Raw genomic sequence first — 82195 nt, forward strand, 5'->3', positions numbered from 1 at the left:
CGCCCAAAAGCGTCGGATAGATCCAGAGGCCGGTCATGAAGGGAACGGCAAAGAGGATGGAGAGAAGACCGGCTGCGGTCGACAGCAGCAGGCCGAAGCCGGCAATCGACAGCGGATGGAAAAACAGTGCCCGACGAACAGCGCCGACACCGCGGGCAATGCCGTAGATCGCCAGTCCCGAGGCCGCGATCAGCCCGCCGATGAAGCCGCCGCCCGGCTCGTTATGGCCGCGCAGCAGCACGAAGACCGAAAAAAGCAGCATCAGTGCGGTGAGGAACGGGGCGACGGTGCGGAAAATGAGAGTGTTCACGCGATCAGCCCTCTGCCGCGGGATCATTGGCGGCAAGCTTGCGCTCGCTGCCGGCGCGAATCCGGATCAGCGCCAGGATGGCAAGGCCGGTGACCGCGACGACGGCGATTTCGCCAAGCGTGTCGGTGCCGCGAAAATCGACGATGATGACGTTGACGACGTTGGCGCCGTGGGCGATCGATTTGGAATAGGCGTTGAAGAAGGCCGTCAGCGCGTCGTTGAACGGCGCCTCGGTCGCCCGCATCAGCAGAAGCATGAAGCCGAGGCCGCAGGCAAGCGCCAGCGCGCCGTCGAAGAGCTTGCGGCCGAGTGGCCTTTGATCGTCGGGTGAGAGACGAAGCCTGGTCATGACCAGGGCAAGGATCACCACCGAAAGCGTTTCGACCATGAACTGGGTGAACGACAGATCCGGCGCGCCGAACAGCAGGAAGATAATGGCGACGGCGAAACCCTGGATGCCGAGCGAGACGATCGCCGTCAGCCGATCGCGGGCGACGAGCACGGCAGCAAGGCCGAAAGCGGCGATCAGGAAAACCGCCCATTCATAGAGTCTCACATCGGCCGGCCAGGCGGGAAAGCGCGGCAGTTCCCCATAGACGACAGGGGGAATGATGAGGATGGCGGCGACGCAGAGGAAAGTGCAGGTGACATAGATTTCGAGCCGGCCCGGTTGCAGGACACGCATGAGGCGGCTGGAGAAGCGGACAAGGCCCGATATAGCGACATCAAAGCCATGGTCCGGCCCATGGCCGATCGAACGCAGGACGACGGCCATCAGGAAACGGGCGCGCGCGAGCTGCCAGTAGACGCCGATGCCGAGCAGCACGGTCAGGGCGGAGAGCGCCAAGGGCAGGCCGATATGCGGCGTCAGCGAAATGTCGATGTCGACGGATGTCTGGCGGATGGCGGATGCGATCGGCGACGACAGGACGGTATGGGTGAAGGTTGAAAAGATCGCCGCGAGCAAGCCGAGGACGGCGAGAACGGCCGGGCCGAGCCAGAGCAGGACTGGCGCTTCGTGCGGCGGTTTCGGCGTCTCCACCGGTCGGCCGAGGAAGGGTTTCAGCGCCACGGCAAAGGCGACGGCAAACATCAGCGCATTGCCGAAGACGGTGATCGATGTGAAGGTAAGCGCGCGGACATCGCCACTGACGAGTGCGGTATAGATCTCCTCCTTGGCGAGGAAGCCGAAGAAGGGCGGCAGGCCGGCCATGGAGAAGGCCGCCGCAAGCGCGATCATCCAGGTGAGCGGCATCGCCCGCATCAGGCCGCTGAGCCTGGTAATATCGCGCGTGCCGGTCTCATGATCGATGATGCCGGCGACCATGAAGAGCGCGCCCTTGAACAGCGAATGCGCCACCAGATAGAGCGCCGCCGCCTCGACCGCATGGTCCGAGCCAAAGCCGATCAGCATGACAAGCAGGCCGAGCGAGGAGACGGTGGTATAGGCGAGCTTGAGCTTCAGGTCGGTTTGGCGGATCGCAAGCGCGGTGCCGACCACCAGCGTCAGCCCGCCAAAGAAGGGCAGAAGGATTTCCCAGGCAGGCGTCGCCCCCATGACGGGGTTGAGCCGCATCAGCAGATAGACGCCTGCCTTCACCATCGTCGCCGAATGCAGATAGGCCGAAACCGGCGTCGGCGCTTCCATGGCGTTCGGCAGCCAGAAATGAAAGGGAAACTGCGCCGACTTGGTGAAGGCGCCGCCGAGGACCAGGATGAGGGCCGCCAGATAGAACGGGCTTTCGCGCACGATATCGCCGGCGCCGATGAGCCGCGACATCTCGGTGACGCCAGAGATGTTCCAGAGCAGCAGCAGGCCGGCCAACAGGCAGAGCCCTCCCCCGCCGGTCACAACAAGCGCCTGCAGGGCGGCGCGGCGAGCCGCCGCGCGCTCATGATCGAAACCGATCAGCAGGAAGGACGTGATCGACGTCAGTTCCCAGAAGACGAAGAGCATCAGGAAACTGTCGGAAACGACGACGCCGAGCATCGCGCCCATGAACAGGAAGATGAAGGAGAAGAAGCGGCCCTGATCCTTGTGTCCTTTGAGATAGCCGCCGGCATAAAGCACGATCAGGGTGCCGATGCCGGTGATCAGCAGCGCGAAAGCCAGCGACAATCCATCGAGGAACCAGGAGAACGAGAGATGATAGCTCGGCACCCAGGCATAGCCGCCGGCAACAACCTCGCCGCGCGCGATCCGAGGAATGAACCGCAGGAAATGCAGGAAGGCGAGGAAGGGAGCGATCGCCAGGAGCCAAGCGCCACTGGCGCCGAAGATGCGGATGACGAAAGGAGCGACAAGAGCGCCGGCGAGTGGCAGACACAGGGCCAGAAATGTCAAAGCCGTGACATCGGCCATGTCTCCTCCTCTACCAAGATATTTCCTTGGATCGGGATCGATCCAACGATGAAATCATGCAGCAATTCAAAGTGCTACAGCATCTTTTGCGCATCTGACAAGACGCGCAGCGCTGTAAAGGCAACGGACGAAAAGCCGGAGAAAACCGACCTGTCTTCTGACTTAGGCGAAACGAGGGAGTGTCTCAAGCGATTTCGACCGCTCCTGCGAAGCACGCGATGTTCGAAGCCGATCAGGCCGTCGATCTGGAAAGGCGCGTCAGCAGCCGGGCGATGCAACCGTGCAGGATGAACACCAGAAGCGTCAACGGCCAGAGCAGGCAAGCAAGGAGCCCGGCGAGACGATGAAGCGTCAAGCCGTCATGGTTGGCCCAGCCTTCCAACAGGGTGACCGCCATGGCTGCCACGGCCACAAGGCCGTAGAGCAGGACGATTGCTGCCTCAAACACCAGTGATTCTCCAATGCACGCAACATTAACCCTAACAGAAAACCCCTAACGGATGTAAAAGCAAGCCTCTTCCCCCAATTGGGTATGCAGCCAATCTCATGGCGCGCCGCGGGAGACTTGATGAAGTGAATGCGGCGCACCACATTTTCTCGCGAAACGGAACCCGCCCCTCGGCGAAAGGAGCACCTCATGTCCGAAACTGCGACGACCGCCAAGATCCACAAGACCGACGCCGAATGGAAAGAGCAGCTCACCCCCGAGCAATACCGCATCACGCGCCAGCACGGCACCGAACGCGCCTTCACCGGCCCCTACTGGGATTCGTTCGAGACGGGGCTTTACCGCTGCGTCGGCTGCAACGCGCCACTTTTCCGCTCCGACACGAAGTTCGATGCCGGCTGCGGCTGGCCGAGCTATTTCGAAGCGGTGTCGCCCGAAGCGGTGATCGAGCATCGCGACACGACCCACGGCATGGTGCGCACCGAAATCCGCTGCGGCAGCTGCGACGCCCATCTCGGCCACGTCTTTCCGGACGGCCCGCCGCCGACCGGCCTGCGCTATTGCATCAACGGCCACTCCATGGTGTTCGAGCCTGGGAAATAGGCCTGAACCTGCGATCGGCATCTGCCGATCCCGCGACCATGAGGAGGCTAAGCGCGACGGAAATTTCCGTGCCACCATGGACGACATGATAGCGGCGGCCGCCAGATGGTCGGCCGCCGCCCTCGCTTCGATCAGCTTCTGATGGCGATGCGCCTGACCTGTGACTGCGCCTTTTCGGTCTTGGGCAAGGTGACGGTCAGGACGCCGTTCTTGAAGGTGGCGTCGACCTGATCTTCCTTGACCTCGGTCCCGAGTGGGATGCGTCGCTCGAAGCGGCCATAGTAGCGCTCCGAGAACTGCTTCTCCTTGTCTTCCGTCTCCGAACGCTTTTCACCCTTCAGCGTCAGAACGCCGTCATCGAGAATGACCTCGATGTCCTTTTCCTCAAGGCCGGGGACTTCGGCCGTCACCTTGATGTCCTTATCGGTGTCGGAGATCTCGACACTCGGCCAGCCGGCACCGAAACCGCTGGCGCCCCGCAGTGACGGCAGGCCAGAGCCGAAGCTGCGGAAAGCATCGTCGAACAGCCGGTTTACCTCGCGATGGAGCGACAGGAAAGGATCATGGTCGTCCTCGCGGAGGAGACTCGGAACTTGGTGGCCGTTGCTGCGGCCCCATGGAATCAAATCACGAACACTCATGGCTTACTCCTTTCTGGTGGTTCTTGGGCATTCCTGACGGTTCAGGCTGCCTGCGTCTCGGCCTCGATCTGCTTGGTCTCGGCCTTCGGCATTGCATTCCCAGTTCCGATCTCGATCTGGCGCGGCTTCATCTCTTCAGGAATTTCACGCTTGAGATCGATGGTCAGCAGACCGTTGACGAGGCCGGCATCCACGACCTTGACGTGGTCGGCCAATTCGAACCGACGCTGGAAGCTTCGACCAGCAATGCCGCGATGCAGGTATTGAACATCTTCGCCGTTCGCCTTCTGCCCTGAGACGACGAGCATGTTCTGCTCTTGGATGATCGCCAGTTCGTCCTGCGAGAAGCCCGCCACCGCCATGGCGATGCGGTATTCGTCCTCGCCGGTTTTGACGATATCGTAAGGCGGCCAGTTGTCGATTGTCTCGGCGCGGCTTGCAGCCTCGAGTGCGTTCAACATCCGCTCGAAGCCGACGCTCGACCGGATCAGGGGAGAGAAATCGAGGTTTGTCCTCATAGCCATATCCTCCTTACAAGCAACATGGATACAGGAGACGCCAAGAGCGACAGGCGTCTCCTGGACCTGTCGATCCCTGCTCGGCGATCGACAATACTGATATAATTCAGCAGTTTACCGTTTCAAGAGGAGAGAATTTCTCAGCGAAAAATTGCTTTCTTCGAAGGCACCACCATATCTGGGCTGAGCTTGAGAGAGGAGAAATGGTTATGACAATGACTTCAAAGGACGTCATCGCCGTCCTCGGGCCCGCCGATGAAACGCTCGTGGCCGAGGTCATCGCGACAGGCGCCACCCAGGCTGAACTCGCCGAGGCATTTGCGTGGGCAAGCAACGACGAAGCCTTGATGGGTGAAGGCCGGCCTCTGCCAACAGGCAGGGTTGCTGCGCTTGTTGATCTGCTGAGTTCGGATGAAGAGGAACCGGAATAGGAAAGGCGGATGACCCGCCTCCCCCACCGATCCGTCATGCTATCGTGAGCACCTGAACATTGCCGTGGCGATCCATCACATCGACCCCGACCGGCGAATGGCGACGCCAGCCGAGCCATTACCGATCAACAGGCCGCTGCATTCCGTTCGCTATAGCCACCAGCGGCTGATCGGACCGAACGAATGGCGACTTGCGATTGCACTAAATCGAATCCGACAGTCCCAGCAGATCGTTGCGTGCCCCAGCCATTGTTGCCCATAGGGCCTCACCAACCGCTCGGCATCGCGCGAAAGCCGCAATCAATCGTGATCGGCAGGGCATGGCCAAGTGGAGGGTGCCGAAAGGCCTGCCGGCAGCTTGGTCGAGGCATCGCCGCAGGCAAGGTCGATCTGCGCCTGTTCGAGCCCGGCGGCGCCCGAGAGGTCGAGGCCTTCGATGCGGGTCAGGAACATGAAGGCGCGCTCGAAGGTCGCCGGGCCTTCGAAGGTGGCCTTGGAGAGATCGGCGCGGGAGAGATTGGCGAAAGAGAATTTCACCCCCGTCAGCACCGCCTTGTCGAAATCGGCGCGGCCGAGTTCAGCCTTTTCGAAGCTCGCGCCGGAGAGCTGGGCGCCGGCGAAATTGGCGCGCTGCAGCTCGGCGCCAGCAAAGGACGCGCCCTCGGCGGCGACATTGGCGAAGCTGGATCGGTAGGCCTCGATCTTGGCGAAATTGGCGCCTTCGGCGTGTGCGCCCTCCAGCGAGGCGCGCACCAGCGTCGCTTTCTCCAGATTGGCGGATTTGACGTTGGCGCCGGCGAGATCGGTCAGCGAAAAATCGGTGCCGACGAGATTGGCGCCTTCGAGATCACTGCCCTGCAGCATCAGGTTTTTCTTGGTGCATTCCTGCCAGTCGAGCTTCGGCTCGGCCAGACTGCTGCAATCGGCGGCCCGTGCGGCAATTGGCGGAAATGCCAGAAGGACGAGGGCAAGGAGACCGAGCGACGATCTTTGCATTGCCATTGAACTATTCACCCCCATGACGCTTACAATACGCTTCAGGCCGCCTTCCGCGAAGCAGGCTGCTTCCACATTCTTACACAGCTCAGACTACAATAAAAAGATGGCGCGCGCCGTTCACGATGGCTTTGCCTGATGCTTCTGGGGCTTTGCCATGCGTCCGGGGCTTTTGCCGGGCAGACAGATCAATCCGCCTTGCCGGGCAGGCGAAGTTCCATGCAGGTGAGGTCCAGCCAGCGGCCGAATTTGGTGCCGACCTCGGAAAATCTGCCGGCGATGCGGAAGCCGAGCTTTTCGTGCAGCCTGATCGAGGCTGCGTTCTCAGCCTCGATACCGGCAATCATCACATGGATATTGCCGGCCGCAGCACGCGCGATCAGTTCCCGCATCAGGCGCCAGCCGATGCCCGCACCGCGGCAATCCTTGTCGACATAGACGGAATGCTCGACCGTGTGGCGGTAGCCGTCGAAAGGCCGCCAGTCGCCATAGGAGGCATAGCCTGCGACCTTGCCCGATAGTTCGGCGACGATGACGGGAAAGCCGCGCGCCTTGCGCGCCCTGAACCATTCCAGCCGGTTTTCGAGATCGACCAGCGTATCGTTCCAGATCGCCGTCGTGTGCTCGACGGCGTGATTGTAGATATCGCGGATGGCGGAAAGATCGGCTTCGGTGGCGTCGCGGAGGAGGATAGCGTCTGTCATGATGCTCGGGTTCATATTATTTGCGAAGGCGGGCATACGCCCCGCCTGCAAAGATGTAAACGGCGGATGCGAAAGACCGACGACCTCCAGCACATCAGTCGTTCAGAGGCCTGGCGCAGACAGGCTGAAACAGGTGAAGACGGCCGAATAATGCACGGCCGCGGCGGTGACGACGAAGCCGTGCCAGATGGCGTTCTGGAAGCGCAGCTTCTCCCAGACGTGGAAGATGACGCCGAGCGAATAGATGACGCCGCCAATGACAATCAGCAGCATGGAGGCGGCTGGAATGCGTGAGGCGACGGGCTCGGCCACCAGCACGCCGCTCCACCCCATGGCGAGATAAAGCAGGATGGCGAGACGGTCGAAACGCCCGGGAAAGACGCATTTCAGGAGAATGCCGACGGCGGCAAACAGCCAGATCGCGACCAGCATGAACAAGAGCAGCGGATCGTCGGCGCCACGTTCGAGGAAGGGCGTATAGGTGGCGGCGATCAGGAGGAAGATCGCCGAATGATCGAAGCGGCGCAGATACCACTTCGTGCGCGAGACCGGCCAGGCGTTGTAGGAAAAGGAAATGGCAAGCGTCAGCACCAGCCCGACGCCATAGATCCAGGCGGCAGCGAGCGCGCCATAGGAGCTCCAGACCGTGGCGTAGAAGATCAGCACGGTAGCACCGATCAGGGCCAGCACGAGACCGACGCCATGAACGATACCGTCGGCGATCAGTTCGTATCTATCATAAGCCCAGCGAATGCCGTTGAACTCGCCCATGCGCGCCCAATCCGTTTCATACTCCGATTGCAATCGTCGCATCGAACGGACGGGCGCGCAACTGCGGCAAAGCGCATAGGTAGTAAATCTTCGTGACAGGCAGCAGGGCACCCCGCCCTGCCTTCGACAGCGAGCGGAAAGGCCTATCGCGGCTGGCGCGCAACTGAGAAAATGCAGTTGCGCAAGAATCAGACCTTCTGCCGGTCGACCAGCACCGAGCATTTGGCATGGCGCACGACCCGGTCGGCGGTGGCGCCGATGAAGTAGTTGGAAAAGTCGGGAACGTGCGAGGCGACGATAATCAGGTCGGCGCCGTGGCTTTCGGCGGCCGAGATGATCGCTTTGGCGGGCGGGCCGTTGCGGATCTCGACAGTTGCCGCAACACCGGCTGCGGCGAGCAGCGCTTCCAGCTGCTCGCGGCTATCCCTCATGACGTCCTCGACCATATTGGCCGGCAGTTCGATCGCGACATAACTCGGCACATCCTCGACGACATTGAGCGCGATGATCTCGCCGCCTGCGTCGAGCAGAGACGCGGCCTTGCGAAGGATTTTTTCTCCCTTGTCGATGCCGCCGAGCGCGATCGCTACGATGATCTTCCTGTACATGGCTTCCCTCCATGACTGAGATATAAGTTTTCCTCTAATGGAGATATGGGCGCATTGATCGCAATCAAGTGGGCGCAAGTCATCGTCAACATCTGCTCAACGCTTCATCCTCAAAAACGGGTCTTCTGTGAACAATTGGAATGCGCCATATAGGGATCAAGTACGGCAGCCGAGGGGAGATCAGAGGCAAATGAACCGGCGAAACTTCCTCGGGCTTGCCACGGGCGGCATGTTTGCCGCCGCCGCCGGTACGCCTTCTATCCTACGGGCCAATTCAGAGGCAGGAGAACAAGCCATGACGACCGAAACTTCCTATGCGCTGACACGGCCCGCCTATATCGACCAGTCGCATCTGGTCGTGACCGACCTCGGTCTGGTTTCCGGCTTCTACCAATCGATGCTCGGCCTGAAGGTGATCGAGAAGACGGCGAGCGGCGAAGTGCTGGGTGTCGGCGACCTGCCCTTGCTAACGCTGACGACCGCAAAGAATGCGACCATCGCGCCGCGCAATGCCGCCGGCCTTTTCCACACCGCCTTCCTGATGCCGGACCGGACGGAACTCGCACGCTGGCTGCGCCATGCGGCACAGAATAACGTCGCGCTCGACGGCGCCTCGGATCATCTCGTCAGCGAGGCGATCTATCTTTCCGATCCCGAAGGCAACGGCATCGAGATCTATGCCGACCGGCCGCACGAACAATGGAAATTCCATGAGGACGGCATGGTGGAGATGGCGACGCTGCGCCTCGACCTGCAGGCGCTCTACAACAGCGCGCCTGATGAGCGCTGGGACGGCATGGCTGCGGGGACGGCGATCGGTCACCTGCATCTGCAGGTCGGCGACATCCCGCAGGCCGACGCCTTCTACCGCGACGTCCTCGGCCTCAAGCTGATGGCGCGCTATCCGGGCGCCAGTTTCTTTGCGAGCGGCGGCTACCACCACCATCTCGGCGCCAATATCTGGAACAGCCGCGGCGCGACGGCACGCGCCGGCAACATGACCGGGCTGTCCGACTACAAGATTCGTTTCAACGACAAGGCCACGCTGGATGCGGCGGTCTCCAAGCTCGACGGTCTCGAAATCAAAAGCGAAAAGCGCGATGGCGGCGTGTTCCTGAGGGATCCATGGGGTATCGGTCTGACGCTTTCGGCGTAACTCCTGCAACAACGGATCAGCCCTCCGGTTGAAGGAATAACCGCGGAAATCGGCCTGCTTCGGTTGCACGCCGGACTGCAAAGGGCGCCTGTGCGCCTTCACGCGCACCGCGCCACATTGTCACACCCTTGAGGAACCGGAACCGCATCGGCGCGTTTCCGTGAGGAAGCAATGGGGCTTCGGGGACCTCACCGCATGGGCATCGCCAATGGCATCCGCAAACAAGCAAAGAAGATCGCCATCGGCGAACGCCACACCAGCGCCTGGGCACAGTCGCTAAAGGAAGCTGCGGAAGAACTGCCGCCGCCGCCGTTGCACCGGTTGGAAAAAGACGGGCTCGATGTCAGCATGGCTTGGGCGATCATCGGCATCTTCGGCATTCTCTTCCTTGCCGCCGTCTATTTCATGTCGCTGATCCTCATCCCGATCACACTTGCCGTCGTCGTCGGCATGATCCTCGGCATGGCGGCAGAAAAGCTCAGCCGGATGGGCGTGCCTCGACTGGCCAACGCCTTCATGCTGTCAAGCGGCGTCGCGTTGGTGATCTTCCTGCTGATCAACTCGCTCGCCGACCCGTTGATGATGCTTGCCAATGAGGGGCCGGCTTTCGCCGAGCGAACCATCAACCGCATCATGCCTTATCTCGAGCGCATCGAATGGCTGCATATCACGCCGGCGACATTCGAAAGCGGGCCGATGTCGATCGGCGCGCTGCTCGAAAACACCGGCAACGTGCTGCATGTGGTGACGACCAGCTTGACGCCGGCGCTGGTGCAGGGATTGATCTTCTTTGCGGCACTGCTGCTCTTTCTCGCCAGCCGGGTCAACCTGCGCAAGACGATCATCATGACCTTCCGCACCCGCACGCAACGCCTGGCGGCGATCCGCGTCATCAATGCCGTCGAGCAGGTGCTCGGCTTCTATTTCGCCACCGCCTCGTTGATCTATGTCGGGCTCGGCGTCGTCATGACCGTCATCGCCTATGCGGGCGGGCTGGCGGTACCTGTGCTCTGGGGCTTCTTCGCCTTCCTGTCGAGCTTCATCCCTTATCTCGGCATCACGCTGATGACGTTTGCCGTCGCCGTCGCCGGCATCCTCACCCATGATGACTTCATCATCGGCCTGATGCCGGCCGCGGCCTTCTTCACCGTGCATCTCCTCATGGAGAACCTGATCTTCCCCGCAGTGATGGGACGGCGACTGGAAATCAATCCCTTCGTCGTCTTCCTCGCCATCCTGTTCTGGACCTGGATGTGGGGTGCCGTCGGCGCCATGCTGGCGCTGCCGCTTTCACTGATCGTCATGACCGTTATCGACGAACTGCTGATCGAGGAAAAGCCGCAGCCGCAGTTGCCGAAATGATCAACCGGGGAGACGTTCGTGGCATCTGATCTCGATCTTGCCGAATCCGATCACGACCAGATGGTGAGCGGCCGTTCTCTCTGGGGGAAGAGCGGCATACGGCCGGAATGGCGGCCGACCGAGCAGAGCTTTTCCACCGACGTCGCGGTAGTCGGCGGCGGCATCACCGGTGCCTTGGTTGCCGAACATTTGACGGCCCGCGGTTTTTCCGTGGCGCTCATCGACCGGGAGGTGCCCGGTTTCGGCAGCACCGCGGCGAGCACGGCGATGCTGCAATGGGAAATCGACAGCACGCTCACCGAACTCGAGGATTATTACGGCTTCGAGCGCGCGGCCGGGATCTACCGCCGCAGTGGTGCTGCGGTCGCCGGCCTTTCCAAGCTGATCGCCGCCAACGGCATCGCCTGCGGCTTCCGGCCACGCAACACACTCTATCTCGCCGCCAACTGCGAAGGCGCGCGCAACCTCATGGAGGAGCGCCAGCTTCGCCGCCGGGCCGGCCTTCCCGGCGTCTATCTCGAACATCCCGATCTCTTCACACATTTCGAGCTCGACCGGGATGGCGCGATCTATTCACCGAGTTCGGCGGAGTGCGATCCGCTGCTTCTGACCTGGGCCCTGATCGAGATGGCGGCGCGGCGCGGCGCACGGCTGGTCAACGCTTCCGTGACTGCGCTTCACAGCGAAGGCGATCACGTGGCAGCGGAGACGGACGGAGGTCACCTCATCGAGGCGCGGCACATCGTGCTTGCGACCGGCTATTCGATGCCGGGCCTCGACATGCCGAAGCTGCACCGGGTCAGTTCGAGCTGGGCGCTCGCCACCGTGCCGCAGGACCCGGCAAATTTCTGGCGCGACAGGGCGCTGATCTGGGAGAATAGCCACCCCTATCTCTACATGCGCACGACGGCGGACAATCGCATCGTCGCCGGCGGCGAGGATGACGATACCACGGATGCCGAGGCACGAGATCGGAAGCTGCCGGCAAAGACCCTAGCGATCCAGGAGAAGATGAAGCGGCTGTGGCCGAAGGCGGATACGCGCGTTGCCCATGCCTGGTGCGGAACCTTCGGCGAGACGGTCGACGGTCTGCCGCTGATCGGCCCGGTGCCGGAGACGCCGCATGTGTTCTCAGCCTATGGCTACGGCGGCAATGGCATCACCTTTTCCTATCTCGCCGCGCAGATGATCGGCGCCATGCTCGCCGGCATGCATCGCGACTGGTTCGAGGATTTCGCACTCGACCGGGATGGGCCGGGTTTGCGCCGTTTTGGAGAGGATGTGGCGCGGGCCGGGAAGGAGCTGAGGTAAGGTCACGCATTGACTGTCTTGGCGTGGGGCACCCCCCTCTGCCCTGCCGGGCATCTCCCCCACAAGGAGGGGAGATTGGCTGGGCGCGATGGCTTCCTTAAACAAGGGGCCGTCACATGAATCGTAGATTTAGGGCGAGGCATGGCTTCTTACCGATCTCCCCCCTTGTGGGGGAGATGGCCGGCAGGCCAGAGGGGGGTGCCCCCACGGCCTGCCTTCAATCACTCGGTCGTCTTGTCGTCACCGGTGTCCTCAACATCCTCGAGGCGAACGAACTCCGTACCCTTCGCCTTGAGATCGACCAGCGCCTTGGCCACCCCCTCGCCGGCCGCATGGGTCGGCTGGTTGACAGCCATGCGGCCGGATGTCACCGCAGCCGCTTGGACGGACAGGCCGTATCAATCATAGAGGTAATACTTGTTCCACTTCTCGCGCGGCACCTTCTCGCCGATCTCGTAGTTGAGCTCGCGCACGTTGATATGCTGCGGACCGGTGATGCAATTGTAGGAGAGATGGTACCAGTCGCCCTTGCTCCGAAAGACGGCACCTGGCGCCTCCAGCGAATTGTCGCCGGGAATCGGGTCCTTGAAGGTATAGGCGATGACCTTGTCGGGCTTGAAGCCGGTGCTGTCCTTGTTGATGCGGCTCATCGCCTCGGTGTCACAGCTCTGTTCCAGGCGGGTCGAGGGATCGAGTTTTTCCAGTTGCTTCTTGATGGCGGGATCGACGGCAAAGGCGGGGGCTGCAAGGCTTGCGAGGGATAGAAACAGGACCAGACGTTTCGGCATTGCGGAGAAATCCCTTACTGTTCTGCAATTTTCACCCTACCGCCGACAGCCTGCCGGGAGCTTGGCACGTGCAAATTCACTGAGATAGCGGACTTTCTTAAATATTGTGGTGACATCAAGGCAAGGTGGCTTGGGTGTCCTCCTTGTCTGTGGAAGGGCACCTGTACCCTTGGCGCGCCCTTACCTCACCCTTACCGCTTGATCCGGCGGCGGCGCGCCTCTATCTCTTGCCAACCCGACATTCCGACCCGGAGCCATTCCTTGTCCGTTTTCAAGAGCCTGCCGACACCGCCTGCCGCACCGAAGAAGCCGATCTCCGATACGCGCCACGGCATCACCCGCACGGACGACTATGCCTGGCTGCGCGCCGACAACTGGCAGGCGATGTTCAAGGATCCGTCGATTCTCGACCCTGAGATCCGCCGCCATCTCGAAGCCGAAAATACCTATATGAACGCGGCGATGGAGGACACCAAGCCGCTGCAGAAGGTGCTGTTTGCCGAAATGCGCGGCCGCATCAAGGAAGACGACAGCTCGGTGCCGATGAAGGACGGCGCCTATGCCTACGGCACTTTCTATGTCACCGGCGGTGAACAGCCGCGCTTTTTCCGCATCGCCCGCGATGGCAATGTCGCCGACGAAACGATCCGCACCGTGCTGCTCGACGGCGACAAGGAGGCATCAGGCAAAGCCTATTTCCGCCTCGCCGGTCTCGACCATACCAGCGACCACAGCCGCGGCATCTGGGGTTACGACGACAAGGGCTCGGAATTCTTCACGCTGCAGGTGCGCGACCTTCAGACCGGGCAAGACCTTGCCGACCGGATCGAGAATACCGGCGGCGGCGGTGTCTGGGCGCCCGACGGCAAGAGCTTCTTCTATTCGGCGCTCGACGAAAACCACCGGCCGTCGAAGGTGTTCCACCATATTCTTGGCCAGCCGCAGTCGGAAGACCGGCTGGTCTATGAGGAAGCGGATGCCGGCTTCTTCATGGGCGTCGGCGGCTCACTGCTCGACGATTTCATCTATATCGACATTCACGACCACGAGACCAGCGAATACCGGCTGCTGTCGACCAAGGACCTCACCGCCGAACCGAAGCTGGTGGCGGCGCGCGAGGAAGGCATCGAATATTCGCTGACCGAGGGCGGCGACGTCTTCTACATCCTGACCAATGACGGCGACGCCAAGGATTTCAAGATCATGGAAGCGCCGGTTGATAAGCCCGGCAAGGAAAACTGGCGCGAGGTCGTGCCGCATAAGCCCGGCACGCTCATCATCAGCCACATGGCCTATACCCGCCACCTCCTGTGGCTGGAGCGCAAGGACGGCCTGCCGCAGATCATGATCCGCGATCGGGCGACCGGCGAGGAACATGCGATCGCCTTCGCCGAGGAAGCCTATTCGCTGGGGCTGCAGGGTGCTGCGGAATACGACACGGATATCATCCGCTTCTCCTATTCCTCGATGACGACACCGTCGCAGCTCTACGACTACAACATGGTGACGCGCGAGCGTACGCTGTTGAAGACGCAGGAAGTGCCGTCCGGCCACAATCCCGACGACTACGTCACCCGCCGCGTCTTTGCCCCGGCATGGGATGGCGAGAAGGTGCCGGTCACCTTGCTCTATCGCAAGGATACCCCACTCGACGGCAGCGCCCCCTGCCTGCTCTACGGCTACGGCGCCTACGGCATCACCATTCCGGCCGGCTTCAACACCAACTGCCTGTCGCTCGCCGACCGCGGCTTCGTCTATGCCATCGCCCATATCCGCGGCGGCAAGGACAAGGGATTTTCCTGGTACGAAGACGGCAAGATGGACAAGAAGACCAACACCTTCAAGGACTTCGTCGCCGCGGCCGATTATCTGAATCAACAGAGGTTCACCTCTTACGCGAAGATCATCGCCGAGGGCGGATCGGCCGGCGGCATGCTGATGGGTGCGGTTGCCAACATGGCGCCGGAGAAGTTCGCCGGCCTCATCGCCGCCGTTCCCTTCGTCGACGTGCTCAACACCATGCTCGACGACACTTTGCCGCTCACCCCGCCGGAATGGCCGGAATGGGGCAACCCAATCGACAGCAAGGAAGAATACGAGCAGATCGCGTCCTACTCGCCCTATGATAATGTCGGCGCAAAAGCCTACCCGCCGATCCTGGCGCTCGGCGGCCTGACGGATCCGCGCGTCACCTATTGGGAGCCGGCCAAATGGGTGGCGAAGCTGCGCGACAAGACGACGAGCAACGCGCCGATCCTGCTCAAGACCAACATGGACGCCGGCCACGGCGGCGCCTCGGGCCGCTTCCAGCGGCTGGAAGAGATTGCGTTCGAGTATGCGTTTGCGATCAAGGTTGCTGGGAAGATGTGAAGGGCTGGATGGGGTGTGCTGTGTGGTACCCCCTCTGCCCTGCCGGGCATCTCCCCTACAGGTGGGGAGATCACAAGTGGGTTGACCGTCCTGCTCATCTACCGTTTCGCCGTGCTGCAGCGTTGATTGTTTGGGGAAACCAGAGCGCCCAGCCAATCTCCCCACCTGTGGGGGAGATGCCCGGCAGGGCAGAGGGGGGCCGGCACGGCACGAGGTCAAGGGAGAGAGAAATGCCCGTCTATATCGCCCTACTCCGCGCAGTGAATGTCGGCGGCACTGGCTCGCTGCCGATGGCTGAGCTGAAGGCGATCTGCGAAGGCCTCGGCTTTTCCGACGTGAAGACCTACATCCAGAGTGGCAACGTGCTTTTCCGTTCGGATGAAGCGGAAAAGACGGTGGGGGAGCGTCTCGACGAGGCGCTCGGCAAGACGATGGGCAAGCGGCCGGGCGTCATGGTGCGCAGCCGGAAAGAACTCGAAGGCATTGTCGCCGATGCGCCCTTCCCGGATGCCAAGCCGAACTTCCTGCTGGTCTATTTCCTGCCCGAAAAGCCGCCCGGCGATGCGCTGGAAAAGATGGTGGCGCCCGATGGCGAGGAGGCCAAGCTCGCCGGCCGGGAAATCTATGTACATTACCCCAATGGTTCCGGCCGCTCGAAGCTGAAGCTGCCGGCGCTGAAACCGGGGACGTCGCGCAATCTCAACACCGTGCGCAAGCTCGCGGCGATGGCGGCGGCGTTGGAGGACGGGGACTGAGGATGTCAGCGCAATTCCCGACGCAAAGGCGATTCGCACTTTTGCTGGAATTGCTTCAGGCCCTCGGCATCTCCGCCACCGGCAGGAAGAGCATCTTCACGAAGGTGCGGAGCATCAGCACCTGCTCGGCCAGCGTGTTCGGTTCCTTCAGCGTCTTCGACAAAACGATACCGCCTTCCAGGACGGAGGACACCATGTCGGCAAGCTGGTCGACGTCGACGGGTTCGCGCAGCGGATAGACGGCCACGATGTCGCGGATCATGCGGCCGAAGCGGCGCCGCCAGGCAAGCACCGCATTCCGGTTGATCTCCTGTATCTCCCGGTCGAACAGCCGCTCGTAATAGCAGATGCCTGCCACAAGGCAGCCCGGATGGCCGTTCGGCAGGTCGGAGAGCAATTCGGAAAGCAGCTTCAGGCCGAGCAGGAAGGATTGCAGCGGATCGCCGGCCAGCTCGCGCGCACGGCTGAAGATCTCGTCGTAGATGCGCTCGTCATTTTCGATGTAGCGGTTGAGCAGCGCCTTGGCGAGCTCGTTCTTGTCCCTGAAGTGATAGAAGAAGCCGCTCTTGGTGATGCCCGTCTCGGCGATCAACTCCTCGATGGAGGTGCCGCCGAAACCCTTCTGCAAGACTGCCGCTTCCGCCACATCAAGGATGCGGGTCCGCGTTTCCTCGCCCTTTCGCATGTCCCCTCCTGTACCGGCGGTACAGTTTTCAGTGTTGCGCGATCAGATCTGCCTCCGCCCCCGGCAAGATCGGTCGAAGCAAGCGATTGAAATCAATCTGTAAAAACCAAAACCGCTTGGAGTATACCGCAAGTCGCCTAGTTTGGCAGCGAATTAAGCGCCAGAACATCATTCATCGACGACAGCCAATCGGGTGTCGCGAGGGAGAGGCTTCAACAATGGCAAAGTACAGAAACGGTTTGCCGCAACTCAAAGGCGGCACCTTCATTACCGATGGCGGCATGGAAACGACGATGATCTTCCAGGAAAGGATCGATCTTCCGCATTTCGCCGCCTTCATATTGCTGGCTTCCGAAGAGGGCCGGCAGCGCCTGCGGAATTACTATCGCCGTTATCTCGATGTCGCCCGGCGGCACGGCACGGGCTTCGTGCTCGACACCGCCACATGGCGGGCCAATCCGGACTGGGGGCAGAAGCTCGGCTATACGAACGAAGCCCTGAAGGCGGTCAACGAGGAAGCCGTCGACCTGCTCGTCGGCTTGCGCAACGCCTATCAGCGGCCGGAGCAGCCGATCGTCATCAGCGGCGCCATCGGCCCGCGCGGCGACGGCTACAAGGCGGGCGTCATGGATGCCGCCGAGGCGGAAGACTACCACGCCTTTCAGATCGGGGCTTTCGCCGGCACCGAGGCGGATATGGTGACCGCCTTCACGCTGACCAATATCGACGAGGCGATCGGCGTGGCGCGGGCGGCGCAGGCGCTCGGCATGCCCTCGGCCATCTCCTTCACGCTGGAGACGGATGGCAGGTTGGTGACGGGCCGCAGCATTCAGGACGCCATCGAGACGACCGATGCGATGACCGGCGGGGCGCCGGCCTATTACATGATCAACTGCGCCCACCCGACGCATTTCGAAACGGCACTCGATCCTGGAAGCGCCTGGGTGAAGCGCATTTCCGGCATCCGCGCCAATGCCTCGACCATGAGCCATGAGCAGCTCGACAATAGCGAGACGCTGGATGCGGGCGATCCCGAAGATCTCGGCCGCCGTTACCGCAAGCTCATCGACCGCATGCCAGCGCTCAGCGTGCTCGGCGGCTGCTGCGGCACCGACCACCGCCATGTCGCGGCGATCTGCGAGGCATGCCTGCCGCAGGCGGCATGACAGACCTGAGAGGGAGGAGACGTTGTATCCGGAGCTAGGGTATGCCGTGTGTGCCCCCTCTGCCCTGCCGGGCATCTCCCCCACAGGTGGGGAGATTGGCTGGGTGTACTGGCTTCCCCAAACAATGAGCATCCAGCACGGCGAGACGGTAGATGGGCAGGAAGTTCAAGCCACTTGTGATCTCCCCACCTGTGGGGGAGATGCCCGGCAGGGCAGAGGGGGGCTGGCACGGCACAAAGCTCAGAGAGAGAAATGACGGTGGGTGCCACCAGCTCTTTGCCGATCGACGGCACAAAGCCGACGTCAGCCTTTGGCGACGCCTTTCGTCTGTTTGGCCCTGTAGCCACTGATCTCCTCGCCGGCGGTCGGCGAGAAGCGCAGGTTCCAGAAGGTGGCGGTGATCGAGATGATGGTGACGACGACGAAGGCCGCCGAGAAATCGCCAAGGGCCGGCGTCTCAGTGCCTGACAAGGCCATGGAGCCATGCAGCGCCAGGGCGCCGATGCAGATGCCGAGCGATAGCATCAGTTGCTGGAAGGTGGTGTAGAAGCTGGTGGCCGAGCTCATCCGCTCCTTGCTGATCTCGTCATAGGCAATGGTGTTATAGGCGGTGAACTGGAACGACAGGAAGAAGGCGCTGAGCACCAGGACGACGAAGATCAGCGGCATCGGCCAGTCCGGCCGGAAGGCGGCACAGAGGCCATAGCCAATCGTCCCGAGGATGCCGTTGAGGATGAGGCTTCTGCGGAAGCCCAGCCGGCGGAAGACAAACTTCGCCATCGGCTTCATGGCGAGAGCGCCAAGCGCGGTCGCGATGACGATCTGGCCGGCTGCAGCCGCAGACAGGCCGAAGCCGATCTGGAAGAGCAGTGGCAGGAGGAAGGGCTGCGCCCCTTGCGTGATGCGGGTCAGCGAACCGGCAACAACAGACGTGCCGAAGCTCGGCACCTTCATCAGCGAGAAATCCATGATCGGCGACGGATGCTTGCGGGCATGCCTGAGATAGCCGATGCCGAAAAGCAGCCCGATGGCGATCAGGAAGATCGAAAACGCGCCCTCGCCTTCATGGCTCGACATTTCGAAGCCGAAGAGCAGCGAACCAAGCGAGATGCCCGAGAGGATGAAGCCGATCGTATCGAAGGGACCGTTTGCCTTGCCCTTGACCTCGTCGATGTAGATCGAGACGAGGATCATGCCGATGATGCCGATCGGCACGTTGATATAAAAGATCCAGCGCCAGTCGAGATAGGTGACGATGAAGCCGCCGAGCGGCGGGCCGACGATCGGCCCGATCAGCGCCGGCACGAGCAGCCAGGACATGGCGCTGACCATATCCTTGCGGTCGACGCTGCGCATCAGCACCAGGCGCCCGACTGGCATCATCATCGCGCCGCCGATACCCTGAAGCAGCCGCGCCAGCACCAGGAAGGACAGCGTCGGCGCGAGCGCGCATAGGATGGAGCCGACGACGAAGACCGCGATGGCCGAGCGGAAAACGGTGCGGGAGCCGAAACTGTCGGCCATCCGGCCGCTTGCGGGAATGAAGATCGCAAGGCTGAGGAGATAGGAGGTCAGTGCGATCGACATGGCCGGAGCGCCAACGCCGAAATCGCGCGCCATGGTGGGCAGCGCTGTCGCAAGCACGGTCGCATCGATGTTTTCCATCAGCATCGCACTCGCGACAATCATCGCGATCACCCGGAAATTGGGCGTGGCGCGCCGAACCATCGGCGCCTGGTAAATCTGATCCGACATCGTCCGGGATCACTCGCGGTGGCGCGGCGGAGCATACAAGGCAGCAGGGCCGCGGGGATGACATGGCGCAAAGCCAAGGGGAGACGATTTGCTATACGCCCGCGATCATGGCGGCGCTATGTCCTTTATGGCAAAGCTGCTTTGACGAGAGGTAAAGCTAGGTCACAATTCCTTGCATCGGCTCGATCTTCGTGAAGGTCCGGCTTGCGCCGCAGACACCCCGGCCCTACCTATGAACCATGACCTCCGCCCTGCAGAAAAACCGGCCCGGTGCGGCCTTTCCGTTCGACAACAGTTATGTCGGCTTGCCCCCACGCTTCTTTGCGACGCAAGCGCCGACCGCGGTGGCGGAGCCCTGGCTTATCAAGCTCAACGAGCCGCTCGCTGCCGAACTCGGGCTCGACGTCGAGGCGTTGCGCCGCGATGGCGCGGCGATCTTTTCCGGCAATCTCGTTCCCGAAGGGGCCGAACCGCTGGCGATGGCCTATGCCGGGCATCAGTTCGGCGGCTTCTCGCCGCAGCTCGGCGACGGGCGGGCTATCCTGCTCGGCGAAGTCGTCGACCGCAGCGGCAAGCGCTACGATATCCAGCTGAAGGGCGCAGGGCCGACACCGTTTTCGCGCCGCGGCGACGGGCGGGCGGCAGTCGGGCCGGTCTTGCGCGAATATATCATCAGCGAGGCGATGTTTGCGCTCGGCATTCCGGCCACGCGGGCGCTGGCGGCGGTGACGACAGGCGAGCCGGTCTATCGCGAAGAGGTGCTGCCTGGCGCGGTCTTCACCCGCGTCGCGGCCAGCCATATCCGCGTCGGCACGTTCCAGTACTTCGCGGCCAGAGGCGACACCGACGGCGTGCGGGCTCTGGCCGATTATGTGATCGACCGGCACTATCCGGCATTGAAAGAGGCCGAAAACCCCTATCTCTCGCTGTTCGAAGCGGTCTCAGACCGCCAGGCGGCGCTGATTGCCCGCTGGCTGCATGTCGGCTTCATCCATGGCGTGATGAACACCGATAATATGACCGTCTCCGGCGAGACGATCGATTTCGGCCCCTGCGCCTTCATGGATGCCTATGATCCGGCGACCGTCTTTTCGTCGATCGACCAACATGGCCGTTACGCCTATGCCAACCAGCCCGCCATCGGCCAGTGGAACCTCGCAAGGCTCGGCGAAACGCTGCTGCAGCTGATAGACGCCGAGCCAGACGGCGCGGTCGACAAGGCGAATGTTGTGATCAAGAGTTACGGCGAACGGTTCCAGGCGCATTGGCTGGCCGGCATGCGCGAAAAGATCGGGCTCTCCGGCGAAGAGGACGGCGATCTCGACCTGGTGCAGGCGCTGCTGTCGCTGATGCAGGCGCAGGGTGCCGATTTCACCCTGACCTTCCGGCGACTGTCGGATCTTGCCGGCGATGACGCCGCAGAGCCTGAATTCGCGGCGAGCTTCCGCGAGCCGGAAGCCTGCGGTGCATGGCTCACGCAGTGGCGCGAGCGGCTGTCACGCGATCCACAGACGGCCAGTGAGCGCGCCGTTACCATGCGCCGCGTCAATCCGGCCTTCATTCCGCGCAATCACCGCGTCGAACAGGCGATCGAGGCTGCCGTCGAGGACGGCGATTTTTCGCTGTTCGAGGCGCTGCTGAGCGTGCTTTCGAAACCCTATGACGACCAGCCGGGCTTTGCCGCCTATAGGGAGCCGCCGAAGCCCAGCGAACGGGTGCTTGCGACCTTCTGCGGAACGTGACGGGCGCTTCGATCGTTTTCGGTGCGGCAGTTGCGCCACAGCGATCCCCTTCCATCCGGCCCAACGCCCCGTTCGACGCATCCGCACCCTGCGGCAATTGTGGCCGTTGAAAGGCGTCTCCTTCGCGCTATCTGGCTGATCGGCGGGACTTTTCCGCCGATCCTTCAGCCCGGCTAACCTCAGCGGGAGACAGCCTTATGGCGATCGTCGTCACCTCCATCTTCTTCATCATCATCGGGCTCACGCTCGGCGGCGGCGGGCTCTGGCTCGTCACGCTCGGCGGCAGCGTCTTTTATCTGTTCGCCGGGTTGATGTTCCTGATTACCGCCGGGCTGCTGTTGATGCGCAAGGCAGTGGCGCTCTGGGTCTATGCGGTGCTCGTCGTCGCAGCACTCGCCTGGGCGATCTGGGAGGTCGGCTTCGACTGGTGGCAGCTCGGCCCGCGCGGCGGCATGATCATCCTGCTCGGGCTCTGGTTGCTGACGCCGTGGATCCGCCGGCCGCTCGGCCTGCGCAGCCCGACGGGCATCACCTACGCCGCAAACCCCTGGCCGCTTGCCGTGCCTGTCATTCTCGCCATCCTCGTCGCCCTTTATTCGATGACGACTGACCCGCATAATCTCGCCGGCGAACTGCCGAAGGATACGGTCGCCGCCAATCCCGCCTTCGGCGGCAGCGTGCCGGACGGCGAATGGCATCAATACGGCCGCACGGCCTTCGGCCAGCGCTATTCGCCGCTCGACCAGATCACTGCCGAGAACGTCTCCACCCTCAAGGAAGCGTGGCGATACCAGACCGGCGACGTCAAGCGGCCGGACGATGTCGGCGAGACGACCTATCAGGTGACGCCGCTCAAGGTGAAGGACACGCTCTATCTCTGCACGCCGCATAACTGGGCGATCGCGCTCGACGCCAAGACCGGCAAGGAGAAATGGAAATACGACTCGAACTCCGGCATGAATCCCAACCGGCAGCATCAGACCTGCCGCGGCGTCACCTATTATGCCGATCCTGCCGTCGCCGCCGGCCAGCCCTGCGCCGAGCGTGTCTACCTGCCGACCTCCGACGCCCGGCTGATCGCGCTCGATGCGGCGGACGGGAAGGTCTGCACCAGCTTTGCCAACCAGGGCGTGCTGCATCTGGAAACCGGCATGCGCTACAACCCGGCCGGCTATTATTATTCCACCTCGCCGCCGGTCGCGGTGGCGGGCAAGATCATCGTCGGCGGGGCGGTGAACGACAATTATTCGACCGAGGAACAATCCGGCGTCATCCGCGCCTTCGACATCAATAGCGGCGCGCTGGTCTGGAACTGGGATTCCGGCAATCCCGATGTGACGACGCCGATCGCCGAGGGCCAGACCTATACGACCAACTCGCCGAACAGTTGGTCGGTCTTCAGCGTCGACGAGGGGCTTGGCATGGTCTACATCCCGCTCGGCAACCAGGTGCCCGACCAGATCGGCATCAATCGCAGCGAGAATGTCGAGAAATTCTCCTCCTCGATTGTCGCGCTCGATATCGCCACCGGCCAGCTGCGCTGGGTGCGCCAGACAGTGCATCACGATCTCTGGGACATGGACGTCCCCGCCCAGCCGGCGCTGATCGACCTGACGAAGCAGGACGGCACCGCGGTTCCAGCCCTGGTCGGCCCCACCAAACAGGGTGATATCTATGTGCTCGACCGGCGCAGCGGCGAGCCGATCATCCCAGTCAAGGAAATCCCGGCGCCTGGTGGCGCAGTCACCGGCGATCATACCTCGCCGACGCAGCCAATCTCGGACCTCACCTTCTCGCCCGAGCCGCTCCAGGAAAAGGACATGTGGGGCGTGTCGCTGTTCGATCAGATGGCCTGCCGCATCGACTTCCACCGTTACCAGTACGAGGGCCGCTACACGCCGCCTTCGCTCAAAGGCACGATCGTCTATCCCGGCAATTTCGGCACCTTCAACTGGGGCTCGGTGGCGGTGGATCCGGAGCGGCAGATCATGTTCGGCATGCCGACCTATCTCGCCTTCACCTCGCGGCTGGTACCGGCCGCCGATATTCCGCCGAGAGGCCAGGACGAGAAGGGCAGCGAACAGGGGCTGAACCGCAATGACGGCGCGCCCTACGGCGTCTTCATGGGTCCCTTCCTCGGGCTGCTGCAGATCCCCTGCCAGGCGCCGCCATGGGGCTATGTCGCCGGCGTCGACCTGCGCACCGGCAAGATCGCCTATATGCACAAGAACGGCACCGTGCGCGACATGACGCCATTGCCCCTGCCCTTCAAGGTCGGGGTGCCGGGGATCGGCGGGCCGATGCTGACCAAGGGCGGCGTCGCTTTTCTCGGTGCCGCGGTCGACAACTACCTGCGCGCCTATGACGTGACGAGTGGGCGAGAGCTCTGGCAGGCGCGGCTTCCGGCCGGCGGCCAGGCGACGCCGATGACCTATACGACTGATGACAACAAGCAATATGTCGTCATGGTCGCCGGCGGCCACGGCTCGGTCGGCACCAAGCCCGGCGATTATGTGATCGCCTATACGTTGCCTTGATGGGGAAGCTTCACGCAAGCTTTGCGCAGGTTTAGCGCGCCATTCTCTCCCCGTTTTTCGGGGAGTTTTTATGGAAATTTCTAGCAATATTCGCAACTATTACGGCATCGGCGGCCTTTTCGATCAGCCGGCCAAATCCAAGAATCAGCAGACGGCGGACTTCACCAAAACGGCGCCCAATGCCGCGCCCGGTCTCGAACCGAGCAGCACGCCGCCGTCGATCGCCAACACCATGTGGGCACTTCAAAGCACCGAAGGCCCTTATATCAACCCGCCTTCCGACGAAGAAATGGCGGCAAGGGCTGCGCATGACGCGCTCGTCGACGAATTCTCCAAATGGGGCAACATGACGCCGGCGGAATATATCCGGGCCCGCTACCTTGAGCAGCACGATCTGTCCGAAGCCGATCTGGCCGCCATGCCGGCCGACCAGCGCGCCGCAATCGAGAAGGAAATCGCCGACCAAATCAAGCGCGAGATGGCCGGCATCGAGGATGACGGCACCGAGACGACGGACGACGTACCAACTGCTTGAGCTGGAGCATTTCGAATTGCCCGTGTTTGAGAAAGACCCCTCCCCAACCCCTCCCCACAAGGGGAGGGGCTGCCGTGTGGCGCCCGTCGCATTTCGTTCCTGACGGTGCAGCGTGTGGCAGCGTATTTTGGTGGCAGGATCTCGCCTCAGGTTAATCCCTCCCCCTTGTGGGGAGGGGTTGGGGAGGGGTTTTCCGACGCGAACCGGACAGCTGTCGATGATGCCCTTCGCATTTTCCTGGTTCACACCATCTCGACGATCATGCGGCCGACTTCGGCAAAGAGCGGGTTGAGCTCCTTTACCGGCACGGTCGTCTCGCTGATATAGACGGCGGCGACGATCGGGCCGCGATCCGGCGGCCAGATCACCGCGATATCGCCGAGTGATCCATTCGGGCCGGTGCCGGTCTTGTCGCCGACCTTCCAATCCGCCGGCAGGCCGGCCCTGAGCCGCTCCTTACCTGTCGTGCTCGCCACCAGCCAGGCGATCAGCCTGTCTGAGGAGGCCTCGGTGAGGACCGAGCCGAGCGTCAGGTTGCCGAGTGTGTCGAGCATCGCATCCGGTGTCGTCGTATCGCGCGGATCACCCTTGCGGCCCTCGTTCAATGTCGGCTCGGTGCGGTCGAGACGCGTCGTGCCGTCACCGATCGAGCGCAGCCAATCGGTCAGCCCGGCCGGACCGCCGAAACTTTCGAGCAGCAGGTTGCCGGCCGTATTATCGCTGACGGTCACCGCCGCCTCGCAGAGTTCGGCAAGGGTCATGCCATCGGTTCCGGCGTGTTTTTCGCTGATCGGCGAATAATCGACGAGCTTGTCCTTGCCGTAGCTCACCCGCCGGTCGATGTTTTCCTCGCCCTTGTCGGCACGGGCAAGCACGAAAGCGGCGGCCAGCGCCTTGAAAGTACTGCACATCGGAAAAGTCTCGCTGCCGCGATAACCGAAGGAGATGCTCGTCTCGGTGTCGAGCACGGAGACGCCGAGGCGGCCGCCGGTGCGTTTTTCCAAAGCGGCAAGGCGATGTTCAATATTGTCCTCGCCCTCGCCTGCACTCGCTTTGGCGCTCTCCTTGGCCCCCTCCTCAGCTCCCTCCTCAGCATTGGCTCGAAGGGTCAGCACCGGTAGGCACAATGCCGAGCCTATCAGCATGCGGCGGGTCAGACTGAGATCCATGAAATCCTCCGGCGAATCAGGAGGACAGAGCTAAGCAGCGATTGCGGCGGCATCTCGTCCCCGCGGCGATGTAAATCGTCCGCCGAGCGATGTTAATCGTCCGTCGAGCGATCTTGTCGTCCGTCGAGCGTCTCGGCCCGCCCCGCTCATGCGGCGCGCGTGACCTCGACCGTCACATGCGACAGTTCTCCCAGCGCCGAGAGCCTGCCCTTGTAGAAAGCCGGGTCGCGCGGCTGCGAGGTGAGGACGGCGACGATCGCGGCATGATGGCCGGGGCCGACCTGCCAGACATGCAGATCGGTGATCCGGTCGTCCTCCGTCTCGATGGCCCCGCGGATTTCCGCCGGCAGCGTCTCGCCTTCGGGGACGACATCGAGAAGAACGCCGCCCGAGGATCTCATCAGGCTCCAGGACCAGTTGGCGATCACCAGCCCGCCGACGATGCCCATCAGGGGATCAAGCCAGAGCCAGCCGTAAAGACTGCCGAGCGTCAGCGCCCCAATGGCGAGCACGGAGGTCAGGGCATCGGCGATGACATGCAGATAGGCGGCGCGGATATTGTTGTCGCCGGTCTTTGCGTGGTGGGCATGGTCGCCATGGCCATGATGATGATGGCCATGGGCATGATTGCCATGCCCGTGATTGCCATGCCCGTGATTGCCATGCCCGTGATGACCATGTCCGTGATGCGCATGATTGCCATGCGCGACATGACCGCCGCCGGCAAGCAGCCAGGCGCTCACCAGATTGACGGCAAGGCCGATCACCGCCACGGCGATTGCCTGGGCAAAGCCGATCGGCACGGGATTGGAAAGGCGCAACAGGCTCTCCCAGGCCATCAGCAGGGCGATCAGCGCAAGGACGATGGCGCTGGCGAAGCCGGCGAGATCGCCGAGCTTGCCGGTGCCGAAGGTGAAACGCGGGTTGCGCGCCTGCCGGCGGGCGAAGAGATAGGCGAGTGCGGAAATCAGCAATGCGCTGGCATGGGTCGACATGTGCCAGCCATCGGCGACGAGCGCCATCGAGCCGTAGACGGTGCCGGCGGCGATTTCCGCCACCATCATCACCGCCGTCAGCGCAATCACCAGCCAGATGCGCCGCTCGTTGCGCGCATGATCAGTGCCGAGGAAGACGTGATCATGTTCCAGGGCATCAATTCCAGCCTTGTCGATTCCGGCACTCATGACAGGCTCCTTCGTCGCCGCGCTTAGCGCATATAGGTTCTCAAGACTTCCGATATTTCCTCCACCGCCTCTGCCCTTGCCGCATCGTCAGCGGCATTCAGCACATGCTCACGCAGGTGATCGTCGAGCACCTCGCCGGTCAGCCCGGTCAGGGCGCCGCGGATCGAGGCGAGCAGTTGCAGGATCTCGCCGCAGGGGCGCTCGGCCTCGAGCGCGCGCTCGACCGCCTCCATCTGCCCCTTCAGGCGGCTGATGCGGGCAACGAGCTTCTTTTTCTGCAGGGTGGTGTGGGACATGATAGGTTCTCATATAGTATAGGGGGGTATGCTATCAAGACTGAAGCCGGAGCTCAATGCCATGTTGGGGCTCCGATCCCCATTGACAAAGGCTGCGTTTCCGACGATCTATGACCCATGATCAAGAACGCGCACCAGAGCCGCTCGTATTTTTGGCTGTACCTGTAAAGGGCGGCTGGACAAGATCATATTGTCAACAAGCCGCCGTCAGGCGGCTTTGTTGTATCGGCAGCGTCCTGACGGCAGACTATCAAAGGACGCGAAGACCATGACCGAAATCGAAGACAGCGAAATTTCACTGATGCGCCCATCGGTGGTGACGATCCGTGCCGCCAAGCCGCGCGACCTGCCCGAACTCGGCGAGATGATCGCCCTGCTTGCCGCCCATCACGGCGATGCGGCTGCCACAACGCCGGAGCAGCTGGAGCGTGATCTCTTCGGGCCCCTGCCCTGGATCAATGCGCTCGTCGCCGAGGCCAGCGAAGGGCTGATCGGCTACGCCATTCTCGTGCCGCTCTACAGGGCGCAGGAAGGCAAGCGCGGCATGGACCTGCACCATCTGTTCGTGCGCGACGGCCATCGCGGCCACGGCACCGGCCAGCTGCTCGTTGACCGGGCGCGCGAGACAGCCCGCAATGCCGGCTGCGGCTACCTTTCCGTCAGCGCTGCGACCGGAAACGTGCTGGCGCACCGCTTCTACGAACAGCTGGATTTCACCCCGCGTCCGGTGACCGGCATGCGCTACATGCAGTCGATCGCCTAAAGCGCTTCGCGATCTTTCAGATTCGCTTGATCGGCGCTTTAAGTCTTTATTTTTGTTAGGAGCTTTCATGCCTGATTTCAAACTTCATTGCTTCGCTCTCTCGGGGAATTGTTACAAGGTCGCACTCTTCTTTGCGCTTGCCGGCATCAAGTGGGAAAGCATTTTCGTTGATTATCTGGGCGGCGAAACGCGAACCGAAGAATGGCGAAAAACCATCAACGAACAGGGCGAGGCGCCTGTGCTCGAACATGGGCAAACCAAGATCAGCCAATCGGGGATTATCCTGGACTACTTGTCAGAGGTGACAGGTCAGTTTGGGGCGCAGACGGCCGAAGAACGACGCGACGTCATGCGCTGGATCCTTTTCGACAACCATAAATTCACGAGCTATTACGCGACGCTGAGGTTCATGTATGGCCTGCAGAAGAGCGGCGAGACGCCCGTTGTCGAGTTTTTGAGACTGAGGGCCAAGGCTGCCTATGCCATTGTTGACGAACATCTGGCGCACCGGGCCTTCATGGTCGGCGACCGGCTGACGATCGCTGACCTCTCTCTGGCGGGCTACGTCTTCATGCCGGAGGAAACCGGGATCGATCACAGCGCCTTTCCGGCAATCGCAGCCTGGAAAGATCGGATCAGCAACATGCCCGGCTGGCGCCACCCCTATGATCTCATGCCTGGTCCCACCTCCCTGTAGACACGGCGTGGGACCTTTGAGAAGGCGCCAAGCAACCAAGTGATCGCGCGCGAGCCTCGCGCGATTGGCACCGTTACTTCCACTGCGACGTGCCGGCGGGGCAGCCACTCCCATCGCTACCGGCCCGGCACCGCCTTCAGATAGGCGGCGATCGCCTCGCGGTCGGAGGCAGGCAGGCGGGCGATGTTCTGCTGGACATCGACCATCTGGCCGCCGACGGAATCGAAATCGGGGGTGAAGCCGGTTTCGAGGTAACTGGCGACATCGGCCTCGCTCCAGCCGCCGATGCTCTCGGAGGCCGGGGTGATATCGGGTATGCGGCCCTTGCCTTCCGGGTTGGGCGCGCCGGCAAGCCACTGATCCACCTTGAAGCCGCCGAGCGCATCACGCGGCGTATGGCATTCGCCGCAATGGCCGGGGCCTTCGACGAGATATTGCCCGCGCTTGATCTTGTCGTCGCTCTTGGCGAGGGCGACGCGCGGCTGGTCATTGAGATAAAGGAATTTCCAGCCGCCGAGCGCCAGCCGGATATTGAAGGGGAACGGCAGTTCGTGCGGCGGCGTGACGTTTGCGCTCTTCGGCAGGGTTTTCAGGAAGGCGAAGAGATCGTTGACATCCTTGTCGCTCATGCGGGAATAGGAGCCATAGGGAAAAGACGGGTAGAGATGCTGCCCGCCCGGGCCGACGCCGCGCTTCATCGCATTGCCGAACTCAGCAAGCGTCCAGCCGCCGATGCCGGCCGTTTCATCGGGTGAGATGTTCGGCACGTGGAAGGTCCCGAAGGGGCTCTTCAGCGCCAGGCCGCCTGCAAGTGTCAATTTGGCATCGCCTTCGGAACCGGGCGCGGCATGACAGCTGACGCAGCCGCCCGCCCAGAAGACCATCTCACCATTTGCCGGGTCCGGCGCGCCGAGACCCGCCCAATGGCTCTCCGGCAGCGGATCGGGTGCGGTGACGAGATAGAAGGCGCCCCCGCCGAGGACGGCGACGCCGATCAGACAGAGCACTAACCGGATGAACCTGCGGACCATGCGCCGCCTCCCCTATTGCCATGATATCCCCGCCGGTCGATCCTGCGACCGGTCCGCGCAGGCGGAGAATAAGGCGATCCGCGCCGGCGGCAAGGCTGGCGCGGATCGCGTATCCGGAGCATTTCCGTTGTCTCCTGCGTCACGCGGAAGCAAGCCGCCCACCGTCGCTGGATTTGCTGTCGTTTGTTGCGCAATTCCGGGCGCAAAACAGCTGCACACTTTTGCTGGAATTGCTCAGTCGGCCTATCAATCCTTGAGACGATAGGCCTTGTGACAGCCGCCGCAATTGGCGCCGAGGGTGTTCACCGTGGCGCCGACGGCGGCGGCGTCGGCCGGAAGCTGCGCCAGCGCCGTTTCGGCGTCAGTCGAGAGCTTTGCGGAGCGCGCCTTGAAGTCATCCATGTTTTCCCAGACCTTCGGGCTGACCTCGGGATCATTCATATCGCTGCCCGGCTTGAACTGGTCTGGGAAAACCTTGGCCGTTGCCGCGATCGTCGTCAGCGCCGCCTTTACCGTCTCGGCATCATAGGGCTTCTCGCCCTTGGCGATGGCGGCCATGGCGCCCGCCGAACCGCCGATCTTCTTCATCAGCGCAATGCGGGAATCATGGGTGCCATCGGCGGCGGTCACCGAACTGAAGGTCATGCCGGCCATCGCTGCTGCGGCAGCTACTGCTTTCCAATTCATATTTCTCTCCCTTTTTCCTCGGCCAAGATGGCCGATGGCCAATCTGCACCGGGAGCATGACAAAATCCATGCGTCCGGGCAGTCACGTTTTGCCGGATCATCATAAAAACAATGTGATAGGCTGTTCTCTGCTTTTATGCATGTCGTTATCCCGGAACCGCTGCACACTTCCGGCCGACATGCAGTGGCGCTCAGGCGCTTTTCCACCCCTGCCAGAGGCTGAAGGCAGAGACCGCAACCAGCAGCAGTCCGGCGAAGCGGCCGACAAAGGCCGTGACATCAGGGTTGGCGACGAGCAAGTCGCGGCTGCGGCCGGCCGTCATCGCCAGCGTGCCGTAGATGGCGAACTGGGTGACGACAGTCATGGCGCCCATGATCAGCCCCTGCATCCAGATCGGACCATATTCCGGCCTGAGGAACTGCGGGTAGACGGCGAACATGAAGATATAGGCCTTCGGATTGACGAGACAGGTAACGGCGCCCTGGCGGAAGGCGCGCCAGCCGGAGCGCGCCGTTCCCGGCCCGACCGCCTCGACGGTGATCGAACTGCGGATCAGCGAGATACCGATCCAGATCATGTAGGCGACACCGGCAAAGAGCAGCACGTTGAAAAGCTGCGGCAGTATGGTGACGAGCACACCGACGCCGGCCGCGCCATAGGCCGAATGCACCGCGCCGCCGGCCATGATGCCGCCGGTCGCCGCCAGTCCGCGTTTGACGCCGCCGGTCAGCGAATTGGCGAGCACGAAGAGCATGTCCATCCCCGGCACGATGATGATGCCGAAGAGAAGGGTGAAGAAGAGCCAGAGGTTTTCATGGTAGTTCATGTCAGTTACCGCCTTGGGTTCTGCGGGCCGTTTTGAAAGACCCTGATTGATTTCAATCCGATAGGCGGCTCTATACGCAAACCCAACTGACAGTGTATTGTCAGGAGCGTGGCGGATGGAGAGGTAAAATGCGCAAGGCCTCCAGGCTTTTCGAGATCATTCAGATCCTCAGGCTGGCAAAAAAGCCGATGACGGCGGCGGCGATGGCCGAGACGCTTGAAGTGACCGTGCGTTCGATCTACCGCGACATCGCCGCACTTCAGGCGATGCGGGTGCCGATCGAGGGTGGGCGCGGCATCGGCTACATCATGCGGCCGGGTTTCGACCTGCCGCCGCTGATGTTCTCGATCGAGGAGATGGAGGCGATCGTGCTGTCGCTGGCGCTGCTCGAACGGACGGCCGACGAGGAGCTGAAACAGGCCGCGCGCCGGGTCAACCGGAAGATATCAGGCGCCGTGCCGGCGCCGCTGCGCCAGGCGATGGACAACAAGGCGCTTTATGCCTGGGGCTCGATTGCGCAGCCGGCAGGCTTCGACCTTGCGATCGTGCGCCGCGCGATCCGTGACGAACGCAAGCTGATGCTCGGCTACCGCGACGAACTCGGCCGCGCGAGCGAGAGGACGATCCGGCCGGTCGCGCTGATCTATTATTCGCAGACCGCCAATATCGTCGCCTGGTGCGAACTGCGCCAGGCGATCCGCAATTTCCGCAGCGACCGGGTGGAGCGCTGCGCAACAGCTGAGGATTTCTTCAAGGGCGACGGCGACCGGTTGCGGGAACTTTGGACCAGCGGTTGGACGGAGAAACCGATCGCCGTCTAGCTGTTCACCCAATCGCGATTATTCAGAGCGACATGCCGCCCGAAACCTCGATGCGCTGGGCATTGACCCAACGGTTGGCATCGCTCAACAGGGAGGCGATCATCGGCCCGATATCATCGGGCACACCGGCGCGGCCGAGTGCGGTCATAGAAGCGACTGCACGGTTGATCTCCGGATTGTCCCGCACCATGCCGCCACTGAAATCGGTCTCGATGGCGCCCGGGGCGACGGTGTTGACGGCAATGCCGCGGGGGCCAAGCTCCTTGGCCATGTAGCGCGTCAGCACCTCGACTGCACCCTTCATCGAGCCATAGGCCGATGCGCCAACCATGGCCATGCGGGCAAGACCGCTGGAGAGGTTGACGATGCGGCCGCCGTCCTCGATCACCGGCAGGAGCTTCTGCGTGAGGAAAAAGACGCCCTTGAAATGCAGGTTGTAAAGCTTGTCCATTTCCGCCTCGGTTGTCTCCGAAATCGGGGCGTGGTAGCTGGTGCCGGCATTGTTGACGAGAAAGTCGAAATGCTCACGCCCCCAGCCCTTGAGGATTTCGCGTACACTTTCGACAAAGGCATCGAACGCTGCCACGTTGCCGGCATCGAGTTGAAGTGCGGCGGCCTTGCGGCCCAGCGCCTCGATCTCAGCGACGACCTTGTCTGCCTCGTCGCGGTTCGAGTTGTAGGTCAAGATCACATCGACGCCGCTCCTTGCCAGATTGACGACCGTATTGCGGCCCAGGCCGCGGCTTCCGCCGGTAACGATTGCGACTTTAGAGGTTGAATTCTGGTTAGGCATTTCAGGTACTCCTGATGTTTTGATGGCCTATCTATGCGCCGCAAGCCCCGAATGCTGAATGCCGAAACCCTGCAATTTCTTGCCTATTCCTCCAAACACCTTGCCCAGACGGGCTGAGGGATTAAGATCACCCTCACCGGCGCGGCAGACCGACCCCGCGTTCATTGGAGACCAGGATGTCTGCAGATCTGAAGAAGGCGCTCAACGGGTACATAGATGCCCATGGCGGAGGCGACGGGCTTTTTGCCACCGCTATTGACGGTTTTTTCCTGATGCGTTCCAGCACTCTCTCCATGCCGAAACCGGCGATCTACCGACCGGCGCTCTGCATCATCGTCGATGGCGCGAAGCAGCTCATGTTCGGAGATCGGCTCTTCGATTACGAAGCCATGCAGGCGCTGATCATCAGCGTCGAGATGCCGGCCTTCGGACAGGTGACGAAAGCCAGTGCCGAACGGCCGATGATCGCCATCAACCTGGAACTCGACGTCACTATCCTGCGCGAGGTGCTGGAGGAGATGGGTGCACCGCCGAAGCCGGCAGGCGACGGCGGGCCGGGTGTTTTCGTACAAGAATTCGGCCCCGAGCTGCAGGACTGCATACTGAGACTGATCCGGACGCTCGCGACGCCCAAAGCGATCCCAATCCTTCATCCGGCAATCATGCGAGAGATCAGTTTCTGGTTGCTTTCCGGAAAAAATGGCAATGAGATCTGCAAGCTTGCATTACCCGACAGCCATACGCGCCGCGTGGCCGAGGCCATCTACTTGTTGCGCGGTAATTTTGCGGACGCCGTCCGGGTGGAAAAGCTTGCGGCGGCAGCCAAGATGAGCCCTTCCTCCTTCCACCAGCATTTCAAAATGCTGACCTCGATGACGCCGCTGCAGTATCAGAAGCAGTTGCGGTTGCTCGAGGCCCGGCGGCTGATGGTGACCGATGGGTTCAACGTCGCAAACGCGGCCTATCAGGTGGGTTACGAGAGCGCCTCCCAGTTCAGCCGCGAATATGCCCGCATGTTCGGGACACCACCGAAGCGCGACATCAGTGAAATGAAGGCGATGCCGGTTGAGCCGGCAATCAGCTAGATGGACAGCTTGCGGCTCACCTCGCGGCCGAAGCCGCGGATTTCGATGCTGGAGGCATGAACCTCGACGATCGCGAAGGCGTTTTCCGTCTCGGTATCGACCACGCCCTTGAAATTGACGAAGTGGCAGGCGCCGGCCATGCCGTAATTGCCGACGTGGTCGTGACCGTTGAGATAGGCGACGACATTGCGCTCAGAGGCGAGCAGCGCGACGATGCGCTCGCTGTCCCACATGCCGTGCTCACTGGGCGGATGCACCGGATAGTGATTCATGACGATCACCTTCTCACCGGCCTCGGCCGCACTTGCGATTTCATCGCCAAGCCAGGCGAACTGCTCGTCGCTCAGCGCAGCATTCCAGCGATGGGCATTCTTCGCACCCTTGGCCTGCAGCTCCGCCAGCATCTCAGCGGCCAGCGCACGATGATGATGGCCTTCGGGCGGCGCGAAGATGCTGACCTCGTTGCCGTCGAGCACGATAAAGCGCCAGCCGTGGCGCAAGAAGCTGTAATAGGGCGACGGCATGCCGAGGCGCGCGGCGACTTCGGACAAGTGTCCTGCAGAGACCGAGAAATCGTGATTGCCGAGCAGGAAGAGCGCCTCGTGCCTCAGCGTCTCATAGACCGGCAGGATATCGTCGAAGCTTGAAAAGCTGCGGTCGATGACATCGCCAAGCGTCATGACGAAGCTCAGCTCCTCACCGTTGAAGATCTCAATCGCCTCGGCGACCTTGGCAAGGCTGTTGGCATAATAGCGATCCATGGCCATATGCGGCGCGATCGCCGCATATTGCGGGTCGGCGATGATGCCGAAGCGGAACAGGGGAGAAGCAGAACAAGACATGGGGCGTGATTAGGAGCGGCCGATGACAGGGATGTGACGGCCTCGTGTGGAAACGAAACACCCGGCGTTTTCGGCGCCGGGTGCTGAATTTGAGAGGCGGACGGACATCGCCGCCAGGGCGGCGAGCCTGGTGCCGCTTACTTCGTGGCTTCTTCGTAGCGTTCCAGGACGTAGTCCCAGTTGATCAGGCTGTCGACGAAGGCCTCGAGATATTTCGGGCGGGCGTTGCGATAGTCGATGTAGTAGGAATGTTCCCAGACGTCGACGCCGAGGATCGGGGTGGCGCCGTGAACGAGCGGGTTTTCGCCGTTCGGGGTCTTGGAGATCTCGAGCTTGCCGTTCTTGACGGAAACCCAGGCCCAACCGGAGCCGAACTGGGTGGCGCCGGCATTGGCGAAATCGGCCTTGAACTTGTCGTAGCCGCCGAGATCGGACGTGAAGGCCGCTTCGAGCTTGCCCGGCAGCTTGTTGCCGCCGCCGCCCTTCTTCATCCACTTCCAGAAATGGATGTGGTTGTAGTGTTGGGCCGCGTTGTTGAAGAGGCCGGCATTGGTGCCGAAAGACTTCTTGACGACGTCTTCGAGCGACAGGTCCGAAAGACCGGCTTCGGCGGCGAGCTTATTGCCGTTGTCGACATAGGCCTTGTGGTGCTTGTCGTGGTGGAACTCCAGCGTTTCCTTCGACATGAAGGGAGCAAGCGCTTCGTAGTCATAGGGAAGTTCAGGCAATTCGAAAGCCATGTCAGATCTCCTCTTGGCATTAGATTGCGTCTCGGCAGGTGAGGCGGAACATAGGAGGGGAAAGGGGGAGAGGCAACCGGCGAATTATCAAAAAACGACCGGCCGGAGGAAAATTTGCCTCAGTTGCAAGGCTGGAATCGTGCATGCAAATCGCCTGGACAAATCCCTGGGGATGCCCGCGCCGAAAACCGCTTTGCTGGGGATAGAGATCAACGGAGACCGATATGAACAGGAATATAATCCAGCTTCTCGCCACAGCCGCGCTGCTTTCGCTGGCAGGTGCGGCGCATGCCTCCTCTGATGAGGCCTGGAAGCAGCTCGCCGCCGACGTCGAGGCCAAATGCAAGAAGGCAGCGGTCACGATCGAGAAGCCCAGCGCCACCGTCGATCCCTTCGGCAGCTCGCATTACGGGCTTGCCCTGGTGACAGGCAAGCCGAAGGGCGCCAAGGGGCTGATCGCCCAGATCTGCGTCTACGACAAGCAAAAGAAAGCTGTCGAGATCGGTAGCGAGCTGGATGCCAAGACGCTCGGTCTGACGCCGGCAAAATAGGCGGCCAGGGATTGCACCGAGGCGCGCCCAAGGTGGTCGCAGGTGAGAATCTGTGCCTTGCGCCACATTTCGTGGGGAACCGGAGCCTACCCTTAGGAGTTGAAAGGCTGGGCTTTACGGCGGTTCGCGCTATTTCATGGGAGCGCAGAACCGCTCAAAACTTTTGTTTTATGCAATTCCTGGAAAACCGCTTTCACTTTTCCTGGAATTTTCTGGGGAGGTGCCGGCATGTCAGAGCTTCGCAGCAGGGCGGAAGATCAGCAGAAAATCTATCAGCGCTGGGCACCGGTCTATGACCGGGTTTATCGCGGCATCCTGCGCGATGGCCACCGCAAGCTTGCAGCGCTCGCCGCCGGTGCCGGCACCGACATCCTGGAGATCGGCGTCGGCACCGGCCTGACGCTCGGGCATTACCCGCGCCACTGCCGGGTGACCGGCATCGACATTTCCGAACACATGATCGCGCGGGCGCGTGAAAAGGCGAGACGCGAGAAGCTGCAGCATGTGCAGGCACTGGAGGTGATGGATGCGCATGCGCTCACCTTTGCCGACCGGTCTTTCGATGCGGTCTGCCTGCCCTTCGTCATCACGCTCATCCCCGAACCCGAACGGGCGCTGGACGAATGCGCGAGAGTGCTGAGGCCGGGCGGCGAAATCATCCTTGCCAGCAAGCTTGGCGACGGCGCCGGTCTGCAGGGCGCGATCGAGACGGCGGTGGCGCCGCTGATGCGTCACATCGGCTGGTCCTCCGCCTTCCGCATCCACCGCATCGTCGCCTGGGCCGAGCGCCGCGGCGATTTTGCCGCGACCGATATCCTGCCGGTCTTTCCCAACGGCTTCTTCAAGATCATCCGGCTGAAGCAGCGTGGACTTGCCGCCTGAAACCCGAACTTTTTTCCCCGCGTCGTTTGTTCTGATGCTACCGTTCGCCTGAGGGGACTGCATGACATCGGATTTTTTCTTCTTCATCGTCGTGGGTTTCTGCGCGCAGATCGTCGACGGCGCGCTCGGCATGGCCTTCGGCGTGCTGTCGACGACGAGCCTTCTCGCCTTCGGGGTGCCGGCCGCCAATGCCAGCGCCATGACGCATGTGGCGGAAATGTTCACGACCGCCGCCTCAGGCATCTCGCATGCCTATCATCGCAACGTCGACTGGCGTCTGGTGGCGCGGCTTGCACCGGCCGGTATGATCGGCGGCGCGATCGGCGCTTATCTGCTTGCCAATATCGATGGCAAGGCGATCGAGCCTTTCGTGTCGGCCTATCTGATCGCGATCGGGCTGGTGATTCTCTACAAGGCCTTTCGGCCGCCGCCGAAGCGGGATGTTCGCGACTGGATGGTGCCGCCGGTCGGGCTTTTCGGCGGCGTGCTCGATGCGATCGGCGGCGGCGGCTGGGGGCCGATCGTCACCAGTTCGCTCGTCAGCCGCGGTCACGACCTGAAGCGGGTGATCGGCTCGACCAATTTCACCGAATTCGCGGTGACGCTGACGATTTCCCTGACCTTCATCCTGACGCTCGGCTGGTCGGAACTCGATTCGGCGATCGGCCTGATCATCGGCGGCGTCATTGCCGCCCCCTTCGGCGCGATCCTCGTCAAGCGGCTGCCGGTACGGCCACTGATGGTGGCGGTGTCGATGATCATCATCGGCACTTCGGCGATGCGGCTCCTTTAAAAGACAGGGCGATCACTGCCTCGGCCGAAGTTACAGATTCCGGCCGAAATAGACATCCACGGAGGCGATCTTGTCGCCGCGGAAGCGAAAGCTCTCGATGTTGCGGAAGCTGCCGCCGTCGCGTTTTTCGGCACGGTAGCGGACGACCGCCTCGTCGCCGTCGATCGCCAGGAATTCGATGTCAAAGCCGCGGAAGACCGGCTCCTTCGGCCAGCAGCGCTCGAAATAAGTCGCCCGGTCGATGTGGTCGTCGCGCGGACTGGAGAAGGTGAAATCCTCCGTCAACATGGCGCCGACGATATCCTTGCGGTCGTCGAGATAGGCGGCGTAGAGATGACGGACGGTCTGCTCTCGGGATGTGCGCATGTCGCTCATGGCAATGTCCTCAGATTAACCGATTGCATCATGCAATCGGTTAAGTTCTAGCACTTTCGTCCGGGACGGTCCACAGGCGATCGATGCCCGAAGCCACCTTGAAGGATGGGCCATAGCGCGGTTATATCAGCACGTGCCCGCCCTGGAAGCGGCGAGCGCATGCACCGTTACGGCCTATGCGCTCGACCGCGAAAAGCTCGATCTTCAGGACAGTTTCACCCGCGCCGATTTCCTCGCCGCGGCAACGTGCACATCATTTCATCAGGCGCGGCGGAACCCGTGCCTCCAGATCAATGCCAGGGCCGAGAGAATGACCGATACGCAGTGGGACACCAGCGCCAGGCCGGGCTCGATCTACTGGAAGCGCAATCTGACGATCTCGCTGATCGGCTCCTTTACCACGATCGTGGCGATGACGCTGCTGCTGCCCTTCCTGCCGCTCTATGTCGAGGAACTCGGCGTCAGCGACCATGCTGACATCGTGCAATGGTCGGGCATCGCCTATGGCGCCACCTTCTTCGCCGCGGCTCTGGTCGCGCCGCTCTGGGGCCGGCTCGGCGACATCTACGGCCGCAAGCTGATGCTGGTGCGCGCCAGTCTCGGCATGACGCTGGCGATCTCGCTGATGGGCATGGCCGGCAATGTCTGGCAGCTGGTGGCGCTGCGCCTCTTCGTCGGGCTTGCCGGCGGCTATGCCTCCGGCTCGATGGTGCTGGTGGCGACGCAGACGCCGAAGGATCGTTCGGCCTGGGCGCTAGGCGTGCTCTCCTCCGGTATCATGGCCGGCAATCTCGTCGGGCCGCTGATCGGCGGCGCGCTGCCGCCCATCATCGGTATCCGTGGCACGTTCCTCGCCGCCGGCGCCATGATCTTCCTCGCCTTCCTCGCCACGGCCTTCCTGATCAAGGAAGAGAAATCGCCGGCCCGCAAAAAGGCGGCCAAGGCCAGCGGCGGCTGGAAATCCATTGCCGACAAGCGGCCCGTCATCGCGATGCTGGCGACCGGCATGCTCTTGATGTTTGCCAATATGTCGATCGAGCCGATCATCACCGTCTATGTCGCGCAGCTCGTGCCCGTCGAATCCCAGGTGACGATGATATCGGGCGTCGTCATGTCGGCGGCTGCCCTCGGCAGCATTCTGTCGGCCTCATGGCTCGGCAAACTCGCCGACAGGATCGGCCACTGGCCGGTGATTGCGGGCGCGCTCGCCGTCGCCGGGCTGCTGCTGATCCCGCAGGCCTTCGTCACCAGCGCCTGGCAGCTGATCATCCTGCGTTTCCTGATGGGCGCAGCACTCGGCGGGCTACTGCCCTGCATCGCCGCCGTCATCCGACACAGCGTGCCTGATAGTGCGGCCGGCAGCATTCTCGGACTTTCGATTTCCTCGCAATATGTCGGCCAGGTGGCCGGCCCCATCCTTGGCGGTTTTGTCGGCGGCCATATCGGCATGCGGGCGGTTTTCCTCGGCACCTCCGTGCTGCTTGTCGCCGGTGCGGCCTATGCCTGGATAGTGCGGCCGAGGGATGCGGAGACTCGGGGCTCGACCTAGAGCAATTCCAGGAAAAGTGCGAAGCGGTTTTCCGTCCGGAATTGCGTAAAAACAAAAGCTTAGAGCGGTTCTGCGCTTCCGCGAAACCTGGACCGCTCTAAGGATTATTGGCGCTCCCGCAGATCAGCTCGACGCCCGACCGGGCGATCGCTTCCAGCGTCTCGCGGCTGTCGCCGGCGCGGGCGCGGACGGCGAGCGAATGCATGACGGCGGAGGCGAGCCTGGCAAGCATCTGCGGATCGGCGCTTTCCGGAAGCTCGCCTCTTTCCACGCCAAGCCGCATGCGCTTTTCGAGCTCGTCGTCGAAATCGTTGAGGCTGCGGCCGAGCACCTCGCGGACCCGCTCATGCTGGACCGCCTCGGCCGACGCCGTGCCGATCAGCAAACAACCGCGGGCGGCGGTTTCGCCATGCAGATAGATCGCCAGCGCACCCGCATAGACCCGGGCAATATTGTCGCGCAGCGGCAATGACGGGTCGAGCGCTTCGGCGAGCGTATTCATGCCGTCCTGCCGATAGCCCTCCAGCGTGTCGAGATAAAGATCCTCCTTGTCGCCGAAGGCGCCGTAAAGGCTTGGGCGGTTGAGGTTGGTCGCAGCGCTCAGATTGTCGAGCGAGGCGGCGGCAAACCCCCTGTCCCAGAAGACATCGCGCGCCTTGCCGAGCGCCGCCTTGGCGTCGAAGGCCCTCGGGCGGCCACGCTTCTTCTCTTCTTTCATATTTTGTACCGTCTCGCATTAAATTGTTGACGAGAGTCATTTTATGCGAAATAGTACAGATATTCAACGCTATCAACGGGCGGCATTGACCGCCTCCCCAAGGAGAGGAAACCGCAATGAAACTTTACATGCACGCCGCGGCCTGCTCGCTTTCGCCGCACATCATCTGCCGGGAGCTGGGGCTTGATATCGAGCTCGTTCAGGTCGACAGGCAAACCCACAGGACGAGCAATGGCGAGGATTACCTCGCGATCAACGGCAACGGCTATGTGCCGGCGCTGATGCTCGACGATGGCAAGGTGCTGACCGAGGGGCCGGCGATCGTGCAGTTCCTCGCCGACAGCGTGCCCGAAGGGGCAGCCCTGTTGCCTGAAGTCGGCAACATTCGCCGCAACGAGGTGCAATCCTATCTGAACTTCATCACCGCCGAGCTGCACAAGCCGATGGTGCTGCTCTTCAATCCGATTTATTCCAGCGTTCATGGAGAGGTCCGCGCGCTGATATCGAAGCGGCTGACATGGCTGAACGGCCGTCTTGCCGGACCCTATCTCACCGGCGATACGTTCACCGTGGCGGATGCCTATCTCTTCGTCTGCCTGAACTGGTCGCCCTGGACCGATATCGATCTCAAGCAATGGCAGGCGCTGCACGGCTTCATGGCCCGCGTGGCGGCACGGCCGAAGGTGCGCGAGGCGCTGCAGGCCGAAGATCTCGAAGCCTTCGATGCCGGCGGCGTCTATTTCGCGCCGCATGCCTATCTCGCTTCATCAGGACGGACGGGCGAGCCGGTCAGGCCGTAAACCCCGGGTCGCGCCCGCACGCATCCCGCGCCTGGACGACCCTCAGAGGGCGCTGACCGCCACCGGCAAAGCGCGCTTGTGGGCGGTCGCCCGATAGGCGGCGAGGATGCGGCGGCGGGCGATCTCGCCGACCGGCTTGCCTTCGAGGAAATCGTCGATCTCGTCATAGCTGACGCCATAGGCCTCCTCGTCGGGGCGCAATGGGCGCTGGTCCTCGAGATCGGCGGTCGGCACCTTGAACACCAGTTCGTCCGGGGCGCCGAGCCGCTTTGCCAGCAGGCGGACGCGGCGCTTGTTGAGGCCGGCGAGCGGCAGGATATCGGCGGCGCCGTCACCGAACTTGGTGAAGAAGCCCATGACCGCCTCGGCCGCATGATCGGTGCCGATGACGAGGCTGCCAAGCGCCCCGGCAAGGGCGAACTGGGCGATCATGCGCTGGCGCGCCTTGATATTGCCGAGGATGAAATCCTGACGGCCGGCATCGGCAAAGGCGAGACCGCCGTCCTGCGCGGCGGCAAGCATCGCGTCCGCCGACGCTTTGATGTTGACCACCATCGAGCGGTCGGCGCCGATCGTTTCCAGCGCCTTCACCGCATCGGCCTCGTCCGCCTGGACAGCATAGGGAAGGCGCACGGCAATGAATTCGGCCGCATGGCCGCTTTCACGCAGCTCGCGCACCGCCTTTTGGGCCAGCAGCGCCGCCGTCAGCGAATCGACACCGCCGCTGATGCCGAGGACGTAGCCGCGCATGCCCGAGGCGACGAGATAATCCTTGAGGAAAGCAGTTCGCCGTTCAATCTCCCGCTCAGGGTCGATATCGGCGGCAACACCCAGTTCGCGGATGATCTCGCCTTGTTCGTCGAACAGCACAGTCATAAGCCTCTTCCTCCCCGCTTACGGAATTTCGGCGCCACTATGGCGAAAAGATGGGGGAGGACGAAGCCGTTTTGGGCAAACCTGCCATGCATTTTATGCAAGTGGGCGGCTTGGTATCTCGGCGGGTGCAGCACCCCCCTCTGCCCTGCCGGGCATCTCCCCCACAGGTGGGGAGATCGGCAAGAAGCCATGCCTCGCCCTCAATTTACGATTCACGTGACGGCCAGTTGTTTGGGGAAGCCATCGCGCCCATCCAATCTCCCTCCTTGTGGGGGAGATGCCCGGCAGGGCAGAGGGGGGTGGCGTCGCGCACCTACCGCACGATCGTGAACAGGTCGACGGCATCGGCAAACCCCTTCAGCCTGTGCGCCCCGACAGAGACGACATCCCCTGCCCCGGCCTCGTCGCGAAATGGCGCCGACATCAGCAGGGCTTCCCCCAGTTCGCTGCAGGCGGTCTGGATGCGGCTGACCAGATTGACGTCGCCGCCGATCAGGGTGAAGTCGAGGCGGCGGCCGGAGCCGACATTGCCGTAGCTGACCTCGCCGTAATGCAGGGCAATGCCGGCTTTCACGCCGATGCCCTCGTACTGGAAATGGTCGATCTCATCGAGGATGGCGCGGGCCGATGCCAGGGCCGCGCCGCAGGAATGGGCGGCATCATAACCCGGGAAGAAGGCAAGCACGGCGTCGCCCATGAATTTCAGCACTTCGCCGCCCTCGCGAGTGATGGCCGGCACGATCATGTCGAAATAGGCATTGAGCAGACCGAGCACGGTGCTGCCGGGCAGCCGGTTCGACAGCTCGGTAAAGCCGCGCAGATCGCAGAGCAGCAGTGCCGCCTCCATCGATTCGATCTCGTCGCGACGGATGCGGCCGGCCAGGATGCGGCTTGCCGTCAGCGGGCCGATATAGGTGTCGAGCAGGCTGAGTTCGACCTGGCGCAGAATGCGCAACTCGCTGGTGTTGCGCAGCGCCGGCAGGATGCGCTCGATTACCTGACGCTCGGGGGCGGTGAAACCGCCCGGCCGCCGCGTGCCGAAGACGGCGGCGCTGACAGGGCCGTCGACATTGCAGAGCGGCGCGATGACGAGCTGCATCAGGCCGCGATCGGCGAAGACATCGATATGCTGCCAGCGGCCATGCACGCTTTCGCCGGTATCGACGACCAGCGGTTCGCGGGTCTCCATGACCTTGCGCAGCGGCGTATTGGCGATGGCGACGCGCGCGCCGTGCTCCCGGTCGTGGATCTCGATCGGCTCGCCCGGCGCCCAGGCGATGGTGCGGCCGATGAATTCGGGATGCAGCGTCATCAGATGCAGCGTCAGCCGGTCGATAGGCAGGCCGAGCGCCTGAAGCCTGCGGCCGAGGCCGGAGACGAGACCCGCTTCATCGAGCGCGTGGCATTCATCGCCGGAGAGCCACTCGATGATGGAGAGCAGCGCAGCGGCGCTGACGGCATGGCCGGCGGTCTTCGTTGGGAGCCTGACGGTATCGGGAGCGTAGGCCGCAGTTGTCATGGCTGTTCTCCTCCTTAAGGGAGGCGGGGCGCTAGTGAGCGCCGCCGCCGGAGAGTTGACCGGGTTTTTTCAGAAGCAGGGTTGCAAGCAGGGCGACGAGCAGAGCGACGCCGAGCAGGAAGAAGGTGTCGCTGAAGGCCATGATATTGGCCTGCTTGCGTATTTTGAGCGCGATGGCGACGACGGCCTTGTGGCCGGCGAGCGCCTGATCGCTGACGCCGTGGCTCATGAAATAGCCGGTGAGCCTGGCGATACGATCGCGGGTGGCTTCCTCGAAGACCGAGACCGAGTGGGTCAGGATGTTCGAGTGGAACTGTTCGCGCTTCGATAGAAAGGTCTGCAGCGAAGCGATGCCGACGGCGCCGCCGAGATTGCGCATCATGTTGAAGAGTGCCGAAGCCGAGCCGGCATTCTCCTGCTCGATGCCTGACGTGGCGATCGCCGAAAGCGGGGTGAAGACGAGTGCCTGGCCGATGGCACGGACGATGTTCGGCCAGAACAGCTGATCGCTCGCATAATCGCCGGTCATGTGCACGTTCATGAAGTTCGAGGCGGCGAAGAGGGCAAAGCCGACGATGATCAGCAGGCGGACGTCGAAACGCTTCATCAGCCGCGGCACCAGCGGGATCAGCAGCAGCTGCGGGATGCCGGTCCAGGCGAGAACCATCCCGATCTGCTCGGAATTATAGCCCTGGATGCGAGCCAGATAGATCGGCAGCACGAAGACGGAGCCGTAAAGCGCAATGCCGAGCAGGAAATTGGCGACGATGCCGAAGCCGAAGTTGCGGCGCACCAGCAGGCGAAGGTTCAACAGCGGATTGGCGGTCTTCAGCTCGATAATCAGGAACAGCGTCAGCGAGACGGCGGCGATAACAGACAGACGGACGATAAAATCGGAGCCGAACCAGTCTTCCTTGTTGCCCTCTTCCAGTACCGTCTGCAGGGCTGCCAGGCCGATCGCCATGGTGACGATGCCCGGCCAGTCGCCCTTGGCAAGCAGCTTCAGGTTCATCGGCGCGCGGTCGAGCGAGGCCCAGAGCAGGCCGACCATCAGCGCGCCGGGCACCAGGTTGACATAGAAGATATGTTCCCAGCCCCAGTTCTCGGTGAGATAACCGCCGATCGTCGGGCCGATCGCCGGTGCGAAGGTGGCAGACAGGGCAAAGAGGGCAAGACCGACCGGTTGCTTGGCCTTGGGCAGCAGCGTGATGATGATGGTGAAGGCCATCGGGATCAGTACGCCGCCGGAAAAGCCCTGTATGGCCCGCAGGATGATCATCTGCTGCAGATTGGCCGCGAAGGCGCAGGCAACGGAAAAGATCAGGAAGAGGATGGCGTTGGTGAGCAGGTAGTTGCGGAGCGAGAAGACGCGCGCCAGCCAGGCGCTCAAGGGGATGACGACGATCTCGGCGATCAGATAGGAAGTGGAAATCCAGCCGCCGTCATCGGTGCCGGCGCCGATCGCGCCCTGGATATCGGCAAGCGAGGCATTGACGATCTGGATGTTGAGGACCGCCATGAAGGCGCCGAGCGTCGAACCCACAACGGCTGCCCACATGCGCAGCGGGCTCATCGCGGCAGGTGTCGCGGGCGCTGCAGCGGCGGGAGGCGCCAGCGCATTGCTGTTGGCGGCGATCTGAAGAGTGGCCATGACCTATCTCCTTCCGGCTCTTGCGGAAAATTTTCTCATGACGGGGTTCGGGTGATCATTCGGGAATAATCGGGATCATTCGGAATGATCGGGGATCATTCGGGAATGAGAGGAAGGGATTATCCAGCGTGGCCGGATAATCCCTCTTCGGCTGTCCCAGAGGTCTGGGCGGCCTTGGTCCGACTAGCCCTGGTCTCGGCAGCTTGGGTCTGCGCAGCCTTGGTATCGATTTCAGGCTCGACCGACATGCCCGAGCGCAAGAGACCGCTCAGAGCCTCGTCGTCGATGACGATTTTGACCGGGATGCGCTGGACGATCTTGGTGAAATTGCCGGTGGCATTGTCCGGCGGCAGCAGCGAGAATTCCAGCCCGCTTGCCGGCGAAACGCTGTCGACATGACCCTTGATCGAGATATCGGGAAAGCTGTCGACCTTGATCTCCACCGACTGGCCGGGGCTGATATAGGTCAGCTGCGTTTCCTTGAAATTGGCGACGACATAGACTGAATGAAGCGGCACGACGGCCATCAGCTGCGTGCCCGAGGTGACATACTGGCCAACCCGGATCGACCGGGCGCCGACCGTGCCGTCGACGGCGGCGACGATGTCGGTATAGGAGAGGTTGAGCTCTGCCTGCTGCGCTGCGGCGGCCGCACGGTCGCGCTGGGCAACCGTCTGTTCGCGCTCAGTCTGCAGCACCGGCACCTTGTTTTGAGCCGTGACGAGGGCTGCCCGGTCGCGCTCGACAGCGGCAGCGGCCTGGTCGCGAGCCGACTGGGTCTGTTCGGCGCGAGACTGGGTGCCGGCGCCGTTGGTGATCAGGCGGGCCGAGCGGGCGGCATCGGACACGGCAAAATCGAGCGATGCCTGCGAGGCATCGATCGTCGCCCTCGCCTGCTCGATCACCGATTGCTGCAGGGAGATCTGGGCGTCGATATTGGTGATGGCGGCTTCGGCTGCCTTCACATCGGCTCTCGCCTGCGACAGTGCGGCCTGGAAGTCGCGGTCGTCGATGCGGGCGAGAACCTGGCCGGCCTTGACCATATCATTGTCGTTGACCAGCACCTGGCTGATATAGCCGGCGACCTTCGGGGCGACAGTGGTGTAATCGGCCTTCACATAGGCATCGTCGGTGGATTCGATGAAGCGGCCGACAGTCCAGTAGCGGTAGCCGAAATCGCCGGCGAAAGCGACGCCGGCAAGCAGCGCGGCGGCAAGGACGGCGCGCTTGACGATCCTGCGCCCAGTCTTTTTGGGAGCGCCCGTGACCGAAGCTTCGGTGACCGGCGCTTCGGAGACAGGCATGGAGGGCGCCTCGGCGGCCGGCGCCCTAGCGGCTTCCTCGGCTAGGATCTGCTCAGCCTCCCTCGCACTTTCGAAAACGTCTTTGCGGGGCAACTCGACCATCGTCATTCTCCTTCACCCTGCCTCCTCTGTGAGAGGCCCTGTTCGATGCGAAGGAAAATGCACCCTGACATTCATTTTGATAATCTGCTTAAATCGGGAAGGATCATCAACTCTCAGCGGATAATCCGAGGGCAATATGGATCGACTAACCAGCCTCATGGTGTTTGGCCGCGTGGTGGAATGCGGCGGGTTTTCCGCCGCCGCGCGCCGGCTCAACATGTCCGTCACCATGGTCGGCAATCACGTGCAATCGCTGGAGGACCGGCTCGGCGTGCGGCTGCTCAACCGCACGACGCGCAAGGTCAGCCTGACGGAAACCGGCAAATATTATTATGAGCGCTCGTCGCAGATCCTGGCCGAACTCGATGAGGCGGACCGGACGGCCGGCGCGCTGAGCACGACGCCGCGCGGCACGCTGAAGGTCTATACCAGCAGCGCCATCGTGCGTTTCCTGTTGCCTGTCGTCAGCGAATTTATGGAGCTCTATCCATCGATCTCACTCGATTTCAGCGTCGGCGAGCGGATGGTCGACATGATCGAGGATGGCTACGACCTGGTGATGCGCACCGTACTGCCGCCGGATTCATCGCTCGTCGCCCGCAAGCTGACGCCCTGGCGCCATATGCTCGTCTGCTCGCCGGCCTATTTCGAGAGCCATCCGATGCCGAAGACGCCGGCCGAGGTCGCCGATCACAATTGCCTGCAGTATGCCTATTACCCCTATGGCGACGAATGGCGCTTCGAGGATGGCGAGGGCAAAAAGGAGAGCGTCAAGATCAGCGGCAATGTCGTCTCCAACAGCGCCGAGATGCTGCGCTTCCTGACGCTGGCCGGGCGGGGCATCTTCCTGGCGCCGAGTTTCGTGGTATTCGACGACATCGCCGAAGGGCGGCTGGTGAAGATGATGCCGGACTACCGGCCGGTGGAATTCAACATCAACGCCGTCTATCCCAACCGCAGCCATCTGCCGACGAAGGTGCGGCTGTTCATCGATCTCTTGGCGGAGAGATTTGCGGAGCATCGGAAGTGGATGACGTGAGGGTGCGGGGGTAGGCCTGCTCTCACATTTTTTGCGAATGGGCTCGGGTGTGGCTGGCACCCCCTCTGCCCGGCAGGGCAGAGGGGGTGACGCGGATCTCGATTCTGCCGGGGAACGCCCCGGCCCTGCGCTTGCGCTCCGGGCGTTCGTCGCGGCAATCGATTCACTGGATCGATTGCTTCGGCTTCGCCGAACCGCTCCTCACCCTCACTCATCCCTCTCGCTTCTGCCGAAGGCCCAGTCCATGTAGAGTTCCAGCGCCTTGCGGGTGACCGGGCCTTCCTGGAGATCGCGGTCGTCGAGACGGATGACGCCGACGACTTTGGAGTAGTTGCCGGTGGTGAAGATCTCGTCGGCTTGCATGAAATCCTCGACAGAGAGCGTTGCTTCGAGCACGTCGAAACCGGCCTTGCGCAGCAGGCCAATGACGCGGGCACGGGTGATACCGGCGAGGAAGGTGCGGTTGGCGGCCGGCGTCATCACCACGCCGTCCCTGACCATGAAGACGTTCGATGAAGCGGTCTCGACGACGTTGCCGTTCAGGTCGCGCACCAGCGCGTTGTCGAAACCGCGGCTGCGCGCCTCGGCGATCATGCGGCCGCTGTTTGGATAGAGCGAGCCGGTCTTCGCCTCGGTCATCGCCGTTTCCGGCGACGGGCGGCGATAGGGCGAGACGGTGAGGCTGGTGCCGCCATGGCCGCCCATCGGCGCCTCGAACAGGCAGAGCGCGAAGCGGGTCGAGTCCCCATCGACCGAGACGACGCTGCCCGGCGAACCGTGCTCGCCCCAATACATCGGCTTGATGTAGATCGGTGTGGCGCCATCGAATTTCGCGACGCCTTCCCAGGCAAGCGCCACAATCTCCTCGGCTGATTTCACCGGCTTCAGGCCCATGGCGAGCGCCGAGCGGTTGATGCGCTGGCAGTGCAGGTCGAGATCCGGTGCGATGCCATCGAACCAGCGGGCGCCGTCGAAGACCGTGGAGCCGAGCCACATGGCATGCGAGGTCGGCCCGATCAGCGGCGGATTGCCGGGGAGCCACTCCCCGTCGACATGAGTCCAAGTGGTTGAACGGGGTGATGTATCGACGGCCATGATGGTTTTCTCCTGAAGCCGGAGAAGGAAAAACCGCCGCGGCAAGCCGGGTCAAGGACAAATCCCGAGCGGAAACACGGAAGCAAGAAAATGCCGAGGAATGGCGCCAGGCCGCAATATTCGTGCGCAGCGATGGCAGCTTCATCGATGGGTGCATCAGCAAAAATGATGGAATGGAATGTTGGAATGGCTGCCTGCCGCATGCGATGATGGGTGGAACAGCGGATGAGCAGCAAGGAAAACGCCGATGAAAGCCATGTTCTACGAAGCCTTCGAACAGGCGCCCGAAATCCGTACCCTGCCCGATCCGACACCGACAGAGGACGGTGTCGTCATATCCGTCGGCGCCAGCGGGCTCTGCCGCAGCGACTGGCACGGCTGGATGGGGCACGATCCCGACATTCGCCTGCCACATGTGCCGGGACACGAGCTTGCCGGGCGGATCGTCGCCACCGGCCGCGGCGTGATGCGCTTCAAGGTGGGCGATCGGGTGACTGTGCCCTTCGTTTCCGGCTGCGGCCATTGCGGAGAGTGCCATTCCGGCAACCAGCAGGTCTGCCCGAACCAGTTCCAGCCGGGTTTCACCCATTGGGGCTCGTTTGCCGAATTTGTGGCGATCGATTATGCCGATACCAATCTGGTGCACCTGCCCGATACGATCGACGATGCGACGGCGGCGAGCCTCGGCTGCCGCTTCGCCACCTCGTTTCGCGCCGTCGCCGACCAGGCGCGCACCGGGCCCGGCGAATGGATCGCCGTGCATGGCTGCGGCGGTGTCGGCCTGTCGGCGATCATGATTGCCACCGCGCTGGGAGCGAATGCGATCGGCATCGATATTTCGGAAGAGAAACTCGCCTTTGCGCGGGAGTGCGGGGCGGTGGCGACGGTCAATGCCTCCGGCGTCGCCGACGTTGCCGAGGCGGTGCGCGAGATCACCAAGGGCGGCGCGCATGTCTCGATCGACGCGCTCGGCCATCCCGTCACCTGCTTCAACTCGATCAAGAACCTGCGTAGGCGCGGGCGGCACGTGCAGGTGGGACTGATGCTCGGCGAGCATGCGACGCCGTCGATTCCGATGGCGCAGGTGATCGGCCACGAGCTGGAAATCTACGGCAGCCACGGCATGCAGGCCTGGCGCTACGATGCCATGCTGTCGATGCTTTCGGCCGGAAAGATCGCGCCGCAGAAGCTGATCGGACGCCGCATCAGTCTCGAGGAGGCCGTGCCGGCGCTGATTGCGCTCGACAAGGCTGAGGCCACGGGGATCAGCGTGATTACCCGGTTTTCATGAGGGAGCTCCACCCTCCCCTCCTGTGGCGAGCAAAGGTGAGGGAGCAAGGCGCTGCAACAGGTCTCCTCTCCCCAGCGGGGAGAAGAGGGAGCCAGGACCTTATTGAGCCAGCCCGATCGAGGCGAGATACGCAGCAGACGCCGGGATCTTCGACTTGTCCTTGATCTCGATGATGAGGCGCGGATTGCTTTCGAGCTTGGCAAGGGCCGCGAAGACCGCATGCCAGCGGATCGTGCCTTCGCCGAGGCTCCAGTGGCGGTCGGCATATCCGTCGGCATCCTGCAGGTGGACATGCTGGAGGCTATTGCCGGCGGCCTTGACGTAATAATCGACCGGCGGAGCACCGGTATAGCCATGGGCAAAATGGGCGTGGCCGGTGTCGATCGAGACGGCGACGGCGGGCGAGTTGAAGCTCTCGGCAAGCGCCACGCGAATGTGCGGATCCTTGTCCTCGATGTTCTCGATGACCATGGTGCAGCCGATATCCTCGGCGCGCCTGACGGCGTCGCGCAGGGTCATGTGCGTGCGCTCGAGCAAGGCTTCGCGGGCGCCGGCATTGTCATCGAGATTGTTGTAGGACCAGGACGTATAAGGGCTGTGGATGACCATATGGGTCGCGCCGATGGCGGCGCAGACATCGAGGCCCTGCAGCAGGCGCCGGGAGACGATGGCGCGGATATCGGGATCTTCCGAGGCGATGGTGAAGCCCCAGAACGGGCCGTGAATGCCGAGGCGGCCGCCATGACCGTCGAGAAGCCGCCTGGTGCGGGCGGCAAGCGGCGCCCAGTCGCCGTTCAGAACCTCGGCATCGATGAAGCTCTGCAATTCGAGATCGCGGGACTTTTCGAAGAGCCAATCACGGTGAAGTTCGACTTCATCGAGCGTCATGGCGGCGCCGACGACGGGAAGAGAGGACATGGATGCGCTCCATCAATGTGAATGATCAATGTGAATGCCGGGACGGCGTGGAAGGACGGCCCCAAGAACGGCCGCCGCGTTCTATGCGCCCCTTCTGTGTCGGCGGTATTACAGGCGCCGAGCCTTTCGAACTCCTCCGGCCTCAGTCATTTCCGCATAGCTGATGCGGCATTGGCGGGCCTTGCGGAAACGCCACGAAGTACCAATATCGGTCCCGACAGTCTCGTGACGCAGTGGCGCGCGAGCGGCGCTGAACCCTGGCAACGGAGCCGTTTGTTCATCGCTTCGGCTGATGTAGCGCGCTTCCTTGAAAGCGCTCGGCGATGTTACCCCCAACAACAGGGCGGGTTGTCAAAGGCGTTGCAAAGGTCTAACGGCTGCGCCCGCAAGAAAAAGCCCGTAAGAAAAAGAAAGAGACATGATGTCCAACTCATTTGTGAAAATGCCTGCGAGCAACGAGCCCAAGCGCTTTTTCGTCCTCGGCGACCGGGTCGAGCGGCGGCTTAGAATCAGCGGAACCTGGCTCAATCTCTTCGACGTCACCGTGCCATCAGGCAGCCGGACGCCGAAACATGCGCATGCGAGCCCCGAAGTGTTCCGCATCATCGAGGGACGCCTGACGATCTGGCGCCTAAGCGACAGCGGCCCCGAAGAGATCGAAGCCAGCGCCGGCGACATCGTCACCATCCCGCCCTTCATGGTGCACGGCTATTCCAACCGCGGAGCCGTCCCCGTGGTCTTTTCCGCGGTGGTCGACCGGGACATGGCCGAATTCATCGAAGCGGAAGGTACGACCGAGCCCCCAAAGGCCAGCCCTTCGACGGAGACCATCGCCCGCATGACGGCGGCCGCCAACGCCTACGGGATCACCATCCTCGCGGCTTAGCGGAGCATAGGCACCGCGGACGGAAGCGAGCGTCAACGACACCGGCTATGTTTGGGCGGTTGCCTAATCGGTCATCGGTCCGCCGGAGTGTCCGGTACATCGATAACCTTCATTTCGTTGCCATTCAGCACAATGGCAGTCGGCATGGAAAGACTTCGCCAGAACGCCAGCGGATTGACCCTGAGAACCCGAGCAGCGTAGATCGACATGGCAGTGCCATGTGTAACGATCATTAAGTCGCCGCTCGGTTGGGCTCTTCTCGCTCGGGCCACGGCTTGGTCCATTCTATTGAAAACCGCATCTGCGCTTTCGTCGCCAAACGTGAGTTGGTGAGGATGCTCCAACAGTCTGGTGATGCCTGCTTCAAAATCAGTTCGCGCAATATATCCTACCCTGGATCGGCCGTGTTCCCGCAAGTCGGGATCAAGACAAACGGGCAGAGCCAGACGATCAGCAATCAAGGCAGCGGTTTGATGCGCTTTCTTTTCAGGACTGCTGTGTATTTCCTTTACGCGGAAGCCGGAGAGGTATTTTGCCAGCTCGATCGCAGCTGCCTTACCAGCCGTACTTAGGCTCCAGTCGATAGACGGCGTATCCCCTTCAATGGAAGGGATACTGTGACGAACGAGAACGATCCGAGATTCCATGATTCCGATACAGGTTCGTCGTTGATTAGCGGGAGGTTGGTGTAATTACCTTCTCAGTCGGTCGACCAGTTCGTCAACAGCCGCTTCCACCGTTTTCGAAGCCGTATCGATGAGGATTGCATCGTGCCATTCGTCATAGGCTCTTTCGGAAATCTCTTGCCATGTCGGCTTCACCAGACCTTCGACGTCGGTGAGGCGCGTTTCAGCGCGCTTGCGGTGCTCGGCTTTATCCGAGCAAACGACCTCGACCTCCGCCGCCGCCACCCCAGCCGCTTGGGCGACCGAAAGCCACGCTGACCGGGTTATCCGGAGCGGGTTGACGGAATCGGCGATAACGGTCCTGCCGAGGGTCAGATTGTCTCCGGCGATACCGTAAGCCGCGATATAGCCGGCAGGCCCGGCATCATCGGCTATCCCGGAGGCACGGATTGCCTGCTCGATGGTATCGACGCGCACATGGACCGCATTCAACCGCTCAGCCAAAGCGCGGGCAATCGTCGTCTTTCCACTGCCAGGCAGACCGCCAAAGATAATGAGCATCGGGACCTCCGCGTTGATTGGAGAAGCTCCACAAGAACGTCAGAGCAGCTCGCGGCCAGCGCAATACTTCACTATTAAGGCCCGGTTCGCAATTCCTTAGTCAGCACCGGGTTTTCACCACCGGCTTCAACGACGGTCCACCCGAGCGCGCCGTAGAATCCCACGGCGTCTCGCGCCGCATTCACAAGCAATCTCTCGACCCCGTGTTGTGATGCGAATTTTTCGAGACCGGTCATGAGCATCCGACCGTACCCTTTTCCCTGGCATTCCGCCCTGATCGCGACGGTTCGCACACACGCCGCCGCATCGTCCATCAGATCGAGGCGAGCCGCACCGGCCGGCGCATTTTCAAGCAGAAGAAGCAAAGGGAAATGCCGATCCCTTCGATCATCGGGATGGTTCGCATCATAACCAATCAACCCGCGGGCCTCGAAAAGAACAGCACGGCGGATGTCGTGGTAGGCGTTCCAGTGTTCATCCGCAGACACCTGGACGACCATCCAGGCCTCTTTGCCCTCGTCATTCGGAAATATGGGCTCTTTCATCCGCGGCCTCGTCGATGCTGGTGGACAACCGGTCGGCAAAATCGGTGACTGCCTCACGGCTCGATAACTGAAACTTCGGACGGGAAAAGACCGAGAACAATCGCGCGTGCGTCTCGAAGGAATTCCAGTTGTTCGTTCTACTTCTGTATTCGGCCACCCAATTCAAAAGGCAATCGAACTGGGTTTGGGACTCGCCGCCCTGGATGCCTCGCTCCTGGATGTTGGCGCTGCATTCCTCCTCCGGCAGATCAATCCAGACCAGGATCGTCGTGCGGCTGAGGACCATGTTCGCCAGCTGCCCGTAAACGCCCTCCATGACCCAGACATCGCGCTCGGCCGCTGTCTTGACCATCTCATCCCGCAACGCTCTGTCGCGAGCGACGCCGTAGCGCCCCGGCTCCCAATGCATGTCGTCAAGGTGGACAACAGGATGGTGAAGCTGCTCACCGATACGACTGGCGAGCCATGTTTTGCCTGCGCCGCCATTGCCCATGATGAGCATGCGGTCAAAGGCGATTGGCGGATCGGGAAACGTCACCGGCAACTCCGAGGACTTTGCGCTGATGCTGGTTTGTGTGACCTTAGCGCGAGATATTGAATGCTTTCAAATCAAAATTGAGCGCGTCCTATCCTTGCAGCCCTGTCCGCTGGAGGAAAACAATGTCTGCCGCCGTCGAGGACGCGTGTGGAGTGTCTAGAACTCTTCCCAGTTGCCCTCGGTCGACGCCGGTGCGGCTGAGGTGCCGAAGGCGGCTGCGAGCTTGCCGCCGAGTGCACGCGCCGGTGACGGAGCGGGCCTGGCATGGTCGGTGGCCGAAGCGCGGACCGGTCTGCGCGCCGCAAGCGTCGCCGCGACCGGGCGCGCCAACGGCCTGGCAGTCGTCCTGGCGGCAGGAGCCGCGTTGGCCGCCTGGCCGAGATTGAACTGCGCCAGACGCTCCGAAAGGGCAGACACTTCCGTCACCAGCGTGTGCGAGGCGGCGTTCGATTCCTCGACCATTGCGGCGTTCTTCTGGGTCGACTGGTCCATCTGGTTGACCGCCGTGTTGATCTCCAGGAGACCCGTCGACTGTTCTCGGGCGGCATGGACGACCGCCTGGACATTGCTGTTGATCTGCTGGACTTCGGCAACGATCGCCTGCAGCGCCTTGCCGGTCTGGCCGACGAGATCGACGCCACGCTTGACTTGGTCGCCGGACGAGGTGATCAGCGCCTTGATCTCCTTGGCGGCCGTCGCCGAGCGTTGCGCCAGTTCACGCACTTCCTGTGCGACGACGGCGAAGCCCTTGCCGGCCTCCCCTGCGCGTGCTGCCTCAACGCCTGCATTGAGGGCCAGCAGGTTGGTCTGGAAGGCAATATCGTCGATCACGCCGATGATGTTGGAGATCGACTGCGAGGACTGCTCGATGCCGGTCATGGCGTCGACGGCATTGCGCACGACCTCTCCGGACTTTTCCGCACCTTCCTTGGTGCGGCTGACGAGCGCGCCCGCTTCCTCGGCGCGAAGGGTAGAGTCCTTGACCGAGGTGGTGATCTGCTCGAGCGCGGCGGCGGTCTCCTCGACGGAAGCGGCCTGCTGTTCGGTGCGGCGGGCGAGATCGTCGGCGCCCGAGCGGATTTCTTCCGAACCGGCCTGGATGACGGCGGCGTTTTCGGAGAAGGAAATCAGCGCTGCCTGGAGCTTTTCGACAGACGCATTGAAATCGACGCGGATTTCGTCAAGCGAATCGGAAAACGGCTTTTCCAGCCGGACGGTCATGTCTCCATTGGAAAGGCCGGCCAGTCCGTTGCCGAGTTCGCTCACCGCGAACTTGATCGAATCCTCACGGGCGGCATGATGGACGGAACGCTCCTGCCGTTCGATCTCTTCGCGGGACCGGGAGCTTTCCGCATCGGCCTCGAGCTTGATCTTCTGGCGATTGCTTTCCAGCAGGATGGCGAGGGAACGCGAGAGGTCGCCGATTTCGTCCTTGGCACGTCTGTCGCTCAATTGCACGTCGAGCTGGCCATGGGCGATGCGATCGGTCTCGGCGATCACGCCCTCAATGCGGCGGATGAATTTGCGGGCGATGAGCCAGCCTGAAAGACCGAGCAGGAGAGCAGCGATGGCGGTGATCGCAACGGCACTCCAGGCCATGTTGTTGAGCTGGGCAAAGACGGTGGATTTGGGCACCGAGACGACGGCGTACCAGTTCAGGTCAGTCGTCAGCTTTACCGGATAGGCGACCGAGAAATAGGTCTGGCCGTCCCGGCCTGCGATCTCCTGCGCGACGCCGGGCTTGGCGATCAACTGATCCCAGCCGGCTGTGAGATCACCGCCGTCCTTGATATTCTTGCCTGCGAACTCGGCGGAGGGATGGCTGATGATGCTGCCGGCGCCCGTCACCAGGCTGAGATAGCCGGTCTCCATCGGGTGGACTGCCGAGATCGCCTTGTTGGCGTCGGCGAGCGAAATATCCAAGCCGGCGACGCCGAGCGCCTTGCCCTCGACCATGATCGGCTTGGCGACCGAGGTCATCAGCACGTCCTTGCCGTCGACCGCGTAAACATAAGGTTCGATGACCACGGCCTTTTTCTGGGTAAAGGGCAGCTGGTAGTAATCGCCGGCGCCCGATACGGCATAGTCGACTAGCGGCGTGTGCTGAATCTTGTCGCCACTGCGCACCCAGTAGGGCACGTAACGACCGGTCGTGTCGTGGCCTTCCTTGCCGACGAAATCCTTGTCCTTGCCGTCAAAGGCATTCGGTTCCCAGCCGGTCCAAACACCGAGCGCCATCGGATTATCCTGCAGCATGTTCTTCAGCAGGTCGTCGGCAGCCGCACGATTGGCGTTTCCGCCATCCTTCATCGTCGACAGCGACGTTTCCAACGCATTGACGATGCCGAGCGCTACGCTCATGGATTTCTCGACGTTGAGCGCATTGGCAGCAGCGATCTGGAGCATCTCGTCGAGGCTCGATTTGCGCATATCGTTGTAGGCGATGTAAAAAAGAACGCCCGATGCCGCGATCGTCGCGATAACGCCGCAGGCCGCCACTGAAAAAATGTTGCGTCCGGTCGCCGATTTGAACTGCATGCGCTTAACCTCCTCGAGCGGGCAGGTCGTCGATCGCGCACCGATCTATTCCGTCCCGGCTTCCCCCTGACCGAGAACTGATTTCAAGACGTGCCTGCACGTCGCGGAAATCGTTCGCAATTTAGAGAAAGTACGGAGGGGCTGTTAATTTACGGTGTATTACGCCAGCTTTCCTTATGACTGGGCAGCTGTTTACGGCTTACCTGCGCCCTCCCCGCGACCTCCAGAGTCTTGAGTTCAAACACTTTTACTTGATGCTCTACGAATCGGTTGCTATGATTCGGTTCTGGGTGCCTCTCCGAACCTGCTGCCGGGTTGAAGGGCGATTTCTCCATTGAAGACGACCGTGTTCATAAAGGTCGATGCGTAATCGGCGGACTTCGACCAAGACAACGGATCGTCGGATGTTACACGCTACAATTAAGTTTGCTCCCTCCAATATCACTGCGCTGAAAACTGCATTGCGAAAGCAGTACGCCAATATCAGGTCATCGCATGCCGATGAAGCACTGGCTGCCTCGTTTGGATTCAGGTCATATGCAGCAATGCTCAGCGTCTTACGTCAAGTCAGTGGCTCGGCGCGATTGATGGTCCAGACGGATCCTGGTCTACTCCTGCTTCGCCTCGAGCAATTGGGATATAGCGGGCTCAGTCTACAGACCTTGCGGCGGTTAACTTGGGAAGTGCCCTACCCCGATCGCTGGCAAGATGACGAACTGGAACAATCTCTCAAGGGACGCTTTGCACCCGTTGCGGCGAACTCGGAATGAAGAGGATATTCCGGCGGTGTTCGATACCGCGCTCCTGCGAAAGCTTTCTCGACCAGGACCGCCGTTGGCGAAACTGTCACATCAAGACGCTATAAGGATTTTCGCCCGGCGCCTCTTGCGTCGGCACTGTTTCACCGTCAAAATTGCGACATGCCTGACAGCGACCCATCCAGTACAAGCTCCGCCCCTTCCAACCGGGATCTCCCGGCCGAGGAAGCAGGCGACCATTGTAAACGGTGCGACGACCTCCGCCTCGCCTCAGGCCTATCAGGGCTCCCGCAGAGAGGGCCGCTTCCCATTGTCAATGGCGGGTGGCCGCAGCCTGCCGGTTTTACCGATGGCCCTGACTTTCACTTCAGAGGAGCGGCCTGATGGAACCTGAACTGATGTCAACACGATAATGGAAAGACGACAGGCGATGCGTATATGCGTATAAGAGCGTCCCTTCGAATGCCTCGCCGCTTCGCCTGACGAATGCGGCATTACAACCTCAACGAATAGGGTCCCTGTGTTTCTGGAAATTGGAATTGTGGCGTTTCTCACCATCCTGAATGGTGTGCTCGCCATGTCTGAGCTGGCCGTTGTGTCTTCTCGAACAGCCCGCCTGAAGGTTCTCTCCGACAATGGAAGCAAGGGTGCAGCTCAAGCGATCAAACTTGCCGAAAACCCCGGTCGTTTCCTCTCTACCGTCCAGATCGGCATCACGCTGGTCGGCGTGCTATCCGGCGCTTTCTCGGGGGCCACGCTCGGCGGCCGTTTGAGCGGATGGCTGGAAGCCCAGGGGATGTCATCGACGGCCGCTGATACCATTGGCGTAGGTTCGGTCGTTGTGGCAATCACCTATCTTTCGCTGATCATCGGCGAACTTGTTCCAAAGCAGATCGCATTGCGGGAACCCGAAGCGGTTGCGGCCAAGGTCGCACCAGCCATGTCGATCCTTTCAAAAATCGCGCTGCCACTCGTGTGGCTTCTAAACGCCTCCGGAAATCTTGTGCTGAAGCTCCTGGGCCAGGCAGGAAAAGGTGGCGACAATGTCTCTGACGCAGAGATCAAAACTGTTCTGGCCGAGGCGCAGTCGGCTGGAGTGATCGAAAGCGAAGAGTCCGCGATGATATCGGGTGTCATGCGGCTGGCTGACCGCACCGCCCGAGCGCTTATGACGCCCCGACGCGACGTCGAAATTATCGATATTGACGACAGCCTTGATGAAATTCGGACCCAGTTGCACAGGACGAAGCGGTCGCGGTTGCCGGTTCGAAAAGGCAGTTCGGACGAGGTGATCGGCATCCTTCCGGTCAAGGACTTCTACGACTCGATGTCCGAACACGGCACTGTCGACATCAAGGCGCTGACGCAAGATGTCCCGGTGGTTTCAGATCTTTCAACTGCCATCAATGTGATTGAAGCCATCAGGAAATCGCCCGTTCACATGGTGCTGGTTTTCGACGAGTACGGCCATTTCGAGGGGATTGTCTCGTCGGGTGACATTTTGGAAGCAATCATGGGGGCTCTCCAGGAGGGACCTGTCGATGAACAGGCCATCGCTCGTCGAGACGACGGCTCTTATCTCGTGTCGGGCTGGACGCCGATTGACGAATTCGCTGAATTCTTAAACCTCAGGCTCGATGACGATCTGGAATATCAGACTGTGGCCGGCCTGGTGTTGGAGGAGCTGAAACATCTGCCCGAATTGGGGGAGAGCTTCACGAGAGGTGGATGGCGCTTCGAGGTCATCGATCTCGACGGGAGGCGCGTCGACAAAATACTTGTGTCTGAAGATCGAGGGTGACGGCTTGGCCCGTGTCGTCAAGCTCGACGGCAGCAACATCGACACGATGCGCATGGAAGACGTGGCCCGACACCAGGAGGTACCGCCATGGCATGGTCCGCCAGCCAATATGTGAAATTCGAGGACGAGCGCACGCGACCGTCGCGTGACCTTCTGGCACAGGTGCCGCTGCAAAACATTCGTCATGCCATCGATCTCGGCTGCGGCCCGGGCAATTCGACCGAGCTGATCATCGAGCGCTATGGGGCGGACGGCGTCTCCGGCGTCGACAGCGACATGAACATGCTGGAGGCGGCGCGCAAACGGCTGCCGGGCACAGCCTTCGTCGAGGCTGATCTCGCCAGCTGGCACCCGGCTGAACCCGCCGACCTGCTCTTTGCCAATGCCGTCTTCCAATGGCTGCCCGATCATCTCGATATCTTCGACCGGCTGATGGACGGGCTTTCCGAAGGCGGCGTGCTGGCCGTGCAGATGCCCGACAATCTCGGCGAACCCTCGCATCTGGCGATGGAGGAGACTGCCCATGCCGGCCCGTGGAAATCCGCCTTCGAGGCCAAGAGCGTGCGCCGCAAGCCGCTGCCGCCGCCGTCCACCTATTACTCCAGGCTGATCGCCAAAGCTTCGCGCGTCGATATCTGGCACACGGTCTACAATCACCCGATGGCGGATGCGGCGGCGATCGTCGAATGGGTGAAGGGAACCGGACTGATGCCCTATCTCGCCCATGCCGGCGAAGAGCATCGCGAGGCATTCCTGGCGGATTATCGGGAGCGGTTGGAAAAGGCCTATCCCAAGATGTCGGACGGGCGGGTGCTGCTCAGGTTTCCGAGGATCTTCATGGTGGCGGTGAAAGGGTAGTCGTCCGCCCCGACCAAGGTGACGCGAGGGTCGGCCACTCCGCATGGTGTCAAATGCCTGTTATCCCTCGCCTGCATATGTTGCGACACAGCCGGCGCGCGGTATAGTCGGCCGCAAATTCCACGGAGATGACACATGGACGCTGCCCCTACCCCGCCGGTCACTCTCGTCATCTTCGGCGCCACGGGAGACCTGACGCGCCGCCTGCTGGTGCCGGCGATCATCAATCTGACGCGCAGCCGGCTGGTCGGCGAGGATCTCCACATTCTCGGCATCGGCATCGAACCGGGTGACGACGAATTCCTGCGTGGGCGGCTCGACCAATTCCTCAACCATCTGAGCGGCGAAGCGCCGACGGTGAAGGACGAAGCCTGGGAAAGCCTGCGCCGGCGCATTTCCTACACGTCCGGGGATTTTACCAAGGACGATATTTTCGTCGAGATCGGCAAGCGGCTGGGGCCGCATGCCAATGCCGCCTTCTATCTCGCGGTGCCGCCATCCTTTTTCGGCACGATCGTCGAGAAGCTCGCCGCCCATGGGCTAACCAATGAAAGCGACGGCGTCTTCCGCCGCGTCGCCATCGAGAAGCCGTTCGGCACCAATCTCGCCTCGGCGCAGGCGCTCAATGCACAGATCCTCGCGCAGGTCGGGGAAGGCCAAGTCTACCGGCTCGACCATTTCCTCGGCAAGGAAACCGTGCAGAACCTGATGACGGCGCGTTTCGCCAATATGATGATCGAGTCCTTGTGGAACAGCCGCTACATCGACCATGTGCAGATCACCGCCGCCGAGATCGTCGATGTCGGCAGCCGCGGCAAATTCTATGATGCAACCGGCGCATTGCGCGACATGGTGCCGAACCATCTCTTCCAGCTGCTGGCGATGATCGCCATGGAACCGCCGAACAGTTTCGATGCCGAAGCGATCCGCAACGAGAAGAGCAAGGTGCTGAAGGCGCTGCGCATTTATACGCCTGAGGAGGCCAAGACGCATGGCGTGCGCGGCGCCTATGGCGCGGGGCCCCTCAACGGTGCTGAGCTTCCGGCCTATCGTGACACCAAGGACGTCTCGCCCGACAGCAGGACCGAGACCTTCGTGGCGCTGAAGCTCTATGCCGATACCTGGCGCTGGGCCGGCGTGCCCTTTTATCTCAGGACCGGTAAGGCGCTGACGGCGCGCGACACCGAGATCGTCATCACCTTCCAGCCGGTTCCCTTCGCGCAGTTTCGCGAGACCGACGTCAAGCGGCGCCTGCCGCCGAACCGGCTGGTGATCCAGGTGCAGCCCGACGAGGGCATGAGCATGGAAATCTCGATCAAATCGCCGGGGCTTTCCGTCGACACCGTGCCGGTCTCGCTCGATTTCCGCTATGCCGACAAATTCGATATTGCCAAGACGACCGGCTATGAATCACTGCTCTATGATCTCTTCATCGGCGACCAGACGCTGTTCCAGCGCGCCGACGGCATCGAGGCCGGATGGGCGGCGGTGCAACCCTTCCTCGATATCTGGGCTAGGGATCAAAGCGTGCCAGACGCTTACGCGCCGGGCAGCATGGGACCGGCCTCAGCCGACGAACTGATCCAGCGCGACAGGCGGCAGTGGCATGAACTCGGCGTGATACTACACAAGGACGACAAATAGCCGGTCCTGCCTTCCAATCCTGGACTACCCCGTCAGCGGCAGGCGTCGCTTAGCGTACCGTCGCGCTCGGCCGCGCGGTACTGACGCGTCCCGGGGCGCGGGCATGTGGGCCGATCCGGCGGAATGACGACGTTGATATCACCGGTTTCGACAGAATCGAACGGAATCACGAGTCCGCCGCTGGATTCCGCCCCCGGCACCGTGCCGGGCGGCATACCGCCGAAGCGGCCGCTATAGTCCATATCAGCAAGCGCCTGGGAGAAGGCCGGCGTGGCGAATCCGAGGAGAATGATCGAGGCTGCTGCAAGAAACATACGCATGATGCTATTCCCTATGGTTTCAGCGATGCGACAGAAACAGCACGACGACCTCATTGTTCCCCGGAAGCGGGGGCCGACGATCAAAGTTTGGCGATCGGAATATGGCGCCTCAGAGCGGGCGATCTCCAGCTCAATCGCGCCAGCGCGACAGCAGCCTGTCGAGACTTGTCGGATAGAGATCGATGCCGGCGTCCTGCAGCCTGTCGCGGCCGAACCAGCGCGCCGTCGCCGCCGTCTCGTCGAGTTCGGAATAGCGGATCTCGTCGCGCCCGTAGAGCGATGCATCGGCCAGTTCGATGTCGGCGGCGAAGATATATTCGTGACCGATCGCGCCATGATGTTCGAAGATGTTTTCAAGCAGATGCCAGGGGCCGACGATGCGGATCGCCGTCTCGAGTTCCTCTCTGAATTCGCGGTGCAAGGCTTCTTCACGGCTCTCGCCGAATTCGATCGCGCCGCCAAGCGGGCGAACGCCCTTGATGCGACCGCTGTCGTCCTCCACTTCGGCAGCAAGCAGCTGGTCTTTCCGCCAGGCGAGGCCGATCACCTTCACCCTGATCTGCTGCGATGGGCGCCAGACGGTCATCTGCTCTCCTTCGATAGGGGCAGCGCTTGCTTTTCACCCCGGTGTGGCGAGAACAGCGAGCCCCGCAACAAAGCGAGGCTCCTGCCGATTTCTCGTCTCAGACGAACTGGCTGAGGCCCGGGACGGAAGCGACGACCTCGTCGACGACCTCTTCGCCGGCATATTGCTTGGCGATCGCGATGGTTTCCTTGGCAAGCGAGGTGATCTCGCCCATGCCGAGGCCTTCGCCCATCAGCTGCTGGCCGAGCCCCATGATGCCGCCGCCGCCGAGCGAGTTCATCAGCCCGCCGAGCAGACCGCCGCCGCCGGCCCCTGCGCCGTTGAACTGGGCGACAAGATCGGCGCCGCCGGGGATCGCTTCGATCATCTTGGCAACCGGGCCATCGGCGGCCTCGCGCTGCAGGAAGCCGAGCATCATGCCGAGCGCCTTTTCGGCCAGATCAGGCGCAATACCCACGCGATCGGCGATCTGGGTCACAATTTCATTCATCGTCAGCCTCCTGTTTTTTTACGTTAACGTCAACGTTAATCGAGATTCGACCGCAACTCAAGCCGGCCCCTCCCCGGGCCGCACTTTGTCCGGTTTTGCTTTCAATGCAAACAGTTGTCCGCATGCGCATGCCTGCTTATAACAGGGAAACGATGGTTCGATGAAGGCGGCAGAAGCACGCCTTCTCATAAATGGCGGCACAGCCCAAGGGAGCATTCCGAATGATCGAGGAAGGCAAGATTTTCATCGGCGCGAGCCGCAATCCCGATGACAGCATCAACAAGCCGGAATATCTCGACCTGAAATTTGGCAACCGCCACGGCCTCGTCACCGGCGCAACCGGCACCGGCAAGACGGTGACGCTGCAGGTACTGGCCGAGGGTTTCTCGCGGGCCGGCGTTCCGGTGTTTGCGGCCGATATCAAGGGCGACCTGTCCGGCATCGCCGCCAAGGGCGAGCCCAAGGACTTCCTGACGAAGCGCGCCGAGCAGATCGGCTTTACCGACTACGAATTCGACCAGTTTCCGGTGATCTTCTGGGATCTGTTCGGCGAGAAGGGCCACCGGGTGCGCACCACCATCGCCGAGATGGGACCGCTGCTGCTCGCCCGCCTGATGGATGCCTCCGAACCGCAGGAAGGCGTCATCAACATCGCCTTCAAGATCGCCGACCAGGGCGGGCTGCCGTTGCTCGACCTCAAGGATTTCAGCTCGCTGCTCAACTATATGGGCGAGAACGCCAGCCAACTTTCCAACCAGTACGGGCTGATCTCCAAGGCTTCGGTCGGCTCGATCCAGCGGGCGCTGCTCGTTCTCGAACAGCAGGGTGCGGAGCACTTCTTCGGCGAACCGGCGCTGAAGATCACCGACATCATGCGCACCAGCAATAATGGCTACGGCCAGATTTCGGTGCTGGCCGCCGACAAGCTGATGATGAACCCGCGGCTTTATGCCACTTTCCTGCTCTGGCTGCTCTCCGAGCTCTTCGAGGAGTTGCCCGAGGTGGGCGATCCCGAAAAGCCGAAACTCGTCTTCTTCTTCGACGAGGCGCACCTGCTCTTCAACGACGCGCCAAGGGTGCTGACCGAACGCGTCGAGCAGGTGGTGCGGCTGATCCGCTCCAAGGGCGTCGGCGTCTATTTCGTGACGCAGAACCCGCTCGACGTGCCGGAAACGGTGCTCGCCCAGCTCGGCAACCGGGCGCAGCATGCGCTTCGCGCCTATTCGCCGCGCGAGCAGAAAGCGGTGAGGACGGCGGCCGATACATTCCGTGCCAATCCGGCCTTCGATTGCGCCACCGTCATCACCAATCTCGGCACCGGCGAGGCACTGGTCTCGACGCTTGAGGCCAAGGGCGCGCCTTCGATCGTCGAGCGCACACTGATCCGCCCACCATCCGGCCGCGTCGGCCCGGTGACGGATGCCGAGCGCCGGCAGATCATGGACAAGAGCCCAGTTCTTGGCATCTATGACGAGGATGTCGACCGCGAATCCGCCTTCGAGCTGCTGGCGGCGCGGGCAAAGAAGGCGGCCGATGCCGAGGCCGCCAAGCGAGCGCAGGAAGAAGCGGCAGAGCAGCAGCCGGGCACCACCTCCGGCTGGACCCTTCCCGGCTTCGGCGGCAGCAATGACGACAGCCAGGGTCGCGGCCAGTCGCGCGGCCGGGCGTCCGGCTATCAGCGCGAAACGGTGGTGGAAGCGGCGATGAAAAGCGTTGCGCGCACGGTGGCGACGCAGGTCGGCCGGGCGCTGGTGCGCGGGATCTTGGGGAGCTTGAAGCGGTGAGCCTGGGTCTCTTCTTCCCTGGGTCCGAAGGACGATGCCCGCAGGCAGATGAAGGGTAAGAAGCATCATCGAGAACGCCTCGAGCGACCAGTGAAAGGCAGCAACGCGGTGTTCTGTCCCTCATTCGAGCTGCTTGGGTTGAGCCACGTCTCTCAATCCAGCTTGTTTGATCTCGATCTTGATTTTATATCTTTAAATATATATTTCTTGGGCAGCCGATGACATATAAGGTTCAATTCCATCCCGACTTCGTCCCTGAATGGAAAGAACTGGAGATGGGGTTGAAAGAACTGGTTGGCGAAGTGTTCGACCACCTTGAAGATGATGGCCCGTTCTTAGGGCGCCCTGAGGTCGATACGCTTTCAGGTTCCGATTATGCGAATATGAAGGAAATCAGAGTCAAATTTGGCAAACAGGTCTGGCGTTTTGCTTTCGCCTTCGATCCCGCTCAAAGTGCCATCATCCTTTGCGGAGGAGACAAGCAAGGCATGAATAAAGCGCTCTTTTACAAACAACTGATCAACAAAGCTGACGCGCGGTTCGGTGCGTGGCTGAAGGAGAAGAAAAATGAGCACTGAATGGAAGACGTTACGCGACGAACTTCCAGAAGATGTTCGTGCTCGGCTCGACATGAAACGTCAGGAGCGTCGTCTGGGCAAAGCCTTGGCGGAAGTGCGCAAAGCGATGCATGCAACACAGCAAGAGGTCGCTACGCGTGCGGCCATGACGCAGAACACTGTTTCCAAAATCGAAAGCGCCGACGATGTCCTCCTATCGTCCATCGTGCGGTACATGCATTCTCTTGGAGGCGGAGTCGAGCTTGTCTTGAAAACGCCTGACGGAAAAGCGAGGCGCGTTGATTTTGATCCTGAGATCTACGTGAAGCAGATCGTGTAACTGCAGAGCACTCGAATACGGCAGCCCCGCGCTCCGTGCGCGGAACATTCGGCAGCCTGAAGCGACAATCCGCCGACTGCAAGCAGAAGAAGGGCGGCAAGATCGCTGTCTGCCGCCCGATTGGCTGCCTCGCCTTGAACCTGATGCCTTTATTCCCTAAATTACCAGCCATCGACCATTTCAACAGGATGTGTGCCGCAATGGATTTCAACCCGATCGCAACGCCAGTTCGCCTTGCCAACGGGGACATCCATATTCATGCCCGCATCCATCACTCTCTCGCAAATTTCATGGTCCGCTCCTGACGGGCGGCCGCTTTTTTCCAATCTCGACCTGAGTTTCGGGGCCGAGCGGACCGGTCTCGTCGGGCGCAACGGCGTCGGCAAGACGACGCTGCTCAAACTCGTCTCCGGTGATATCCAACCGCATTCCGGGACGGTATCCGTCGGCGGCAGCCTCGGCGTGCTGCGGCAGAACGTTCAGGTGACGCCTGAGGAAACGATCGCCGATCTCTTCGGCGTGACCGATGCGCTCGCTATTCTTCGCCGCGCCGAAGGTGGCGAGGCAACGGCCGACGAGCTTGCATCGGCGGACTGGATGCTGGAGGCGCGCATCGCCGCAGCGCTCAATCGGACGGGGCTCGACGCACCGCCGGAGACGCCGCTTGCCGTGCTCTCCGGCGGGCAGCGCACCCGTGCCGGGCTTGCCGCGCTTGTTTTCACTGAACCGGATTTCCTGTTGCTCGACGAACCCACAAACAATCTCGATCGCGAAGGCCGCGAGGCGGTGATCGCGCTGATATCAGGCTGGCGGGCCGGCGCCATCATCGTCAGCCATGACCGGGAACTGCTCGAAAGCGTCGATGCGATCGTCGAGCTGACGTCGCTCGGTGCCACGCGCTACGGCGGCAACTGGAGCCATTTCCGAGATCGCAAGGCGCTCGAGCTCGCCGCGGCACAGCATGATCTCACTGAAGCAGAAAAACGCATGGCCGAGGTGGCGAGGAAGGCGCAGGCGACGGTGGAGCGTCAGGCGCACAGGGACAGCACTGGGCGGAAGATCGCCGCCAAGGGCGGCATCCCGCGCATCATGCTCGGCGGCATGAAGGAACGGAGCGAAACGACGGGTGGCGACAATGCCCGGCTCGCCGACCGCCGGCGCGCCCAGGCGCTGGAAGAAGCAACGGCAGCGCGTGAGAAGATCGAGATCCTCCAGCCCTTGTCGGTCGCCCTGCCGCCGACCGGGCTGCCTGCCAGCAAGATCGTGCTGAAGATGGATGGCGTGACATCGGGCTACCAGCCTGATGATCCCGTTATCCGCGATCTCTCCTTCGATGTGACGGGACCCGAGCGTATCGCCGTCACCGGCCGCAACGGCTCGGGCAAGACGACCTTGCTGGCGCTCGTTACCGGCGCGCTGAAACCCTGGGCCGGCACGGTCAGCGTCATGACCGCTTTCTCGATGCTCGATCAGAAGGTGAGCCTGCTCGATCCGTCAGCCTCGATCCGCGACAATTTTCTCCGGATCAATCCGCAGGCCGATGAAAATACCTGCCGGGCCGCCCTTGCCCGCTTCATGTTCAGGGCCGATGCGGCGCTGCAGACCGTATCGACGCTGAGCGGCGGGCAATTGCTGCGGGCGGGCCTTGCCTGCGTCCTCGGCTCGGCACCGCCGCCGCTGTTGATCCTCGACGAGCCGACCAATCATCTCGACATCGGCTCGATCGCCGCGGTCGAGGCAGGACTGCGCGCTTATGACGGCGCGCTGCTGGTGGTCAGCCACGACGAGACATTCCTCAGGAGTATCGGGATAACGCGGCGGCTGGAGCTGCTTGGTGGCGAGCCGGCCGGATAAATCAGAAATTGGGTCGCAACTGCGCCAAAGACAGGCGGACGCATGCCGATTGTCGGCCAGCCATATACCGCCACTGGCATCGCCGATGCCGGCACCACGGCGGTTATTTCGAAAGAACGACTTCGGCCCAGGCTGCGAACTCTTCGAGGCGCTCGAGGGCGCGTAACGCGTCATCGCGCGTCTTCGCCCTCGAACCGTACTGCACTTCGTCCTTCTGTTCGAGAAGTGTCTTGAGATTCGCTTCCTGTCTGTTGGGCAGTTCGTTGCCCAGTGCGCCACGAAGGAGTTTGATGACCGCCTGATGATCTCCTTGGTTGATCTCGCCCTTAAACTTGGCGGTGACCGCGTCTGCATAGGCGATCGCACAGTTGATCACGGTGGATATCGAGGGGTTTCCAATGTCGCCGGGATCGGCGACCGCGTTGCTGTTGCGAGCATCCTTGAGAAAGCCACGAGCGACAGCGAGCCGTCCAGCAACATAGGTGCCGTCCTTTCTCTTCGTGGACCCGGTTCTAACCATCCGCGCGCTCCCTGACCCGTGCCGCAAGATCCTCTGGGCGTGCTCCCTGCAGGACGATGGCGTCTTCGAGCATCGAGTTCCACCAAGGATCCCTATCGCGGTCGAGGCGACTAACGTCATCGAGGTCCAAGCCGACGACCGAAGGAGTGAAGCCTAGCGACCTTGACGACTGCCGCAGATTCTCTCTCACCTTTTCGACAATTCCCGCAAGGACTTCCTGGCGGGCGACAAGGCCGATATCCAGATCGCTGCCGAGGTGATCCTCACCCCTTGCTACACTACCGTAGACAAAGAGACTCGAAAGATCCGGCGTCTGTTCTCCCGCGCTGAGACGTACGGCATCGAGCATCTTCTCGAACCTGACGGATTCGGCGCCGAACAGCGCCTTGATCTGCGGCGCCAGATAATAATCGTGATTGAACCTGTGCAGGCGACTGTGCCCCGAACCTTCGGTGACGATCGCACCACATTCCTCCAGGGAGATCAGACCCTGTCGCGTGCCGGTCTTCGAGAGCTTCGCTCGCCGTGTGATGTCCGAACTGGAAAGCGGTCCGCCATGGGCAGCGAGGACACGCAGGACGCGAACGTTGGAATCGACCCCGAACACGGTGTCGAGCGGCGCCCGCATTGCACTCTGAGGTTCTGATCGTGCCACATCTTTCTCCAGACGGATATCAAATCAGTTGATCCGATATCCGATCAAATAATTTAATATCAAATTGTTTGATCCGATATTAAACCACTATAGGGCTAGGGGCAATCGTCTGGATCGCCCTCAGAACTACCGGCATCGGCGCGGCGCTGGGAATATCGGTGACTGCGAGCTCCCTTGCCTCTTTTTGCGGGCAATGTTATTGGAATCTCGCAAGCTTTTGAGAAAGGAGGATCACGCAATGCAATATTATTTCCGGTTTAATCGCCAGCGTGGTCCCGTCAACGCCCTGCAAATGCGTTTGCAGGGCTGACCAGAGACCGTTTCTCGACATCTCTTCCTGGTCTGCCCTTCGTGGCCAATGCGGCGCCGTAGATGACAGCGCGCATTCCTCTCATTCCCGGGTCCGAACCGCGAAATTCCGTGATGGCTGAACGCCCCGGACCGCGCTTGATACCCGGTCAAGACCAGAGAACGATCATGACACTCATCAATATCCGCAATCTCGGCGTGACGCTGGGCAATCCCTTGTTTTTCAAGCTTAATCTCGTCGTCAATGCCGGCGACCGCATTGGCCTCGTCGCCGCCAACGGGCGGGGGAAATCGACGCTGATTGCCTGCATCACCGGCGCGCTGGAGCCGAGCGAGGGCGAGATCACCAAAGCGCGCGGGCTGACCGTCGGCCATGTCGCGCAGAATGTGCCACCTGCCCTTTTCGACACGCCGTTCTACGATGCGGTGCTGCAGGCGTTGCCGGCCGATCAGGCCGAAAGCGAAAGCTGGCGGGTCGACGTGGTGCTGGAATCGCTCGAAGTGCCGGAGGTCATGCGCGGCCGGCCATTGAAGCAGTTGAGCGGCGGATGGCAGCGGCTTGCCATGCTTGCCCGCACCTGGGTTGGCGAGCCCGACGTGCTTCTGCTCGACGAGCCGACCAACCATCTCGACCTCGAAAAGATCTCGCAGCTGGAGAGCTGGCTGAATGCGCTGCCGCGCGACGTGCCGGTTATCCTGTCCAGCCACGACCGCGCCTTCCTCGATGCGACGACCAACCGGACACTGTTCCTGCGGCCGGAGCAATCGCCGGTCTTCGCCCTGCCCTATAGCCGGGCGCGCGCCGCCCTCGACGAGGCCGACGCCTCGGAGGCGCGGCGCTACGAACGCGACATGAAGGTGGCGGAGCAACTGCGCAAGCAGGCGGCGAAGCTCAACAATATCGGTATCAATTCCGGCAGCGATCTGCTCGTCGTCAAGACGAAGCAGCTCAAGCAGCGGGCGGAGAAGCTGGAGGATGCGGCAAAACCGGCGCATCTGGAGCGCTCGGCCGGCGCCATCCGGCTTTCCAACCGCGGCACACATGCCAAGGTGCTGGTGACGCTGGAGGATGCGGCGGTGACGACGCCGGATGGAACGCTACTGTTCAAGACCGGCCGGCAATTCATCTGCCAGGGCGACCGCATCGTGCTGCTCGGCCTCAACGGCGCCGGCAAGTCACGGCTGGTGTCGATGCTGAAAGAGGCGATCGAAAGACCGGAGACGGCGCGGGACAGCATCAAGGCGACGCCTTCGCTCGTTCTCGGCTATGGCGACCAGGCGCTTGCCGATCTTGCCGATACCGACACGCCGATCGGCACGATTATCCGCCGCTTCGATGTCGGCGATCAGCGGGCGCGGGCTTTGCTCGCCGGCGCCGGCATGACGATCGACATGCAGGTAAAACCGATCGGCCAGCTCTCCGGCGGCCAGAAGGCCAGGCTCGGCATGCTGGTGCTGCGGCTGGCGGAGCCGAACTTCTACCTCCTCGACGAGCCTACCAACCACCTCGATATCGACGGACAGGAGGCGCTGGAGAGGGAGTTGATGGCGCATGAGGCGAGCTGCCTGCTGGTCTCGCATGACCGCAGTTTCGTGCGGGCGGTGGGAAACCGGTTCTGGCTGATCGAGAAGAAGCGGCTGGTGGAGGTAGAGAGCCCGGAAGGGTTCTTTGCTTCGGTTGCGGGGTGATGGATGGTGAGGATGTGGCGTGGGGCCGCTGCCCCTTACCCTAACTTACCCGGGTCGAGCCACTCGTCTCGACCCGTCGCGGACCCCCGCGGGGAGAGGCAACGTGCCCTGCGAGGGGTTGATGGGGAACGGAGAGGTTGCGACATATCCCCTTCGCCCCGTTTACGGGGAGAAGGTGGCGGCAGCCGGATGAGGGGCTCGCCTGCCGCACGCTGTCGCGTCAAACCCTATCGCTTCGGTGCGACCAGGCAGAAGAAGGCGCCTTGCGGGTCGGTGGCCTGGATGATCCAGCTGCCGCCGGGGACTTCCATCGGGCCGTGGACGACCTTGCCGCCGCCTGAGGTGACACGTTCGATCGCGGCATCGAGGGTCGGCACGATGAAATAATAGCACCAGAAGGGCATCGGCATGTTTTCCGGCTTGGTCATCATGCCGCCGGTCTGCCTGCCGTTATGGGCGAAGATGTAGTAGACGCCCATCGGGCCCATGTCCATTTCGCTGTCCTTCGTCCAGCCGAACAGCTTGGAATAGAAGGCCAGCGCCTCTTTGCCATTGCCGGCATAGAGTTCGCGCCAGCCGATATTGCCGGGTGCGTCGAAGGCCAGTTCCGGCATGGGCTTCTCCATCGGCGCCGGCGTCATGATGCAGAGCACCGCGCCATGCGGATCGGCGACGACGGCGAAGCGGCCGATGGTCGGGATGTCTTCCGGCGGACGGCGGACCGAACCGCCATTGGCGGCGAAATCCTTGGCCGACTGGTCGACGTCGTCGACATCGACATAACCCGTCCAGTTCGGCGGAATGCCCTTGCCTTCGAGTTCGGCCGGAAATTCCATCAGGCCGGCGACGCCGATGCCGTTCGCCTCGAAGATCGTGTAGGTGGGCATGCCCTCCATTTTCATCTCGGAGGTGGTCCAGCCGACGACCGAGCTATAGAATTTCGCCGCAGCCGATGTGTCGGGGGTCATCAATTCGCACCAGATGAACTTTCCATGCGTCTTGGACATCATACTCTCCCTTTTTCGACGCCGCTTTTCCTAGGCCCCGTTTTCGGGGTTTGGGGCGCGCCGTGATTGTCAGATCTTGCGGGCGTAATGCGCTTCCATGAACTGCTTCCACGAGCCATCAGGCTGCTTGACGCTGGAGACGAAGGTGCGGTGATCTGCGTCGACGAAGGTGATCTGCTCGCGATAATCGGCAAGGCCTTCGGTGTTGAAGTCGGGACCTGTCGTATAGAGGTCAAGCACATTGCCCGACGCGTCGACCTCGCCCTCATAGACCCACATATAGTCCATCATGCTGCCGATCCAGCTGCCGATGTACTTGGCTTTCGAAGCATTGTAGCCGAGCGTCAGGATGCTGGTCGCCTCCTTACCATCAGGCATACGGCCGGTCCCTTCGGCGACGAACCAGATGCCATGCAGCGAGCGCACGGTCTCTGTCCAGGGCTCGCCGCCAGTCATGTCGGGTGCGGTGACCGTCCAGTCGCCGACCAGTCTTTCCAGGAAGGAATGTTCCTTCAGCACTTCAGCGGTCTTCATCATCCTCTTCTCCCTTGAATGATGGTGGTGTTAGTTTTTCCGCATCCTGTGAAAGTCACTTCGAGGCTTTCCCGGCAAAGCCGCTTACACTTTTCGGCATGATGCTCCGGCTCAGTGACAGCAGGATGGCGCCTTGGCGGCCTCCTCATATTCGTCGTGGCGGCGCACGAAATTCATCGTGCTGTCCTCGTTGCGGCCCTTCGGCGCGCGGTCGAGGATCATCAGGGTGCCGATCAGTTCTTCCGGCCCGCGGGCATAACTCGAATAGGTATGGAAGACCTCGCCCTTGTCGTTGCGGTAGAAAGCGCTGAGGCCCGGCAGTTCGTCATTGGCGTCAGCCGGCTGCATAGGCGTGAAATTATAGAAGACCTTGTCTTTGGCAAGATCCTCCGGGCTGAAAGAAACGTGATAATCGAAATTGAAATCGCTGCCGAAGGAAGAGACCCAGGGAAATTTCCAGCCCATGCGCTGTTTATAGGCGGCGATCTTATCGAGCGGTGCGCGCGAAACGGCGACCCAGGTGACGTCGTGATGGTTCAGATGCGGCAGGGCGCCATCGACATGATCGGACAGGAAGGAGCAGCCGGTGCAGCCGGCCTCCCAATCCGGGCCAAGCATGAAATGATAAATCAGCAACTGGCTGCGGCCGTCGAAGAGATCGGCGAGCGACTTCCTGCCCTCCGGCGTTTCGAAGACATAATCCTTGTCGACCTTCACCCAGGGCAGCGCCAGACGGGCGGCGTTGACGCTGTCGCGCAGCCGCGTCGCCTCCTTCTCCTTTGCCAGCAAGGCACGGCGGGCTTCAAGCCACTCTTCGCGGGAAACAACCTCGTTCTGCATGGAATGCGCCCTCCTCCGGCGCTTACCGGTGAAGCCGGCTCATCTCCTTTTCCTTGACTAAATAGATTGATATCAATAGAAATGGAGCATGTCAAATTCGATCGAGATTCCCTTTTCCACGACGCTGATGGTGCGTGACACCTGCCTCTGCCTGCATGTGCAGCGGGCAGCGCGCGCGCTTGCCCGGCTGTTCGACGATGCGCTGAGGCCGGCCGGGCTGACCAACGGGCAGTTTTCGCTAATGATGTCGCTGAACCGGCCCGAGCCACCGCCGATGGGGCCGGTCGCTGCCCTGCTCGCCATGGATCAGACGACGCTGACGGCGGCGCTGAAGCCGCTGCAGCGCAAGGGCTGGGTGACGGTGATGGAAAATCCGCGGGATAGGCGCGGCCGGCTGCTGTGTCTCACCCCTGAGGGCAAGTCGGTGCTGGCAAAGGCCCTGCCGATCTGGAAAAGCACACATGCAATGATAGACGGCAAGCTGCCGGATGGTAGCGCCGAACGGCTGCGGCAGGATCTGCAGGCGCTGTCATGAATGATGCCAAAACCGCCGAAGCCGGCCGGAAAGTACGCTGCCCGGCCGGCGGATGGCGGCAGCCGATGCGGCTACCAAGTTTTTAAAATCGATCAGGCGACGGTGACCGGGACCTCGGTCGAGGTGCGCATGGCGTGGCTGTAGGGGCAGACGATGTGGGCTGCGGCTGCGAGCTTTTCAGCGGTTTCACGATCGAGACCCGGGATGTTGACCGTCAGCGCCACTTCGATGCCGAAGCCGCCGCCATCTTCACGCGGGCCGATGCCGACCTTGGCGGAGACCGTTGTGTCCTCGGGAATCTTGACCTTCTGCTGGCCCGCGACAAATTTCAATGCACCGAGGAAGCAGGCGGAGTAGCCGGCAGCGAAGAGCTGTTCGGGATTGGTGCCGGTCGCGCCGTCACCACCGAGTTCCTTGGGAACGGTCAGCGTCACGTCCAGAACGCCGTTTTCGGAAACGGCGCGGCCCGCGCGGCCGCCGGTAGCAGAGGCTTTGGTCGTATAGAGAATAGGCATGACAATCTCCTTTGGTTGGCCCTTTGATCGGGTTGGATTTTCCTTATCGCACAATTAAATTGTACGCAAGTGAATTTTGCAAATTGCATTTCGGATTCGAAAAGAGGACAATCAGGCTTCAGGGATAATAGATATGAGAGCGCAAACGACGAAGACGATGGAGATACCGCAAGAGGAGAAGCGACTGGAAAAGCAGTTGTGCTTCGCCGTCTACGCGACGGCGCATGCTTTCACCCGCGCCTACAAGCCCATCCTCGACAGGGTCGGCCTGACCTATCCGCAATATCTGGTGATGCTGGTGCTGTGGGAACGCGGCGAACTGCCGGTCAAGACGATCGGTGAGCAGCTGGATCTCGATTCCGGCACGCTGTCGCCGCTGTTGAAACGGCTGGAACAGAGCGGGCTGATCAAGCGCATCCGCGACCTGCGCGACGAGCGGCAGGTGATCGTGTCGCTGACCCCTAGAGGTGAGGCAATGAAAGGAGAGATCGATACGATCATGACGGCGATCGGGCAAGCCGCGGGCTGCACGCTTCAGGAAATGGCCGAGATGCGCGACATGCTGCATCGGCTGCGGGGCAATCTCGGGCGTGCCGGCACGGGCGGCGGCTGAACGCATTTACCCGGTAGAGCCGGCGTGCGCGCCGAGAAATCAGGGCCGCGGCTTGGCCGGCGCCCGGCGCTTCTTTGCAGGCGCCGCCTTAGGTTCGGCCTCGGCCTCCTGCTGCAAACGCAGCGCCTTCAGCTTCTCCGTCTTCTTGTCACGGGCCGATGCCTCGGCGGCAATAATGGCGCGCGCCGTGTGATCGGTCGCTTCCGCCTTGTCGCGAGACGAAAGCTTGGCGGGATTGAAGAATTCTCCCTTGGTGGCGGTCATAGGCCCCTTTCCCAGGTGATGACGGCGTTACTGCATAGTTCCTCAAATCGGAATCGGTCAAGGAATTATGCTGAAATTCAAAGTGTTACAGCCTCCTTGCGCGTCTCAAAAAGACGCGCGGCGGTGTAAGCCATGGCTCCACGGCAGAAACCATGATTCACGGCTGAACCGTGATTGCCACGGTTGGGCCGTGATGCCACGCCCGGGATTAGCGGGTGGGGCGGAGAACCTTCTTCGGTGCCGGCAGCAGACCTTCGCGCTGCAGCTTCTTGCGGGCGAGCTTGCGCTGGCGGCGAATGGCCTCGGCCTTTTCGCGGGCGCGCTTCTCGGACGGCTTCTCAAATGCGCTGCGCGCCTTCATTTCCCGGAACAGGCCTTCCCGCTGCATCTTTTTCTTGAGCACGCGGAGCGCCTGATCGACATTGTTATCTCTGACGAGTACCTGCAAAACGATATCCTTCCTGTCGCGGCGGCGAGGCCGCACTGTCCAAAATAAAAACCCGGGCCAAAATAAAAAACCCGGAACTACTTCCCGATTTTGATGCTCGAAAACGTCAGCCAAGGCTCGGCGCCGTCGGACTTGGCCGCCACCTCGGGGGAAGCCCTCGACGGAGATTCACCGGTATCGATGTCGGCCTCAGTGATGCGGCGCTCGAAATTCTCCGCGTCGAATTGGACGCGATATTGCACATGCCCGTGGTCGTTGGGCAGGATGCTGGAGATCCGGCACCGCTTGTTGGCTTTCGCCGTTCGAGTGAGGCCGGATTTCAGTACGATCATGTCGCCGACTTTATAGTTTTGTCTGCCCATTTCAGCGTCCCTTCAACTCTTCGGCTGCTCAATCGGTCAATCACAAGGCCTGCGCAAAGCAAAAAGGCCGGGCTCGAACCCGACCTCTTCCAGTCACTCAGCCCGCTGCCAGTTTGGTCAGCCCGCCGCCAGTACATCCGTGGTCAGCGTAGGCGAATGACAAATCATGCGGCCTGAAGATTGTCGGCCGAATTCTTGCCGGACTTCTTGTCGCGGACGAGATCGTAGCGGATCTTCTGACCTTCAACGAGTTCGCGCATTCCGGCGCGTTCAACCGCTGAGATATGGACAAAAACGTCCGTAGAACCATCATCGGGCTGAATGAAGCCAAAACCCTTAGTGCCATTGAACCACTTGACGACGCCTGAATTCATAACGATCTCCTTTTCAACCGTTTGTGTTCGCCTGCGGAAAGATGTCCGACAAGCCGTATCGATGTTGAGAGGATATCTGACGGAGCGCTCAAGCGCGTGGACAAAGGTCGCAAGCAATTCGATACGCACCATGTAGGATATTTACCGAATTAAGCAATGGTATTTCGGAAAATAATTCTCTCGAGGGGGCAAAATGAAGCTCTTGCCCCAGGGGGAAGCACCTCTTTTTCCGGGGCAAAGCGCCAGCTTGCCCAGGGCAAAGCACTCGCTTGCCCGGGAAAAGGATAATTCCGAGGCGGCCGAATTGCGGCCGCCTCGGTGACGATTATTGCCAGACGACGATGGGCGCCTTTGTCGGCACGCGGTCGTAGAGATCGATGATATCCTGGTTCATCAGCCGCACGCAGCCCGACGAGACGGCCTTGCCGATCGAGCGCCAGTCGGGATTGCCGTGCAGGCGGTAGAGCGTGTCCTCTCCGTTCGAGAAGATATAGAGCGCGCGGGCGCCGAGCGGGTTCTTCAGACCCGGCTCCATGCCGCCGTTCTCGATCGAATATTTGACGAGTTCGGGCTGGCGAGCGACCATCTCGTTCGGCGGCTTCCAGCGCGGCCATCTCTGACGCCACTGGATGACGCCCGACCCCTGCCAGGCGAAACCCTCGCGGCCGATGCCGACGCCGTAACGCATCGCCATGCCGTCGCCCTGGACGAGATAGAGGAAGCGCGACGGCGTATCGACGACAATGGTGCCGGGGGGCTGACCGGTGGGATCGACGACGCGCTGGCGATAATAGCGCGGATCGATCTGCTCGTAGGGAACGGCTGGAATGAGAAAGCCGCCGTCTTCGATGGGGCCATACATGACGGCAAGTTCGGCCCCGCTCGGCACGCTCGATGTTCCCATCGATTGGAACAGGCGCATGGGCGAACGATAAATGATCGTCGTATCGCCTGATGTCACGGTGTTCGCTGAGGAGGCGCAGCCGGTGAGCGCGGAGGCTGCGGTCAACGCCGAAAAGGAAAGAAAGCTGCGGCGGGAAAGATGTCTATCGAAGCTCATGACGCGAGACTGATTTCCTTTGATACGGGAAGCCGGACAAGACGCCGGTTAAACCGGTGATTCGTCCGATGCCGATAACGATATTAGGAATATCTATCGGCTTGCGCCAAATAAACCATAGCTTCACGCAGACGTGTCCCGCCAGAAGCAGACGATATGGGAAGCGCTGTTGCAGCACTACATCACAACGATCTCGGCCTTGGCAGGAAGGCGGTCGTAGAGATCGACGACGTCCTGGTTCAGCATGCGCACACAGCCCGACGAGGTGGCCTTGCCGATCGACTGCCAGTCGGGTGTGCCGTGGACACGGTAGAGCGTATCCTGCCCATCCTTGAAGATATACATGGCGCGGGCGCCGAGCGGGTTCATCAGCCCCGGATTCATGCCGCCATTCTCCACCCCAAACGGGCGAACTTCAGGCTGGCGCGAGACCATTTCGACCGACGGCGTCCAGCGCGGCCATTTCTGCTTCCACTGGATGACGCCGCGGCCCGACCAGGCATAACCATCGCGACCGAGACCGACGCCGTAGCGCATCGCCTTGCCGTTGCCCTCGACGAAATAGAGGAAATGCGCCTTGGTATCGATGACCACCGTGCCGGGGCGCTCGGTCGTCTGATAATCGACCTCCTGGCGCAGGAACTGCGGCTGCACGCGGCTGACCGGGATCGCCGGCAGGGTGAAATCCTCGTCACGAAGCTCACCATACATCGCCATATGCACGGGATTGGTAACCGGCAGGCCATAGGTCTGGTTGAACTGCGTCTGGTAGAGCTCGCGCGTCTGCGGCACCGGCTGATCGGGGATCGGCCGCACCCGGCGCGGATCGACGCCGGGCGGCTGATAGAAGACCGGCGAGGTTTCCTGGACGAAGCGGGCGGGCGAATCGGCGGCGACATCGGGAATGAGGATGTTGCAGCCGCTCTGCGACGCAACTGCAATCACGAGCCCGGCAATCGGGAAGACCCGGCGCAGAAAATTCATGGAACCACCCTTATCAACGATCGGCAGACAGCGATATCTGCCGGAACGATGGCATCCGCGGCTGGCGCGAGGCTGGCGTTGGCGTGGGAAAGCCGGGGCTAAGACGACCAGAGCCGTCGGGCTTCACCGCGAAGTGCGGCGATCGCCCGCACGGCAAGGTCGCCGTCCATCTGCAGAACGCTTGCGGCATGTCTCAATTCAGTCTCGTCCTCAAGTCTGGTGAGGACCCAACCGATCTTGCGCTCAATGTCTTGCCCATAGGCTTCCGTCGCCTTGAGAACAGCGACAGTGGGAATTTCCATGTAGCGGATGAGAAGCATGCCGAGATCGATAGCATCACGATAGGCGACGGCCCTGTCCTGGCAGCGGTCAGCATTGGCGAGCAGTTTTTCGGCGAACATATCCGGCAGCGATAGCATGGGAACGTTCAGCCGTGGATCGACAGTACCTTCAAGAGCAATCCGCGCCTCGCGCACGATTTCGAAGCGAATCGGCTGCCCATCGAGGGTAAGGACCGTGCGGATGCCATATTGGTCAGTCCTGAAGTCTCGGAGCGCGGTTACCGGCTTTGCGAAAAAGGCCCCTGCTCCGCTTTCGACCGCCGCCATACGCAAGACGCGATATCCCTCGCCATCTGCACAGAGAAAATCGACATCGAGCGACAGCCGGTATTCGTCGAGATGCATGACAATCGCGGTTCCGCCGGCAAACCAACATTTGCTGGCCAGAAGAAAATCAGCCTTCATCAGCCTAAGGGCCGCGGCGATGGTACGATGTTCCGGCCGTCCGAATTCCATAATGGTCACCCGATTTCCGCCAAGCATAGATGCTAGGGATAAACAAACGGAAAATCAGGAAACGAGCAGGACGCCGTTACCATAGGTGGCGGCCAGATCGCGGATCAGCTGCGTCTCGCGTTCGCTCAGCCTGCCGGTATCGACGAAACGCCAGTTGCGCTCATAAAGCGCGAAGGCCTCGCCGGCGGGCATGGCGCGCGCGGGATCGCGATTCCAGGCGAGCGATTTCAGCTCGGGGAAGTCGTTCGGCACAATCATGCTTTCTGGCATGCTCTTAGCGTTCGTCGTCATCCCAGCAATATAGGGCCAATGGCCCTCAATTTGAAGCGGCTGGAATTCAAGTCGCCACCCCGTGGAAGAAGCGGATGCTCTGTTCGATTTCGGCCGGCAGTGCCGAGGTATGGTTGCCGGCGACGGTTTCCGTTTCGATATGAACGCCGGCACCGCGGGCTCGGCGGGCCAGCAGATCGGCACGGTCGTTGAAGTGCGGCTCCTCGGTGCCGTGGACGACACGGACCGGGCATTTGAAGCTGTGGGCGTAACACAGCGCCGAACGCACCTCGAATTCGTGCGCGTTGCTATCGTCGAAACGGATGTCCTGGGGATAGCGGTTGAAGAAGCGGAAGGCATCGGGGTTGCCTGAAATCGGTGCAGCGGCGCGGAATTTGTGAGTGCTCATCGCCGTCAGCATGGTCAGCGTGCCGCCGATGCTGTGGCCGGCGATGAAGAGGCGCTCGGGATCGACACCCGGCAGATGCGCCAGGCGCTCGGTGGCGGCGAGCACGTCGTCGACCTCGTCGTAGAAGCCGGAGAAATTGCCCATCTGGCCGTTTTCGCCACGCAACGACGGCATCATCACGACATAACCGGCATCCATATAGGGCTTCATCAGCTGCCAATGGCCGATGCCCATGGCATTGCCGCCGTGCAGGAAGAGCACGGCCGGCCTGGCGGCGCGCTCGCGCTTGTATTTCGAAACCCAGGCCGCCAGTTCCAGCTCGCCGTAACCCGAGCGGTAGAAGATCTTGTCGGCATCGGCTGGCGCATTCAGCGGTTCGTATTTGTCGGGCGCCGGGCCCTTCTGCAACAGCTTGGTGCGGAATTGGTGGCGGACCTTGGCATAGTCGCGCTTGGCAAGGCGCGGCTCGTCCGGGACATCGAAAGCGGCCGCCACGCGCGGCAGGATAAGTGCACCGGCAAGACCCGCCAAAACTACACGGCGCTGGAGGAAAAGGGAATTTCGTTCACGCGAGCTCATAACGCACCCATCATTTTCCCGGCATGCAGAATCTGCACCGGAAGATCGTTGCCGCCAATACACATGCTGTTGAAAATATTGCCCTGCGTCATTGTTGCGCAGGGCTTGCAACGTCACGCCGGCTTGGCCTCGATCATGGCGATCAGCGTGCGCAGCCGGTCGGCCTCGTAGGAGGGTTTGTCGGGGCGAAGGCGGGCGATGCGGGGGAAGCGCATGGCGACTCCCGATTTGTGCCGGGTCGAGCGGTTGATGCCTTCGAAGGCCACTTCGACGACGAAGCCGAAATCCTTGTCGGCGCGCACGGCCCGCACCGGGCCGAAACGCTCGGTGGTATTGTCACGCACGAACTTGTCGAGCACCTCGAGCTCGGCATCGGTGAAGCCGAAATAGGCCTTGCCGACGGGCACCAGCTGTTCGCCGTCCTCGTCATCAGCCCAGACGCCGAAGGTGAAATCGGAATAGTAGCTGGAGCGCTTGCCGTGGCCGCGCTGGGCATACATCAACACCGCATCGACGTTGTAGGGGTTGCGCTTCCACTTGAACCAGGGACCCTTCATGCGGCCGGCCTGATAGACGCTGTCGCGGCGCTTGATCATCACGCCTTCGATGACCGGATCAGGCGGGGCGGCACGCAGAGCGTCGAGTTCTTCCCACGACGAGAACGGCACGAGCGGCGAGAGATCGAAACGGTCGTGCGGGGCGCGGTCGATGATCTCGGTCAGCCGATCGCGGCGATCGACATAGGCAAGACCGCGAACATCTTCCTCATCGTCGAAGAGCAGGTCATAGGCGCGGATGAAGGCGGGGTAATCGCCAAGCATCTTCGACGTCACCGTCTTGCGGTTCAGGCGCTGCTGCAGGTCGGAGAAGGTGCGGGTCGGGCTGTTGGAGCGGGCGGTGCCGCCGACCAGCAATTCGCCGTCGACGACGCCGGAAAAATCGATCGCGTCGAGAATATCGGGAAAGGCGCCTGATATGTCGTCGCCGGAGCGGGAATAGATCTTGCGCCTGTCGCCGGAGCGGGAGAGCTGGACGCGGATGCCATCCCATTTCCATTCGGCGGCATAATTTACTGGATCGAGACCGGTCAGATCCCCCTCCTCCACCGCATTGGCGAGCATGACGGAATGGAAGATCGCCGGAGTGGCCAGCACCGGCTTTTCGCCGCCACCCGCCAGCCATTCGAACAGCGTCTCATAGGGCGGCTGCAGGCCATGCCAGAGGGTTTCGATCTCGGTGACGTCCTTGTCGCCGAGATCGGCGAGTGCCTGCTTGGCAAGGCGGGCGGAAACGCCGATGCGCATGGCGCCGGTGGCAAGCTTGATGAAGGCGAAACGGCCGGAGGAATCCAGCCGGTCGAGAAGATCGCGGACGTAGCTGCGCACTTCGGTGCGGCCGAGCGCATTCATGCCGGTGACGACCTCGCCGAGACGCGGCTGGGCAAAGGCCGAGCGGTCGATATCCCTCTCATTGTCCCAGACGAGCGAGATGGTTTCGGCAAGATCGCCGACATAGTCGTAGGAATAGCGAAACAGCACCTCGTCCATCCGCTCCAGCACCAGCTCGCGCAGCATGGCGGGCTTGACGTTGCGCACCTCCAGCGTGCCGGCGATGGCGGCAAGGCCATAGCCGCGGTCAGGATCCGGCGTGTCGCGGAAATAGTCGGTCAGCAGCTTCAGCTTGCCGTTGCGGCTGGGGGTCAGCACCAGGCGATCGAGGAGGTCGGCGAAGGCTTTCATGGGTGCCTCCCTGCTCTTGAGGAAGACCCCTCCCCAACGGCATATGGAAAAGAC

The 82195-nt window shown here is 61.8% G+C and carries 88 protein-coding genes and 1 pseudogene (1 of these 89 running past the window's edge); 35 read left to right on the top strand and 54 right to left on the bottom strand.

Annotation, left to right across the window (positions count from 1 at the left end):
* The 3 genes from GFM02_RS25180 to GFM02_RS25190 form a co-directional block, all read right to left on the bottom strand.
* Positions 1–310: the 5' portion of a Na(+)/H(+) antiporter subunit B gene (locus GFM02_RS25180; protein WP_020049181.1), read on the bottom strand. The gene continues 110 nt to the left of window position 1, outside the view; only the first 310 of its 420 coding nucleotides appear in the window; it begins with the start codon at positions 308–310; its stop codon lies off the left edge, out of view.
* Between the two features lie 4 nt (positions 311–314).
* A complete protein-coding gene (locus tag GFM02_RS25185) occupies positions 315–2672 on the bottom strand; it encodes a putative monovalent cation/H+ antiporter subunit A (RefSeq protein WP_168272541.1) in 2358 nt (785 codons plus the stop codon).
* A 232-nt stretch (positions 2673–2904) separates the two neighbouring features.
* Entirely contained in the window at positions 2905–3120 is a 216-nt protein-coding gene (locus GFM02_RS25190) for a hypothetical protein (RefSeq protein WP_017959623.1), read from the bottom strand.
* 189 nt (positions 3121–3309) lie between these two features.
* Here GFM02_RS25190 and msrB point away from each other — a divergent pair, with 189 nt between their 5' ends.
* Complete coding sequence (msrB, locus tag GFM02_RS25195) at positions 3310–3723, top strand: peptide-methionine (R)-S-oxide reductase MsrB (RefSeq protein WP_017959622.1); 414 nt, start codon at positions 3310–3312, stop codon at positions 3721–3723.
* Positions 3724–3854: 131 nt separating this feature from the next.
* Here the strand turns inward: msrB and GFM02_RS25200 are convergent, their stop codons facing one another.
* Both GFM02_RS25200 and GFM02_RS25205 read right to left on the bottom strand, forming a co-directional pair.
* Positions 3855–4364, bottom strand: a complete 510-nt coding sequence (locus tag GFM02_RS25200) for an Hsp20/alpha crystallin family protein (RefSeq protein WP_131641475.1) — start codon at positions 4362–4364, stop codon at positions 3855–3857.
* Positions 4365–4405: 41 nt separating this feature from the next.
* Positions 4406–4882 (bottom strand): Hsp20 family protein, encoded by a 477-nt coding sequence (locus GFM02_RS25205; RefSeq protein WP_027665108.1) that lies wholly within the window; start codon positions 4880–4882, stop codon positions 4406–4408.
* A 209-nt stretch (positions 4883–5091) separates the two neighbouring features.
* On the opposite strand from GFM02_RS25205, the gene GFM02_RS25210 reads away from it, so the two are divergent.
* The gene (locus tag GFM02_RS25210) at positions 5092–5313 is read left to right on the top strand and encodes a hypothetical protein (RefSeq protein ID WP_017959619.1); all 222 of its coding nucleotides are present in this window, start codon (positions 5092–5094) and stop codon (positions 5311–5313) included.
* Positions 5314–5613: 300 nt separating this feature from the next.
* On the opposite strand, the gene GFM02_RS25215 is transcribed toward GFM02_RS25210, so the two are convergent.
* The 4 genes from GFM02_RS25215 to GFM02_RS25230 form a co-directional block, all read right to left on the bottom strand.
* Positions 5614–6315 carry a pentapeptide repeat-containing protein gene (locus tag GFM02_RS25215; protein ID WP_168323119.1) on the bottom strand — a complete coding sequence of 234 codons (702 nt, stop codon included), beginning with the start codon at positions 6313–6315 and terminating at the stop codon, positions 5614–5616.
* 182 nt (positions 6316–6497) lie between these two features.
* A complete protein-coding gene (locus GFM02_RS25220) occupies positions 6498–7049 on the bottom strand; it encodes a GNAT family N-acetyltransferase (protein WP_168323120.1) in 552 nt (183 codons plus the stop codon).
* Positions 7050–7115: 66 nt separating this feature from the next.
* On the bottom strand, positions 7116–7784 hold the full coding sequence (trhA, locus tag GFM02_RS25225) for a PAQR family membrane homeostasis protein TrhA (protein ID WP_027665105.1): 669 nt from the start codon (positions 7782–7784) through the stop codon (positions 7116–7118).
* A 188-nt stretch (positions 7785–7972) separates the two neighbouring features.
* Positions 7973–8392: a universal stress protein gene (locus GFM02_RS25230; protein WP_168272545.1), complete on the bottom strand. Its 420-nt coding sequence runs from the start codon at positions 8390–8392 to the stop codon at positions 7973–7975.
* 190 nt (positions 8393–8582) lie between these two features.
* Between GFM02_RS25230 and GFM02_RS25235 the strand changes: the two genes are divergently transcribed.
* The 3 genes from GFM02_RS25235 to GFM02_RS25245 all read left to right on the top strand — a co-directional run bounded on the left by GFM02_RS25235 (position 8583) and on the right by GFM02_RS25245 (position 12221).
* Positions 8583–9548: a VOC family protein gene (locus GFM02_RS25235; protein ID WP_205930453.1), complete on the top strand. Its 966-nt coding sequence runs from the start codon at positions 8583–8585 to the stop codon at positions 9546–9548.
* 195 nt (positions 9549–9743) lie between these two features.
* Positions 9744–10910: an AI-2E family transporter gene (locus GFM02_RS25240; protein ID WP_168272547.1), complete on the top strand. Its 1167-nt coding sequence runs from the start codon at positions 9744–9746 to the stop codon at positions 10908–10910.
* Positions 10911–10928: 18 nt separating this feature from the next.
* Positions 10929–12221, top strand: a complete 1293-nt coding sequence (locus tag GFM02_RS25245; protein ID WP_168272548.1) for an FAD-dependent oxidoreductase — start codon at positions 10929–10931, stop codon at positions 12219–12221.
* A gap of 221 nt (positions 12222–12442) precedes the next feature.
* Here GFM02_RS25245 and GFM02_RS25250 read toward each other — a convergent pair.
* Both GFM02_RS25250 and GFM02_RS25255 read right to left on the bottom strand, forming a co-directional pair.
* Positions 12443–12616: pseudogene (locus tag GFM02_RS25250) on the bottom strand (polysaccharide deacetylase family protein); the annotation flags it as partial.
* 3 nt (positions 12617–12619) lie between these two features.
* Positions 12620–13009 carry a DUF930 domain-containing protein gene (locus GFM02_RS25255; RefSeq protein ID WP_065279336.1) on the bottom strand — a complete coding sequence of 130 codons (390 nt, stop codon included), beginning with the start codon at positions 13007–13009 and terminating at the stop codon, positions 12620–12622.
* A gap of 261 nt (positions 13010–13270) precedes the next feature.
* Here GFM02_RS25255 and GFM02_RS25260 point away from each other — a divergent pair, with 261 nt between their 5' ends.
* Positions 13271–15379, top strand: coding sequence for a S9 family peptidase (locus tag GFM02_RS25260; protein WP_168323122.1), 2109 nt, complete (start codon positions 13271–13273; stop codon positions 15377–15379).
* A gap of 230 nt (positions 15380–15609) precedes the next feature.
* A complete protein-coding gene (locus GFM02_RS25265; RefSeq protein WP_168272550.1) occupies positions 15610–16134 on the top strand; it encodes a DUF1697 domain-containing protein in 525 nt (174 codons plus the stop codon).
* A gap of 55 nt (positions 16135–16189) precedes the next feature.
* Here the strand turns inward: GFM02_RS25265 and GFM02_RS25270 are convergent, their stop codons facing one another.
* Positions 16190–16819: a TetR/AcrR family transcriptional regulator gene (locus tag GFM02_RS25270; protein WP_168323123.1), complete on the bottom strand. Its 630-nt coding sequence runs from the start codon at positions 16817–16819 to the stop codon at positions 16190–16192.
* A 218-nt stretch (positions 16820–17037) separates the two neighbouring features.
* Between GFM02_RS25270 and GFM02_RS25275 the strand changes: the two genes are divergently transcribed.
* Complete coding sequence (locus GFM02_RS25275; RefSeq protein WP_168323124.1) at positions 17038–17985, top strand: homocysteine S-methyltransferase family protein; 948 nt, start codon at positions 17038–17040, stop codon at positions 17983–17985.
* 303 nt (positions 17986–18288) lie between these two features.
* Here the strand turns inward: GFM02_RS25275 and GFM02_RS25280 are convergent, their stop codons facing one another.
* On the bottom strand, positions 18289–19740 hold the full coding sequence (locus GFM02_RS25280) for an MFS transporter (RefSeq protein WP_168323125.1): 1452 nt from the start codon (positions 19738–19740) through the stop codon (positions 18289–18291).
* A 239-nt stretch (positions 19741–19979) separates the two neighbouring features.
* Here GFM02_RS25280 and GFM02_RS25285 point away from each other — a divergent pair, with 239 nt between their 5' ends.
* From GFM02_RS25285 to GFM02_RS25295, 3 genes are all read left to right on the top strand, one after another.
* On the top strand, positions 19980–21482 hold the full coding sequence (locus GFM02_RS25285; RefSeq protein ID WP_168323126.1) for a protein adenylyltransferase SelO: 1503 nt from the start codon (positions 19980–19982) through the stop codon (positions 21480–21482).
* 197 nt (positions 21483–21679) lie between these two features.
* Positions 21680–24019 carry a glucose/quinate/shikimate family membrane-bound PQQ-dependent dehydrogenase gene (locus GFM02_RS25290; RefSeq protein ID WP_168323127.1) on the top strand — a complete coding sequence of 780 codons (2340 nt, stop codon included), beginning with the start codon at positions 21680–21682 and terminating at the stop codon, positions 24017–24019.
* 70 nt (positions 24020–24089) lie between these two features.
* Positions 24090–24554: a hypothetical protein gene (locus GFM02_RS25295; protein ID WP_168323128.1), complete on the top strand. Its 465-nt coding sequence runs from the start codon at positions 24090–24092 to the stop codon at positions 24552–24554.
* 242 nt (positions 24555–24796) lie between these two features.
* Here the strand turns inward: GFM02_RS25295 and bla are convergent, their stop codons facing one another.
* The 3 genes from bla to dmeR form a co-directional block, all read right to left on the bottom strand.
* The gene (bla, locus tag GFM02_RS25300) at positions 24797–25723 is read right to left on the bottom strand and encodes a class A beta-lactamase (protein ID WP_168323129.1); all 927 of its coding nucleotides are present in this window, start codon (positions 25721–25723) and stop codon (positions 24797–24799) included.
* A 146-nt stretch (positions 25724–25869) separates the two neighbouring features.
* Positions 25870–26907, bottom strand: a complete 1038-nt coding sequence (gene dmeF, locus GFM02_RS25305; protein ID WP_168323130.1) for a CDF family Co(II)/Ni(II) efflux transporter DmeF — start codon at positions 26905–26907, stop codon at positions 25870–25872.
* 23 nt (positions 26908–26930) lie between these two features.
* Positions 26931–27203, bottom strand: a complete 273-nt coding sequence (gene dmeR / locus GFM02_RS25310) for a Ni(II)/Co(II)-sensing transcriptional repressor DmeR (RefSeq protein WP_003546569.1) — start codon at positions 27201–27203, stop codon at positions 26931–26933.
* 268 nt (positions 27204–27471) lie between these two features.
* Here dmeR and GFM02_RS25315 point away from each other — a divergent pair, with 268 nt between their 5' ends.
* Positions 27472–27966, top strand: coding sequence for a GNAT family N-acetyltransferase (locus GFM02_RS25315; RefSeq protein WP_168272672.1), 495 nt, complete (start codon positions 27472–27474; stop codon positions 27964–27966).
* Between the two features lie 67 nt (positions 27967–28033).
* Positions 28034–28663: a glutathione S-transferase family protein gene (locus tag GFM02_RS25320; protein ID WP_131624235.1), complete on the top strand. Its 630-nt coding sequence runs from the start codon at positions 28034–28036 to the stop codon at positions 28661–28663.
* 116 nt (positions 28664–28779) lie between these two features.
* Here GFM02_RS25320 and GFM02_RS25325 read toward each other — a convergent pair whose 3' ends face one another.
* From GFM02_RS25325 to GFM02_RS25335, 3 genes are all read right to left on the bottom strand, one after another.
* Positions 28780–29694, bottom strand: coding sequence for a cytochrome c (locus GFM02_RS25325; RefSeq protein ID WP_168323131.1), 915 nt, complete (start codon positions 29692–29694; stop codon positions 28780–28782).
* Positions 29695–29940: 246 nt separating this feature from the next.
* Complete coding sequence (locus GFM02_RS25330; protein WP_027665083.1) at positions 29941–30381, bottom strand: c-type cytochrome; 441 nt, start codon at positions 30379–30381, stop codon at positions 29941–29943.
* Between the two features lie 191 nt (positions 30382–30572).
* Entirely contained in the window at positions 30573–31208 is a 636-nt protein-coding gene (locus GFM02_RS25335) for a LysE family translocator (RefSeq protein WP_168272675.1), read from the bottom strand.
* 128 nt (positions 31209–31336) lie between these two features.
* Here GFM02_RS25335 and GFM02_RS25340 point away from each other — a divergent pair, with 128 nt between their 5' ends.
* Positions 31337–32029, top strand: coding sequence for a helix-turn-helix transcriptional regulator (locus tag GFM02_RS25340; protein ID WP_168272676.1), 693 nt, complete (start codon positions 31337–31339; stop codon positions 32027–32029).
* 22 nt (positions 32030–32051) lie between these two features.
* Here GFM02_RS25340 and GFM02_RS25345 read toward each other — a convergent pair whose 3' ends face one another.
* A complete protein-coding gene (locus GFM02_RS25345; protein WP_131665885.1) occupies positions 32052–32822 on the bottom strand; it encodes an SDR family NAD(P)-dependent oxidoreductase in 771 nt (256 codons plus the stop codon).
* 176 nt (positions 32823–32998) lie between these two features.
* On the opposite strand from GFM02_RS25345, the gene GFM02_RS25350 reads away from it, so the two are divergent.
* Entirely contained in the window at positions 32999–33907 is a 909-nt protein-coding gene (locus GFM02_RS25350) for an AraC family transcriptional regulator (protein WP_168323132.1), read from the top strand.
* On the opposite strand, the gene GFM02_RS25355 is transcribed toward GFM02_RS25350, so the two are convergent.
* Together GFM02_RS25355 and GFM02_RS25360 are read right to left on the bottom strand one after the other, a co-directional pair.
* The gene (locus GFM02_RS25355) at positions 33904–34749 is read right to left on the bottom strand and encodes a metallophosphoesterase (protein WP_168323133.1); all 846 of its coding nucleotides are present in this window, start codon (positions 34747–34749) and stop codon (positions 33904–33906) included. The two genes, GFM02_RS25350 and GFM02_RS25355, sit on opposite strands and share 4 nt — an antisense overlap.
* A 137-nt stretch (positions 34750–34886) precedes the next feature.
* Entirely contained in the window at positions 34887–35489 is a 603-nt protein-coding gene (locus GFM02_RS25360; RefSeq protein WP_008528928.1) for a superoxide dismutase, read from the bottom strand.
* A 224-nt stretch (positions 35490–35713) separates the two neighbouring features.
* Between GFM02_RS25360 and GFM02_RS25365 the strand changes: the two genes are divergently transcribed.
* From GFM02_RS25365 to GFM02_RS25375, 3 genes are all read left to right on the top strand, one after another.
* The gene (locus GFM02_RS25365) at positions 35714–36040 is read left to right on the top strand and encodes a hypothetical protein (RefSeq protein WP_168306896.1); all 327 of its coding nucleotides are present in this window, start codon (positions 35714–35716) and stop codon (positions 36038–36040) included.
* A 228-nt stretch (positions 36041–36268) separates the two neighbouring features.
* The gene (locus GFM02_RS25370; protein WP_020049140.1) at positions 36269–36922 is read left to right on the top strand and encodes a class I SAM-dependent methyltransferase; all 654 of its coding nucleotides are present in this window, start codon (positions 36269–36271) and stop codon (positions 36920–36922) included.
* 61 nt (positions 36923–36983) lie between these two features.
* Complete coding sequence (locus GFM02_RS25375) at positions 36984–37715, top strand: sulfite exporter TauE/SafE family protein (protein WP_168272682.1); 732 nt, start codon at positions 36984–36986, stop codon at positions 37713–37715.
* Positions 37716–37745: 30 nt separating this feature from the next.
* On the opposite strand, the gene GFM02_RS25380 is transcribed toward GFM02_RS25375, so the two are convergent.
* Complete coding sequence (locus GFM02_RS25380) at positions 37746–38090, bottom strand: nuclear transport factor 2 family protein (protein WP_164046126.1); 345 nt, start codon at positions 38088–38090, stop codon at positions 37746–37748.
* A gap of 310 nt (positions 38091–38400) precedes the next feature.
* On the opposite strand from GFM02_RS25380, the gene GFM02_RS25385 reads away from it, so the two are divergent.
* Positions 38401–39639 carry a multidrug efflux MFS transporter gene (locus GFM02_RS25385; protein WP_168323160.1) on the top strand — a complete coding sequence of 413 codons (1239 nt, stop codon included), beginning with the start codon at positions 38401–38403 and terminating at the stop codon, positions 39637–39639.
* A gap of 97 nt (positions 39640–39736) precedes the next feature.
* On the opposite strand, the gene GFM02_RS25390 is transcribed toward GFM02_RS25385, so the two are convergent.
* A complete protein-coding gene (locus tag GFM02_RS25390; RefSeq protein ID WP_168323134.1) occupies positions 39737–40357 on the bottom strand; it encodes a TetR/AcrR family transcriptional regulator in 621 nt (206 codons plus the stop codon).
* A 116-nt stretch (positions 40358–40473) separates the two neighbouring features.
* On the opposite strand from GFM02_RS25390, the gene gstA reads away from it, so the two are divergent.
* Complete coding sequence (gene gstA, locus GFM02_RS25395; RefSeq protein WP_168323135.1) at positions 40474–41157, top strand: glutathione transferase GstA; 684 nt, start codon at positions 40474–40476, stop codon at positions 41155–41157.
* A gap of 42 nt (positions 41158–41199) precedes the next feature.
* On the opposite strand, the gene nadE is transcribed toward gstA, so the two are convergent.
* From nadE to GFM02_RS25415, 4 genes are all read right to left on the bottom strand, one after another.
* Positions 41200–42033 carry an ammonia-dependent NAD(+) synthetase gene (nadE, locus tag GFM02_RS25400; RefSeq protein ID WP_168323136.1) on the bottom strand — a complete coding sequence of 278 codons (834 nt, stop codon included), beginning with the start codon at positions 42031–42033 and terminating at the stop codon, positions 41200–41202.
* A gap of 313 nt (positions 42034–42346) precedes the next feature.
* Positions 42347–43552, bottom strand: a complete 1206-nt coding sequence (locus GFM02_RS25405) for an adenylate/guanylate cyclase domain-containing protein (protein WP_168323137.1) — start codon at positions 43550–43552, stop codon at positions 42347–42349.
* Between the two features lie 31 nt (positions 43553–43583).
* Positions 43584–45203 carry an MDR family MFS transporter gene (locus GFM02_RS25410; RefSeq protein ID WP_168323138.1) on the bottom strand — a complete coding sequence of 540 codons (1620 nt, stop codon included), beginning with the start codon at positions 45201–45203 and terminating at the stop codon, positions 43584–43586.
* Positions 45204–45322: 119 nt separating this feature from the next.
* Entirely contained in the window at positions 45323–46609 is a 1287-nt protein-coding gene (locus GFM02_RS25415; RefSeq protein WP_168323139.1) for an HlyD family secretion protein, read from the bottom strand.
* Positions 46610–46745: 136 nt separating this feature from the next.
* On the opposite strand from GFM02_RS25415, the gene GFM02_RS25420 reads away from it, so the two are divergent.
* Positions 46746–47648 (top strand): LysR family transcriptional regulator, encoded by a 903-nt coding sequence (locus GFM02_RS25420; RefSeq protein ID WP_168306777.1) that lies wholly within the window; start codon positions 46746–46748, stop codon positions 47646–47648.
* A 207-nt stretch (positions 47649–47855) separates the two neighbouring features.
* Here the strand turns inward: GFM02_RS25420 and GFM02_RS25425 are convergent, their stop codons facing one another.
* Positions 47856–48743 (bottom strand): branched-chain amino acid aminotransferase, encoded by an 888-nt coding sequence (locus GFM02_RS25425; protein ID WP_168323140.1) that lies wholly within the window; start codon positions 48741–48743, stop codon positions 47856–47858.
* Between the two features lie 247 nt (positions 48744–48990).
* Here GFM02_RS25425 and GFM02_RS25430 point away from each other — a divergent pair, with 247 nt between their 5' ends.
* On the top strand, positions 48991–50034 hold the full coding sequence (locus GFM02_RS25430; RefSeq protein ID WP_168323141.1) for a zinc-dependent alcohol dehydrogenase family protein: 1044 nt from the start codon (positions 48991–48993) through the stop codon (positions 50032–50034).
* A 99-nt stretch (positions 50035–50133) separates the two neighbouring features.
* Here GFM02_RS25430 and GFM02_RS25435 read toward each other — a convergent pair whose 3' ends face one another.
* A complete protein-coding gene (locus GFM02_RS25435) occupies positions 50134–50952 on the bottom strand; it encodes a sugar phosphate isomerase/epimerase family protein (protein WP_168272691.1) in 819 nt (272 codons plus the stop codon).
* A 418-nt stretch (positions 50953–51370) separates the two neighbouring features.
* On the opposite strand from GFM02_RS25435, the gene GFM02_RS25440 reads away from it, so the two are divergent.
* On the top strand, positions 51371–51838 hold the full coding sequence (locus tag GFM02_RS25440) for a cupin domain-containing protein (RefSeq protein ID WP_168272692.1): 468 nt from the start codon (positions 51371–51373) through the stop codon (positions 51836–51838).
* 71 nt (positions 51839–51909) lie between these two features.
* Here GFM02_RS25440 and GFM02_RS25445 read toward each other — a convergent pair whose 3' ends face one another.
* The 5 genes from GFM02_RS25445 to GFM02_RS25465 form a co-directional block, all read right to left on the bottom strand.
* Positions 51910–52485, bottom strand: a complete 576-nt coding sequence (locus GFM02_RS25445) for a histidine phosphatase family protein (RefSeq protein WP_168272693.1) — start codon at positions 52483–52485, stop codon at positions 51910–51912.
* A gap of 45 nt (positions 52486–52530) precedes the next feature.
* Positions 52531–53025, bottom strand: coding sequence for an AAA family ATPase (locus GFM02_RS25450; RefSeq protein WP_168323142.1), 495 nt, complete (start codon positions 53023–53025; stop codon positions 52531–52533).
* Between the two features lie 74 nt (positions 53026–53099).
* Positions 53100–53570 (bottom strand): GNAT family N-acetyltransferase, encoded by a 471-nt coding sequence (locus GFM02_RS25455; protein WP_168323143.1) that lies wholly within the window; start codon positions 53568–53570, stop codon positions 53100–53102.
* Positions 53545–54108 carry an AAA family ATPase gene (locus tag GFM02_RS25460; RefSeq protein ID WP_168323144.1) on the bottom strand — a complete coding sequence of 188 codons (564 nt, stop codon included), beginning with the start codon at positions 54106–54108 and terminating at the stop codon, positions 53545–53547. The genes GFM02_RS25455 and GFM02_RS25460 overlap by 26 nt, the downstream gene beginning before the upstream one ends.
* Positions 54109–54264: 156 nt before the next feature.
* Positions 54265–56646 (bottom strand): methyl-accepting chemotaxis protein, encoded by a 2382-nt coding sequence (locus GFM02_RS25465; RefSeq protein WP_168323145.1) that lies wholly within the window; start codon positions 56644–56646, stop codon positions 54265–54267.
* A 404-nt stretch (positions 56647–57050) separates the two neighbouring features.
* Between GFM02_RS25465 and GFM02_RS25470 the strand changes: the two genes are divergently transcribed.
* The 4 genes from GFM02_RS25470 to zwf all read left to right on the top strand — a co-directional run bounded on the left by GFM02_RS25470 (position 57051) and on the right by zwf (position 61707).
* Positions 57051–57416, top strand: a complete 366-nt coding sequence (locus tag GFM02_RS25470; protein ID WP_020049120.1) for a hypothetical protein — start codon at positions 57051–57053, stop codon at positions 57414–57416.
* A 508-nt stretch (positions 57417–57924) separates the two neighbouring features.
* Positions 57925–59205 (top strand): CNNM domain-containing protein, encoded by a 1281-nt coding sequence (locus GFM02_RS25475; protein WP_168323146.1) that lies wholly within the window; start codon positions 57925–57927, stop codon positions 59203–59205.
* A gap of 87 nt (positions 59206–59292) precedes the next feature.
* Entirely contained in the window at positions 59293–60063 is a 771-nt protein-coding gene (gene tam, locus GFM02_RS25480) for a trans-aconitate 2-methyltransferase (RefSeq protein ID WP_168323147.1), read from the top strand.
* Between the two features lie 135 nt (positions 60064–60198).
* Entirely contained in the window at positions 60199–61707 is a 1509-nt protein-coding gene (gene zwf / locus GFM02_RS25485; RefSeq protein WP_168323148.1) for a glucose-6-phosphate dehydrogenase, read from the top strand.
* 32 nt (positions 61708–61739) lie between these two features.
* Here zwf and GFM02_RS25490 read toward each other — a convergent pair whose 3' ends face one another.
* The 3 genes from GFM02_RS25490 to GFM02_RS25500 all read right to left on the bottom strand — a co-directional run bounded on the left by GFM02_RS25490 (position 61740) and on the right by GFM02_RS25500 (position 63103).
* A complete protein-coding gene (locus GFM02_RS25490) occupies positions 61740–62081 on the bottom strand; it encodes a hypothetical protein (protein WP_168323161.1) in 342 nt (113 codons plus the stop codon).
* Positions 62082–62157: 76 nt separating this feature from the next.
* On the bottom strand, positions 62158–62613 hold the full coding sequence (locus tag GFM02_RS25495; protein WP_168323149.1) for an NUDIX hydrolase: 456 nt from the start codon (positions 62611–62613) through the stop codon (positions 62158–62160).
* A 97-nt stretch (positions 62614–62710) separates the two neighbouring features.
* Complete coding sequence (locus tag GFM02_RS25500; protein ID WP_097621527.1) at positions 62711–63103, bottom strand: hypothetical protein; 393 nt, start codon at positions 63101–63103, stop codon at positions 62711–62713.
* 221 nt (positions 63104–63324) lie between these two features.
* Between GFM02_RS25500 and GFM02_RS25505 the strand changes: the two genes are divergently transcribed.
* The 5 genes from GFM02_RS25505 (at position 63325) to GFM02_RS25525 (ending at position 67638) form a co-directional block, all read left to right on the top strand.
* A complete protein-coding gene (locus GFM02_RS25505) occupies positions 63325–64887 on the top strand; it encodes a helicase HerA-like C-terminal domain-containing protein (protein ID WP_168323150.1) in 1563 nt (520 codons plus the stop codon).
* 218 nt (positions 64888–65105) lie between these two features.
* Positions 65106–65465: a type II toxin-antitoxin system RelE/ParE family toxin gene (locus GFM02_RS25510; protein ID WP_026265072.1), complete on the top strand. Its 360-nt coding sequence runs from the start codon at positions 65106–65108 to the stop codon at positions 65463–65465.
* Positions 65455–65784, top strand: a complete 330-nt coding sequence (locus tag GFM02_RS25515) for a helix-turn-helix domain-containing protein (protein ID WP_168323151.1) — start codon at positions 65455–65457, stop codon at positions 65782–65784. Before GFM02_RS25510 ends, GFM02_RS25515 begins: the two co-directional genes overlap by 11 nt.
* A 35-nt stretch (positions 65785–65819) precedes the next feature.
* The gene (locus GFM02_RS25520; protein WP_168323088.1) at positions 65820–66089 is read left to right on the top strand and encodes a hypothetical protein; all 270 of its coding nucleotides are present in this window, start codon (positions 65820–65822) and stop codon (positions 66087–66089) included.
* Positions 66043–67638, top strand: a complete 1596-nt coding sequence (locus GFM02_RS25525) for an ABC-F family ATP-binding cassette domain-containing protein (protein WP_168323152.1) — start codon at positions 66043–66045, stop codon at positions 67636–67638. The genes GFM02_RS25520 and GFM02_RS25525 overlap by 47 nt, the downstream gene beginning before the upstream one ends.
* Positions 67639–67741: 103 nt before the next feature.
* Here GFM02_RS25525 and GFM02_RS25530 read toward each other — a convergent pair whose 3' ends face one another.
* Positions 67742–68158 carry a hypothetical protein gene (locus GFM02_RS25530; protein WP_168323153.1) on the bottom strand — a complete coding sequence of 139 codons (417 nt, stop codon included), beginning with the start codon at positions 68156–68158 and terminating at the stop codon, positions 67742–67744.
* The gene (locus GFM02_RS25535) at positions 68151–68813 is read right to left on the bottom strand and encodes a helix-turn-helix domain-containing protein (RefSeq protein WP_225524969.1); all 663 of its coding nucleotides are present in this window, start codon (positions 68811–68813) and stop codon (positions 68151–68153) included. Before GFM02_RS25535 ends, GFM02_RS25530 begins: the two co-directional genes overlap by 8 nt.
* Positions 68814–69290: 477 nt before the next feature.
* Between GFM02_RS25535 and GFM02_RS25540 the strand changes: the two genes are divergently transcribed.
* Positions 69291–70811, top strand: coding sequence for an ABC-F family ATP-binding cassette domain-containing protein (locus GFM02_RS25540; protein ID WP_168323154.1), 1521 nt, complete (start codon positions 69291–69293; stop codon positions 70809–70811).
* Between the two features lie 227 nt (positions 70812–71038).
* Here GFM02_RS25540 and GFM02_RS25545 read toward each other — a convergent pair whose 3' ends face one another.
* From GFM02_RS25545 to GFM02_RS25555, 3 genes are all read right to left on the bottom strand, one after another.
* Positions 71039–71818, bottom strand: a complete 780-nt coding sequence (locus GFM02_RS25545) for a VOC family protein (protein ID WP_168272706.1) — start codon at positions 71816–71818, stop codon at positions 71039–71041.
* Positions 71819–71887: 69 nt separating this feature from the next.
* Complete coding sequence (locus tag GFM02_RS25550; protein WP_168306978.1) at positions 71888–72355, bottom strand: DUF1579 domain-containing protein; 468 nt, start codon at positions 72353–72355, stop codon at positions 71888–71890.
* Positions 72356–72463: 108 nt separating this feature from the next.
* On the bottom strand, positions 72464–73192 hold the full coding sequence (locus tag GFM02_RS25555) for a DUF899 domain-containing protein (RefSeq protein WP_168306979.1): 729 nt from the start codon (positions 73190–73192) through the stop codon (positions 72464–72466).
* Positions 73193–73280: 88 nt separating this feature from the next.
* On the opposite strand from GFM02_RS25555, the gene GFM02_RS25560 reads away from it, so the two are divergent.
* On the top strand, positions 73281–73727 hold the full coding sequence (locus GFM02_RS25560) for a MarR family winged helix-turn-helix transcriptional regulator (RefSeq protein WP_168323155.1): 447 nt from the start codon (positions 73281–73283) through the stop codon (positions 73725–73727).
* A gap of 92 nt (positions 73728–73819) precedes the next feature.
* Here GFM02_RS25560 and GFM02_RS25565 read toward each other — a convergent pair whose 3' ends face one another.
* Entirely contained in the window at positions 73820–74242 is a 423-nt protein-coding gene (locus tag GFM02_RS25565; protein ID WP_003546481.1) for an organic hydroperoxide resistance protein, read from the bottom strand.
* 124 nt (positions 74243–74366) lie between these two features.
* Between GFM02_RS25565 and GFM02_RS25570 the strand changes: the two genes are divergently transcribed.
* Entirely contained in the window at positions 74367–74855 is a 489-nt protein-coding gene (locus GFM02_RS25570) for a MarR family winged helix-turn-helix transcriptional regulator (protein ID WP_026265067.1), read from the top strand.
* 39 nt (positions 74856–74894) lie between these two features.
* On the opposite strand, the gene GFM02_RS25575 is transcribed toward GFM02_RS25570, so the two are convergent.
* From GFM02_RS25575 to GFM02_RS25620, 10 genes are all read right to left on the bottom strand, one after another.
* Positions 74895–75119, bottom strand: coding sequence for a hypothetical protein (locus GFM02_RS25575; protein WP_168306982.1), 225 nt, complete (start codon positions 75117–75119; stop codon positions 74895–74897).
* A 208-nt stretch (positions 75120–75327) separates the two neighbouring features.
* Positions 75328–75567: a 30S ribosomal protein S21 gene (rpsU, locus tag GFM02_RS25580; protein WP_003546477.1), complete on the bottom strand. Its 240-nt coding sequence runs from the start codon at positions 75565–75567 to the stop codon at positions 75328–75330.
* Positions 75568–75644: 77 nt separating this feature from the next.
* Positions 75645–75929, bottom strand: a complete 285-nt coding sequence (locus GFM02_RS25585; protein WP_168323156.1) for a cold-shock protein — start codon at positions 75927–75929, stop codon at positions 75645–75647.
* Positions 75930–76093: 164 nt separating this feature from the next.
* Positions 76094–76303, bottom strand: coding sequence for a cold-shock protein (locus tag GFM02_RS25590; RefSeq protein WP_003546468.1), 210 nt, complete (start codon positions 76301–76303; stop codon positions 76094–76096).
* Positions 76304–76628: 325 nt separating this feature from the next.
* Positions 76629–77363, bottom strand: coding sequence for a L,D-transpeptidase family protein (locus tag GFM02_RS25595; RefSeq protein ID WP_020049095.1), 735 nt, complete (start codon positions 77361–77363; stop codon positions 76629–76631).
* Between the two features lie 177 nt (positions 77364–77540).
* Positions 77541–78347, bottom strand: a complete 807-nt coding sequence (locus tag GFM02_RS25600; RefSeq protein WP_020049094.1) for a L,D-transpeptidase — start codon at positions 78345–78347, stop codon at positions 77541–77543.
* Between the two features lie 98 nt (positions 78348–78445).
* Complete coding sequence (locus tag GFM02_RS25605) at positions 78446–79144, bottom strand: nucleotidyl transferase AbiEii/AbiGii toxin family protein (RefSeq protein ID WP_168323162.1); 699 nt, start codon at positions 79142–79144, stop codon at positions 78446–78448.
* A 54-nt stretch (positions 79145–79198) separates the two neighbouring features.
* Positions 79199–79402 carry a hypothetical protein gene (locus GFM02_RS25610; RefSeq protein WP_168323163.1) on the bottom strand — a complete coding sequence of 68 codons (204 nt, stop codon included), beginning with the start codon at positions 79400–79402 and terminating at the stop codon, positions 79199–79201.
* A gap of 79 nt (positions 79403–79481) precedes the next feature.
* Positions 79482–80402, bottom strand: a complete 921-nt coding sequence (locus tag GFM02_RS25615) for an alpha/beta hydrolase family protein (protein WP_168323157.1) — start codon at positions 80400–80402, stop codon at positions 79482–79484.
* A 113-nt stretch (positions 80403–80515) separates the two neighbouring features.
* Complete coding sequence (locus tag GFM02_RS25620; protein ID WP_168323158.1) at positions 80516–82141, bottom strand: cisplatin damage response ATP-dependent DNA ligase; 1626 nt, start codon at positions 82139–82141, stop codon at positions 80516–80518.
* Positions 82142–82195: the final 54 nt, after the last annotated feature.

It is taken from the genome of Rhizobium leguminosarum bv. viciae (assembly GCF_012276115.1).
GTDB classification, from domain to species: Bacteria; Pseudomonadota; Alphaproteobacteria; order Rhizobiales; family Rhizobiaceae; genus Rhizobium; species Rhizobium leguminosarum_T.

Coding starts and splice junctions, on each gene's coding strand:
- GFM02_RS25185 (WP_168272541.1), bottom strand. CDS start 2,672: ATGGCCGATGTCACGGCTTTGACATTTCTGGCCCTGTGTCTGCCACTC.
- msrB (WP_017959622.1), top strand. CDS start 3,310: ATGTCCGAAACTGCGACGACCGCCAAGATCCACAAGACCGACGCCGAA.
- GFM02_RS25200 (WP_131641475.1), bottom strand. CDS start 4,364: ATGAGTGTTCGTGATTTGATTCCATGGGGCCGCAGCAACGGCCACCAA.
- GFM02_RS25205 (WP_027665108.1), bottom strand. CDS start 4,882: ATGAGGACAAACCTCGATTTCTCTCCCCTGATCCGGTCGAGCGTCGGC.
- GFM02_RS25210 (WP_017959619.1), top strand. CDS start 5,092: ATGACAATGACTTCAAAGGACGTCATCGCCGTCCTCGGGCCCGCCGAT.
- GFM02_RS25215 (WP_168323119.1), bottom strand. CDS start 6,315: ATGGCAATGCAAAGATCGTCGCTCGGTCTCCTTGCCCTCGTCCTTCTG.
- GFM02_RS25220 (WP_168323120.1), bottom strand. CDS start 7,049: ATGCCCGCCTTCGCAAATAATATGAACCCGAGCATCATGACAGACGCT.
- trhA (WP_027665105.1), bottom strand. CDS start 7,784: ATGGGCGAGTTCAACGGCATTCGCTGGGCTTATGATAGATACGAACTG.
- GFM02_RS25230 (WP_168272545.1), bottom strand. CDS start 8,392: ATGTACAGGAAGATCATCGTAGCGATCGCGCTCGGCGGCATCGACAAG.
- GFM02_RS25235 (WP_205930453.1), top strand. CDS start 8,583: ATGAACCGGCGAAACTTCCTCGGGCTTGCCACGGGCGGCATGTTTGCC.
- GFM02_RS25240 (WP_168272547.1), top strand. CDS start 9,744: ATGGGCATCGCCAATGGCATCCGCAAACAAGCAAAGAAGATCGCCATC.
- GFM02_RS25255 (WP_065279336.1), bottom strand. CDS start 13,009: ATGCCGAAACGTCTGGTCCTGTTTCTATCCCTCGCAAGCCTTGCAGCC.
- GFM02_RS25265 (WP_168272550.1), top strand. CDS start 15,610: ATGCCCGTCTATATCGCCCTACTCCGCGCAGTGAATGTCGGCGGCACT.
- GFM02_RS25270 (WP_168323123.1), bottom strand. CDS start 16,819: ATGCGAAAGGGCGAGGAAACGCGGACCCGCATCCTTGATGTGGCGGAA.
- GFM02_RS25275 (WP_168323124.1), top strand. CDS start 17,038: ATGGCAAAGTACAGAAACGGTTTGCCGCAACTCAAAGGCGGCACCTTC.
- GFM02_RS25280 (WP_168323125.1), bottom strand. CDS start 19,740: ATGTCGGATCAGATTTACCAGGCGCCGATGGTTCGGCGCGCCACGCCC.
- GFM02_RS25285 (WP_168323126.1), top strand. CDS start 19,980: ATGACCTCCGCCCTGCAGAAAAACCGGCCCGGTGCGGCCTTTCCGTTC.
- GFM02_RS25290 (WP_168323127.1), top strand. CDS start 21,680: ATGGCGATCGTCGTCACCTCCATCTTCTTCATCATCATCGGGCTCACG.
- GFM02_RS25295 (WP_168323128.1), top strand. CDS start 24,090: ATGGAAATTTCTAGCAATATTCGCAACTATTACGGCATCGGCGGCCTT.
- bla (WP_168323129.1), bottom strand. CDS start 25,723: ATGGATCTCAGTCTGACCCGCCGCATGCTGATAGGCTCGGCATTGTGC.
- dmeF (WP_168323130.1), bottom strand. CDS start 26,907: ATGAGTGCCGGAATCGACAAGGCTGGAATTGATGCCCTGGAACATGAT.
- dmeR (WP_003546569.1), bottom strand. CDS start 27,203: ATGTCCCACACCACCCTGCAGAAAAAGAAGCTCGTTGCCCGCATCAGC.
- GFM02_RS25315 (WP_168272672.1), top strand. CDS start 27,472: ATGACCGAAATCGAAGACAGCGAAATTTCACTGATGCGCCCATCGGTG.
- GFM02_RS25320 (WP_131624235.1), top strand. CDS start 28,034: ATGCCTGATTTCAAACTTCATTGCTTCGCTCTCTCGGGGAATTGTTAC.
- GFM02_RS25325 (WP_168323131.1), bottom strand. CDS start 29,694: ATGGTCCGCAGGTTCATCCGGTTAGTGCTCTGTCTGATCGGCGTCGCC.
- GFM02_RS25330 (WP_027665083.1), bottom strand. CDS start 30,381: ATGAATTGGAAAGCAGTAGCTGCCGCAGCAGCGATGGCCGGCATGACC.
- GFM02_RS25335 (WP_168272675.1), bottom strand. CDS start 31,208: ATGAACTACCATGAAAACCTCTGGCTCTTCTTCACCCTTCTCTTCGGC.
- GFM02_RS25340 (WP_168272676.1), top strand. CDS start 31,337: ATGCGCAAGGCCTCCAGGCTTTTCGAGATCATTCAGATCCTCAGGCTG.
- GFM02_RS25345 (WP_131665885.1), bottom strand. CDS start 32,822: ATGCCTAACCAGAATTCAACCTCTAAAGTCGCAATCGTTACCGGCGGA.
- GFM02_RS25350 (WP_168323132.1), top strand. CDS start 32,999: ATGTCTGCAGATCTGAAGAAGGCGCTCAACGGGTACATAGATGCCCAT.
- GFM02_RS25355 (WP_168323133.1), bottom strand. CDS start 34,749: ATGTCTTGTTCTGCTTCTCCCCTGTTCCGCTTCGGCATCATCGCCGAC.
- GFM02_RS25360 (WP_008528928.1), bottom strand. CDS start 35,489: ATGGCTTTCGAATTGCCTGAACTTCCCTATGACTACGAAGCGCTTGCT.
- GFM02_RS25365 (WP_168306896.1), top strand. CDS start 35,714: ATGAACAGGAATATAATCCAGCTTCTCGCCACAGCCGCGCTGCTTTCG.
- GFM02_RS25370 (WP_020049140.1), top strand. CDS start 36,269: ATGTCAGAGCTTCGCAGCAGGGCGGAAGATCAGCAGAAAATCTATCAG.
- GFM02_RS25375 (WP_168272682.1), top strand. CDS start 36,984: ATGACATCGGATTTTTTCTTCTTCATCGTCGTGGGTTTCTGCGCGCAG.
- GFM02_RS25380 (WP_164046126.1), bottom strand. CDS start 38,090: ATGAGCGACATGCGCACATCCCGAGAGCAGACCGTCCGTCATCTCTAC.
- GFM02_RS25385 (WP_168323160.1), top strand. CDS start 38,401: ATGACCGATACGCAGTGGGACACCAGCGCCAGGCCGGGCTCGATCTAC.
- GFM02_RS25390 (WP_168323134.1), bottom strand. CDS start 40,357: ATGAAAGAAGAGAAGAAGCGTGGCCGCCCGAGGGCCTTCGACGCCAAG.
- gstA (WP_168323135.1), top strand. CDS start 40,474: ATGAAACTTTACATGCACGCCGCGGCCTGCTCGCTTTCGCCGCACATC.
- nadE (WP_168323136.1), bottom strand. CDS start 42,033: ATGACTGTGCTGTTCGACGAACAAGGCGAGATCATCCGCGAACTGGGT.
- GFM02_RS25405 (WP_168323137.1), bottom strand. CDS start 43,552: ATGACAACTGCGGCCTACGCTCCCGATACCGTCAGGCTCCCAACGAAG.
- GFM02_RS25410 (WP_168323138.1), bottom strand. CDS start 45,203: ATGGCCACTCTTCAGATCGCCGCCAACAGCAATGCGCTGGCGCCTCCC.
- GFM02_RS25415 (WP_168323139.1), bottom strand. CDS start 46,609: ATGGTCGAGTTGCCCCGCAAAGACGTTTTCGAAAGTGCGAGGGAGGCT.
- GFM02_RS25420 (WP_168306777.1), top strand. CDS start 46,746: ATGGATCGACTAACCAGCCTCATGGTGTTTGGCCGCGTGGTGGAATGC.
- GFM02_RS25425 (WP_168323140.1), bottom strand. CDS start 48,743: ATGGCCGTCGATACATCACCCCGTTCAACCACTTGGACTCATGTCGAC.
- GFM02_RS25430 (WP_168323141.1), top strand. CDS start 48,991: ATGAAAGCCATGTTCTACGAAGCCTTCGAACAGGCGCCCGAAATCCGT.
- GFM02_RS25435 (WP_168272691.1), bottom strand. CDS start 50,952: ATGTCCTCTCTTCCCGTCGTCGGCGCCGCCATGACGCTCGATGAAGTC.
- GFM02_RS25440 (WP_168272692.1), top strand. CDS start 51,371: ATGATGTCCAACTCATTTGTGAAAATGCCTGCGAGCAACGAGCCCAAG.
- GFM02_RS25445 (WP_168272693.1), bottom strand. CDS start 52,485: ATGGAATCTCGGATCGTTCTCGTTCGTCACAGTATCCCTTCCATTGAA.
- GFM02_RS25450 (WP_168323142.1), bottom strand. CDS start 53,025: ATGCTCATTATCTTTGGCGGTCTGCCTGGCAGTGGAAAGACGACGATT.
- GFM02_RS25455 (WP_168323143.1), bottom strand. CDS start 53,570: ATGAAAGAGCCCATATTTCCGAATGACGAGGGCAAAGAGGCCTGGATG.
- GFM02_RS25465 (WP_168323145.1), bottom strand. CDS start 56,646: ATGCAGTTCAAATCGGCGACCGGACGCAACATTTTTTCAGTGGCGGCC.
- GFM02_RS25470 (WP_020049120.1), top strand. CDS start 57,051: ATGTTACACGCTACAATTAAGTTTGCTCCCTCCAATATCACTGCGCTG.
- tam (WP_168323147.1), top strand. CDS start 59,293: ATGGCATGGTCCGCCAGCCAATATGTGAAATTCGAGGACGAGCGCACG.
- zwf (WP_168323148.1), top strand. CDS start 60,199: ATGGACGCTGCCCCTACCCCGCCGGTCACTCTCGTCATCTTCGGCGCC.
- GFM02_RS25490 (WP_168323161.1), bottom strand. CDS start 62,081: ATGAGGTCGTCGTGCTGTTTCTGTCGCATCGCTGAAACCATAGGGAAT.
- GFM02_RS25495 (WP_168323149.1), bottom strand. CDS start 62,613: ATGACCGTCTGGCGCCCATCGCAGCAGATCAGGGTGAAGGTGATCGGC.
- GFM02_RS25500 (WP_097621527.1), bottom strand. CDS start 63,103: ATGAATGAAATTGTGACCCAGATCGCCGATCGCGTGGGTATTGCGCCT.
- GFM02_RS25505 (WP_168323150.1), top strand. CDS start 63,325: ATGATCGAGGAAGGCAAGATTTTCATCGGCGCGAGCCGCAATCCCGAT.
- GFM02_RS25510 (WP_026265072.1), top strand. CDS start 65,106: ATGACATATAAGGTTCAATTCCATCCCGACTTCGTCCCTGAATGGAAA.
- GFM02_RS25515 (WP_168323151.1), top strand. CDS start 65,455: ATGAGCACTGAATGGAAGACGTTACGCGACGAACTTCCAGAAGATGTT.
- GFM02_RS25525 (WP_168323152.1), top strand. CDS start 66,043: ATGCCCGCATCCATCACTCTCTCGCAAATTTCATGGTCCGCTCCTGAC.
- GFM02_RS25530 (WP_168323153.1), bottom strand. CDS start 68,158: ATGGTTAGAACCGGGTCCACGAAGAGAAAGGACGGCACCTATGTTGCT.
- GFM02_RS25540 (WP_168323154.1), top strand. CDS start 69,291: ATGACACTCATCAATATCCGCAATCTCGGCGTGACGCTGGGCAATCCC.
- GFM02_RS25545 (WP_168272706.1), bottom strand. CDS start 71,818: ATGTCCAAGACGCATGGAAAGTTCATCTGGTGCGAATTGATGACCCCC.
- GFM02_RS25550 (WP_168306978.1), bottom strand. CDS start 72,355: ATGATGAAGACCGCTGAAGTGCTGAAGGAACATTCCTTCCTGGAAAGA.
- GFM02_RS25555 (WP_168306979.1), bottom strand. CDS start 73,192: ATGCAGAACGAGGTTGTTTCCCGCGAAGAGTGGCTTGAAGCCCGCCGT.
- GFM02_RS25560 (WP_168323155.1), top strand. CDS start 73,281: ATGTCAAATTCGATCGAGATTCCCTTTTCCACGACGCTGATGGTGCGT.
- GFM02_RS25565 (WP_003546481.1), bottom strand. CDS start 74,242: ATGCCTATTCTCTATACGACCAAAGCCTCTGCTACCGGCGGCCGCGCG.
- GFM02_RS25575 (WP_168306982.1), bottom strand. CDS start 75,119: ATGACCGCCACCAAGGGAGAATTCTTCAATCCCGCCAAGCTTTCGTCT.
- GFM02_RS25585 (WP_168323156.1), bottom strand. CDS start 75,929: ATGGGCAGACAAAACTATAAAGTCGGCGACATGATCGTACTGAAATCC.
- GFM02_RS25590 (WP_003546468.1), bottom strand. CDS start 76,303: ATGAATTCAGGCGTCGTCAAGTGGTTCAATGGCACTAAGGGTTTTGGC.
- GFM02_RS25595 (WP_020049095.1), bottom strand. CDS start 77,363: ATGAGCTTCGATAGACATCTTTCCCGCCGCAGCTTTCTTTCCTTTTCG.
- GFM02_RS25600 (WP_020049094.1), bottom strand. CDS start 78,347: ATGAATTTTCTGCGCCGGGTCTTCCCGATTGCCGGGCTCGTGATTGCA.
- GFM02_RS25605 (WP_168323162.1), bottom strand. CDS start 79,144: ATGGAATTCGGACGGCCGGAACATCGTACCATCGCCGCGGCCCTTAGG.
- GFM02_RS25610 (WP_168323163.1), bottom strand. CDS start 79,402: ATGATTGTGCCGAACGACTTCCCCGAGCTGAAATCGCTCGCCTGGAAT.
- GFM02_RS25615 (WP_168323157.1), bottom strand. CDS start 80,402: ATGAGCTCGCGTGAACGAAATTCCCTTTTCCTCCAGCGCCGTGTAGTT.
- GFM02_RS25620 (WP_168323158.1), bottom strand. CDS start 82,141: ATGAAAGCCTTCGCCGACCTCCTCGATCGCCTGGTGCTGACCCCCAGC.